Source organism: Sandaracinobacteroides saxicola (genome assembly GCF_014117445.1).
Taxonomy (GTDB): Bacteria; Pseudomonadota; Alphaproteobacteria; order Sphingomonadales; family Sphingomonadaceae; genus Sandaracinobacteroides_A; species Sandaracinobacteroides_A saxicola.
In genome coordinates, this window is the sequence record NZ_CP059851.1 from 2,172,491 (window position 1) to 2,283,393 (window position 110,903).

The window sequence follows — 110,903 nt, forward strand, 5'->3', positions numbered from 1 at the left end:
TGCTGCCGCTTACCGCCCCCGTCGAGCCGCCCACCACTGCCGTCGTCAGATCAAACCCGCGGTTGGCATTCGTCAGCGACGCATCCACCGCGCTGAAGGCCGCCGTCACATTGCCAAAGGCCGACCCCTGCACCGTGAAGCTCGCGCCCGACAGCACACCCGTTACCGGATCATATACCGTGCTGCCGCCCAACAGCGTCGCCGCGCTGTCGCCCAGCGCATTGCGCCCGCTGTTCTCCGCGGTCAGCTGTGCCACCGTCACGGCGTCGCTCGCGGCACTGCCATCCGCCACGTTGGTCAGCCGTCGCGCTGCACTCGCGGTTCCGAACGAAACCTCGCTCGCCGGCGCGGCCTGCCCTGTGAGGAAAGCCGTTCCCGACGGTGCCGATGCTCCGGTTTCGGAACCCCGCCCGATCGCCACCGCGCCCGTGTAGAGCGCCCGGCTGTTCGCGCCCAGTGCCAGCGCGTTGGCACCGCTGGCCTCCGCCGAAATCCCCAACGCCGCCGCGCCCGCGGCGCTGGCACTGGCACTGTTGCCCAGCGCCACCGCATCGGCACCCGCCGCGGCCGATTGCTGCCCCAGCGCCACGGCGTTGCCACCGCTGGCGACGGCACCACTGCCCACCGCCACACCATTCTGCACCGCTGCCGCGCCGGATTGGCCCGCCACCGCGTTCAGGCCGATCGCCACGCCGCTGCCACCGAAACTGTTCGCCGTCCGCCCGATCGCCACGGTATTGCTCGCGGCACTCGCCGTGCCCGTTCCCAGCGCCACGGCATTGGTGCCGGTCGCACTGGTGTTCCGCCCCACCGCCGTCGCGCCCGCAGTCGCACTCGCGGCATAGCCCACCGCCGTCGCACTGCCCGTGCCGGCGCTCGCCTGATAGCCCACCGCCGTGCTGCCGAATTGCGTCGCGGACGTGCCGCTGCCCAGCGCCGTGGCGCCACGACCGCCGCTGGTCGCGGCACCGCGGCCCAGCGAAACACCTTCGGGCGCCGACGCGCCCGCCAGCGGCCCGATGGCAACCGAATCGGTACCCGTCGCGGCCGCATCCGCCAGCACCGAATTTGCCCGGAAATATTTGATTCCGCCGCTTTGCCCCTCGATCGCAGACAGCGCCGCCTGCACGCTCGAATAGGAGGTCCCGCCATAGCTCAGGCTTGTTGTCAGCGCCCCCGTCCCGGCATTGTAGCTGCTGCCGCCGCCCAGGCCCGAGGCCACGCTGCCCCCCAATGTCGACAGGATATTGTTGGTGGCAAACAACTGGCTGCCGTTCACCGCATCCGTGCTCGTCGCAGACAAGGTCCCCGCCGCCAGATTGGTGATCCGCGTCGAAACACTGCCACCAGGATTCAGCGTAACCAGATTCCGGGCGGTGCTGTCATACAACACCACATTGCCCGTCGCCGCCTGCAACTGGCCAACGTTCACCCCGTCCGTCGCCGCCACACCCGCTGCAAGATTGCTGATCCGCATGTTCGCCGCATTGATCCCCGCCACCGTCACGCTCGGGCCGCCCGTGATCGTCAGGCCGGACGTGTTCAGCACGCTGTTCCCCGCCGTCACACTCGTGAAGCTCGGCGTCAGGCTGGTCGCGATCTGAACCTGCCGACCGTTCTGCGTAACAACGATGTTGTTCCCGGCGCTGAAGGTCGCCGTCTGCCCCGGCGCCACATTCGCCACGCTGCTGCCGCTCACAACCCCCGTGCTGCCCGGCACCGCGCTCGTCGTCAGGTCGAAACCCCGGTTCGCCGTCGCTTGCACCGCGAACAACTGGCTGCCGTTCACCGCATCCGTGCTCGTCGCGGAAAGTGCCCCGGCACTCACCCCCGTCAGCGTCCGCGTCGCCGCGGCGCTGTTGGTGAAGTTCACCACGGTCCCCGCCGTCTGCGCGCCGACGGTCAGCACGCCAGACCCCGGCGCGCCACCCACCTGCCGCACCAGCCCCGCCGTGCCATTGTTCAGCGCGGTGATCGAGGCGATGTTTGACGTCAGCGTCGTGTTCACCGCGCCCAGCGCGGCCCCGACGTTGTTGAAGTTGCCGCTCTGGATTGTATAGGTCGGCGCCGTCAGTGTCCCCGTCGCCGCATTATAGGCCGCCCCGCCGCCCAGCGCGCTCGCCACCGTGCTGCCCAGCTGGTTGCGCCCGCTGTTCTCCGCCGTCAGCTGTGCCACCGTCACCGCATCGCTTGCGGCGCTGCCATCGGCCACATTGGTGATGCGCCGACGCACGTCGCCGTTGCCCACCGAAACCTCGCTCGACGGCGCCGCCTGGCCCGTCAAGAACCCAGTGCCGGTCGGTGCCGCCGCGCCCGTGCTCGATCCCGCGCCCAGCGCCACCGCACCGGCATAGCGCGCCGTCGCGCCATTGCCCACCGCGGTCGAGCGCACGCCGCTCGCCACCGCCAGCCCGCCCGCCGCCAGCGCATCGACGCCACTGGCCGTCGCATCCGCGGTTCCGGGGGTGCCATAGCGGAAGAATTTGATGCCGCTCCCCGTCAGCACGCTGTTCAACGTCGTCAGCTGCGCGTCGACCAGCGCGAACCCGCCCGCCACCGTGCCGGCGTTGGCGCCCTGGATCGTAAACACCGGCGCGGTGAACACCCCCGTCACCGGATTATAGGCGGCACCGCCCGCCAGCAGCGAGGCAACATTGCCCAACCCCGTCTGCGCGGTATTGGCGGTCGCCTGCGCCGCATTGGCGGCATTCTGTGCGGTCGTGACATTGTTGTTCGTCGCAAACAGCTGGCTGCCGTTCACTGCATCCGTGCTCGTCGCAGACAAGGTCCCCGCCGCCAGATTGGTCAACCGCGTGCTCGACCCGCCCGGATTCAACGTCACCAGGTCGCGCGTGGCGCTGTCATAGACCACCACATTGCCCGTCGCCGCCTGCAACTGGCCAACGTTCACCCCATCCGTCGCCGCCACACCCGCCGACAGGTTGGTCAGCCGCGTGTTCGCCGCATTGATCCCCGCCACTGTCACGCTAGGGCCGCCCGTGATCGTCAAGCCGGACGTGTTCAGCACGCTGTTCCCGGCCGTCACACTCGTGAAGCTCGGCGTCAGGCTGGTCGCCACCGCCACCTGCCGGCCATTCTGCGTAATGACGACATTGTTCCCCGCACTGAACGTGGCCGTCTGCCCCGGCGCCACATTCGCCACGCTGCTGCCGCTCACAACCCCCGTGCTGCCCGGCACCGCGCTCGTCGTCAGGTCGAAACCGCGGTTCGCCGTCGCCTGCACGGTCGAAAGCGTCTGGTTGGTGGTGAACAACTGGCTGCCGTTCACCGCATCCGTGCTCGTCGCGGAAAGCGCCCCCGCGCTCACCCCCGTCAGCGTCCGCGTGCCCGCCGTGCCGGTCAGGTTCACCACCGTGCCGCCGGTCGCCGCTCCCACGGTCAACGCGCCCGACCCGGGCGCACCGCCGACCTGCTGCACCAGCCCCACCGTGCCCGCATTGATCCCGTTTGACAGGTTGGTGACATTGGTCTGCGCCGTGTTCGCCGTCGTCTGTGCCGCCGCGGCCGCCGTCTGCGCCGCATTCGCCGTATTCTGCGCGGTCGTGACATTGTTGTTGGTGGCAAACAACTGGCTGCCGTTCACCGCATCCGTGCTCGTCGCAGACAAGGTCCCCGCCGCCAGATTGGTGATCCGCGTCGAAACACTGCCACCAGGATTCAGCGTAACCAGATTCCGGGCGGTGCTGTCATACAACACCACATTGCCCGTCGCCGCCTGCAACTGGCCAACGTTCACCCCGTCCGTCGCCGCCACACCCGCTGCAAGATTGCTGATCCGCATGTTCGCCGCATTGATCCCCGCCACCGTCACGCTCGGGCCGCCCGTGATCGTCAGGCCGGATGTGTTCAACACGCTGTTCCCCGCCGTCACACTGGTGAAGCTCGGTGTCAGGCTGGTCGCGATCTGAACCTGCGTCCCCGATTGCGTGATCGCGATATTGTTCCCGGCGCTGAAGGTCGCCGTTCCGCCCGGCGCCACATTGGCCACGCTACTGCCGCTCGCCGTGCCGCTGCTCCCCGGCACGGCCGAGGTCGTCACATTGATCCCGGCACCCGCCTGCTGCGCCACCGAAAACAATTGGCTGCCATTGACCGCGTCGGTGCTCGTCGCCGTCACGGCGCCGTTGCTCAGGCCCGTCAGCGTCCGCGTCGCACCAGCCGAATTGCGGAAATCAACCAGCGTGCCGGCCGTCTGCGCCCCCACCGTCAGCGTGCCGCTGCCCGGCGCGCCACCCACCTGCCGCACCAGTCCCGCCGTGCCATTGTTCAGCGCGGTGATGGAGGCGACATTCGATGTCAGCGCCGCATCCACCGCGCTGAAGGCCGCCGTCACATTGCCGAAACTGCTGCCCTGCACGGTGAAACTGCTGCCGGAAATCGTACCCGTCGCCGGCGCATAGACGGTGCTGCCCCCCAGCAGCAGCGCCGTCGAAGACCCCTGGGTGTTAACGATACTGTTCTGCGCCGCAATCGCCGCGCCGATATTGCTATAGGCCGTGCCGCCGACCGTCAGCGACGGGGCGGAGAGCGCGCCCGTCGCGGGATTGAAGGTCGACCCTGCGCCGATCGCCAAGGCCGCGTCATTGCCCAGCCGGTTCACCTTGGCATTCTGGCTTTGCAGCTGGCTGACATTGACCGCGTCGGTCGCCGCCGCGCCTGCCGCCACATTGGTCAGCCGCCGCTCCGTGCCACTGGCGCCGACGGACACTTCGCCGGCCGGCGTGACACCGCCCAGCGTCCCGCTGCCGGGATTGAACGCCGCTTGTCCCGTCAGCGCCGCCAGCGTCGCACCGGTCGCGCTGCCGCTCCCCAGCGCCACACTGCCCGCATATTGCGCGTTGGCCGCGCTGCCCAGTGCCACCGCGCCCACATCGCTCGCCGCGCCACCGACGTTCGCCCGTGAATCCGCCCCCAGCGCCACCGAGCCGACACCTCGCGCCGTGTTGTCCGCCCCCAGCGCCAGCGCGCCGCGGCCAGTCGCCACATTCGGGTCGCCAATCGCCACCGCGCCGTCGCCGGTCGCCACATTGGCCCGGCCGATCGAGACCGCGCCGCCGTCCGCCGTGGCGCCGTTGGCGCTGGCGCTCAGCCCGATCGCCACATTGGCACCCGTCGCGCCGGCCGTTGCCGCGTTGCCGATGGCCACGCCCGACGCGCCATTGGCCACCGCCACCGGTCCGACGGCCAGCGAATTGGCGCCCACCGCGCTGCTGTCCCCCAGGGCCGAGTTCACGTTGAAATAGCGCACCCGGCCGATGCTCGAATCGACCGCCTGCAGCGCCGCCTGCACGCTGCTGTAGTTCGTGCCGCGATAGGCAAGCGAAGTCGTCAGCGCCCCCGTCGCCGCGTTATAGCTGCTGCCACCGCCCAGCCCGCTTGCCGTCGTCGTCCCCAGCTGGCTCAGGATGCTGTTCGTCGAAAACAGCTGCGAGCCACTAATGGCGTCCAGACTGGTGGCAGTCACGGCACCCGGCGTCAGGCCGGTCAGTGTCCGCGTCGTGCTGTTCTGGCTGACGAAGGACACCACCGTGCCCTGTGTCTGCGCACCGACGGTAATCAGGCCCGTCCCCGGCGCGCCACCCACCTGCCGCACCAGGGAATTGTTGTTCGACAGCGCCGTCAATTGGGCGATCGTCGCCGCGTCGGTCGGCGCGGCACCATCCGCCAGGTTGGTCACGCGCCGCAAGGCGCTCGACGATCCCACCGCGATCTCGCTCCCCGGCGCCGCCTGCCCGGTCAGAAAGCCGGTACCGGACGGAGCGGAGGGCCCGGTCTGGCTGCCGAAACCGATCGCCGTCGAATTGGCATAGCGCGCCTGGGCGCCGGTGCCGATGGCCACCGCGCTGGTTGCCCCGGCGTTGGCATTGGTGCCGATCGCCACCCCGTTGGTTGCACCGTTGGACACGGTCGCGCCCTGGCCGAACGCCGCTCCACCGCTCGCGCTGGTGCCAACCAAGGCATTGCTGCCGAACGCCACCCCGCCCTCGGCATTCTGCCGTACCGTCGCATTGTTGCCGAATGCGCCGGCGCCGGTCGCGCCCACCTCGATATTGGCATTGTTCCCCAACGATACCGAGGCATTGGCAAGCGAGCTCGAAGACTGGCCGATCGAGGTCGATTGATCCCCCGTCGCGCGCACGCCGGCCGAAAAGGCGTTGCCGCCGATGGCAATCGCATTGCGGCCGGTCGCCACCGCCTGATCGCCGATGGCGGTTTGCGAGCCGGCACCGCTGGCATTGCTCGCAACCCCGATGGCAATCGGCGACGATCCGCCGGACGCCGAACTGTTGGCGTTCGCGCCCGAGCCGATCGCCACCCCAAAATTGCCGCTGCCCGCGGTGTTGATCACCGTTGCCTGACTGCCGATCGCCACCGAGGCGCCATTGGCCGCCCGCGCGCTGGTGCCCATCGCGATGGCGTTGTCACCGGTCGCGGACGAGGAGACGCCAATGGCAATGGTCGATGCGGCGCTCGCCACCGACAACCGGCCTTGCGCCATCGCATCCGCCGCGCTCGCCGCCGCCTGCTGCCCGATGGCGATCGTGTTCGATCCTGTCGCTGCCGCCCTCGTGCTCAAGGCCAGGCTGTTGCCGCCGCTTGCCGCCGCGCCCGCGCCCATCGCCGCGTCGCCATTGGCCGCGGCGCTCGATCCACCGCCCAGCGCCACGGTGTCGACGCCGCGCGCCGCCGTTCCGGCGCCGATCGCCACCGCCGATGTGCCCAGCGCATTGGTGGACACCCCGATGGCAATCGCGTTCAGCTCCTGCGCCACCGCCGTGTTGCCTACCGCCACCGAGGATGCCCCGACTGCCCTCGAGCCGATCCCTACTACGGTGGAAAACTGGCCGCTCGCGGTGACCGACGTGCCCACCGCTGTCGCCGCCTGCGCCGACGCCGTCGTCGCCCGTCCGATCGCAATCCCGTCCATTGCCGACGAAGTGGCGCCATTGCCGACAGCCAACGAGTTATCCATCTGCGCCTTCGCATTCGGCCCCACCGCCACCGCATTGCCGCCCGTCGCGGTGGCATCCGGATCGGTCGAATTGGCGCGGAAATATTTGATGCCGACATTGCCGGCATCCAACGCGCTCAGGATCGCCTGCACGCTTGAATAGTTGGTGCCGCGATAGCTCAGCCCGACCAGCAGATTCCCGGTGCTGGTGTTGAAACTGCTGCCGCCGCCCAGCCCGGCCGCCACGGTATTGCCCAGGTTGACCGCCTTGTTGTTGAGGCTCTGCAACTGGAACACATTGACCGCGTCATTGCCGGCGCTGCCCGCCGCCAGGTTGGTGATCCGCCGCACACCGTTCGAACTGCCAATCGACACTTCACCGATCAGCCCAGGGCCGCCCAGCCCGGTCGAGCCTGGGTTGAACGCCGCCTGCGCGCTCAACGCCGCCAGGGCCGCCTGCGTCAAAGAGCCGCTGCCCAAGGCCACGCTGTTGGCATATTGCGCGCTCGCCTGCTGGCCGATCGCCACCGCGCCCGCGCCGGAGGCGCCGCCGGCGTTGGCGGTCGACCGGTCGCCGATCGCCACGGACCCCGCCCCTGTCGCCACATTGGTGTTGCCCAGCGCCACCGCGCCCTGGCCATTGGCATTGTTGTTGTTGCCCTGCGCCAGCGCGCCCAGGCCGGTTGCGACATTCTGGGCGCGCAGGGGGAACAGGCCCGGCCCCGACAGAAGAAGCGCTACCGCCAGCGCAGAGGCCAGCTGGTTGGGATCGACAGTTCCCGCCTTACGCAACCCGTTACCCATCATTCTTCTCCGTCCCCCAAAAGGCTCTGTGGCCTTTTCTCCCTAACCCCGGCGACTCAACACGTCTGTAAACTATCGTCAGAAAAGGCGTCAGAACATCGTTCTACAATGCTTCCCACACCAGACAATCAAACAAGATGGTAAATTACAAGTCACGGAAGCAGCGGTAATTTGACCGTGAACACGCTTCCCGCACCCTCTGCCGATTCCGCCCAGACCCGGCCCCCATGACCCTCCGCCACCGCCTTCACGAACGCCAACCCCAGTCCCGCACCCGACTGGGATACACCGCTTGTCGGAATCGCCTCGGTCAGCCGCCGGAACGGCTCGAACAGCAACGGCAGATGTTCCGCCGCGACTCCAATTCCCTGATCCGCAATCGATATCATCGCGCCGGACTCGTCAACCCTTGCCACACACTCGATGCGACGGTTCGCCGGACTATATTTGATCGCATTGCCCACCAGGTTGGTCAGCATCCGCGTCAACAGCGTCCGGTCGCCACGCACCATCAGCTCCTCCTCGGGCAGCGTCATCCGCACCGAAATGCCCTTCGCCGAACTCAGCGGCCACAGGTCATCGACCGCATCCGTCAGCACGTCCGACAGGTTCAGCGGCTCCCGCGCGAACTTGCCGCTCTCCGCCCGTGCCAGGTTGACGAAATCATCCGCCAGCTCCAGCGTCTGCCGGGCATAGCGGCCGATCCGCGCCGCCACGTCGGCCGGCACCGCGCCGGCATCGCTCTGCAACACCGCCAGGATGGAGGCCTGCGGCGCCCGCATGTCATGCGTCAGCAGCTTCAGCGCATCCTCCCGCTGCCGCTCGCTCGCCCGCAACGCCGTGATGTCGGCGAAACGCGCGATCCACCCCAAGGGCAGCCGCGCCGCATCGGTGAAAAACGCCAGCCGGATTTCCAGCGTCATGCCGTCGCTCAGCCGCGATTCATAGCCTGCATCCGGCGGCAACCGCCCCGCCGCCATCGCCGACAGCAGCATCTCCGCCTGCGCATCATTCTGCCCCAGCGCTGCGAACGCCGCCGCCAGCGGCGCATCCACCGGCCCGCCCGGCATGCGCCCGCGCCACAGCCGCTCCGCCGCGGCATTGGCGATCCGCACCACCCCCGACATGTCGGTCACCAGCGCCGCATCGGGCAGGCTGTCGAGCGACTGGTTCACGAACAGCCGCAGGTCGCGCACGTCGCGGATGGCCGCATGCATCAGCTGGATCTGCCGCTCCACCGGATCGCCGGCCAGCTGCTCGGGCGGCGCCGGCAGCAGCTTCGGCTCCTCCCCCAGCGCCCGCAGCTCGGAAACCATATAGCGGTTCGCCAGGTCCAGCCGCCGCCATCCCCACACGGGCCAGACGATCGCCACCCCCACCAGCGCCGCCACCGGCGGCAGCCACAGCGATCCCCACCACAACAGCATCACCGAAACGGCCAGCGTCCCCGCCAGCAGCAGCGCGCCGATCAGCGCATTGGCCCGCGGCGACAACCGCAGGAACGCCAGCATCATGAAGGCCGTCGGCAACAGCGTGAACAGCAGCAGCCACCCCGGCCCCGCCACCCGGATAACCCCCCCCGTCAGCAGCGCGTTCAGATAATTCGCCTGCACCTCCACGCCCGGCATGGTTTCCAGCTCGGCCGAGCGCGGCGTCGAGAAACGGTCGCCCAGCCCCGCGCCGGTCGCCCCCACCAACAGGATCCGGTCCTTCAACAACGCCGGCGGCACCCGGCCGCGCAGCACATCGACAAAGCTCGCCGCCGGGAATCCCCCGGGCCCGGCGGCAAACGGGATCATCACCTCGCGCTCCACCTCCAGCGCCTGCCCGGGCGGCGGCAGCGGCAACGGCTCCCGCCGCAGCAGCTGGTCCATCAGGAACGGCCAGGGCCGACCGTCGGGATCGGTGAACTGCACCACCCGTCGCACGATGCCGTCCGTGTCCGGGCGCAGGATCACATGGCCCAGCCCATGCGCCGCCACCACCGGCAGCTCGGTCGCCGATGGCGCGCCATTGTCGCCAGGCACCTCCACCAGAACCGGCAGCTGCACGCGGCCCAGGCGGGCCATCGCCGCCGCCAGCGCGGCGTCGTCCCCGGACGGTTCCAGAAACAGCACGTCATAGCCCACCGCCGCCGGCCGCGCCGCCGCCAGCGCGTCCAGCATCCCGGCATGCACCGACCGCGGCCACGGCCAGCGCCCCAGCTCGCGCAGGGACCGGTCGTCGATCGCCACGATCATCACGCGCGCGCTCACCGCGCGGACCTTTTCCCGCGCCACATAGTCATAGATCAGATTGTCCGCCCGGAACGGCGCCCCCAGCAGCGCCAGCGCCGCCAGGAACAGCGCCATCACCAGTGCCAGCCCACCCCACTCCGCCCACAACCGCCGGCCGCTCAGCCGCAAGCGCGTGGCGCTCAACGCGCCCCCAGCAAGTCAAAGACCTGCGGATGCGCCGTCGCCTCATCCACCCCCGCCGGGAACAACCACCAGACATAGCGCCCCGGCGCCAGCCCCACCACCGTCAGCGCGTCGCCGTCCAGCCCGGCACGGTCGAACACCACATCCTTGCGCTCCACGTCACGGGCGATCACCAGCCGGTTTCCTCCCGCCCGTGCCGCCACCGGCAACCGGAACTGCAAACAGCTGACCGCCGCCGGGCAGGCCGACACCGCCGTCACCGCATCCTCCCCCAGCAGCTTCACCGCCACCACCGCGGGCAGGCCAACGAGCCCCTTGTCATCGATCGCCGACGCCCGCACGAAATAGTCGCCACTCGGCAAGGCCGCGAACCGCGCTTCCGGCTTCTCTCCTTCCACCCGCTCCACCCGGTCGACGAAGGCCGCGTCCCGCGCCACGTCGAACTGCCAGGCCTTCGCGCCGGCCAGCGCCGCGGTCACGAAACGGTCGCCCGCGCGTGACAGCGCCGGCGCCGGCAGCAGCGGGATCGGCGGCACCACGCCCTTCGGGCTGGCCAGCGTGCCGAAGGTCGCCGGGATGCGCACCTCGCCTGCCCGTCCGGTCACCCCCACCGCGCCGTCCATCACCTCGGCCTTGCCACCGCTGGACGCACTGTCGAACCCGATGCGGAAATCCGTGCCGCGCACGGCCGCCACCGCCACCGGCGTGCGCACCTGGAACCGGCTCGCGCGCGCGCGCACCGGCGCCGCCCGGGCCTCGAAGTCACCCTCGTCCAGCACGAACTGCTGGTCCACGATGTTACGCCTCGGGTCGCGCCGCAGCCGCGCCACCTTCAGCCGGCTGTTGGACGGCACTGTCACCTGGCTGCCGTCCGCCAGCGCCAGGCTGATGAAACTGTTCGCCCCCGTCCGCAGCCCGTCGCCCTCGATCACCTTGGCCGCCAGGGTCACCGGCGTCTCGACCTTGCCGCGCACCAGCAGCGCCTCGCCCCGGAAAGCGCTCACCGCCGCCACCGCCCCCGGCACCGATGCCCGCACCGGAATGCGCAGCGCCGTGCCCACCGGGATTCGATAGACGTCGCGCACATTGTTCATCTTCTGCAACCGCGGCCAGCCGCCGGCCACGCGATAGCGCGCCGCCAGGTCGAACAGATTGTCGCCTTCTTTCGCGCGATGAATGCGAATGTCATAGTCCGCGGGAGCAGCCGCGGCGACAGCCGGCATCAGCAGCGCTGTCAGCAGCAGCCCGACCGCCGCCGCCCGTCCCTTCACGCAACCACCGCCGGCGTCATGCTGATTTCCTCCAGCCGATAGCCATAACTGTAAACCGGGGACAGCCGATAGCCCGCCTCTGGCCGCAGGTTCAACTTGGTGCGGATGCGCGACACATGCGCGTCCAGCGTGCGCGTTTCCGCCTCCGGGCTCTGCCCCCAGATCGCGTCGAGCAGATAGGACCGCGACAGCGGCCGCGACAGATTGTCGAACAGCAGCATGGCCAGCGCGAATTCCTTCGCCGTCAGCTTCACCGACTGGCCGCCCGCCAGCACTGTCTCGCTTGCCGTATCGAAGACATAGCGGCCGAAATCCGCCACCCGGCGCGATGGCCGGTTCAGCTGCGCCCGACGGATCGCCGCTTCCACCCGCGCGATGAAAATGCCCGGATGCAGCGGCTTCACGATATAGTCGTCGGCACCGGCGGCAAGGCCGGTGATGACATCGGCCTCGTCGGCGCGGCTGGTGATCATCAGCACCGGCAGGCTGGCATGCTGCCCCTGCCGCACCGATTGCAGCACATCCAGCCCCGACAGGCCCGGCATGTTCCAGTCGATCACCAGCAGGTCGAACGTGTCCTGCCGCAGCCGGTTGATCAGCGTCCGGCCCTGATGGAACACCTCGCAATGATGCCCCGCCTCGCGCAGCAATCCGGACACCAGCTCGGTCTGGGCCTTGTCATCGTCGAGTACCGCGCATCGCATCCGTTTATCCTGCCCTATCTTTATCGAATAGGCGAGGCCCTATCAACTTTGATGGATTTTGACTGTAAAATTATGCAAAAAAAATGCGCGCCGCCGCAACAAGCGGACAGCGCGCATCATCCCACACCCTGCTCAATCTCCGCCGGTCTCTGCCAAACCGACGGTTTACGCCTGATTCAGCCCCCCAGATCGCCCGTGGTCATCGCGATCCGCGCCGCGGCCATCGGTTTCACGATATCCATGAATTCCTGCAATGCATAGCGCCGCCCCGGCTCCAGCGGCGCGATCGGGCCATCATTGGGAATCACCACGTCATCCTGCGGCCCGGCCCGGCCCTTCAGCCAGATCGCCGTCAGATGCAGCGCCGGCACGCGGATCATCGCCAGCTCGCGGTCGGGCGCATTGGCCTCCTCGCTTGCCAGCGCCCGCACGCGCCCGCCAAGCGACACCACCGACGCACCCTCCTCGACCGAGGCAAAACGGAAATTCGCCGCATCGACATCCGCCACCGCCGCCGGCCGGTCCTCCCCATCGTTCAGGAAATGCGTCCACAGCTTCGGCCGGCTCGCCCTCAGGTCACCCCCGCGGGACAGTTCGTCCAGCCCCAGCACATGCACCGGCGCCGCCACGGGCGTCGCCGCGCTGGCCCGCACCGCCACTTCGGCGCGCGCCCGGTCGCGGAAAATGCCCGTCGCCCGCGCCCGCGCGAATGCCGTCACGCCGCGCGCGATGGCCGCGCCGCGCAGCTCCACGCGCGGGTTGGCGACAACTGCCGGGCCACTGTCCGGCTGGACCGGCGCCAGCCGCGTCAGCTTCGGCACCGCGGCATCGATGGCGGCCAGCGCCTGCGCCGGCGGCTCCTGAAGGATCAAAGGCATCGTCGCTCTCCTAATTGGTGAAATAGCTGTGGGTCCAGCTGCCGGACCCGCGATAGGCGGTCTTCAGCGTCTCATAATCCACGAGCGCCGTCGTCCCCGAGCCGCAGTCGGACACCCAGACCATGCTGTCGTCCTCGGTACCCGTCGCCGCGATGAAATGCGCGCCGCCACCACTCCACGCCGTCCGCATCCCCAGCGGCCGACCGGCCAGCACCTCGCTTTCGACGGTCGCGAAGCTCTCTACGCCATTGGTCGAGCGGTCGAAATGCCCCACCGTCGTCAGCGCCGCGCTCAGGCTGCCATAAGTGTTGCACGGCGCCGTCGAGGCCCCCGTCGTGCAGCAGGTCGTCACGCCCTTCTGCGCATTCGCCACCAGGCACTGTGTCCAGGTGCTGCCGCTGTTGTAGAAGCGCGCGATGCTCACCGACGTCGCCGCCCAGCACCAGTTGCCCTGCGTCTGCTGCTGCATGGTGAAGCGCAGCCGCACATCGACCGGATCATCCCCCAGATAGCCGCTGACGAACTTCGGCCGATAGCCCTGCGCCACCAACTCCTCGAAATGCAGCTGATAGGCGCCCGACGTCATGCCGTGGTGCGCGATGCTCGCCACCGCGCGCTTTTCCCACAAGGCGCAATAAAAATCCTTGCCGCCGACGCACGCCGCATTGCCGCACACCAGGTCATAGCCCTGCTTCGCCAGATCGGCCGCCTGGGCGCGGAACGCCGCTTCCTCCAGCCCGTGGCGTGCCACCCACGCGCCCGGCGCCGCGGACTTGTCCCAGATCGCGGCATAGCGGATCGTGCCCCCCACCGCGTGGCAGCTCACCCAGCGCAGCCGGAAGCCTTGGCCCGTGAACTGGTTGAACGCCGCCTGATAGCCATTGCCGTCGAGCCCGTGCCGCGCCACGAATGCCCCCTGCCCCGCCTCGAACAGCGCAGCATAACGCTCCTGCCCGCCGCCGACATGCGCGCTGACGCAGGTCGGCCGCATGCCTTGCGCCACCGCCTGGTCGAACGCGGCCTGATATTGCGCCGGGCTCAGCCCGTGCCGCGCCATCCAGGGCCCGCCGCCGCGCTTGTCGAAGATCACGGCATAGCGTGATTGCCCCGCCGAATTGGCATAGCCGCTGACCACCAGCGGCCGGAAGCCCTGCGCCACATGCGCGTTGAACTCGGTCTGATAGGATGCCCCCGTCAGCCCATGCCGTGCGCTCCACGCCGGCCCGCCCACTTTCTCGAAACTCGCCATGTACAAGCTTTGCGCCATGTCCCTCTCCCAAGGTTTGACAGTGCGCGACCCGCTTCTTTTCACCTTCCATCTGCCGATCGCTCAACGCGGTCAAGCGTGACATTGACGATGCTGATGCTTTCGTCGGATTCATCCAACGGCTTGAAGCCGCGTTTCAGCGCGCTACTGTCGCCGCATGATCGCGGACCCCGGCCTTTATCCCTATCGCCCCTGGCGCAACCGCCCGCCGCTGCGCTGGCCCGGCAACAAGCCCGTCGCCGTATGGGTGGCCCCCAACCTCGAATATTATGAGCTCGACCCGCCGCCCCACCCGCGTCGCAAAAGCTGGCCGCGACCCCACCCCGACGTCACCGGCTTCGGCCATCGCGACTATGGCAACCGCGCCGGCCACTGGCGCATGGCGGACGCGATGACGAAACACGGCTTCCCCGGCAGCGTCAGCCTGTCGGTCGCGCTCTGCCAGCATCACCCCGACATCGTCGCCGACGCCAATGCCCGCGGCTGGGAGTTCTTCAGCCATGGCATCTACAACACCCGCTACGCCTATGACATGACGCCCGAGCAGGAACGCGCCATCATCGCCGACAGCATCGAAACCGTCCGCGCCGCCACCGGCCAGACCATCCGCGGCTGGCTCGCCCCCGCCCTCACCCACACCACCAACACGCTCGACCTGATCGCGGAGGCCGGGCTCGCCTACACCTGCGACCTCTATCATGACGACGCGCCCACGCCCGTCCACACCAAAAGCGGCCGCCTCGTGTCGATCCCCTACAGCCTCGAGGTCAACGACCATTACGGCTTCTTCGTCTACAACATGTCCCCGCGCGATTATGCCGACACGCTGATCCGCCAATACCAGCGCCTCGCCGCCGAAGGCGAAAGCAGCGGCACCGTCATGTGCATCCCCCTCCACGCCTACCTGATCGGCCAGCCCCACCGCATCGGCCCCTTCGCCGAGGTCCTGCGCCACATCGCCCAGGACGGGCGCGCCTGGATCACCACCGCCAGCGCCATCGCCGACGCCTGGATCGCGCAACAATGACGCCCACGGCACTCACCGCCTGGACGGCGTTGATCGGCGCGCTTACCGCGATGGTGTGGCCGCTGATTGCGCTCGGCGCGCTGGTTGTCATGCGCAAGCCGCTGATCGCAGCGCTGCAGCGCATGGGCAGCGACGGCGGCACCATCGAAATCTTTGGCGTCAAACTCAATGTCGGCAAAGCCACGGAGGAGCAACAGAAACTGATCGAGGATCTTCAGCGTCAGGTCGCGGTGCTGCGCGACGCAAGCCGCATCCAGGACGAACTGATGGGCCGCACGCGCGACTGGAACGCCACCGCGCCGGGGCGCTTGCCCACCGCCTACCCGCCGTCGCCGGCACCAGGGCCGACCTGGTCGCCGCTCGCACCCACCGCCGGCCAGGAAAATGACCCGCCCTCGCCGGTGACTGCGCCCGCGCCGATGGCTCCAGCCGCGCCGCCACCACCCGCTCCTGCGACGATCGCCGCGTCGGCGCCACCACCGCAACGGCGTGCCAGCAATCGGCTGCTGTGGGTCGATGATTTCCCCGACAACAACGCGGTCCTTGTCGCCTCGCTCGAACATCGCGGCGTGCCGGTCACGCAGGTGCGCGAAAGTGACACCGCGCTCGCCCATTTCGAACCCGGTTTCTACGGCGCCGTCATCAGCGACATGGGTCGTGGCGTGGAGGCTGACGCGGGCGTTGCGCTGACAAAAGCGATCCGGGCGCGAGACGCGGACATTCCGATCTTCATCTTCTGCTCAACCGACGCCAAACAAAAATTCGGCGGCGCGGCGCTCGCCGCCGGCGCGAGTTTCGTCACCAGTTCGACAACCCTCCTGCTGGGCAAGCTGGAAGATATCGGCATCGGTGTATGGTAACGCCATGACCCTTCCCGACAGCTACCTCGACTATCCGCGCCGCCGCGAAGGCTATGACCACGCCCTCTATCCCTGGTCCAACCTTCACAGTCGGCCCTATTTCGAATGGGCGCCGGGCCAGGCGCTCGCCGTGATGCCCGTCATCCTCGCCGAATTTTTCCCGCTCACCCCGTCGGACACGCCCTTCCGCGCGCCGGGCCACATGCAGACCGCCTTCCCCGATTACCGTCATTACACCGCCCGTGACTATGGCAACCGGGTCGGCATCTGGCGATTGCTGGACGCGTTCGAAAAACGCGGCCTGAAAAGCAGCGTTGCCATGAACGTCGCCATCGCGGAGCGTTACCCCGAACTGCTGCGCGCGGTTCTCGATGGTGGCCACGACCTTGTCGCCCACGCGACCGACATGAACGGCACCATCGACAGCAGCCTGCCGGCCGACACCGAAGCCGCCCTCATCGCCGACACCAGGGCACGCTGGACCGCCCTCGGCCAGCATCCCACCGCCTGGCACTCGATCGCGCGCAGCCAGAGCCACCGAACTCCCGATTTATTGATGAAACACGGTTTCACCACCATGCTCGACTGGCCGAACGACGACCTGCCCTACCGCTTCGCCAACGGCATCCTCAACATTCCCCTCAACCACGAACTCTCCGACCGCCAGATCATCACCGTCCAGCAGCAGAGCGCCGACAGTTATGTCCAGCAAATTCAGGACGCCTGGACCTGGCTGAAGTCCGAAGACGCCCCCCGCCTCCTGCCGCTGTCACTCACGCCCTACATCATCGCCCTGCCCTATCGGATCGGGGCTTTCGAGGCCCTGCTCGACTGGTTGCAAGTCAAGAACGCCCACATCAGCACCGTCGGCGCCGTCTCCCGTACCGCCACCATGACGTGAACGCCGCCGCGGCGTGATCCGGCGGAAGCCAAGACGCCTGCCGCCTTGACGGTCAGCGTGTTGCGCTTGGGGCTGGGGCGCGGCATGGCGGGGGATGATCTTTGCAGCGCGTGTACAGGCAGCGATCGAGCTGCTCGATCTGGTGATCGCGGCGGCGCGGCAGGGCGGCGCCTCGGCCGACGTGATCGTGTCGCGCTATTTCGCGACGCGACGCTATGCCGGGTCGAAGGACCGCACGGCGGTGCGTGACCTGGTATTCGCGGCGATCCGGCGCTGCGGCGAGATGCCGGAAAGCGGGCGCGCGGCGATGCTGGGGCTGGCGGAGGCGCAGCCGGACCTGCGGACGGCATTTACCGGTGAGGGGCATGGACCGGCAGCGCTGGCTCCGGATGAGGCGGTGGCCGAGGCGGCGCTGCTGCCGGCGTGGTTGATGACGCGCATGGCAGCGGCGTTCGGGGCGGAGGCGGAGGCCGAGGCACAGGCGTTGCTGGAGCGGGCGCCGTTCGACCTGCGGGTGAACCGGTTGAAGGTGTCGGATGCGGACATGGTCGTGCTGCCCGTACCGGCTGGGCCGGTGGCGGGACTGCCGCTGCCGTTGCCCTTCGCGCGACGGGCGGTGGCGGCCTTCAATGTCGAGGCCTGCGCGGCCTGGGTTGCCGGCGAGATCGAGGTGCAGGACGCGGCGAGCCAGTTCGCCGTGGCGCTGTGCGCGGCCATGCCGGGGGAAACAGTGGTGGATCTGTGTGCCGGGGCCGGGGGCAAGACGCTGGCGCTGGCGGCGGACATGGGCGGCGCCGGCGACGGCCGCCTGATCGCCTGCGACAGTGACCGCACGCGGCTGCGGAAGCTGGAACCGCGGGCGGTGCGGGCAGGCGCGCGGGGCGAGACGCGGCTGCTGGACCCGGGACGGGAGATGGCGGCGCTGGAGGATCTGCGCGGGGCGGCCGACCTGGTGTTGGTGGACGCGCCCTGTTCGGGCAGCGGCACGTGGCGCCGCAATCCCGAAGCGCGCTGGCGGCTGACCCCCGAACGGTTGGCGCGGCTGTGCGCCGAGCAGGCGCGCCTTCTGGCGTTGGGATGGGAGTTGGTGCGGCCGGGCGGGCGGCTGGTCTATGCCGTGTGCAGCGTGCTGGAGGAAGAAGGGCCACGGGTGGTCGCGGACCTTGGCGTGCCGGCCGTTCAGCACCGGCTCACCCCGCTTGGCCATGGGTGCGACGGCTTTTTCGTCGCGCGGATGGAAAAGCTCTGATAGAGCCCGATCGGGACTGGGAAAGGGTGCGCATGGCGCTGAGACGATGGGCGGTGGGCATGTTGTTGCTGGCGGGGGCGACGCAGGCGTCGGCGCTGGCGCGGGGCCTGGCGGATACGCAACTCGATCCGAAATCGCTGGTGCAGATGGGGATGGCCGACGCGGCCCTGGCCGCGCGTCGATACGACGCGGCGTCGGACGCCTATGAGGCGGCGATCGCCGCCGATCCGCGCAACAAGGGCGGCTATATCGGGCTGGCCCGGGTGGCGGAGGCGCAGGGCCTGCCGGGCAAGGCGATCCGTTATTACCGGGAGGCGCTGCAGATCGATCCCAACGACCTGACCGCGCTGGAGGGCCAGGGCGCAAGCCTGGCAAGGCGCGGCGCGATTGCGCGGGCGCAGGCCAATCTCGACCGGCTGAAGCTGCTGTGCGCGGCGCCCTGCCCGGCCGCGGACCGCCTGGCGACCGCCATCGCTCGGGGGCCGGACGCGGTGAAGACGGCCGAGGTCACGGGGCCGCTGGCAACGGCGACGGCGACGGTCGCCGTACCGCCGGAGGTGGCCGCGAAAGCCGCACCGGAGGTCAAGGCGGCCCCGGCCCCGGTGGCGGTGAAGCCCGCGACACCGGCGGAGACCAAGCCGGCCACGCCGCCGGAGGTGGTCAAACCCCCGGCCCCGCAGCCCCGCCGCTGATGGCGAGCCACGCGCACCTGGCGGCAGATGATCCGGCATTGATCGACGCCGCCGCGGCGGCGATGGATGCGGGCGGGGTGGCATGGACGTCGCTGCGGGCCGATGTGTTCGCGGTGCTGGCGGCGGGCGCCCAGCCGATGTCCGCCTATGACGTGACCGAGCGGGTGTCGGCCCGTGTCGGGCGGCGGGTGCAGGCGAACAGCGTCTATCGCATCCTGGACCTGTTCGTGGTGAACAATCTGGCGAAGCGGGTGGAAAGCCGCAACGCCTATGTCGTGAACACGCACCCGGCCTGCGTGCACGATTGCATCTTCCTGGTGTGCGAGGGCTGCGGCGATACCCGGCATCTGGATGATGACCGGCTGGCAGGGGCGCTGCGGGCACGGGCCTCGGCGGCGGGATTCCTGCCGCTGCGGCCGGTGCTGGAGGTGCAGGGTCGCTGCGAACGCTGCGGCGACTCCGCGACCGAAAAGGATAATGATGACAAGCGTGCTACATTTTAGCGCTTTGCCGCATGGTGGCATGGGTTTATGCAGGTCGCGATGTCGAAGGATGAAATCGCTGTGAGCCAAGCGCCTGCCGGTCGCCCGCAAACGCCGCTGCTGGACCTGGTCGAAACGCCGCCCGACCTGCGGAAACTGAAGCCGGAGCAGTTGCGACAGCTCTCGGATGAGCTGCGGGCGGAGATGATCGACGCGGTCAGCGTGACCGGCGGGCATCTCGGCGCCGGCCTCGGCGTTGTCGAGCTGACGGTGGCGTTGCATTATGTGTTCGACACGCCGACCGACCGGCTGATCTGGGACGTGGGGCACCAGGCCTATCCCCACAAGATATTGACCGGGCGGCGCGACCGCATCCGCACCTTGCGGCAGGGCGGCGGACTGTCGGGCTTCACCAAGCGCAGCGAGAGCGTGTACGACCCGTTCGGTGCGGCGCATTCCAGCACGAGCATCTCGGCGGCGCTGGGCTTCGCCATCGCCAACAAATTGTCGGGCGCCAGGGGCAAGGCGATCGCGGTGATCGGCGATGGCGCAATGTCTGCCGGCATGGCCTATGAGGCGATGAACAATGCGCGCGAGGCCGGGAACCGGCTGATTGTGATCCTGAACGACAATGAGATGTCGATCGCGCCGCCAGTCGGGGCGCTGTCGGCCTATCTGACGCGCATCTATTCTTCGAACACGTTCCTGGAAATCCGCGACGCGGTGCGACAGCTGGCGAAGAAGGCGCTGCCCGACGGGTTGAAGAAGACAGCGAAGCGGGCGGAGAGTTTCGCCCGCACGCTGACCACCGGCGGCACCCTGTTCGAGGAATTGGGCTTCTATTATGTCGGCCCGGTCGACGGGCACAATGTCGAGCAGCTGGTGAGCGTGCTGGAGCATGTGCGCGATGCCGCCGAGGGACCGTGCCTGATCCACTGCATCACGCAGAAGGGCAAGGGCTACAGCTATGCCGAGGCCGCGGCGGACAAATATCATGGCGTGACCAAGTTCAACGTGGTGACCGGCGAGCAATCCAAGGCGCCGGCGGGGCCGCCCAGCTACACCGGCGTCTTTGCGAAAGCGTTGATGGCGGAGGCCGCGCGGGACGCAAAGATCGTGGCGATCACCGCCGCGATGCCGAGCGGCACGGGCCTCGACAAGTTCCAGGCCGCCTATCCGCACCGTACCTTCGACGTGGGGATCGCCGAGCAGCATGCTGTGACCTTCGCGGCGGGCCTCGCGGCGCAGGGCTATCGGCCATTCTGCGCCATTTATTCCACCTTCCTGCAGCGCGCTTATGACCAGGTGGTGCATGACGTGGCGATCCAGAACCTGCCCGTGCGCTTCGCCATCGACCGCGCCGGGCTGGTGGGCGCGGACGGCAGCACCCATGCCGGGTCGTTCGATGTGACCTATCTGGCGACGCTGCCGAATTTCGTGGTGATGGCGGCGGCGGACGAAGTGGAACTGGTGCACATGGTGCACACGGCGGCGCTGCATGATTCAGGCCCCATTGCGGTGCGCTACCCGCGCAGCGAAGGTATCGGGCTGACGCTGCCGGCCGTGCCGGAGCGGTTGGAGATCGGCAAGGGACGCATCGTGCGCGAGGGCAAGAGCGTGGCGATCCTGTCGCTGGGAACGCGCCTGGGCGAAGCGTTGAAGGCGGCGGATGTGCTGGACGCCAAGGGGCTTTCGACCACGGTTGCCGACCTGCGCTTTGCCAAACCGCTGGACGAGGCGCTGATCCGCCGGCTGTGCGCCAGCCACGAGGTGGTGGTGACCGTGGAGGAAGGCGCCGTCGGCGGGCTGGGCGCGCATGTGCTGACGCTGGCGAGCGACAGCGGCCTGCTGGATGACGGCCTGAAAATCCGCACGCTGCGCCTGCCCGATGTCTTCCAGGAACATGACGCGCCGGCAAAGCAATATGCGACTGCCGGGCTGGATGCCGCCGGAATCGTCGCGAGCGTGCTGGGGGCGTTGCGGCACAATGACGTGGGGGCGGCGCGGGCGTAATCTTGCGTCAGGCGGCGAACAATTCACCGAGCACACCGAGCAGCCGGTCCATGGTCGGGCGATCAAGCCGGCCAAGGCGTTTGATAAGGCGTGCGCGGTCGAGCGTGCGGAGCTGATCGGGCAGGATGAGGCCGGTAGTACCCTGAAAACGGATGGCGACACGAAAAGGCGCCGCCCTGCCCTGGCTGGTCATGGGCGCGACAATCGCGGTGCGGAGATGGGCGTTTAGTTCATCGGGGGAAATGATGACGCAGGGCCGGGTTTTCTGGATTTCATGGCCGACGGTCGGGTCCAGCGCGGCGAGCCAGACGTCGCCGCGTTTCACCATGTGAGCGCTTCGTCACCCTCAAGCGGGACATCGAGCCATTCGTCGCTGCTGCCGTCGGTCGCGACCTCAGCCGCGGCGGCGCTCCAGCCGCTGCGATGGGGCTGCGCGATCGGGCGGGCGACAAGGGCACCATCAACGATGCTGAGATCGAGCCGGGTGCCCGATCCAGCGCCGAGTTCCGCAAGCAACGGGCGCGGAACGATCAGGCTGACCGAATTGCCCGTGCGGCGAAGGGCGGATGACATCGGCATTCGTGTCTGTTAGCACGAAGGCATAACGGAGGCAATTGCGTTGGACTGCTACACGGTGACCGTGGTTCGTGACGGAGACGAGTTCGTTATCCCTTTGCCGCTGGCTTTGATCGAAAAAATGAAAATACAGGAGGGCCAATCCTTTGTTCTCGACAAGGTCGAAGGCGTGATTGTCCTGACTTTGAAGCCGGTTAGGCCATAATGTCTGAAATGCGATGAAAAGCCGCGCCGACGTGGCGCTTGTCGCGCGCGGGCTGGTGGAGAGCCGGGCGAAGGCGCAGGCGCTGATCATGGCGGGGCAGGTGTTCGCCGGCGAGCGCAAGGTGGCGAAGGCGGGCGAGACCATCGCCGACGAGGTGCCGCTGCGGGTGGCCGGGCGGGAGCATCCCTGGGTCAGCCGGGGCGGCGTGAAGCTGGCGCACGGGCTGGCGCATTTCGGCGTGGAGGTGCGCGGGTTCGTGGCGCTGGACGTGGGCAGTTCCACCGGCGGCTTCACCGATGTGCTGCTGCAGGGCGGCGCCACGCGGGTCCATGCGGTGGATGTGGGAACGAACCAGCTCGCCTGGAGCCTGCGCAGCGATCCCCGGGTCGTGGTGCACGAGCAGGTGAATGCACGGCATCTGACGGCGGCGCATGTTCCCGAGGCCGTGGACATCATCGTGTGCGACGCGAGCTTCATCGGCCTCGCCAAGGTGCTGGAGCGGGCGCTGGACTTTGCGCGCACGGGTGCCTGGCTGATCGCACTGGTGAAGCCGCAGTTCGAGGTGGGGCCGGGGGAGACGGACAAGGGCGTGGTGCGCGACCCCGCATTGCACGCCCGGGTCTGCGATGCGGCGGCCGCCTGGGTGCGCGGGCGGGGGTGGGATGTGCGCGGGGTGGTGCCCTCCCCCATCACCGGCCCCGAAGGAAATGTGGAGTTTCTGCTGGGGGCGGTGAAAAGATGATGGCCTTTCATGCGCACGCCCCGGCGGGCGAATGGCTGAACGATCCCAACGGCCTGCTGTTTTCAGGCGGGCGCTGGCGGCTGTTCGCGCAACACCGCGCGGATGCGCCGGATTTCGCGGCCACCGGCTGGGCGCGGCTGTCCGGCGACGACCTGCTGCGCTGGGATTGGGACGGGGTGGCGATCCCGGCGGGGGACGAATGGGCGTACAGTGGCTGTGTGCTGCCCGGCCCGGTGGCGGTGCACACGGCGCATGCGGCGGGTCTGGAAAGGCAGGTGCTGCGGCGCTCCGGCGATGGCGGGCGGACTTGGGGGCCGGCGAGGGCGCTCGACGGGCTGGGGGGCGCGGCGCGCAACCGGCGCGATCCCTTTGTCTGGCCGGTCAACGGCGGTTGGCGGATGCTGCTGGCGGCGCCGTGCGACTGGCGCGCGTGGCGCGACGAAGGCCCGTCCCGGCTGCTGTTGTTCGAAGCCGAGGCGCTGGAAGGGCCCTGGCGCGCCGCGGGCGAGGTGACGGTGGGGCTGCCGCGCGGGGTGATGCTGGAGATGCCGGCGCGGGTGGCGGTGCCGGGGGGCGGTGAGGCACTGGTCTGGTCGACGGTGGACCGGCGCGGCGATGGCGCGGACGGCACCGTCTGGCGCTGGGATGGCGGTTTTGCCGACGGTCGCTGGCAGGGGTCCGGCACCCCCTGTCGCCTGGATCTGGGCCCGGATTTCTATGCGGCGATTCCCGGTGGCGACATGCTGATCGGCTGGGCGTCGAGCTGGGCGACGGCGCGCGCGATGCCGTGGGGCGGGTTTCATGGCGGCCCGCTGTCCTTGCCCCGCGCCATGACCGCGGCGGGATCGGCACCGGTTCCGGCGATCGCCGACCGGTTCTCGGTGCGCCAGACGACCATGCCGGCGGCGGGCCTGGGGGTGGCCGCGGTGGCGGGCGTCTTCTCCCTGCGGATCGAAGGGCATGGCGCGGCGTTCACGCTGGCTGTCGCGGCCGATGGCGCGGCACGGCTGGAACGCACCGGCGACTTTGCCTGGGGGGATGAGGCGCGGTTGCAGGCGGGGCCGAAACGCCTGAGCCTGTTTGTGGATGGACCGCTGGTGGAATTGCACATCGCGCCCGATGACCGGTGGGTGACGGTGGCGGTGCCCGTTGTCGGAGCCTTTGCGGTGCACGGGGTGGCGTTCGACTGGTTCGGACTGGCGGATTGAACGGCGGCCTGCATCAGAGATGGGGCCACCACATCAGCGCCGCGGCCCCGGCGATCCCCACGGCGGTCAGCGCGCTGAGCAGCCAGAAGCCATAGCTCAGCGCCCGCTGCGCGCCACCCGTGGCGCGGAATGTCAGTTCCAGCAGCAGCAGCGGGACCAGCGTGGAACCAAAGCTCCAGACGGCGAAAAAGGCCTGTGCGGATTGCTTCGGCAGTCCGAGCAGGCCGATGCCGATGAGCGCGAAGGCCATCATGCCGACGCGCAGGAACCAGACGCCGCTGACCGCCAAGAAGGCACGCAGGGCCCAGCGGCGATGGCCGGCGAAGTCGCGGCGGCGGGCGGCGGCGACGGCGAGGATGACGAACGCCAGAATCAGCGCGGCATTGAGGGTGATGGCGGTGGCGCTGGCCATGTTGAGCCGCGAGCCGCGCACCCAGACCAGCCACAGCCCGCCGAGCGAGGCGAGGATCGCGGCGACGACGAACAGCCGGCCGTTCCAGCGATGCACCGCCGGCAGGCGCGCGCGCAGGCGCGGGGAAAGCTGCAGCAGGCCACCGAGCGTCAGGATGGCGGCGAGCAGGATGTGGAGGCCGAACTGGATGTTGCCGGTGCGGTCGCCGGGAACGTAGGCATCGATGGCATGGCCGCCCCGTGACCAGCGGATGAAATCGCCGGTGACCAGCGGCGGGGCGTAGAGCGCGATGATGTACCCCAGGAACAGCAGCTGGCCGACCACGGCGATCCAGCCCCAGGCCATGATGGCGCGGCGCAGCGAAGGCGCGGCGGCTGCGGGAAGCGGGACGGTTGCCATGCGGCTGTTCCTGGGCGAAATGGTCACTCCATGCCGGCGATACACGGTGGCGTTGCGATGGACAGGGCAATGGCGACCAAATCCTTGACCGTGCGTTCCAGCGCGGACGGCCCGACCGTGTCGGCGGGCTATGCGGCGGCGGTGATCGACGTGGCGGTGGCGCGGGGCGCGGACCGGGGGGCGTTGCTGCGGCTGGTCTGCCACGACCCCGCCGACAACGGCCCCGATGCGCGGGTGCCGTTCGGACAGTTCAAGGCGCTGATGCAGGGCGCGGTCCGGTTGTGCGATGATCCGGCGTTCGGCCTGCATTTCGGCGCGGAAAGCGTGTTCCGGGACATCTCCATCGTCGGCCTGATCGCCCATGCCTCGGCGACGATGGCCGAGGCGTTCGCGCAGATGAACCGCTATTCCCGGCTGGCGATCGAGGTGCCGGGGCATGGCGCGACGGGGCGCTTCGCGCTGGTGCGTTTCGACGGCGAGCTGTGGATCGAGGATTGCCGGCCGGACGCCGGCGACTTTCCCGAACTGACCGAGGCAACCCTGGCGCGGTTCATCAGCAACACGCGCCGTTTCATGCCCGATGTGCCCTTTGCCAAGGCGGCATGCGTGCGCCACGCCCGGCCGGCGCATGCCGCCGCCTATGACGCGATCTTGCGGGTGCCCGTGCGCTTCGGCGCCGGCCGCAATGCCATCGCCATCCACGAATCGTGGCTGTCCGTGCCGATCCCCAACGCCAATCGCTATGTCTTCGGCCTGTTCAGCGAGCGGGCGCAGGCATTGATGGACGCATTGTTGCAGGCGCAAACAGTGCGCGGGCGGGTGGAGGCGGCAATCCTGCCGCTGCTGCACAGCGGCGACATCCCGATGCCGCGGATCGCGGCGCTAATGGGGCGGAGCCGGACCTCGCTGTATCGCGACCTGAAGGCCGAAGGGGTGACATTCGACGCGCTGGTGGATGCGCTGCGCCACCGGATGGCATTGCACTATCTGGCGGGTCGGCGGCTGTCGGTGGGCGAGGTCGCCTATCTGCTGGGTTTTGCCGATCCCTCCTCCTTCACCCGCGCATTCCGGCGCTGGACCGGACAAAGCCCGGGCGCCGGGCGCGGCGAATAGCGGGTTCAGCGACCCAGCGTTTCCGGCAGGCGCGACCAGATCAGCGCGGCGGCGAGGAAGGCGACGCTGGCAAGGCACATGACGGGCGCCAGTCCGAAGGCCTCGGCGAGCGGCGCGGTGATCAGGGGCGCCGTCATGCTGATGATGCGGCCCCAGTTGAAGATGGAGGCGGCCGTCGAGCGCAGGTGCGGCGGGTAGAGTTCGGACAGCCAGGGCCCCCAGACGACGCTGGCCGACAGCATGATGCCATAGACCAGGCCGGTGACCTCCAGCGCGGTGGTAGGCATGGGCACGAACAGATAGACGGGGATCAGCGCGGCGGCGATGACAAAGCCCAGCGCGGCGCTGCGCCGGCCGAAGCGGTCGCCGATCGCGCCCCACACCAAACCGCCGATGGCGGCGCCGATGAACTGCCAGCCCAGCACGTCGCCGATCACCGCGGGATCGATGGCGCGATCCTCCTTCAGATAGGTCGTCGCCCAGCCGGTGAAGGCCTGGTAGGCGAAGAAGTTGAGCCCGGTCATGGTGGCAAGCAGGATGGTCTGGCGGGCGACCCCGGGCCTGAACAGTTCCGCGACGGGCAGCTTGCTGGTCGCGGTCGTCGGGCCATCGATGGGCCCGCCGAAGGGCACGGTGGTGCGGTCGTCGGGAATGGCGAAGAAGGCGAACAGCGCCAGTGCCACCGGCACGGCGCCGGCCCAGAGCAGCGCCGTCCAGCTGAGGCCGGCGGCAAACGCCGCGGCGGAAAGGAAGCCGAGCGCGGCGACGGCAAGGTTGTAGGTGCCCATCACCAACCCAGCGATGCGGCCGCGCATGGCCTTGGCAAACAGGCCGGAATAGATGCCGACGGCGATCGGGAACATCGACCCCATGAAGAAGCCCATCAACAGCCGTTCGACCACCAGCTGCCAATAGGCGGTGATCAGCAGGCCGGAGAGCAGGCAGGCGCCATAGCCGATCATCGAGATGACGAGCGCGTTGCGGCGGCCGATGCGGTCGGCCACCTGCCCCATCACCACCGCGCCCACCAGCGCGCCGGCCGATTGCAGCGTGTAGAGCGAACCGGACTGGGTGAGGCTGAGCCCGAGCGATTCGCGGATATAGGGCCGCAGGATGTCGACGGTGTTCCACGACCAGGCATAGAAGAAATAGCCGACAAGGAGAAAGGCGAGCGCGCCGGCGCGGCGGGCCGGCGACAGGTCTTCGGCACGGATCATCATCAGGCTTTCAGGCCAAGGTCGGTGCCAAACTGCGCGAGCAGATCCGGAATGTCGATGAACACCCAGTTTTCCGCCAGCAACCCGGCGTCCCGGCGCCAGAAATCCATCACCCGCATGGTGATGCGCCTGTGCGTCGCGGCCTGCCCCAGCCAGCCGTCGCCGCGGTGGGTGGCGTTGATGCTGGGCCAGCCGGTGGAGGCCACATAGCCGCCGTCGCCGATTCGGCATTTGTGGTTGCCGCCCACGCGGTCGGGAAAGGCGGTCAGAAACGGGCGCTGGTGCGTCGCCTCATAATGCTCGTGCCCGCGGGCGCTGCCGATCGGGCCGGGGCCATACCAGTGGAAATGCGGCGTCCAGAAATCGCGCATCCCCATGCTGGCCAGGTTCTGCCCGTCGAAGCGCATCAGGCCGGCGATCATCGATTCGACCAGCGCCAGGCTCTGCGCGCCATCCCGCACGTCGGGATCAAGGCCGTCCTGCGGCGCGGGGGCGGGGAACCACTCCTCGCCGGGCGGCGGACGGAGCGGCCACTGACCGGTTTCGATCATCAGCCGCGGCAGGTCGAGGATGAGATAGGTCTCGACGATGCGGCCCTGTTCCAGGCGGTCGAACTGGCCGTAGCGCAGCCAGTGCGGGCGATTCGAGGGGGCAAGGCCCCAGAGCGGCATGACGAAGCGACCGACGAAGGCGCCGCTGTGCGCGAACCACTCGCCATCCCTGAAGGTGCCGGACAGCAGGATGGCGGGGCGCCGTTCAAGGTCTGCAAGGGCCGCGGCAAGCGGCGCGTACAGGCCGGCGGCCATCGCGGCGGGGCCGTTCAGCGTCTCGATCGGGCGACAGCCATGAAGCGTGGCGTGATCGGCGCTGATGTCGAGCAGGGCACCGGGGGCGGCGCTGTGCAGGCGGGCGAGAAAGTCGGCCTTTGTCATGCCGGCATCGTGCGGCATATTGACTTCGCATGCAACGCCCGCGAAGTTGATGCCATGATCGCCACCGAAACCTCATGGACCCGCGGGGCGCTGCGGCCGCGCCTGGTGCGCTATGCCGAGCTGCGGCCCTGCTACAACGCCTTCATCGACACGCGTTCGCCCGGCAGCGAGGCAAAGGAAAACTTCACCATCATCGGGCCGGGCGTCAGCGAAAATCCCGCGCAGCATGTCCACATCGCCGAACCCCACGGCTTCAACATCGGCGGCGCGCGGCAGCCACCGAACTGCGTCAACAGCCCGCACAGCCATGACACCGCGGAGGTGTTCGTGGTGCACAGCGGCCGCTGGCGCTTCGACCTGGGCGAGCATGGCGACGATGCGCGGCTGGAACTGGGGCCGGGCGACACGATCAGCATCCCGACCGGCATCTTCCGCGGTTTCACCAACATCGGCGACGATCTCGGCTACCTGTTCGCGGTGCTGGGGCAGGACGATCCCGGCCGCGTCACCTGGGCGCCGAAAGTGTTTGAAATGGCGCGCGATTATGGCCTGGTGCTGCTGGAGAACGGCAGCCTGGTGGACACCGCCGCCGGCGAGTCGATCCCTGACGGCGTGGCACCGATGCCGCCCACGACCGCCCAACAGGCGGCGGCGCTGCGGCGCGTCAATGCCGCCGAGGCCGCGGCGTTCGTGGTGCGCGATGATTCCGAGGGCGGCAGCTGGGGCGAGATGGTGATCGGCGATGGCGCGCCGATCGACTGGCCGCATGGCTTCTCGCTGGAGCGGCTGGCGGTCGCGCCGGGCGAACCGCTGGAACTGCTGGCCGACGTGGCGCATGCCTCGGTGCTCTATGTGCACCGCGGCGACCTCAGCCTGGCGACCGCGGATGGGACGCTGTCGCTCGGGCCGGGGGACGTCATCAGCCTGCCCGCCGGCTTTGTGCCGCATCTTTCGTCGGGCGCGCAGGCCAGCGCCTTCATGGTGCGCCGCGACGCGTGATCGTGCCCGGCACCTTCGGGCGCGATATCGCCGATGTGCTGGCGGATGCCGGCCCGCGGCGCCAGCCGCTGGCGAGGTTCGATGACGCCTATCTGGATATCGTCGATTACATCCTGCGCTGCACCCACCGCATCTGGGAGCAGAAAGGAATCGGGCTGATCGACAGCCATTATGCCGAGGATTGCCCGATCTGGACGCTGGCGGGGCCGGCGCGCGGCGTGGCCGGCGTGGTTGACGGCACGCTGCGCACGCTGGGCGCCTTCCCGGACCGCCGGCTGATCGGCGACGCGGTTATCTGGAGCGGCGACGATGCCGCCGGCTACCTGTCGAGCCACCGGATCACGTCGACCGCGACCCATCTGGGCGGCGGGGAGTTCGGCCCGCCCACCGGGCGCCCGATCCAGTTCCTGACCGTCGCCGACTGCCTGTGCCGGGAAAACCGCATCGTCGAGGAGTGGCTGGTGCGGGACAACAGCCATATCGCCCTGCAGCTGGGGCTGAACCCCCGCGCGCTGGCGGCGGCGCCGCCATCAGCGGAGACGGTCGACTGGTGGACGTCCGAGCGGGCGCGGGTGCTGGCCGCGCCGATGGAGGCCATGCCCGACGAGGCGCCACCGCCCGAGCCGGAGGCAATGGCGCGCTGGTTCGTGGCACGGGTGCTGAACGGGCGGCGCCTGGACGGCGTGCGCGATCTTTATGCCACCCATGCGCGGCTGCACGCGCCGGCGGGGCGGCGGCTGTTCGGGCATGGCGAGATCAGCGGCTGGTGGGCGGCGCTGCTGGGCAGTTTCGGCGGCGCCCGCGTGGCAATCGATCATCTGGCCGCGGTGCCGGTGAGCGACGATGACGCCGACGGGGTGGCGGTGGCGCTGCGCTGGAGCCTGGCGGGCGTGCATGATGGCGGCGCGCTCTATGGCCCGGCCACCGGGCGGCCGGCGTTGATCCTGGGGGTGACGCACTGGCGCCTGGTGGCGGGTCGGGTGGCGCGGGAGTGGACCGTGTTCGACGAGATCGCGCTGCTGCGCCAATTGGTGGCAACATGATCGACGAGAGCATCCTGCGCGCGGCCTATGAGCGCGGTGATGCCACGGGCTATGGCGCGGCCTTCCTGGCGCGGGCGCAGGTGGAGGATGGCGATGCCCTGCTGATCGGGCGCGAGGCCATCATGGCCGAGGCGCTGGCGATGGCGGCCGCCTTGCGCGAGCGCACCGTGGCGAGCGTGGCGGTGCACGGCCCGCTGGTGACGTTCAGCCTCTCCGCGCTGTCAGCTGGCGTGCAGGCCAATCTGCGGCGGCACCTGTGGCTGACGCTGGAGTCCGGGCGGGTGGCCGACGCCCTGTTCGTGACCGACCGGCTGGGGATCGCACCCCCGGCGCCACCGCCGATCCATCGCCCCTTGGGGGAATTGCGCAGCGGTCAGGGGCAGTTGCCTGCCCTGCCCCGCCCCGATGCACCCCTGGCGGAGCGGCTGACCGCGGCGCTGAACGCGCGGGACTGTTCGATGACCGGCTGCCTGGATTTCGCCGGACCCCAGGGCTTCAATGGCCCGCGCGCACAGGCCGGCCGCTTCGCCGATGCCCGCGACTGGTGGATGGCGCTGTTCGCGCGGGTGCCCGATGCGCTGCTCACCATCGACCGGACGGTGGAAGCGCCGGGCGTGCTGGCCATCCTGTGGCGCGTGCAGGGCCATGTGGCGGGCGGCGACGGGATGCGGCGGCTGAGCCTGCCCCTGAGCGCGGTGCTGGATGTCGGCGCCGCCGGGATCGGCGCGATGGAACTGCTGCTCGACATGGACGCGCTGGAAGCCTTGCCGGCGCGCGCCCACTGGGATGAATAGCCCGGCAACGCTTGTTTCCGGCACCGAAAGCGCGCACATTGCGCCCATGGTTCTGCCCGATCATCCCCTGATTTCAGTCGATCCCGAGATTTGCGGGGGCAAGGCCTGTCTTGCCGGCTCGCGGATGCGCGTGGTCGACATATTGGAGATGTTGGCAGAGGACGCCGACCGCGACACCATTGTCGAGGATTTTCCCTATGTCACGCACGATCATATTCGTGCCTGTCTTGCTTATGCGGCCGACGTGCTGGCCCATCCGGTGGCCATGGCTGCTGAGTGATTTTTCTGGTCGATGCGCAGTTGCCTCCGGGGCTGTGCGAATGGCTGGAACGTAGAGGGCATGTCGGACATCATGTCTCGCATTTGGGAATGTCCGAAGGAAGCGACCGGGCGATAGCTGATCTGGCGTCAGGAAACGGCTGGGCGATCATGACCAAGGACGAGGATTTTCTGCAGCTGCACCGAGCCGACCGCTATAGCCTTGTCTGGATTCGATGCGGCAATCTGCGAAATCGGGCTTTGCGGGCATGGTTGGATCAGCGTTGGCAGATGGTCGAAGAACAGTTGAAGGCGGGCAATTGTTTGATTGAGATCACAGGGGTCAGGCCGCAAACCCCAGATAGCCGAGTTGCGCCGCCTTGAAGATGGTCTGGCTGCGGTTCACGGCGTCCAGCTTCTCCCCGGCATTCTGGATGTGGAAGCGCACGGTCGCGTGGCTGCGCGACAGGATCAGGCTGATTTCCTTGTCGGTCTTGCCGATGCTCGCCCAGCGCAGGCATTCCACCTCGCGCTTGGTCAGCTGGCAGTCGGACGGCAGCCAGTGCCGGGTGCGGATGACCTTCACATAGCCGGCGACGAAGCGGTAGGCGAGCAGCCCCAGGATGTCGGCATGCGCGGCGAATTCCTGCGACAGGTCGGTGCGCTCGGGGTCGCTGGCGTTGAAACTGACAGCGCCGATCTGGCCGAAGGGCAGGTGGATGGGGGTGACGATGGCGGCCTTGGTCAGCGCCCGCTTCTCGAAATTCGCAAGGTCGATGGCGTCCAGGTAGCGGTTCGGCTGCCGGGTATGAAAGCCCTGGGCATTCACCCAGAAGGTCTCGCTCTCGTATCGGCAGGCGCGCGGCAGCGGGCTCGACAGTGCCAGGCGGGTGTCCGCCCACCAGCGTTCGTGCGGCGCGTCCCAGCCGAAGATCTCGGCGGCCAGCACGGCCCCGTCGGCATCGATCATCGGCGCCTTGCTGGCGATATTGTCCCACGGCGCCACCCGCAGCTGGCCACGCTCCCAGGCGATGTCGCGGAGGTTTTCGGCGGCGCGGCGCACATCGGCAAAGTCGGTGATGGATATGCGGGCAATGTCTTCGGACAGGCTCACGCGGAAACTCCCCAGGGCCATCTGAGCGGCACTGAAAAGGGCTGTTACGCGCCACGCTGCCAAAAGCAAGAGGGCAAGCATGCCCGCCGACAGGCGCATGGAGACGGAAGGGAGTGCGATGATGGGCGAGCGGCTGTGCGCGAATTGCGGGATGTGGAGCCAGGTGCGGGTGGAGGGGCCCGGCGTGCCCGGCATTCCCGGTTCCCCGGCGCAGGGCGAATGCAAGCGCTACGCCCCGCACCCCAGCGTCGGCAGCGGGCACCGGCATGTGCTGTGGCCGGTGACCGCAGCGGCGGACTTCTGCGGCGAGTGGGTGGCGAAAGGCTGATCTGATGGCAACCGTGGTGGACCCGAAGCAGATTCCCTTCGAGCGGCTGAACCCCGGCCGCACCAGCGACAGCGCGGTCAAATATCCCGACCCGCACCTGGGCTATGAGCGCATCCCGGCGAGCCGTTACACCAGCCCCGCCTTCATGAAGCGCGAGTGGGAGCGGCTGTGGACGAAGGCCTGGCTGCTGGGCGGGCGGGAAGAGATGATTCCCGAGGCCGGCGACTGGATGACGCATGAGGTGGGGACGGAGAGCTTCATCTTCGCGCGGCAGGCCGACGGCAGCGTGCGCGGCTTCTTCAACGTCTGCCCGCATCGCGGCAACCGTATCGTGGCCAAGGATTCGGTCGGCAGCAGCCCCAGCTTCAAATGCGGCTATCACCACTGGGAATGGCACACCGACGGCACGCAGAAACATATCCCCGACCTGGAGACCTTTCCGCAGCTGCCCGGCTGCGTGCTGCACCTGAAAGCGGTGCGGGTGGACAGCTGGGGCGGCTTCTTCTGGTTCACCATGGACGCCGATGCCGGCAGCCTGGCGGACTGGCTCGGCGAAATCCCCGCCCACCTCGATCGGTACGGCTTCGACCGGCAGAAGCTGGTCGACTGGAAGACCATCGAATGGGACTGCAACTGGAAGGCCAGCGTCGATGCCTTCAACGAGACCTATCATGTCCAGGGCATCCACCCCGAACTGCTGAGCTGGCTCGATGATTACAATGTGCAGATCGACTGTTTCGGGTTGCACAACCGCTATCTGGTGCCCTTCACCACCCCCAGCCCGCACTATCCGGACCAGGTGAAACTGTCCGACGTGATGCGCGCGATGGCCGAGGGCGCCGGGCTGAACGCCGACGATTATGAGGGCAACCCGCGTGCGCTGCGGCTGGCGATCCAGCGGGCGAAGCGCGCCATGACCGACAGCATCTATCCCTATGCCGCCCTGTCCGACGACCAGCTGTCGGACGATTACCATTACATGATCTTCCCCAACGTCACGATGAACATCTATGCCGAATCGATGCTGCTGTTCGTCAGCCGGCCGCACGCCAGCGACCCCAACAAGATGCTCTATGACGTGATGATCTTCGGCCACCTGGCACCGGACACGCCGCACATGCTGCCCGAGCATCTGACCTTCCGGCATGGGCAGACCTCCTTGGGGCTGGTGCTGGACCAGGACGCGCACAACCTGCCGCGCGTGCAGGAGGGTATGAACAGCAAGGCGTTCGAGGGGCTGATCCTGGGCACGCAGGAGTTGCGCATACGCCATTTCCACAAGGTGCTGATGGATTTCGTGGGCGAGGATGACTGACTATGTCGCCGCCGGTGCCGCCGACCTGCCGCCGGGGTCCTCGGCCTGCCGCACCGTCGCCGGGCGGGCGCTGATCGTGGCGCGGGCGCAGGACGGAACCTATCATGCGGTGGCCAACCGGTGCAGCCACGCGGCGCTGCCGCTGGACGGCGGACGGGTGCGCGGCAGCAGCATCGTCTGCCCGCACCATGGCGCCCGTTTCGACCTGAAAAGCGGGCGCGTACTGGGGCCGCCGGCGCATGAGGGCATCGTCGCCTATCCCACGCGGGAGCGGGACGGCGTGGTGGAAGTCTGGCTGCTGTGAACATCCCCACAAAATCTTCGATTTTGCGGGGGCCCCGGTGAGCGGGCTTGCCGGCAAGATCGCGCTGGTCAACGGCGCCGCCAGCGGCATCGGCGCCGCGACGGTGGCGCTATTGCGCGAACGGGGCGCCAGCGTGCTGGGCACCGACCTCAACGCCGGCGGCGACATCCTTCGCCATGACGTGACCAGCGAGGCCGACTGGGACGCGGCGATCGCCGCGGTGGTGGCGCGCTTCGGGCGGTTGGACATCCTGGTGTCGAACGCCGGCACGGCGGACAGCGGCGCCATCGTCGACCTGACGCTGGAGCGCATCCGCGCGCAGAGCCGCGTGCATGTCGAGGGCGCCTTCATCGGCATCCAGCGGGCGGTGGCGCAGATGCGGCGGCAGGCTTCCCCGGCGACCGGCAGCATCGTCACGGTCGCCAGCATCGCGGGCGTTAAGCCGATCATGCAGACGACGGTCTATGGCACCGCGAAAGCCGCGCTGATCAACATGACCCGCGCCATCGGCGTGGATCTGGGGCGCAAGGGCGACCTGATCCGCGTCAACGCCGTCTGCCCCGGCGGCACGCGCACCGGCATGACCGAGGCGCTGTTCGGCGGCGCGGCCTATTGGGACGATCCGAAACATTTCGAGAGCATTCCGTTGAAGGATTATTGCCGGCCGGGGGATATCGCCGAGGCGATCGCTTATCTGGCCGGCGACGAGGCCGAGTTCGTCACGGCGAGCCATCTGGTGGTGGATGGCGGCTGGGTGCTGAGCGACCGGATATGAAGCCGGTCGCCCTCATCACCGGCGCCACCAGCGGCATCGGTCGCGAAGGCGCGATCTGGCTGGCGCGGGACGGGTTCCATGTTGTCGCGGCCGGGCGCAACGCCGGGCGCGGGGCGGCGACGGTGGCCGCGTGCGAAGCGGCCGGCGGCAGCGCCGAATTCATCGCGTTCGATGTCTGCGAGGAGGCGGGCTGGGAGGCGGCGGTATCGGGCATCGTCGCCAGGCATGCCCGGCTGGACGCCGTGGTGAACAGCGCCGGCGCCTTTTTCTCGAAGCCGCTGCCCGATACCAGCCTCGCCGAATTTCGCGCGCTGTGGGAAGCGGACGTCGAATCGGTGATGCTCGGCACCAAATGGGCGATGCGGGCGATGCGCGACACCGCCAGCGCGGGCAGCATCGTCAACATCAGCAGCCTGGCCGGCCTGATCGGGCTGGAGGATTGCGCGGCCTATTGCGCAGCCAAGGCGGCGGTCACGCATTTCAGCAAGATCGCCGCCGTCGAGGGCGGCGGTTTCACCCCACCCATCCGCGTCAACAGCCTGAATCCCGGCGTCATCCTCACCGAGATGATTACCCATGCCTATGGCGACAGCGACGCCGTGCGGGCCTTCGTAAAGGACGGCAACGCGCTGGACATGGTGGGGGAGGCGCGCCACGTCGCCGCTGCCATCGCCTGGCTGGCGGGGCCGAAAAGCCGCATGGTGACGGGCACCGCGCATGTGGTGGACGGGGGCCGGGGGAGTGACTGATGGCTGAGGTGAACAGACGATTCCTGCTGATGCGCCGGCCAGATGGCATGCCCGTGCCCCAGGATTTCGCCCTGGTCGAGGAAGCCCTGGCTCCGCTGCCCGACGGGCATTTTCGCGTCCGCAACCATTATGCCAGCCTGGACCCGGCGCAGCGCGGCTGGATGAGCGACGCGCCCAGCTACATGCCGCCGATCCCGCTGGGGGACGCCGTACGGGCAACGACGGTGGGCATCGTCGAGGAAAGCCGCAACCCGGACTTTGCCGCCGGGGACTGGGTGCTGGGGCTGAACGCCATCGAGGACTATTCCGTCGTCGCACCCGGCGGTTTCACCAGTAAAATAGACGTTTCACTGGTGCCATCACCCACCAACTATCTCAGCGTATTCGGTGCCGTCGGCCTGACCGCCTATTTCGGCCTGCTGGACGCCGGGCAGCCGAAACCCGGCGAAACGGTGCTGGTCAGCGGCGCGGCCGGCGCGGTCGGCAGCCTGGTGGGGCAGATCGCGAAGCTGAAGGGCTGCCGCACGATCGGCATCGCGGGCGGCGCGGAAAAATGCGCCCGCCTGACCCGCAGCTATGGCTATGACGCCGCCATCGACTATCGCGACAAGGACGAAGCCGCGCTCAGCGCCGCGATCGCCGCCGCCGCGCCCGAGGGCGTGGACATCGTCTTCGAGAATGTCGGCGGCGTCTGCCTCGATGCCGCGCTCAACAATCTCGCGCAGAATGCGCGGGTGATCCTGTGCGGGCTGATTTCCGAGTATAATGCGCCAGCGCCCGTCGGCGCGCGCAACCTGTGGCAGCTGATCGTGAAGTCGGCGCGCATCCAGGGCATATTGGTGCGCGATTACCTGCCACGCTTCGCCGAGGGTGCCGCGGAAATGGCGGGCTGGGCGCAATCGGGCGCGCTGGCGTTCGACGAGCATATCGACGAGGGCATCGAGCATGCCTTCGACGCCTTCATGCGGCTGTTCGAGGGCAGCAACGAGGGCAAGATGATCCTGAAACTCTGAACGGGGCGGCCATCCGTGCATCCCGCGCGACCGGTCGCATGGCCGGGGGCGGCGATTGTCGCAATTCCGGTTCATCCTGCCCCTTCCATACAGGGAGATGTTCCATGCGTATCCTGGCCCCCGCCTTGCTGCTGCTCGCCGCCCCCGCGCTCGCCACCACCGTCATCGACCCCGCCGGCGACATCCTGTCCAGCTACACCGGCCCGCCGCGCGCCAGCCTGGACGTGCTGGTGGCGCAGGCGCATTACCTCCCGAACACGCTGCGCCTGTCGGCACGGGTGGCGGGGGGCATCCCCGATGACGTCGACCAGCTCTACGTCTGGGGTGTCAACCGCGGTGCCGGCACGCCGCGGCTGACGGGCGGCACCCCGCCGCTGGGCGCCGGGGTCAATTTCGACGCGGTCGTCGTCGTCCGCGGCAACGGCACCGGCTCGGTCGTGACCTTCGGCGCCGGCGCGCCGGTCAACAACCCGCTGCCGCCCGAATTCATCACCGTCAGCGGCAGCGGCGTGCGCGTGTTCGTGCCCTTCAACCTGCTGCCCTCGACCGGCTTCGACATCGCCGACTATGGCTATAATCTCTGGCCGCGCTACCTGTCGGGATCGAACACGCAGATCGCCGATTTCGCCCCCGACGATTCGACCTTCACCGCCAGCGCCATCCCCGAGCCGGCCAGCTGGGCGCTGATGATCGCCGGCTTCGGCCTGGTGGGCGGCACGCTGCGACGGCGGCGCCTGGCTGCCTGATTGCGCAGTTTCCCGCCGACACGCCGGCTGTCACGCTGACCCGATAAGGAGGGCGGCGGATGAAGCGTGCGTTGGTGACCGGCGCCGCCAGCGGCATCGGCGCGGGCATTGCCGCGCGGTTGCGGGCGGATGGTTTCACCGTGCTGACGGTGGATCGCGCCGCCGGCTGCGACCTGACGCTGGATGTGTCGGCGCCAGGCTCGGCCGAAACGATGGTCGAGGCTTGCCGGGACCGGTTGGGCGGGCTGGACGTGCTGGTGGCGAACGCCGGGGTCAGCGCGTTCGAGATGATCGACGGGCATGACGAGGCGGTCTGGTCGGACACGATCGCGATCAACCTGGACAGCGTGTTCCGGCTGGTCCGAAATGCCGTTTCACTGATGAAACAGGGAGAAGCGGCGGCGAAAGGCGCGGCGCGGATCATCACCATCGGCTCGGTCATGTCCTCTCATGGCGAGGCCGGCATGGCGGCTTATGCGGCGGCGAAGCATGGCGTGCTGGGGCTGACGCGGGCGCTGGCGGTCGAGCTGGGGCCGGCGGGCATCACCGTCAACTGCATCCAGCCGGGCGCCATCCTGACCGGCATCACGAAGCCCGCCTTTGCGGCGAACCCGGCGTTCGGCGATTACTGGGTGCAGAAAAGCGCGCTGAAACGGCTGGGCACGCCCGAAGACATCGCTGGGGTGGCGGCCTTCCTGGCGGGCGAGGACAGCCGCTTCATGACGGGTGCGGCGCTGGTGGTGGATGCCGGGGCAACAGCACACCCTTGAGGAGAATGTCATGACGGCACAGGCGGTAGTCGAGCAGTTCATCGGGCATATCAATGCGATGGAGACCGACGCGGCGCTGGCGCTGCTGGCCGACGATGTGGTTTACGACAATGTCCCCATGCCGACGCTGCACGGGCGGGAGGCGGCGCGGGCCTTCCTGGCGCAGCTGCCCTATGACGCGGCGGCGTGGATCGTGCACGCCATCGCCGCCACCGGCGACACGGTGCTGACCGAGCGGACGGACCGCTTCCATGTCGGCAGCCGCTGGATCGAGATTCGGGTGATGGGCGCCTTCGTGGTGCGCGAGGGCCGGATCAGCCACTGGCGGGATTATTTCGACCTTCAGCAGTTCATGGCGCAGCTGGCGTGAGCCTTCCCGTCCTGCGCCACGGCGACATCCGGCTGGAGCCGCTGGCGGAGGCGCACCGCGAAGGCTTGCGGGCCGCCTGCGCGGCGGATGAGGCGATCTGGGAGATGTACAGCTATTCGCTATTCGGGCTGATGTTCGACATCAATTTCGACGCGATCCTGCTGGCGAGCGGGCAGTATTGGGCGATCCTGCTGGACGACGATCTGATCGGCTGCAGCGCACTCTTTCCCGAGGCGCGCACGCCCGGCGTGGCGGAAATCGGCGGCACCTATTATGCGCCCCGCGTCCGCGGCAGCGGCCTGAACGAGCGCGTGAAGTGGCTGATGCTGCGCCACGCCTTTGCCAGCGGTTTTCACCGCGTCGAACTGCGGGTGGATGAGCGCAACACGCGCAGCCAGGCGGCGGTGCTGAAGATCGGCGCCGTGAAGGAAGGCGTGCTGCGCCGGCACAAGATCAGCCACACAGGGTTCGTGCGCAACACGGTGGTGTTCGCCGTGACCGATCAGGATTGGCCCGCGGTCGAGGCGCGGCTTCAAGCGCATCGCGGAAAAGTGGAAACCGGTTTTCCGCATTGAGATGCGCGACAACAAAAAGATGGCCCCCATTTTGATCCCCTCAAAATGGAACAGGGCCCCGGCCCTGACAATCCCGCCAGCCTGTCACTTGTCGCAAGCGCGGGATGGCGTCGCGCGGGTTAGTTTCGGGACTGTCATGAATCCGTATCCGTCGAGCCGCCCATGAACCCCTTCGCGCCCGAAACCCTGTCCGACCCCTGGGCCTTCTACCAGGCGGCGCTGGCGCAGGGCCCGGTCATGCCGCTGCCCGGCACGCCGATCACCCTGGTGCTGGGCTATGACGCGCTGGTGGAGGCCACAGGCCGCGTCGAGGATTTCTCCAATGATTTCGGCGCCATCCTGGCGGGAAAACGCTCCGCCGATCCGGACGTCACCACGGTGCTGGACAAGGGCTGGCCGGCGATCAACACGCTGCTGACCGCGGACCCGCCGGTGCACACCCGCTTTCGCAAGCTGGTGAACCTGGCCTTCAGCATGAAGCGCGTGGACGCCATCGAAGGCCGCATCCGCCAGATCGCCGTCGAGCTGATCGAGGCGATGTTGGCAAAGCCACAGGCCGATTTCGTCGCCGATTTCGCCATTCCGCTGCCGGTCGCCGTCATCGCGCGGGAGATCGGCATGGAGGCATCGACCGATGTGGCGACGGTGAAGCGCTGGTCGGACGCCTTCGCCGACCGGCTGGGCGGCATGATCTCGAAGGAGCGGGAGATCGAATGCGCGCATGAGGTGGTCGAGTTCCAGCACCGGGTGAAAAGCCTGATCGATGCCCGGCGCGCCGAGCGCACCGACGACCTGCTGAGCGACCTGGTCTATGCCAGCGTCGACGGCGAGGCGCCGCTGACCGACGCCGAGATCATGTCGATCATGCAGCAGCTGATGGTGGCCGGCAACGAGACCACCACCAGCACGCTCGCCGGCGGGCTGTTGCTGCTGATGCAGAACCCGGCGGCGCTGGCGGCGGTGCGGGCGGACGGCAAGCTGATCCCGAACATGGTGGAGGAGATGCTGCGGCTGGAAAGTCCGACGTCGGGCCTGTGGCGCGTGGTGACGCGCGACACCGAGCTCGCCGGCGTGGCCGTCGCCAAGGGCAGCATGCTGATGCTGCGCTTTGCCGCCGCCAACCGCGATCCGGCGAAATTCCCCGATCCTGATGCCTTCCTGCCCGAGCGGAAGAATGCCCGCAGCCATCTCGCCTTCGGGCGCGGCATCCACATGTGCGTCGGCAACATGCTCAGCCGCAAGGAGCTGGCGGTGGCGTTCGAGGAACTGCTGGCGCGGATGGAAGGGTTCGAGCTGGTGCCGGGCGCGGTGCTGGAATGGCCGCCGAACATGCTGCTGCGCGGGCTGAGGGCACTGCCCATCCGCTACACCCCGGCGCAAAGGCTGGCGGCATGAACTTCGACTGGAGCGAGGAGCAGGCGCTGCTGCGCGCCAGCGTCGAGCGTTTCGGCGCGGAGCGCTATGGCGGCGACCTGGAGAAGCGGCGGCGGTATCGGCGCGATGCGAGCGGGTTCGATCGCGCGGGCTGGGCGGCGCTGGCGGGGCTGGGCGTGACCGCCCTGCCCTTCGCCGAGGCGGACGGCGGGCTGGGCGGCGGTGCCGTCGAGACCATCGCGATCGCCGAGCCGCTGGGTGCGGCGATGGCGGTGGAGCCGGTGACCGAGAGCCTGATCGCCGGCGGCGCGCTGCTGGTGGCGGCGGCGAGCGATGGCCAGCGCGCGGAATATCTGCCCGGCGTCATCACCGGCGAGACGCTGCTGGCCTGCGCGGTGGCGGAAACGGCGGGGCGTTACAATTTGCGCCATGTCGAGACGCGCGCGCGGCGCACGGGCGACGGCTGGGTGCTGAACGGCGCCAAGACCGCGGTGTGGCAGGGGATGGCGGCCGATGTTTTGCTGGTGAGCGCGCGTCTCACCGGTGAAACGCGGTCCGATGCCGGCATCGGCATCTTCGCCGTGCCGGCGGGCGCGGTGGAGCGGCGCGGCTGGCGCGCGGCGGATGGCCAGGTGGCGGCGGAAGTCACCCTGCGCGAGCTGCTGCTGCCCGCGGACGCGCATCTGGATGGCGCCGAGGGCAGCGCGGCGCTGGATGCGATGGTGACCGCCGGCTGGATCGCGGCGAGCGCCGAGATGTTGGGGATCGCGGCGATGCTGCTGACCACCACCGTCGATTATGTGAAGCAGCGGGTGCAGTTCGGCAAGCCGCTCAGTGCCTTTCAGGTGATCCAGCATCGGCTGACCGATTGCTATGTCGCGGTGGAACAGGCGCGCAGCATGGTGATGCGGGCGGCGCTGGCGAACGACCTGCGCGCCGCGGCCGGCGCCAAGGCGTTCGTCGGCGAGGCGGCGCGGCTGGTGGCGCATGAGGCGGTGCAGTTCCATGGCGGCATGGGCATGACCGAGGAGCTGGTGGTGGGCCATGGGCTGAAGCGCATCCAGCTGCTGAGCCGGCTGTTCGGCGATCCGGAGAGCGCGGCGCAGCTTTATGCGAGGGCGGCATGACCACCATCGCCGAGGGTCTTTTCACGGATGAAACGCTGATTGGCGGGCGAAACCGCGAAAGCGGGCGCATCGTCTTTCCCTGCCCTGCCGACAGCGAGCGCTATGAGGCGGTGACGCTGCCGTCGCGCGGCACGATCTGGAGCTGGACGGTGCAGCGCTTTCCGCCGAAATCGCCGCCCTATGCCGCGGACGTGCCCTTCGCGCCGTTCGCGCTCGCCTATGTCGAGCTGCCGGGCGCGGTGATCGTGGAGACGCGGCTGGAAGGGTTCGCGTTCGACGAGTTGAAGGTCGGCCTGCCCTGTGCATTCCGCACGGTCGATTTCGGCGGGCGCACCGCTTTTGCCTTCGGGCCCGTGGAGAGCGACGATGACTGAGGTGTGCATCATCGGCGCCGGCATCCATCGCTTCGGGCGGACGGACGGGGTCAGCGGGTTGCAGCAGGGGGTGTTCGCGGTTCGGCAGGCGCTGGCGGATGCCGGCGTCGACTGGCGGGACATCGGCATTGCCTTTGGCGGCAGCAGCGCGGCGGGCAATGCCGACATCATGGTGAGCGAGCTGGGCCTGACCGGCGTGCCCTTCATCAACGTGGCGAACGGCTGCGCCACCGGCGGCTCGGCGCTCTATGGCGCCTTCACCGCGATCAAGTCCGGCGAGGCCGAGCTGGCGCTGGCGGTGGGGTTCGACAAGCATCCGCGCGGCTCCTTCGATCCGAAGCCGTCGGACTGGGGGCTGCCCGACTGGTATGGCGAGGTCGGGCTGATGCTGACCACGCAATTCTTCGCGCTGAAGCTGCGGCGCTATATGGAGGTGCACGGCATCAGCGCGCGGACGCTGGGGCTGGTCGCGGAAAAGGCGTTCGAGAATGGCGCGCGGGCCGAGCACAGCTGGCGCAAGACCCCGACCGACCTGGAGACGATCCTGAACGCGCCGATGGTGAATGATCCGCTGACCAAGTTCATGTTCTGCTCGCCGGCGGAGGGCGGCGTGGCGCTGGTGCTGGCGAGCGCGAAGAAGGCCCGCGAGCTGGGCGCGACCGGCGTGCGGCTGCTGACGGCGACGGTGCGGACGCGCCCGCCGGGGAGTTTCGAGGTGTTCAGCCCGAGCCTGGACCTGGAACGGGGCCCGTCGCCGACACAGATCGCCAGCGCGGCGGCGTTCGAGAGCGCCGGCGTCGGCCCGGGCGACATCGACGTCGCGCAGTTGCAGGACACGGAATCGGGCGCCGAGATCATGCACATGGCGGAGAATGGCTTCTGCGCCGACGGCGCGCAGGAGGCCTGGCTGCACGAGGGGCGCACGAAGATCGGCGGCGCGCTGCCGGTCAATACCGATGGCGGCTGCCTGGCGTGCGGGGAGCCGATCGGCGCCTCGGGGCTGCGGCAGGTGTATGAAAATGTCATCCAGCTTCGCGGCGCCGCCGGCGCGCGGCAGGTGGCGGGCGCGCGCACGGCCTACAGCCATGTCTATGGCGCGCCGGGGCTGAGCGCGGTGACGATCCTGCAACGATAAGGGGGGCTTCGCGGATGGGGATGCTGGACGGGCGCGTGGCGCTGATCACCGGGGCGGCGGGCGGCATCGGGGCGGCGAGCGCCGAGGCGATGATCACGCAAGGCGCGCGGGTGGCCTGCGCCGACCTCGACCGCGCGCGGTTGGAGGAAACGGTGGCGCGGCTGGGGCCGGGCGCGCTGGCGCTGACGCTGGATGTCACCAGCCGCGCCAGCTGGGCGGCGGCGGTGGACGCGACGCTGGCGGCGTTCGGCCGGCTGGACATTTTGGTGAACAGCGCCGGCATCAGCGAGCCGGGCAGCATCGAGGACATGAGCGACGACAGCTGGAACCGCCACATCGCCATCAACCTGAATGGCGTGATGTATGGCATGCAGGCGGCGACGCCGGCGCTGAAGGCGGGCGGCAACGGCAGCATCGTCAACATCGCCTCGATGCTGTCGATCCGGCCCGGCGGCATCTTCACCGCCTATTGCGCCAGCAAGGCGGGGATGGCGCACATGTCGAAGGCGGCGGCGCTGCATTTCGCCAACAACCGTATCCCCGTCCGCGTCAACACGGTGCACCCCGGTGCCATCGAGACGCCGATGCTCGACCGCTATCTCGACCTGAACCCCGGCCTGACGCGGGAGCAGGCCTACGAAGGCTTTGCCGCCAACCATCCCGTCGGCCGGGTGGGGAAGGCGCATGAGGTGGCGGCCGCAGTGCTGTGGCTGGCGAGCGATGCCAGCAGCTTCACCACCGGCGCGGAAATCCCGGTGGATGGCGCCGGGCACATCAGGGACTGATGATCATGTGGCACCCCTTCCGGGCGGAAAACCGCTGCGCACTTTTCCTGAAGGGCGTGCAATGACCGAAGGCCCCATCCAGCTGCACTTCGTCGCCGCCGGCAAATATCATGACATCGATTTCGCGCGGCTGGAAATCCTGAAGCTGTTCGCCGGCGAGCCGCGCATCCGGGCGACGGTCGCCATGGATTACAGCAACCTCGACCGGCTGCGCGAATGCAGCTGCCTCGTCACCTACACCTGCGACCTGATGCCGAGCGAGGCCGAAGCCGCCGCCATCAGGGCCTGGCTGGAGAGCGGTGGCCGCTGGCTGGCGCTGCACGGCACCAACAGCATCTTGCGCTTTCTGGATTCGGGCCTGGTGGACAGCCCCGATGAACGCCCCGACGTGATGGCGATGCTGGGGACGCAGTTCGTGGCGCACCCGCCGATCGGCGCCTATACCGTGCGCAACGCCGCGCCCGACCATCCGCTGGTGCGCGGCGAGCCGGATTTCGAGACCATCGACGAACTTTATCTGACCCGCACCACCGCGGCCATCGATGTCTATCTGAACACGCATTTCACCGGTGAAGCGACCGGGTTCGTGGAGAGCGAATGGCGGGACGCCGAGGTGCCGGTGCTCTATCAGGTGAGGCATGGCGCCGGCGCCGTGCTCTATTTCACGCTGGGGCATTGCCGCGGCCATTATGACGTGCCGGTGTTCACGCCCTTCTGGCCGCACCCCGAAAAGGGCAGCTGGAATTACCCGGCCTATCACCGCATCCTGAAACGCTGCCTTGACTGGGCGATCGACGAACTGGGGCAATGAAGATGCACATGGGGTTCACCGCGGACGAACTGGCGTTTCAGGCGGAGGTGCGCGATTTCCTGGCGACGCACCTGCCCGAGCATCTGCGGGAAGGCGCTCGCCAAACGCCGTCGGTCTTTGTCGAGCCGGACGTGGGCGACGAGTGGCAGCGCATCCTGCATGAAAAGGGCTGGCTCGCCTATCACTGGCCGGCGGAGCATGGCGGCACCGGCTGGGACCCGGTGAAGCGCTACATCTGGGAACGCGAATGCGCGCTGGCCGATGCGCCGGCGCTGAGCGTACTCGGGCTGAAGCTGGTGGCGCCGATCATCTACACCTTCGGCACGGCCGAACAGAAGGCGCGCTTCCTGACCCCCATCCTGGATGGCAGCGAGAAATGGTGCCAGGGCTATTCCGAGCCCGGCTCGGGCAGCGACCTTGCCAGCCTGAAGACGCGCGCCGTCCTGCAACCGGACGGCAAAAGCTATCGCGTGACGGGGTCGAAAATCTGGACGACGCATGCCCATTATGCCGACTGGATGTTCTGCCTCGCCCGCACCGACCCGGAGGTGAAGCCGCAGGCGGGCATCAGCTTCCTGCTGCTGCGCATGGACCAGCCGGGGGTCAGCATCCGTCCGATCGTGACGATGGCGGGCGACCATGAGGTGAACCAGGTGTTCCTGGACGATGTCGAGGCGCTCACCGAAAACCGCATCGGCGCGGAGGGCCAGGGCTGGGCCATCGCCAAATATCTGCTGGAGAATGAGCGCGGTGGCAGTTGCGCGGCGCCGCGGCTGCTGGCCGACATCGCCCGGCTGCGCGCGGCGGCGGATGGCGCGCCCAGCGGCGTCAACGGCGCGCTGGGGCATCTGGCGTCCATGGAGGCGAAGCTGGTGGCGCTGGAACTGGAGGCGCAGGCGCTGGAGACGACCGAGCTGCGCATCCTCGCCGAGCTGAAGGCCGGGCGCCGGCCGGGGCCGCAGACCAGCCTGGTGAAGCTGGTGGCGAGCAGCCTGCGGCAGAAGATCGACGCGCTGGCGGTGGATGTGCACGGCTATCACGGGCTGCAACTGCCGCCCGAACGACCGCTCTATGGCAACAGCGCGCCCGAACCGGTGGGCAGCCGGGAGGCGCAGCTGGCGCTGCCGACCTATCTGAACGGCCGCGCCTGGACCATCTTCGGCGGCACCAACGAGGTGCAGAAGAACATCATCGCCAAAACCGTGCTCGGGCTTTAGCGCACGCGCGGCGGTTGCGCGACGGTTGCGCGGATGTAAAATCTGTTTAAGAAGATGCCCGTCGGAGGAAGTCGACTGGCAGGTGAGCGTGCAGGAATCCAACCCGACCGGACTGGCGTTCGACCAGCGCTATTGGCGCCGGCCCATCGAGACCGAAAGCTTGCTGCCCGCGCTGACCACGTCGCCCGGCGACAGTGACTTCTGCCTGCTGGCGGAGCATCTCCCCACCCTGTGCTGGCTGGCGCGCGGCGACGGCTACATCACCTGGTACAACCGGCGTTGGCATGATTATTGCGGCACCACGCCGGCCGAGATGGAGGGCTGGGGCTGGCAGGGCGTGCACGACCCGGAACGCCTGCCCGCGGTGATGGCGGAATGGCAATCCGCCATCGACGGTGGCAAGCCGTTCGAGATGGTGTTCCCGCTGCGCGGCGCGGATGGCCTGTTCCGCCCCTTCCTGACGCGGATCGTGCCGCTGCGCGACGGCAGCGGCGCCATCGCCCGCTGGTTCGGCACCAATACCGAGATCGGCGCGCAGGTCCGCGCCGAGGATGCGCTGGCCGCGACCACCGCGCAATATGAGGTGCTGACCGAGGCGATGCCGCAGATGGTCTGGTCCACCCTGCCCGACGGGTTCCATGATTATTACAACGCCCAATGGTATGAGTTCACCGGGGTGCCGCGCGGCTCCACCGATGGCGAGGCCTGGAGCGGCATGTTCCACCCCGAGGACCAGGAGCGGGCCTGGGCGCGCTGGCGGCACAGCCTGGCGACGGGCGAACCCTATGAGATCGAATATCGGCTGCGCCACCGCAGCGGCGACTATCGCTGGACGCTGGGCCGGGCGCTGCCGGTGCGCGATGCCGACGGTGCGATCATCCGCTGGATCGGCACCTGCACCGACATCGACGAGGCCAAGAGGATCGCCGAGCAGAACGAGCTGCTGGGCCGTGAGCTGTCGCACCGCATCAAGAACATCTTCGCGGTGATCGGCGGTCTGATCGGCCTGTCGGCGCGGCGGGTGCCGGAAGCGGCGGCGTTCGCCCGCGATCTCGCCGGGCGGGTGACCTCGCTGGCGCGCGCGCATGATTTCGCCCGCCCCCATAGCGAGGAGTCGAAGCCGTCGGTCGAGCCGATGTCGCTGCTGGGGATGCTGCGCGAGCTGATGCGGCCCTATCCCGCGCTGGACGACGGGCGCATCACCATCAGCGGCGACGACGCCGTGGTGGACGACCGGGGCGCGACGCCGCTCGCCCTGCTGTTTCACGAGCTGGCGACCAACGCCAGCAAATATGGCGCGCTGTCGGTGGACGACGGGCGGGTGGACATCGCGGCGGCGGCGGCGGGCGACGAGGTGCACATCCGCTGGCAGGAAAGTGGCGGGCCGGCCGTGGCCGGCGAACCGTCGCGGACGGGGTTCGGCACGCAGCTGGCGTCACTGAGCATCACGGGGCAACTGGGCGGGCGCATCGCCCGCGACTGGCGGCCAGAGGGCCTGTGCGTGGAAATCGAGGTGCGGCGCGACCGGCTCAGCCGGCGGTGACGCGCTGCACGCAGCCGGGCGGCTCCGACGCGACTCCGCGCCGGTGGTTGGTGGCATAGGCGAGCGCGGCTTCGATCTGCTCTTCCTCGACCGGCTTGGTCATCACGCCCAGAGAGTCGTCCGCCGCGTCGCCAATCTGGCGCGGGTTGCCGGTGACGAACAGCACGCTGATGCCATGGTCGCGGGCGAGCCGCGTGCCGATGTCGGGACCGGTTGCGCCGTCGCGCAGGTTGACGTCCACCAGCGCCACGTCCGGTCCCTGCGCCGCCAGCGACAGCGCGCTTTCGGTGTCGGTTGCGATGCCGACGGGCGTGTAGCCGAGATATTCGATCACGGCTTCCATGTTCATGGCCACCAGCATTTCATCTTCAACGATCAAGATGCGCGCACTCATTGTCCTGTCCGATCTGTCCTGCATGCGCAGTAAGTGGCCGATTTCATGTTGGTTCCCGGAATTCACGGTTAATGACAGGATTGTGGCAAAAATACAACATGAGCGCAATTTCATGGAGTTTCCGCGCGGTCCGGACGTGACCGCGGCGGTGGTCACGGTGTCGTATGGCCAACCGCCCCGCTCTGCCCTGCGACGCAAAGCGGCTTAGCAAAAGGGAAAGTCTCGGCTACTGATGGTGCGGGGCCGGACGTGGGAGTGGATTGGGATGGGTGCCGAAGCCGGATTGTTCGCGCTGATCCTCGCGCTCATCGTCTCCGTCGTGCAATCGGTCGCGCCGATGGTCGGTGCGTCCCGCGCCGATCCGGCGCTGATGGCGCTGGGGCGGATGGCGGCGGTGACACAGTTCGCCCTGGTGGCGCTGGCGTTCGGCCTGCTGGTGATGCTGTTCGTGCGGCTGGACCTGTCGGTGGCGCTGGTGGCGAACCACGCCCACAGCACGCAGCCGCTGATCTATCGCATCGCCGGCACCTGGGGCAATCACGAGGGCTCGATGCTGCTGTGGGTGCTGATCCTGGCGCTGTTCGGCGCGGCGGTGGCACGGGGCAGCAAGGGCATGCGGGATACGTTGCAGGCGCGTGTGCTGGGCATCCAGGGCATGATCGGGCTGGCCTTCCTGGCCTTTCTGATCTTCACCTCCAACCCGTTCGAGCGGCTGGATGTCGCCCCGCCCGATGGGGGCGAGCTGAACCCGCTGCTGCAGGACCCGGGCCTCGCGCTGCACCCGCCGATGCTCTACATCGGCTATGTCGGCTTCAGCGTCGCCTTCGCCTTTGCCGTTGCCGCGTTGCTGGAAGGCCGGGTGGACGCCGCCTGGGCGCGCTGGGTGCGGCCGTGGATCCTGGTCAGCTGGGTGTCCCTGACCGCCGGCATCACGCTGGGCAGTTTCTGGGCCTATTATGAGCTCGGCTGGGGCGGCTGGTGGTTCTGGGACCCGGTCGAGAATGCCTCGCTGCTACCCTGGCTGATCGGCACCGCGCTGCTGCACAGCGCGCTGGTGCTGGAGCGGCGCGGCGCGCTGATTGCCTGGACGATTTTGCTGGCGATCCTGACCTTCTCGATGAGCCTGATCGGCACCTTCCTGGTGCGGTCGGGCGTGCTGACCAGCGTGCATGCCTTCGCCGTCGATCCGGAACGCGGCGTGTTCATCCTGGCGATGATCATCGGCTCCACCGGCGCGGCGCTCGCGCTGTTCGCCTGGCGCGCGCCGGGGATGAAATCGGGCGCGCTGTTCGGCGGGGTCAGCCGCGAAGCCGGGCTGACGCTGAACAATTTGTTCCTGATGGCGGCAACCGCGGTGGTGTTCCTGGGCACCTTCTATCCCGTCATCATCGACGCGGTGAACGGCGACAAGATCAGCGTCGGGCCGCCTTTCTACAACCTGACCTTCGCGCCGCTGATGGTGCCGCTGCTGTTCCTGGTGAGCGTGGGCCCGATGCTGCAATGGAAGCGGGACAGCCTGCGTGGCGTGATGGCGCGGCTGCGCTGGCCGCTGCTGCTGGCGGGCGGCCTGTTGGGCGGCGGCGCCATCGTGCTGGGCATGAGCCACGGCTGGCGCGGCCTTGGCGCCGCGCTGGGCTTCGCGCTGGCGCTGTGGCTGGTGGCGGGGGCCGCGGCCGTGCTGCTGCGGCGCTGGAAGCTGGGCGAGGGCGACGGCTGGGTCCGGCGCGTGCGCACCACGCCGGCCGCCACCTGGGGCATGGTGCTGGGCCATGCCGGCCTGGGGGTGATGACCGCGGGCATCACGGCGATGAGCCTGTTCGTGGAATCGCATGTGCTGACCATGGTGCCGGGGCAATCGATCCTGCTGGACGGCCGGACGGTGACGCTGCGCAGCGTGGAGCAGGTGAAGGGGCCGAATTACGAGGCGCAGCGCGCGACCTTCTGGGTGCAGGAGGGCGACACCATCCGGCAGAAGATCAGCGAGCGGCGCGTCTATCCGGTCAGCGGCAACCAGACGACCGAGGCGGGCATCATCGCGCGCTTCAGCGGCAATGATTATGTCGCGATCGGGGAGGGCGTGGGCGGCACGCTGGTGGTGCGGCTGTGGCACCATCCGCTGGTCGGCTGGATCTGGAGCGGCGCGCTGATCCTGGCGCTGGGCGGCGCCTTCAGCCTCGCCGACCGGCGGCTGCGGGTGGGGGCCGGCGAACGCAGGCCCGTGCCGCTCGCCCTGGGCCTGTCGAAGGGCGGGCCAAGCCTGCTGCCCGCCGAATGAAGCGCCTCCTCTTCCTCATCCCCGTGCTGGCGCTGGCCGGCCTGATCGCGGTGTTCGGGATCGGGCTGACCAAGGACCCGAAGATCCTGCCCTCGATGATGATCGACCGGCCGCTGCCGCCGTTCACGCTCGCCGGGCTGGACGCGGCGTCGCCGGGCCTGTCGCACAGGCAGTTCCGGGGCGAGCCGAAGCTGATCAACTTCTTCGCCAGCTGGTGCGTCAGCTGCCGGGTCGAGCATCCCATGCTGGAACGGCTGGCCGCCGAGGGCGTGCCGATCTATGGCATCGACTGGAAGGACGAGCCGGCGAAGGGCGCCGCCTATCTGGCGCAGTTCGGCAACCCCTTCCGCGCGGTCGGCAGCGACCCCAATGGCCGGACGGGCATCGACATGGGGGTCAGCGGATCGCCCGAGACCTTCTTCGTCGATGCCCGCGGCCGGGTGCGTTACCGCCATGTCGGCCCGATCACGCCGGAGGTGTGGGCGGAGACGCTGAAACCGATCTGGGACGGGTTGCGGGCGGAGGCGAAGGCATGATCGGGCGGTTCGTGCAGTCCCCCTCCGTCATCGCCCTTCGGGCGCTGACACCTCCCCCGCTTCGCAGGGGAGGAACTCCGCCCGGTATCGGCGCGCCATCAAATCCTCCCCTAGCGAAGCTGGGGGAGGTGTCAGCGAAGCTGACGGAGGGGGCATGGGCGCTGCTTGTGGCGCTCGCCCTCCTCGCCACCCCGGCGCTCGCCGTGCTGCCCGACGAGCAGTTGCCCGACCCGGTGCTGGAGGCCCGCGCGCGCAGCATCAGCGCCGAAATCCGCTGCGTCGTCTGCCAGAACCAGAGCATCGACGATTCGGACGCGCCGCTCGCCCGCGACCTGCGGCTGATCGTGCGCGAGCGGCTGAAGGCCGGCGACAGCGACGACGCCGTCAAAAGCTACCTGACCGACCGCTATGGCAGTTTCGTGCTGCTGAAGCCCCCCTTCCAATGGGATACGGCGCTGTTGTGGCTGGGGCCGGCGGTCGTGGTGCTGCTCGGCTCGCTGGGCATCGCCACGCTGCTGCGCCGGCGTCGCGTCGCCGAAACCGTTCCGCTGAGCGCCGCGGAAGAAGCCGCGCTCGATGCGCTTGTCGAAAGAAAAAGCCCTTGATCCTCTGGTTCGTGCTGACCACGCTGGTCGCCCTTGTCGCCGTTGCCCTCACCATCCCGCTGGTCCGTCGCTTCCAGGCGCGCGGCCGCGATGCCGATCCGACGCTTGCCGTGCTGGCGGACGAACTGGCGGAGATCGACGCGCAGGTGGCACGCGGCGCCATCGCGCCCGCCGAGGCGGATGCGCTGCGCACCGAGGTGAAGCGCCGTATGCTGGCCGAGGCGCGCGTCGCCGACGCGCCCGCCCGCCCCTTCGCGCCGGCGCAGACGCGCTGGATGGCCTATACGCTTGCCGGGCTGGTCGCGCTGTCCGCCGGTGGCCTCTACATGATGATGGGCAAGCCGGCGCTGCCCAGCGCCGCGCCGCAGCCGCCATCGCCGCAGCAGGCGGCGGAGGACACGCAGGTGCTGGGCATGATCGCCGGGCTGGAGACAAGGCTGAAGACCAATCCGAACGACGCCGAGGGCTGGCGCATGCTCGGCTGGAGCTATTTCAACCTGGGCCGTTTCGACCAGTCGGCAACCGCTTATGCCCGCGCGGTGGCGCTGCAACCGAAGAACGCCGGCTTCCAGTCCGCCTGGGGCGAGGCGCTGGTGCAGGCCGCCGACGGCACCATGACCCCGGCCGCGAAGGCGGCGTTCGAGGCCGCCTTCGCGCTCGACAAAACCGATGCCCGCGCGCGCTTCTTCCTGGGCGTTGCCAAATATCAGGCTGGTGAACAGCGCGCCGCGCTGACCGACTGGATCACCCTGCTGCGCGAACTGCCCGCCGACGCGCCCATCGCCGGCGAATTGCGCCGCGTGATCGAGCAGCAGGCGGCGGACGCGAAGATCGACGTCAGCCGCGAACTGGCGGCGATCGGCACGGCGCCTGCGCCCGCCGCCGGCGTGATGCCGGCACCGACGCCGGAACAGGCGCAGGCGGTCGGCGCGCTGCCGCCCGCGGAGCAGCAGGCCTTCATCCGCCAGATGGTCGACGGGCTCGCCGCGCGGCTCGCCGAAAACCCCAGGGACGCCGAGGGCTGGCAGCGGCTGATGCGCGCGCGCATGGTGCTGGGCGACAGCAAGGGTGCGAAAGCGGCCTATGATGCGGGCATGAAGGCCTTTGCCGGCGACGCCGCCACCCAGGCGCAACTGACGGCGGCCGCCAGGGACCTGAGCATCAGCTGATCGTCATCGCCGCCTTCAACCCCATGGCGCCGGCCAGCAGCCGGTGCCGCCGCGCCACCGTGTCGCCATAGAGTTTGGCGCGTTCGGGCCGCAGCGTCAGCGTCAGCGCGCCCTCCTGCGCCGCCAGCCGGCTGCTGCGCAGCGCCACGCCGGTGCCGCCGCCCAGCCGCTGCCCCAGCCGCAGCGCCAGCCCCCATTGCCGGGCGCGCGCCAGCAGCGCGGGATCGGCGATGCGCGCCAGCGGCAGCAGCGCCGGATCGGCAACCGGCCCGCCGTTCAGCGCGTGCAGCGCCACCGCCAGCATCGCCCGACCCGGCGCGTCGATCCCCACCCAATTGCCGTGCAGCGCCACATCCAGGCCGCGTTCGGGCCGGAAATCCGGATGCGCGCGCCAGGCGACATCCGCCAGCAGGCAGGCGGCGTGGCGGATGCGGCGAATCTCCGGCGCTTCGTCCGCGAACACCCCGTCGCACCAGGCCAGCAGCAGGTCGCCGACCTCGGCATTGCTGCCATCGCCGAAGCGGCCCGATCGGTGCGCCTCCGCCCGGGCGGCGCTCAGCAGCGGGTCCTCGCGCTGCTGCTCCGGCGGCAGCGCCATGTAGAGCAGGCCCTCGCGCAGGCCATAGGCGCTGGTGATGATGCGGCTGCTGCCCAGCCGCGCCGTCACCTCCCGCAGCAGCAGCGCCGCGCCGGGCAGCTGCGGCCCGCGGCTGGTGGAGATGTTCGGCACCGCCTTCAGCGATTTCGCTTTCAGCTGCGCCAGCGTGCGCACCAGCCGCGCCGGCGCATCCGCCGGCAGCACATGATGGTGGATCACCGGCAGTGGCCATTCGATGAGGTGCATGTGCAGCTGCGCCAGCGCCCGCCAGCTGCCGCCCACCGCATAGAAGGGTTTGCCGGCGCCGGCGCGCGCCCAGTCCACCTTCGCCAGCGCCTTCGCCACGAAGGCGTTGAGCGCCGCGCGGCTCTTCTTGCGCTCGGCATCCAGCCGCAGCGAGCCGATGGGCAGCGACACCCGCTCATGCGCCTGGCCATTGCTCACGCGGATCAGCTCCAGGCTGCCGCCGCCCAGGTCGCCGACCACGCCGTCGGCATCGGGAATGCCGGCGATGACGCCGAACGCCGCCGCCCGCGCCTCCGCCTCGCCGTCGATGGTCTCGATCTCCAGCCCGACCTCGTTCCGCACCCGCGCCACGAACGCCGCGCCGTTTGCCGCCTCGCGGATCGCCGCGGTCGCCACCGCGCGCAGGCTGTCCACCCCCATGGCGTTCGCCAGCGCCACGAAGCGCGTCAGGCCGTCGAGCGTCAGCGCCATGGCATCATCGGAAAGCCGGCCGTTCGCCGCCACGCCGCGCCCCAGCCCGGCCATCAGTTTTTCGTTGAACAGCACCGCCGGCGTGCGCACCAGCCCCTCATAGACCACCAGACGCACGCTGTTGCTGCCGATGTCGATGATACCGATGCGCGGCTCGCGCAGGTCGATGCCGCGCGGCTCGCGCACGTCGGCCGCACGCGCCAGCAAACTCATGCCGCCGCGGCCACCAGCGCCTTTACCGCCGCCACCGCCTCCCCGGCCCTGGCCCCATCGGGCCCGCCCGCCTGCGCCATGTCCGGCCGGCCACCGCCGCCCTGGCCGCCGACCGCCGCCGCCGCCGCGCGCACCAGCTCCACCGCCGACAGCCGCGGCGACAGGTCCGGCGTCACGCCGACCGCCACCGTCGCCCGCCCATCGTTCACCGCCACCAGCACGGCGACCCCGCTGCCCATGCGCGCCTTCGCCTCGTCGATCAGGCCGCGCAGCGCCTTCGCGTCCAGCCCCTCGATCACCTGGCCCGAGAAACCGACACCGCCGACGCTCTCGTCCGCCGCCACTGCCTGCGCCGGGCCGGCCAGCGCCAGCGCGCGCTTTGCGTCGGCCAGCTCGCGCTCCAGCCGGCGGCGCTCCTCCACCAGCGCCGCCACGCGGTCCGCGACATCATCCGGCCGCACCTTCAGGCTGGCGGCCGCCGCCTTCAGCCCGGCTTCCTGCGCCAGCAGATACTGCCGCGCCGCCTCCCCGGTCAGCGCCTCGATGCGGCGCACGCCGGATGACACCGCGCTTTCGGAGACGATGCGGAACAGCGCGATGTCGCCCAGCGCGTTCACATGCGTACCGCCGCACAGCTCAACGCTGAACGGCAGCCGGCCATCGTCGCGCGGGGTGCCCATGCTCAGCACCCGCACCTCCTCGCCATATTTCTCGCCGAACAGCGCCAGCGCGCCGGCCTCCACCGCCGCCTCGGGCGTCATCAGGCGGGTGCTGACCGCCACGTTCGCCCGGATTTCCGCGTTCACCAGCCGCTCGATCTCGGCGATCTCGTCGTTGCTGAGGGCCTTCTGGTGGCTGAAATCGAAACGCAGCCGGTCCGGCGCCACCAGCGAGCCCTTCTGCGTGACATGCCCGCCCAGCACCGCGCGCAGTGCCGCGTGCAGCAGGTGGGTGGCGCTGTGGTTGGCGCGGATGGCATCGCGGCGGGCCTTGTCCACCTTCAGCGTGACGGTGTCGCCCACCGCGAGGCGGCCCTTGTCCACCGTCAGCGCATGGGCGTGCAGCTTGCCCAGCGGCTTGGCGGTGTCGCTGACATGGCCGGTAAAGCCGTCGCCGGTTACCGTGCCGGCATCGCCCATCTGGCCGCCGCTCTCGCCATAGAAGGGCGTCTGGTTGGTCAGCAGCGTCACCTGGTCGCCGGCCTCCGCCGCCGCCACGCCCGCGCCGTCCTTCACCAGCGCCACCACCTGCGCCTGCGCCTCCAGCGTGGCATAGCCGACGAAATCGGTCGCGCCCCCGGCCTCGACGATATCGAACCAGACCGTGTCCGTCGCCGCCGCGCCGCTGCCGGCCCAGGCCGCGCGCGCCCGCTTCTTCTGTTCGGCCATGGCGGCTTCGAAGCCGGCGCGGTCGACGCCAAGCCCCTGTGCCCGCAGCGCATCCTCGGTCAGGTCATAGGGGAAGCCGAAGGTGTCATAGAGGCGGAACGCCACCTCGCCGGGCAGCACCGCGCCCGAAGCCATGCCGGCCGTCGCCTCATCGAGCAGCCGCAGGCCGTTCGACAGCGTCTGGCGGAAGCGCGTCTCCTCCAGCTTCAGCGTCTCCTCGATGAGCGGCTGCGCGCGCGCCAGTTCCGGATAGGCCGCGCCCATCGCCGTCACCAGCGCCGGCACCAGCCGGTGCATCAGCGGCTCGGCGGCGCCCAGCAGGTGGGCGTGGCGCATGGCGCGGCGCATGATCCGCCGCAGCACATAGCCGCGGCCCTCGTTGGCCGGCAGCACGCCGTCCGCCACCAGGAAGCCGCTGGCGCGCAGATGGTCGGCGATGATGCGGTGGCTGGCCTGCATCGGCCCATGGCTGTCGCTCTTCGTCAGCTCGGCAGAGGCGTCGATCAGCGTGCGGAAGGTGTCGGTCTCGTAATTGTCATGCGTGCCCTGAAGGACGGCGGCGATCCGCTCCAGACCCATGCCGGTGTCGATGCTGGGCTTCGGCAGCGGCACCCGCGTCCCGTCCGCCGCCTGGTCGAACTGCATGAACACCAGGTTCCAGATTTCGACGAAGCGATCGCCGTCCTCCTCCGGCGATCCCGGCGGGCCGCCCGCAATGTGGGCGCCATGGTCAAAGAAAATCTCGCTGCACGGGCCGCAGGGGCCGGTGTCGCCCATCGACCAGAAATTGTCGCTGGTGGCGATGCGGATGATGCGTTCGGGTGGCAGGCTGGCGATCTTCGCCCACAGCGCCGCGGCTTCATCATCGGTGTGATAGACGGTCACCGTCAGCCGCGCCGGATCGATGCCCCATTTGACCGTCAGCAGCTCCCAGGCGAGGCTGATCGCCTGCTCCTTGAAATAGTCGCCGAAGCTGAAATTGCCCAGCATTTCGAAGAAGGTATGGTGCCGCGCGGTATAGCCGACATTGTCCAGGTCATTGTGCTTGCCGCCGGCGCGCACGCATTTCTGGCTGCTGACCGCCTGGGTATAGGGGCGGGTTTCCAGGCCGGTGAAGACATTCTTGAACGGCACCATGCCGGCGTTGACGAACATCAGCGTCGGATCATTCTGTGGCACCAGCGGCGCCGACGGCACCATCCTGTGCCCGGCGGCGGCGAAATGCTCCAGAAAGCTGCGCCTTACGTCATTGGTGGAAATCATCGCGCCCCGAATCCCGTTCATGTGTCGAACGACATCTAAGGCGCGCGGCCCAGCCGGGCAAGGCGAGCCATGCCGCACCCCAGCTCCTCCCCCGCCACCCCCTTGAACCGGCAAAACGGCTTTCTACATCGTCATCCGTTGGCACCGGTTGCCGTCATGGGACCACGCCGACATGCCGCGCCAGTTCGGGCGGCACCCCTAACCCATTGCTTTGAAAGGATGGACTGATGACCCGTTTTGATTTCGCGCCACTGCTGCGCTCCTCGGTCGGCTTTGAAAACCTGAACCGGCTGGTGGATTTCGCCACGCGCGCCGCCGAAGGCGACACCGCCTTCCCGCCCTATAATATCGAGAAGCTGGGCGACGACGGCTATCGCATCACCATGGCGGTCGCCGGCTTCGCGCCGAACGAGCTCGACCTGACGGTCCAGGAAAACACGCTGATCGTCACCGGAAAGGCCGCCGACGAAGCGCAACCGGCCGAACGCAGCTTCCTGCATCGCGGCATCGCCAAGCGCACGTTCGAGCGCCGCTTCCAGCTCGCCGACGTCATCAAGGTGACCGGCGCCAGCTTCGAGAACGGCCTGCTGAACATCGAGCTGGTGCGCGAAGTGCCTGAGCACAAGAAGCCCCGCAAGATCGAGATCGGCACGACCAACGCGCCGGTCGCCATCGAAGGCTTCAAGCAGGCCGCCTGATTGTTGGCCGGCTGACGCCAGAGCAGGCGGCGCACCAGCGCCGGCGCCCGGTCGGGCTTGTTCCGATCGGTCAGCGTCAGGAAGACCGGGGCCAGCGGCACGCGCCGCTGGCCCCTTTCGCGTTACAGAGCGAAATAGCGCTCCTCGACGATGCGCCCGTCCTCCACCGTATAAACGACATTCTCGGTCATGGTGGTGCGCTCGCCATCCTTCGGCGTGACGTCCACCGCCAGCCGCACGATGAACTGGTCGCCGTTGACGAACGGCCCTTCCACCTCGATGCCATGGACCGTGTGGTTCTCGTTCCACCAGCGCATCTTGTTGAGATTCTCCTCGCGGCCCTCCACGAACGCCATCGGGCCGTCCATCGCCTCCAGTGTCACCAGGTCCTCGTCCCAGTGCGCCTCGGCCGCTTCCATGAACTTGCCCTCCCGCAGCAGCGCGGTGAAGGTTTCCGCCAGCGCGCGGGCGTCCTCTTCCTCCTCGTCCAGCTCATCCTCCTCGACCTCGGCGTCCTCGATCTCCGGATCGTCCTGCATCGGGGTGACTGATTCGCTCATGGCACTTCTCCTTCCGCACCAACCATAGGACGCGGATAAGTCAGCGCGGTTGCAGTGCCGGGGGGACTGGCGCAAAACATCGCGCAAGGGAGAGTGCCATGCAGACCACCGAAATCCGGCTGATGAAAAACGACCCGCGCACGCGGGAGGTGGCCCCTGTCGAACGGGCCCCGGGCCCCGGCCAGGCGCTCGCGCGCATCGACCGCTTCGCCCTCACCTCCAACAACGTCACCTACGCCGCCATCGGCGAGGCGATGGGATATTGGCGCTTTTTCCCCGCGCCCGAGCCGTGGATCATCATGCCGGTGTGGGGCTTCGCCACCGTCACCGAATCGCGGGCCGAGGGCGTGGCCGCGGGGGACCGATTCTATGGCTATTGGCCGTCCGCCAGCCACGCGCTGCTGACGCCCGGGCCGGTGAAGGCGCATGGCTTCGCCGACATGGCGCCGCACCGCCAGGCGCTGCCGCCGATCTACAATGCCTATTCGCCGGTCGCGCCCGGTACCGACGAGGCCGCCGCGGCGCTGTTCCGGCCGCTCTATGGCACCGGCTTCGTGCTCGCCGACCATCTGGTCGAGACCGCCGAACCCGGCGCGATCATCCTGACCAGCGCCAGCAGCAAGACCGCGCTGGCGACGGCCGAGGGCCTGCGCGCCGCCGGCCGGCCGGCGACCGGCCTGACCTCGGCGGCGAACCGGGATTTCACGCTGGCGACCGGCTATTACGACCAGGTGCTGGCCTATGACGACCTCGCCACCCTCGATGCCGGCGCGCCTGCCACACTCGTCGATTTCAGCGGCAACGCCCGGCTGAAGGCGGCGCTGCACCGCCACCTGCGCGGCCTCGGCGCCAGCCACATCGTCGGCGCCACGCACTGGGACGTCGCCCCCGATGCCGAGCCGCTGCCCGGTCCCACCCCCGCGCTGTTCTTCGCCCCCACCGTCTGGGCCGCCAAGGCGAAGGCGATGGGCCCCGCCGCCTTCGACGCCGCCATGGCCGCCGGCATGGCGCGCTTCCTTGCCACCACCCGGCCCTGGCTGACCATCATCCAGGAAAGCGGCCCCGCCGCCTACGAAACCCGCCTCGACAAGCTGCTTGCCGGCACCGCCAGCCCGGCGGAAGGCTATGTGATCAGCCTGTAACCCGCGCTGTCAGCTGCGCCGAACATGCGACCTCAGAGGGGAGGCAACGCACGAGACTGGCTGGGAAATTGCTCAGGCCGACGGCGAGTTATCGACCAATCTCAGCCTCGGGCGGTCTTCTTGCGCTCCACGCTGAAGCGCTTCAACTGCTCGATCGGCTCTTCCCAGCCGGGTTTCGCCGCCGCCGCCGCCTGATAATCCTCGAACGCCTGCCGCATGTCGCCGGTCAGTTCATAGGCGACCGCCCGCGTGTAATAGGCGACCTCAGGCCGGGACGGGTTCATCGACAGGCCCTGGCTCAGCGCCGCGATGGCGTCGCGGTCGCGCCCGCCCTTGTGCAGCAGCGCAATGCCATGGTTGACATAGGCCTCCGCCAGCGAGCCGTCGACGCGGATCGCCTCGGCATAATCGGCGATCGCGCCATCCAGGTCGCGGCCCTGCATCTTCAATATGCCGCGATTGACCAGCGTCGCGGCGCGGTCCCGCCGGCCCAGCGCCTCTTCCTCCAGCGCCTGCGTGCAAATCTCGATGCTCGTGCGCGTGCTGCGCTTCATCTCCGCCGCCTCGAAACAGCTGCGGCCCATGCCACCGCCCATCAAGGTCACCGCCGCATGCCCGGGCAGCGCCAGCAGCAACGCGGCCCCCACCATCACCGAACGGATCATGGCTTTCTCCCCTTGCCACTCACACCTCATGGTACAATAGCACATCCACGAAGCAAGAAAAGCGTCATCAATCCTCCCGCGCGACGCGCGCGGGCTTGGCCGGACGTCGACGCGGGCGGCCTATAAAAAATTCACATGCCCCATCTTGCGGCCCTCCGCCGCCTCCGACTTGCCATAGAGGTGCAGCTTCGCCGCGGGGTCCGCCAGCAGCGCCGGCCAGCGGTCCGCCGTGTCGCCCAGCAGATTCTCCATCCGCACCCGCGGCACCCGCATCGTCACCGGCCCCAGCGGCAGGCCGCAGATGGCGCGGACATGCTGCTCGAACTGGCTGGTCAGCGCGCCGTCCTGCGTCCAGTGGCCGCTGTTGTGCACCCGGGGCGCCATCTCGTTGAACAGCGGGCCCTCGGCGCACGCGAAAAACTCGCACGCCAGCACACCGACATAGTCCAGCGCGTCGGCGATCCGCACCGTCAGCGCAGTCGCCTCCGCCATGCACGCCGCCACCGCCGCCCCCGCCGGCACATGCGATTCGGACAGGATGCCGCCACGGTGCACATTTTCCGCCGCCGGATAATGCACCTCCGCGCCGCCCGGACAGCGCGCGACCAGGATCGAGAATTCCGCCGCGAACGCCACATAGCCTTCCAGCACGCACGGCGCGCCCGCCACCGCCGCCCATGCCGCCCCGGCCTCGTCGGCAGAACCGATGCGCACCTGGCCCTTGCCGTCATAGCCCAGCCGCCGCGTCTTCAGGATCGCCGGCGTGCCCACGTCCGCCAGCGCGGCATGCAGGCCGGCAAGCGAATCGACTGCCGCGAACGGCGCCGGCCGGCCGCCAAGTCCGGCGACGAAGCGTTTCTCGATCATCCGGTCCTGCGCCACCCGCAACGCCGCCACGCCGGGCCGCACCGGTTTCAGCGCCGCCAGCCGCTCCACCGTCGCCACCGGCACATTCTCGAATTCATAGGTGATGACATCGACCGCCGCCGCAAAGCGGTCCAGCGCCGCCGCATCGTCCCACGCCGCGCGCGTCACCGCCGCCGCGACATCGCCCGCCACCAGTTCGGCATCGGGTGCATAAACATGCACGCGGTATCCCAGCGGCGCCGCCGCCAGGGCCAGCATCCGCCCCAGCTGCCCGCCCCCCAGGATGCCGATGGTCGCACCCGGCAGGATCAAGCCGCCGGCTCCGCCGCCACGCGCTCGCTCTGCGCCGCGCGCCAGGCCTCCAGCCGCGTCGCCAGCGCATCGTCCGTGGTCGCCAGCATGGCGGCGGCCAGCAGCGCCGCGTTCACCGCACCGGCCCGACCGATCGCCAGCGTGCCCACGGGGATGCCCGCCGGCATCTGGACGATCGACAGCAGGCTGTCCATGCCGCCCAGCGCCGCCGATGGCACCGGCACCCCCAGCACCGGCAGGCGGGTCATGCTGGCGACCATGCCGGGCAGGTGCGCCGCGCCGCCGGCGCCGGCGATCACCACCCTCAGCCCGCGCGCCACCGCGCTTTCGGCATAGTCCACCAGCCGCCGCGGCGTGCGGTGCGCCGAGACGATCCGCGTCTCGTGCGCGACGCCCAGCGCCGCCAGCGTCTCCGCGGCATGCCGCATCGTCTCCCAGTCGGACTGGCTGCCCATGATGATTCCCACCATGCAACCTGCACGCGGTGTCTCGCCCACCTAAGCCCTCCGGCCGCAAAAAGGCGGCGTAGCGCCGGCGTCGCCGCCCGGCAAGCCCCGCTCAGCGCTGCAGCAGCGTCAGCAGCGCCCCGGCCCGCGCCGCGTTCGCCGGGCGCGGCGGCGCATGCGCGGCGCAGGCCAGGCAGCGCGCCTGGATGCTGGCCCCCTGCGCCATCGTCAGCGCGTCGGCGATCTGCGCCGTCGCGCGCAGCCGGCTGATCATCGCCAGCCGCGCGAAGGCATCGGCCGCCGGCGGCGGCGGGCTGTCGCCGAACCGGTTCAGCAGCGCCTCCAGCGTTCCCGGCTTCGCCTCCAGCGTCACCACGCGCGGATTGTCGCCCAGCTTCGCCGCCTTCGCCGCATCCCTGATCGCCGCGTCCAGCCCGCCGAAACCGTCCACCAGCTTGCGGTCAAGCGCGTCCCGCCCGGACCAGACCCGGCCTTCCGCGATCTTCTCCACCTCGGCCGCCGGCAGCTTGCGCGCCGCCGCCACCAGCCCCACGAAGCGCCGGTAGGTGTCGGAAATGCTGCCCTGGATCAGTGCCTTCGTTGGCTCGTTGATGCCGCCCAATATGTCCGGCTGCCCGGAATAGGGGGTGGTCGCGATGCCGTCGGTGCCTATGCCCGCCGATTTCAGCGTGCGGTTGAAGGTGGGGATGATGCCGAACACGCCGATCGAGCCGGTGATCGTGGTCGGCGCGGCATAGATGCGGTTCGCCGCGGTCGCGATCCAATAGCCGCCGCTGGCCGCCACCGGCCCGAAGCTCGCCACCACCGGAATGTCCCGCGCGCGGGCCTGCATCAGCGCGGAGCGGATCTTCTCCGACGCGGTCACCGAACCGCCGGGCGAATCGATGCGCACCACCAGCGCCCGGATGCTGTCGTTCGCCAGCGCTTCGGTCACCAGGTTGGCGATGGTGTCGCCGCCGGCGCTGCCGGCATCCGCCTCGCCATCGACGATGTCGCCGCTGACATAGAGCACGCCGACTGCGTCGCCGCTGCCGCCGGGCGAGCGCGCGCGCAGGTAATCCGCCATCGAAATGCCGTTGAAGCTCAGCGGGTCGTCGGGCGTGTCGCCCTCCCCCACCTGCTTGCGCAGGGAGGCGACGACCGCCGTGCTGTCGCCGATGCGGTCGATCAGCCTGGCATTCAGCGCCGCCTTTGCCTGGTCACCGCCGGCCGCCGCCACCCCGGCCTGCCAGCCGTTGACCGCCGCGCGCACGTCCACGCCCTTGCGCGCGGCGGCGACGTCCGCCACGTAACTGCCCCACAGGCTGTCGGCCAGCGCCTGGTCGGCGGCCTTCGCCTCCGGCGAGGCGGCGGCGCGCGTGAAAGGCTCCACGAAACTCTTGTAGGTGCCCACCCGGAACACCTCCACATCTACCTTCAGCCGGTCCAGCAAATCCTTGAAATAAAGCCCGGTGCCCCCCGGCCCGGTGATGATCACGCCGCCCAGCGGATTGAGCCACGCCTCGCTCGCCTGCGCCGCCAGATAATAGCTGTCGTCGGTGTAGGCGGTGGCATAGCTCACCACCGGCTTGCCGCTGGCGCGGAACGATTTCAGCGCCGCCGATACCGCCTGCAGGTTGGCCTGCCCGCCGCCCAGGAATCGGTCGAGGTCGAGCATGATCAGCTTCACCGAGCCATCATCCTTCGCCGCCTCGATGGCGCGCACCACGTCGCGCACCTGCACCTGCGGGATGGTCGGCGTGCTGGACAGCACCTCGGCGGCGGTGCGCGGCGTTGCCTGGTCCACCAGCACGCCATCCATGTTCAGCACCAGCGCGGTATCGTTCGGCACGGTGATCGCCGGCGTGCGGAACGACAGCGCCGCCCACAACAGGCCGAAAAACAGCAGCATGAACAGCAGCACCAGCGCGTCCTTCACGCCGACCACGAAATTCCACAGCGTGCGCATCAAGGCCATGCCAATTCTCCTGCTCTCGCTTTAGGGTGCCCAAGGCAACCGACGCAAGCGCGGCACATTGACTTTTGCCATCTTGCAGCGTTGAATGGCACTTGAGAGGGGGGCCATCTCACCCGAGGATTGCCCTGTGTTTGAACGCGAAGACCTGGATGCCGCCGTCGCCGCCGGCGTGCTCGACCGCCGCGCGCGCGATGCGCTTGTCACGTTCGTCGCGCAGCGCCGCGCCGGAGAGGCCGAGCCCGACGCCGAACGCTTCCGCCTGCTGACCGGCTTCAACGACATTTTCGTCACCATCGCCTGCGGGCTGCTGCTGGCGGCGGCGGCCTCGCTCGGCAGCAGCGTAGCAGCCGGCTTGGGGGCAGCGGCGGGGGCGGCGCTTGCCTGGGGCCTTGCTGAGTATTTCACGCGTGTCCGCCGCATGGCGCTCCCCAGCATCGTGCTGCTGCTCGCCTTCGTCGGCGGCGTATTCTTGGCGACGATGGCCTTCACCAAGCCGCTGTTGGGCGAAGACGGCCCGTCCGTCGCAGGTGTCGTGCTGGGCAACGCCGGTCCGCCGCTGGTCATCGCCGCGCTCGCCGCGACGCTTGCCGCTGCCCTGCACTGGTGGCGTTTCCGCGTGCCGATCACCGTCGCCGCCGGCACCGCCGCGCTGGTCGGGCTGGTCGCCTCCGCCGCCGCCGCCGGCCTCGGCATCACCGGCAACCCGCTGCTCGCCATCATGCTGGTCTGCGGTCTCGGCGTCTTCGCGCTCGCCATGCAGTATGACATGGCCGACCGGCTGCGCGTGACGCGCAAGACCGACGTCGCCTTCTGGCTGCACCTGCTCGCCGCGCCGCTGATCGTCCACCCGATCTTCGCGCTCACCGGCCTCCTGGACCGCACCCCCGCCCCCGGCGGCGCGGTCGTGGTGCTGATCGTCTATGCCGGCCTCACCCTGGTGGCGCTGGCGGTCGACCGCCGCGCCCTGCTGGTGTCGGCGCTGATCTATGTGCTCTGGGCGATCCAGGCGCTGTGGGCGGCCGGGCGCGGCGTGGAGGCCGGCTTCGGCCTGACCGCGCTCACCATCGGCACCTTCCTGGTGCTGCTGTCCGCCGCCTGGGGCCGCATCCGCGGCGCCCTGGTGCGGCAATTGCCGCCGGCGCTGGCGGAGCGGCTGCCGGTTACCGCGTGAACGGGGTTACCGCGGCGCTCTGCGTCAGCGGCACGGTCGTCACCGGGCGGACATCGGCCGGGCTGGTCGCGGGCGGCGGCTTGATCGCCGCCCAGATCGGCTCGCCGCGGCCATCGCGCGGCACTTCCCCGCCGGTGCCCGGCCCGGCGGCCCGCTGCCCGACATAGAGCGGCGACGGCGCGCACGCCACCAGCGGCAGCAACAGCGCCAGACTCAATAGCTTCCCCATCCTCAAACCCTTTTTATGTGCTTCCGTACCCGACCCCAGTACGGCCCGCTTGCACGCGCCCCCCTGCGACGGCAAGCAAGACTGCGATGAAACGGTGGACTGGCGTGACGGGATTGGCGGCGCGGGGCGACGGCCTGACCGCCGACGGCCGCTTCGTGCCCGGCGCGCTGCCCGGCGACCAGGTCGGCGACGATGGCGAGATCGCCCGCGGCCCCGGTCATGCCACCCCCGCCTGCCACCATTTCGGCCGCTGCGGTGGCTGCCAGCTGCAACATGCCAGCGACGCCGTCTATGCCGATTTCACCGTCGACCGCATCCTGCGGCCGCTGGCGGCGGTGGGCATCGTTCCGGCAGAGATAATGCCGGTGGCGCTGTCCCCGCCCCACAGCCGCCGCCGCGCCAGCCTGCGCGCGGTGAAAAGCGGCCGCGAGGTGGCGCTGGGCTTCAATGCGGAGGGGAGCCACGACCTCATCGACCTCGCCGAATGTCCGGTGCTCAACCCTGCGCTGTTCGCCCTGCTGGCACCGCTGCGCGGGCTGCTGCCGCCGCTGATGCGCGAGCGGCAGACGGTGGGCGTCACCGTCACCCGCGTCGACCAGGGCGTCGACCTGCTGCTCGCCAACCTCAGCGCCGACGGCCTGCGCGCGCGCGAAGCGCTGACCGCCTTTGCCCAGGCCCACGGCCTCGCCCGGCTTTCGGTGGAGGGGCCGGCTGGCGTGGAGACCGTGATCGATGCCGGCGCCACCGTGACACTGGGGGGCATTGCCGTCGCCCTGCCGCCGGGTGGTTTCCTGCAGGCCACGGCGCAGGGCGAGGCGGCACTGGTTTCGGCGGTGCTGGCGGGCGTCGGCCCGGCCCGCCGCGTCGCCGACCTGTTCGCCGGGGCCGGCACCTTCGCGCTGCCGCTCTCCGCCACCGCCCATGTGGAGGCCGCCGACGCCGCCGGGCCCGCCATCGAGGCGCTCAAAGCTGCCGCCCGTGCCGCCGGACGCCCGGTGAAGGCCGTGCACCGCGACCTGTTCCGCCGGCCCTACACTGCCGCCGAGCTGGACTGCTTCGAGGCGCTGGTGATCGACCCGCCGCGCGCCGGCGCCGCCGCGCAGACCGCCGAAATCGCCGCCAGTGCCGTTCCCCGCGTGATGGCGGTCAGCTGCAACCCCGCCACCTTCGCCCGCGATGCGGAACGGCTGGTGAAATCCGGTTTCACCCTTGGACGGCTGTGGCCGGTGGCGCAGTTCCGCTGGTCGACGCATGTAGAGCTTGCGGCACTTTTTCTGCGCTGACGGTAGACGCCGCAACCGGTTGTGGGATGATTAATTGGCATAAGATGCGTCAACATATGCATCCTGTCGCCAGAATTTACAATCTTGGGTTGTGCCGACGATCGATCGCGTTGTTTTTCAAGGCCCTGGCTCGTCGAGGGCAAGTTGGCACGAAATTTGATTAACAACCATCGTCGGCGTCGTGCCGATTGCAACAACAGGGGTTAAGCGATGCGTAAATTCATGCTCTCCGCTCTTGTCGCCGCTGCCGCGTTCGCCGCGCCGGCCAGCGCCGTCACCGTGCTGACCTTCGAAGGCCTGGGCAACCTGGCGCCGGTCGGCAACTTCTATGCGCCGAACTACATCTTCTCGCCCGCGACGCTGGCGATCGTCGATGCCGATGCCGGCGGATCGGGCAATTTCGCCAACGAACCCAGCCCGAATACCATCATGTTCTTCCTGGACGCGAACAACGCCATCCTGAACGCGCCGAACGGCTTCACCACCGGCTTCAGCTTCTTCTACTCCTCGTCGACCGCCGCGTCGGTCAACGTCTATGACGGGCTGAACGCCACCGGCAACCTGCTCGCGTCGCTCAACCTGACCGCGCAGGGCTTCGACAATTGCAGCGGCGATCCCGGCGGCGCCTTCTGCAACTGGACGGCCGTCGGCGTGGCCTTCAGCGGCACTGCCCTGTCGATCGACTTCGGCGGCACCGCCAACCAGACCGGGTTCGACAACATCACCTTCGGCTCCGACAAGCCGGTGGTGCCGGAACCCGCCACCTGGGCGATGATGATCGTCGGCTTCGGCCTCGTCGGCGCCGCGCTGCGCCGTCGCGCCAAAGGCGCGCCGCATCACCGCACCGCCGTCGCCGCCTGAGCCAAGGCAGGGACAAGAGGGGGCGGGCGCCACGCGTCCGCCCCTTTTTCATGTCCGGTTGACCCCGCCGCCATCGCGCGGGAAGATGCCGCGGGAAAGGACAGCGCGATGGCAGCCGGCTCCGAACCCCAGATCGACCCCCGCATCGACGCCTATATCGAACGCGCCGCGCCCTTCGCGCAGCCGATCCTGCGCCACATCCGCGAAACGCTGCACGCCGCGCTCCCCGGCCTTGCCGAGACCATCAAATGGGGCATGCCCTTCTTCGAACATGGCGGCAAACCACTCGCCAACATGGCGGCGTTCAAGGGCCACGCCGCCTTCGGCTTCTGGAAACGCGAGGGCGCCGCGCCCGCCGGCGAAAAGGACAATGCCATGGGCCAGTTCGGCCGTCTGGCCAGCCTCGCCGACCTGCCGCCCGACGCGGAGATCGGCGCACTGGCCCGCGCCGCCGCCGCGCTGATCGATGCCGGCGCCACCACCGCCAAATGGCCGAAAACCCGCGCCCCCGCCCCCGCCATGCCCGCCGACCTTGCCGCCGCGCTCGACGCCATGCCCACGGCACGCGCCGCCTTCGATGGCTTCCCACCCAGCGCGCAACGCGAATATCTCGACTGGGTGACAGAGGCCAAGGCGCCCACCACCCGCGCCCGCCGCATCGAAGCCACCGTCAGCCAGTGCGCGGAAGGCAAGCGCCGCTACTGGCAGAACCGCGCCCGCGCTCAATCGGCATAGACATCATAATCCACCGTCGCCCAGTGCGGCGACGCCAGCATCAGCTGGTTCAGCAGCACGCTGTTCACATACTTCGCATCATAATAAAAATCGTCCGGAATCACGTCGGACAGGCGGCAGACCATGCTGTCGTGGATGCCGAACAGCCCGGTCTGGATCTTCAGCCAGAAATAGTCGGTGTCGGTCGCGGTCGCCAGCGACGCAAGATTGGGAAAAAATGTCGGATATTGGTCCTGCATCGCCTGTGCGTTGTTCACATTGGTCGCCCTGGTGCGCGCCTGGTTGAGCGATGCGACCAGCCCCGGCAACGGCGCCCGGTTGCTGTTGGCGCGCAGCGCCGCGCCCTTCAGGATCGGCTTCGGCCACTCCACACCCTCGATCTTCTCGGCCTCCTCCAGCGGCACGCGCAGCCGCAGGTCCTTCTTGGTCTCCAGCTTGCCGTCGATCTTTCCCATCAGCGCCTTGTCCAGCTTTTCCAGCACGCCGGCATCGCGCAGGAACAGCCGCATCGCCGCCGCCTGGTGGCAGGCCGCCACGAACGCCGCGCAGGTGATGCCGCGGTTGATGCTCAGCGGCGTCTTCTCGTGCAGCCGCAGCGTCCATTTCATCAGCCGCACCAGTGCGGTCACATCCAGCGGGATGGAGGCGATCGACGCGGTCTGCATCATCGCCGAAAAACGGTTCGCGCGCAGTTCCTTGGTCAGGCTCTGCTTCGATCCCGGCGTGCTGCCATAGGGCGTGCTGGCCAGGTCCTTCTGCCCGATGGTGCGGTCCGTCGCCCACACTTTCGCCGCTTCGGACGCCGCCTTGCCCAATTCCCCGCCGCGCCGGGCACGGCGATATTTCGGCATCTCGGCATAGCCGCCGAACCCCTCGATGATCACGCCGTCATTGGCGGCATGGACGAACGCCGGCTCGCGAGAGGGCGAATGCGCGCCTTCCAGATACACCGTCATGTGCAGCGGGCGCTTGTCCGCCCCCGGCACATAGGTGATGATGATGTCCCCGGTCTGAAACCCCGCCCGCGCCCCCAGCAATGCCGCCATGCCTCACCTCCCGCGACTCGACCCCGCGCCACAATGTTAACATCGTGGCGCGCTGTTGGCAGGGGTTGCCGTATGACTGGGGCCGGCGCCCCACTCCCATCAGATCAGCGATGACCCGCCCCTCGAATACAGATCCTGGGTCAGGCAGGTGCGCAATGCAGTACTCGCCTCTTGCCCGACAGTATAATCATGGTCGCTGACCAGATCGTCGTGGCGTGTTTCATCTGCCGACAGCTTGTCAAGGACAGACTGGAAAAACAGATATGCGGCCTGCGTCTTGCCGACCATGTACAACCCGCCGCCTTCCTCGAAATACCATGTGCGCAGCTCTACCATGCGTTTGGCGACCTGCTCATGGCGTAGCGTCCGGTCGCGCGGGTACAGCGGAAAAATGCCCGTCAATCGCCAAAGCGTCAGATAGAGCTCCGTCCGCTTGGCCAGCAGGCCGTCATCGATCCGCGCTCGCCGGTCGAGCCACGCCTTGCCGACGCCGCCGACAAAGCCGGCGACGATTCCGATGAACGCAACAAAAAGCTCCGACATGATGCGCAATCCCCCCGCGAAGGTGGAAAGGTTACACCATGTGGCCGGCTTCAGCCAAACAGCTTCGCCCAGCCGCGCTTCGGCCGGTCCTTCCAGTGGCCACGGTGCCAGGCATCGCTTGCCAGCAGCGGCATCACGCTGCCGGCTTCGGCAAACACCATCTGCTCGTGCACCGTCTGCACCTTGCCCCAGCTCGCCGCCTCCTGAAGGGTGGAGCTGCTGCACGCCCCGTCGCGCGTGTCCGCCACCGTGATCTGCACCGCATATTTGTGCATCTCGACATCATGGTGCCCCAGGATCTCGGCGCACACCACCGTATCCTGGATGAAGTTCTTCGGCACCCCGCCGCCGATCATCAGCAGGCCGGTCGGCCCCGCCTTGATCTTGATGTCGGTCAGCTCGCGGAAATCGGCGATGGCGTCCAGCACCATATAGGGTGCGCCGGCCTTCATCCGGTCCACCTGATGCTTCACCAGCCCGAACCCCGCGGAGGAATCCACGAACGCCGGGCAGAAGGTCGGCACGTCATGCTCATAGGCGAGCTTGACCAGCGAATTGTCCTTCTTGCCATGCTCGGCCAGATATTTCCCCATCTCGCGGATGAAGGCGCGGCTGGAATAGGCCTTCGGTTCCAGGCTGTTGGCGATCTCGCCGATGGTATGGTCGCAGTCCTGCAACTGCTCCTCATCGATATAGGTATCATAGATGCGATCGATGTAGAGCGAGCGCAGCGTGTTGTCGTTGGGGATTTCCAGCGCCTGGTAATGTTTGTGGCCCAGCCCCTCGAAGAAATCCATGTCGACGATGCTGGCGCCGGTCGCCACCACGGCATCGACCATGTTGGAACGGATCAGCTCGGCATAAAGGTCCATGCAGCCGCCCGCGGACGTGCTGCCGGCGATCACCAGGAAGATGGTGCAGTCCCTGTCGGCCAGCATCTGGTTGTAGATGCCGGTCGCGCGCGCCAGGTCGCGGCTGGTGAAGCTCATGTTCGCCATCTGGTCGATGATCGGCCGCGCGTCGAAGCTGGTGATGTCGATATGCTCGACGGTCTTGGACAGCAGCTCCGCCTTGCGCTGCTGGTCGATCTGTTCGCTCATGATGCTCTCCATAAAGGAACCCGGCCCCCGCGCAGGGGGACCGGGTCGTCATATCCCTGTAACCCTTTACTTCCCGCTTTTTGCGAAAAGATGACGGACATTGCCCGGCAGTTCGACCGGTTCCGGCGTGCCGGTGATCAGGCTGGACATCGGCGCGTCGCCGACCTCCACCGACTGGCACAGGCAATCGCCAAAGCCGTTGAACCCGGTGCGCATGGCGCTGCCATAGGCGCCCAGCTGGCCGATCTCCAGATAGTCACCGGCCTGCACGTCGGCGGGCAGCACGAACGGCCCCTTCATATGGTCCATGTCGTCGCAGGTCGGACCATAGAAATCATAGTCGAGCGGCTTGGCATGCGACGCCACCTCCCGCACCAGCGCCACCGGATAGCGCCAGGCGACATGCGCGGCATCAAACAACTGGCCATAGGCGCCGTCGTTGATGAACAGCGTGTCGTCCCGCCGCTTCTCCACGCGCACCAGCAGGCTGGAATAATCCGCGCACAGTGCCCGCCCCGGCTCGCACCACAGCTCGGCGGAGTAGCTGACCGGCAGCGCCTCGAACCCGCGATGGATCACCGCGAAATAGGCGGCGAGCGCCGGCGGTTCCATCCCCGGATAGCGCGACGGAAAACCGCCGCCAACATCGATCACATCCACCGTCACGCTGGCCGCCACGATCGCCGCGCGCGTCAGCGCCAGCGCGTCGGCATAGGCCTGCGGAGTCATCGCCTGGCTGCCGACATGGAAACAGATGCCCAGCGCATCGGCCACCTGCCGCGTTGCCATCAGCAGCGCCGGCGCGTCGGTCAGGGAAACCCCGAACTTCGAGGCCAGGCTCAGCTTGCTGTGCGCCGACGAGACCCGCAGGCGTACGCACAGCGTCAGGTCCGCGGCGTTCACGCCATCGGTCGCGGTCGCCGCGACGATCTTCGCCAGCTCCTCATGGCTGTCCAGGCTGAAGATGCGCACGCCGAGCGCATGATAGGCCTCGGCGATTGCTTCCGGCGCCTTCACCGGATGCATGAAGGCCAGCGTGGCTTCGGGCAGCAGGTCGCGCACCAGACGGGCTTCCGTCAGGCTGGCGACGTCGAAATGCCGGATGCCGCCCTCCCACAGCAGCCGGATCAGCTCCGGCGTGGGATTGGCCTTCACGGCATAGAAGCTCTTGCCGGGAAATTCCGACGCGAACAAGGCCGCCGCAGCGATCGCTGCATGCGGGCGGACCAGGGTGACGGGCGCTGCCGGTCGCAGCGCGCGCGCTACCCGAAGCGCGTTATGATGCTTTGCCAACTCAAGGGACCTCCGGTGTGCTGTTGCAAACAAGCTGCCTTGCGGTGGAAGTCCCATGGGGCAGCGGAGGCGCGATTTAGGGCGTGACCCCCCCCATGTAAAGGCTTTTTTTGTGACAGCGAAAAACGCGATTTTCCGCTGATGCGTCAACGGCTTGTCAGCACCGCTCGCAGCGGTTCCGACAAGCCGTCAACCAGCCGTCAAAACGGCGTCGCCCCTCAGGCGATGCGGTGCAGCCCCAGCATGGCCTTGCGGCGCCGGATCGCCACGCCGACCAGGCCGAAACCGGCCACCATCATCGCCCAGGTCGCCGGCTCGGGAATGGGCAGCGTGTAGCGCAGCTGCGCCACCGCGAAGCCGCGCGCACCGGAATCGGCCGTCACCGTCACACTGGTGAACCTGTTGGCGCCGTCATAGACCGCGGCCAGCAGCCGCGCCCCGGAATTGCCAACGATCGACCGGCTGATCGAACCGACCAGCGTCGCCCCATTGTAATAATCGACGGTGAAGCCGTGCGTGCCGAAATCATTCGGCTCCGCTTCGAACCCCCACGCCGTCACCGGCTTCGAGAAGGTGAAGGTCAGCATGCCGGCGCCCTGCGTCGACCAGACCCGCGGGTTGCTCTGCTCGGTATCGGGCGGCGAGCCCCAGGTCGCCCAGCCACTGCCCACCGTGATCGGCCGCAGCGAGGTGGAGAAGGACACCGTGAGATCGACATCGCCCCAGCTGGTGCGCGCGCCCGGGCTGGACGGCACGCCGATCAATGTGGTGTTGCTGCGATAGGTCGCGTCCGGTGACAGGACCTGGGTAATTGCCCCCACCGGTGCGGCAAAACCGATGCCGCCAAGCGCCATGGCAATGATGATGAAGTTACGCCCCCTGCTACGCATCTCAACCTCCCCATGAAGAGAAATAGTGGCGCAAGCATAGCATAAAGCTGCCCGCCCGTCGACTGGCGCAACACGGGAAAAGGCTGAAATCATGTAAAAATTGCCGACTTGGCAGTGTCAGTGACGTCGACGCTCCATAAGCGCCACTGTTGGCTTGTTTGACATCCAACCCGTCCGCAATCGAAAAAAACGCCATTTCGCACCCATCGGCCACAACCGGTCGGCGCCGGAATATATTGGCACTGTGATGGACATGAAATTGACCCGATGGCGCCTGCACCGCCCGCCGCGAATCAGCTGCGGCGCGGCCTGCGCCGGAAATTCCGCCCGCAGCCTCAGCTGCTGCGCAGTTTCCTCGCGACGAAATCGCTCAGGCTTCCCAGCGTCTCGAACAGCTCGCCGTCCACCTCGTCATCGTCGATGATGATGCCGAAACGGTCCTCGATCGCCGTCAGCACGGTGGCCACCGCCATCGAATCCAGCTCCGGCAGCGCCCCGAACAGCCGGCTGTCCTGCCGCAGCCCGGCACGGCTCGCCACCGACAGGGACAGCGCCGCGCCCAGCACCGCGGCGACATCCGCATCGATCCGGTCACTGGGGGGCGGGTTGAGCGTGGCCATGCCGTTCAGCTGTGATTGTTTCAGACCTGTGAAGGGCAGCGCGTTAGCCAGCAGGGCCGCGGTTGGCAATCCCCGCGATGCGCTCTAAACGCCCCGCCATGCAGCGCGCTTTCACGAAAATGCACGGCCTCGGCAATGATTTCGCCGTGTTCGACGCGCGCGCCCAGCCCTTCACCCCCACGCCGGCGCAGGCGCGCCACATCGCCGACCGCCGGCGCGGCGTCGGCTGCGACCAGCTCATCCTGATCGAGCCCAGCACCCGCGCCGACGCCTTCATGCGCATCTTCAACCCCGACGGCAGCGAGGCGGAGGCCTGCGGCAACGCCACCCGCTGCGTCGCCAGCCTGCTCGGACGCAGCGCCACCATCGAAACCCGCGCCGGCCTGCTGCGCACCCGGACCATCGATCGCGCCGTCCGCGTCGACATGGGCCAGGCCCGCTTCGGCTGGCAGGAGGTGCCGCTCGCCTATGCCATGGACACCAGCGCGCTGCCGGTCGGCTGGGATGGCCTCGCCCACCCCGTGGCGCTTTCCATGGGCAACCCGCACCTGGTGTTCATCGTCCCCGATGTCGACGCCGTCGACCTCGCCGCGCTCGGCCCGGTGATCGAACAGGACCCGCTCTTCCCGCAGCGGATCAACGTCAACATTGTCCAAATCACCAGTGAAACGGCAGTTCGCCACCGCGTGTGGGAACGCGGCGCCGGCCTGACCGAGGCCTGCGGCTCGGGCGCCTGCGCCGTTGGCGCCGCACTGGTGAAACGGCGCCTCACCCATGCAACGCTCACGGTGCACATGCCCGGCGGCGCACTGCTGATCGAGGTCGCCGAGGACTTCGCTGTCGCCATGACCGGGCCCGTGGCGACCGCCTTCTCCGGCGTGATCAAGCTGTGACCGGCATCATCCCAAGCAACGTCGTCACCCAGGGCTGCCGCCTCAACCTGGCGCAGGCCGACGCGCTCGCCGCGCTCTCCGCCGGCCGCACCGTCATCAACAGCTGCGCCGTCACCGCTGAAGCCGTCCGCGACGCGCGTGCCGCCGCGAAACGCGCGCTGCGCGACCACCCGGGCGCCGACATCATCGTCACCGGCTGCGCCGCCGAAGTCGAACCCCAGCGCTTCGCTGACCTCCCCGTCCGCCTCATCGGCAACCGCGCCAAATTCGATCCTTTCAGCTGGCGCGCCACAGAGACCGGCCAAAGCTCCTCCCCCACTTGGGGGGGAGGCGACTCGCGCCAGCGAGCGGGAGGGGGTCTCCCCGCCTGGCCCAATGCTCTCGCAACCACCGCCCGGGCGCGCGGCTTCGTCGCCGTGCAGGACGGCTGCGACCATCGCTGCACCTTCTGCATCATCGCCCCCGCCCGCGGCCCGGCGCGTTCCGCCCCCATCGAGACCGTCGTCGCCGCCGTCACCCGCCTCGTTGAACAGGGCGTCAACGAAATCGTCCTCACCGGGGTCGACGTCACCAGTTGGGGCCAGGACCTCCCCGGCAGCCGCGCCTTCGGCACGCTGGTGCAGGCGCTGCTCACCCGCGTCCCCGCCCTCCCCCGCCTCCGCCTCAGCAGCCTGGACGCCGCGGAGGCCGACCCGGCACTGCTCGAAGCGCTCGCCGATCCGCGCCTGATGCCGCACCTGCACCTCAGCCTGCAATCGGGCGACGACCTGGTCCTGAAGCGCATGAAGCGCCGCCACGCCCGCGCCGACGCGGTCCGTCTGGTCGAACGCATCAAGGGGATCCGCCCCGACATGGCATTCGGCGCCGACATCATCGCCGGCTTCCCGACGGAAAGCGCCGAGGCCCACGCCAAAAGCCTGAAACTGCTGGACGACTGCGATATCGTCCACGCCCACATCTTCGCCTACAGCCCGCGCGCCGGCACGCCGGCCGCCCGCATGCCAGCCGTCCCGCCGGCCGTCGCCAGGGCCCGCGCCGCCGAATTGCGCGCCGCCGCCGCAACCCGCCACGGCCGTTGGCTGCACCAATGGATCGGCACGCCGCTCGATATCGTGGCCGAGGGCGAGCGCGGCTGGTCGCCGCACTATGCCAGCGTCGCGCTGCCCGCCGGAAGCCCGCGTGGCGCGATTGTCCGCGTGACTCCCACCCGCATCGAGGGCAACGGCCTGGCATGACCGACACCACCGAAAAGACCGGCTGGCTCGCCCGCATGCGCGGCGGCCTCGCCCGCTCCACCGAGAAGCTGGGCGCCAGCCTCTCCGGCCTGATCGGCGGCGGCGCCATCGACGCCGAGACCATCGAGGCGATCGAGGAGGCGCTGATCGCCGCCGACCTCGGCCCCGCCTTCGCCGCCCGCCTCGCCGCGCGCCTGGCGGACGAGCGCCAGCGCGGCAGCATCACGGAGAAACAGGCCCGCGCCCTGATCGCCCGCGAAATCGCCGCCGTGCTCGCCCCCGTCGCCCGCCCGCTGGAGATCACCGCCTTCCCCCGCCCGCACACCATCCTGGTCGTCGGCGTCAACGGCAGCGGCAAGACCACCACCATCGCCAAGCTGGGTCATTTGTTCCAGGAGGCCGACTATGGCGTGATGTTCGCCGCCGGCGACACCTTCCGCGCCGCCGCGGTCGAACAGCTGAAGGTCTGGGGCAGCCGGCTGGACATCCCCGTCATCAGTGCCGAGGTCGGCGCCGACGCCGCCGGCCTCGCCTATACCGCGATGGAACAGGGCCGCGCCTCGGGCCGCGACGTGCTCTTGGTCGATACCGCCGGCCGGCTGCAGAACAAGGGCGGGCTGATGGAGGAGCTGGCGAAGGTGAAGCGCGTGCTGGCGAAACAGCTGCCGGCCGCGCCGCACGACGTGCTGCTGGTGCTGGACGCCACCACCGGCCAGAATGCGCTGGAACAGATCCGCGTCTTCCAGGAAATCGGCGGCGTCACCGGCCTCGTCATGACCAAGCTCGACGGTACCGCGCGCGGCGGCGTGCTGGTCGCCGCCGCCGAACGTTTCCGCCTGCCGATCCATGCCATCGGCGTCGGCGAAAAACTGGGCGACCTGCGCCCGTTCGACGCGCGGGCCTTCGCCGATGCCCTTGCCGGAGTGAATGAATGAGCGAGAAAGCTGAACTTCAGGGCGTGTCGAAACTGCTGGTCGATTTCGGCCCGATGCTGGTCTTCTTCGGCGCCTATCAGGTGATGAAGCGCGCCTATGGCATGGCCGATACGCAGGCGACCGTCTGGGCCACCGGCATCTTCATGGTCGCCGTCGCCATCAGCATGGTCTTCGCCTACGTCCGCATCCGCCGCATTCCCGCCATGCTGTGGTTCACCGCCGCGCTGGTCGGCATCTTCGGCGGGCTGACGATCTGGCTGCAGGACGACACCTTCATCAAGATGAAGCCGACCATCCTCTATGCCCTGTTCGGCGCCATCCTGTTCTTTGGCCTGTGGCGCGGCACCAACTATCTGAAACTGCTGCTGGGCAAGGCGTTCGAAGGGCTGAGCGACGAAGGCTGGAACGGCCTGACCCGGCGCTGGGCCATCTTCTTCGTAGCGATGGCGGTGCTGAACGAAGTGATCTGGCGCAGCTTCTCCACCGACATCTGGTTCCACTTCAAGACCTGGGGCGACGTCGCCCTCACCTTCGTCTTCGCGCTCGCCATGTCCCCCTACATGATGAAACATGGGGTGAAGTGGGAGTGATCGTCCAAGGCAAGCGGCTGCACGCTCCTCCCCCACTTGTGGGGGAGGTGTCAGGCGAAGCCTGACGGAGGGGGCAAGTTTTCCCCCTCAGCACCCCAGGAACTTGTTCGTGGGGTGCTGAGGGGGAACGACTCGGCACAGCCGAGCGCAGGGGGCCAGCCCCCCTACCGCTCATACCCCCGGATCAGCGCATCGAACAGCCGCACGCCCCAGCCGGTCGCCCCCTTCGGCGCCGTGGGGCTGCCCGTGCTGCTCCAGTTCACGCCGGCGATGTCCAGATGCACCCAGGGCGTCGCCGCCGGCGTCAGATACTGGATGAAATGCGCTGCCAGCCCCGCGCCGGGCCCGCCCCCCTCCACCACATTCTTGATGTCGGCGATCTCGCTCTTCATGTCCTTGGCATAGTTGGCGTGCAGCGGCAGCCGCCAGATGGCCTCGCCGCTCGCCGTCGCCGCCGCCTGCACCCGCGTCATCAGCGCCTCGTCCCGCGCGAAAGCGGCGGCGAATTCGTCATCCAGCGCCGCGCGCGCCGCCCCGGTCAGCGTGGCGATGTTCACCAGTGCCGCGGGCCTGAAGCGATCGATGACATATTGGTTGGCATCGGCCAGCACCAGGCGGCCTTCCGCATCGGTGTTCAGCACCTCCACGGTGCGGCCGTTCATCGTCCGCACCACATCACCGGGGCGCTGCGCGTTACCGTCGGGCATGTTCTCAGCGAGCGCCGCGGCCGCGACGACATTGGCCTTCGCCCCCCGCTTCGCCGCGGTCAGCGCCGCGCCGATGGCGCTCGCCGCCCCGCTCATGTCGGCCTTCATCGCCCACATCCCCAGCCCCGGCTTCAATGAAATCCCGCCGCTGTCGAAGGTGATACCCTTCCCCACCAGCGCCAGCGGCGCCGCGTCCCCGCCGCCACGAACCTCCACGATCAGCAGCCGCGGCGGCCGCACGCTGCCGATGCCCACCCCCAGGAAACTGCCCATGTTCAGCCGGCGCATGTCCGCCTCGGTCAGCACGCTGATCCGCACGTTGGGCAGCCCCTTGAAGGCCGCCTGCACCCGCTCCACGAAGCTTTCCGGATAGATGACGTTCGCCGGCTCGGCCGACAGGTCGCGGCTCAACATCACGCCGGCGACCAGCGCCTCACCGTCCCGCCGGAACCGCGCTTCCGCCCCCGCTTCCGTCGTCACCACGGTCAGCGGCGCGGTCGGCGGCACCTTCTTGCCATCGGTCTTGTACCGGTCGAAACGATAGCTCCCCAACTGGAAGCCGGTGGCGACCGCCGCCGCGTCCAGCCCGCCCGCCAGAATGGCGACGGGCGCGTCCATGTCGCGCAACTCGCCGGCGATGCGCCCGCTGGTTTCCAACGCCGGATCCGCCCCCACCACCAGCACCCGCGCATAGGGCCCCGGCGCCCAGACCGACAGCGTCGTTCCCGCCTTGCCATCATATTTCGCCGCTTCCGCCGCCGCCAGCACCGGTGCCCGCGCCGCCTCGGGCAGCGACCCTACGGCGGTCCGCAGCGCCTCCATCGACGCGGCGGGGATCGCCACCACGCCCGATGCCGGCACGGCGGCCGCGAACGCCACCGGCCGCAGCGCGCTGTTGACCGCGGTAGAGGGCAGCACGCCGCCGGGGACGGGCACCGTTCCCTGGGCGATGGCAGGCGACGCGGCGGCGAGCAGCAGGGCAGCAAGAAGGCGCATGGAAACTCCGATTGTTACAGTATTGCAATGTTACCTAGTAACATCTCTCGCGGCACGCAAGAGCCTCAACGACGGCTTTTCAGCCACGCGTCGCGCTGCATCGCCGCCAGCGTCACCAGATTGCCCATCGCCAGGCTGACATCCGCCACATGCAGGCCCCAGCCGCCATCCGGCCGTTCCGCCCGTGCCAGGAAATCATCATAGACCGAGGCGCGCGGTGCCACCGACAGATAATGCGCGCCATCCGCCGACCGCATGCACACCCCGCTGAACGCGCCCGTCATGGTATAGGAAGGCGTCTTCACCGCTGTCAGGAAGGGCGGCACCGGGTTCACGCGGCCGCCGATCTGCCGGCCGCGCACCGGCAGCACCGGCCGCAATTCGCCCTTGTCGCCGCTCAGCATCGCCGGGCTGACGCAGGCCACCTCCATCCCCGCCGCCTCGCTGCGGCCGAAGCGCGCGTTCGCCGGCGGCGGCGCGCTGCTCCTGAAACTGACATAGCTGACGGCGCAACCAGTCTGGTCGCCGCGCTCGCACAGCGGAAAGGCGCCCAGCTCGCCGCCGCTGACCTTCCCCGCCGGCACCAGCAGGTTGTTGCCGATCAGATAGGCGGCGATAATGCGTTTTTCGGCCGGCGTGCCCACGATCGCCTCGGCCAGCAGCGCCTTCAGCATGCGCGCGCCCTGCGAATGGCCGATCAGGATCACGCCCCGCCCGTCATTGTCGGCCTGAAGGTAGCGCGTCCAGGCCGCCTTCACGTCGCCCAGCGCCAGCGCCCGGTCGCCGCCGGCGGCGACCAGCCCGCGCAGCGTCACCTGCCGATACAGCGGCGCGAACAGCCGGCACACCGTGCCGAAACGCGCGAACTGCTGCGCCACGGCATAGCGTTCCGCCTCGCTGGCCTGCCCCCCGGCGTTCAGCCCCGGCTCCTCCGACACGGTCGGATAGACGTAGAAGCAATCGACCGCCGGCGCCGTCGCCGCCACCGGCCGGCTGACCGAGCGCGTCCTCAGGTCCGTCACCCCCAGGTCGACGTCGCACGCCGCATTGCTCCCCGGCCGGCACAGCCAGCTCTCCGCCCGCGCATAATCCGGCGCAGGCGCATCCTGCGCAAGGAGCGGCGCGGCCAGCAGGGCAGTGGCAAGGATGAATGTGCGCATCAGAAGCCTCCTATCGCGCCGGCAGTGCCGCGCCTGGTTTGAACAGCGCCGCATCCAGAGGCGGGTTCACCACCGCACGCTCCCAGATCACCTCATTCTGCTTCACGCCATTATAGTAGAGCGTGACCTTGCCCGGCTGCACCCATGGGCCGACCATGAAGAAATCGGCGTAGGTCCGCACATGCCAGCCCTTCGGCGTCAGGAACCCCGCCAGCCGCACGCGATGGGTCCGCTGGTCGATGCCGAACAGCGTCACTGTCCCCGCCGGGTCGGTCACCCGCACCATGTGGACCGCATCGCCCAGCACATTGTCATCCGGCAGCCGCGTCAGCGTGAAGCCCGGCTTCAGGGCATGGCGGATCACGCCGAAACCGAAATTGTTCGCCCAGGTTTCCGCGGCTTTCTCCGCCGGGATCACGCCATTCTGGTTCCAGCTCACCGCCCCGTCACTGGCGATCTCGAACAGCGTCTTGCCCTTCACCCGCGCCACGATGCGCACCATCCCCGCCTCGGCATGGGCGTCGGCCCGATCCTCCTCGAACAGCCGCCACATGCGGTAATCATCCGCCACCGTGCGCGGCGCGGCGCTGTCGGGCGCGTAAAACACCGCCCGCCCCGTCAGCAGCAGGGACCGCGCCTGCGCCCACTCCTTGCCCCCCATCGCCTCGAAAGCCCGCGCCACGATCTCCCGCGCCGGCGTCTCGACGGGTTGCGCCAGCGCGGGCGTGGACAGCAACAGGAAAAGCGCGACACTCCGCATGGCCGATACCCTGCAATGCCCGTCGCATGCTGGCAATAGGCGCGGGTTACGCCGCGCCACGCCCCTGCTACAGCGGCCGCAACCTTGGGAGAGTGACATGCGTGAGAAGCTGCAATTCTACATCGACGGCGCCTGGGTCGATCCGGCCGGGGGCGTGAACGCCCTGGACGTCATCAATCCCGCCACCGAAAAGCCCATGGGCCGCATCGCCATGGGCAGCGCCGCCGATGCCGACCGCGCCGTCCGCGCCGCCGCCGCCGCCTTCCCCGCGTTCAGCGCCACCAGCGTCAAGGACCGCCTCGACCTTCTGGGTGCCATCGCGTCCGAATATCAGAAACGCTACGCCGACATCGCCGCCGCCATCACCGAGGAGATGGGCGCCCCGGCATGGCTCGCAACGCAGGCGCAGGCCGCGCTCGGCATCGCCCACCTGCAAACCGCGATGGGCGTGCTGCAACACTATAAGTTCAGCGAGCTGCGCGGCACCACAATGATCAGCAAGGAACCCATCGGCGTCTGCGCCTTCATCACCCCGTGGAACTGGCCGATCAACCAGATCGCCTGCAAGGTCGCGCCGGCGCTCGCCACCGGCTGCACCATGGTGCTGAAACCGTCGGAAATCGCCCCCTTCAACGCCATCATCTGGGCGGAAATCCTGCACGCCGCCGGCGTGCCAAAGGGCGTGTTCAACCTGGTCAACGGCGACGGGCCGACGGTCGGCGCCGCGCTGTCGGCGCATCCGCTTGTCGACATGGTCAGCTTCACCGGCAGCACCCGCGCCGGCGTCGAGGTGGCGAAAAATGCCGCCCCCACCGTCAAGCGCGTACACCAGGAACTGGGTGGCAAATCGCCCAACATCGTGCTCGACAGCGCCGATCTGGAGGCCGCGGTCGGCGGCGGGGTCAAATCCATGATGATGAACAGCGGCCAGAGCTGCAACGCGCCCACCCGCATGTTCGTCCCCGCCGCGAAGATGGACGCCGCCGCCGAGATTGCCAGGGCGGCCGCCGAGAGCATGGCCGTCGGCGATCCCAACGGCAATGCGGCACTGGGCCCGGTCGTCAGCGAAACACAGTATAACAAGATCCAGGGCCTGATCGAAAAGGGCATTGCCGAGGGTGCCACGCTCGTGACCGGTGGCCCCGGCCGCCCCGCCGGGCTGGACACGGGCTATTATGTCCGCCCCACCGTCTTCGCCAATGTGCGCAACGACATGACCATCGCGCGGGAGGAAATCTTCGGCCCCGTGCTCGCCATGCTGCCCTACAACAGCCTGGATGACGCCGTCACCGCCGCCAACGACACGCCCTATGGCCTGGCCGCCTATGTCCAGGGCGCGCCGGACGAAGCCCGCGCCGTCGCCGCCCGGCTTCGTGCCGGCCAGGTCAACATCAACGGCGCCGGCCCCGATTTCATGGCGCCCTTCGGTGGCTACAAGCAGTCCGGCAACGGCCGCGAATGGGGCGACCATGCCTTCGCCGAATTCCTGGAGGTGAAAGCCACCCTCGGCTACGAGACCGCAGCCGCCGCGGAATGAGGTTCATCACCCGGGTGCTGGCGCTGCTGGCGCTCGGACTCATCCTGCTTCTCGGCAAGGGCGTCTGGAACGCCACGCGCGATCCCGTCGTCGTCCGCGCCACGATCCCCGTTGCCGGCCTCACCCGCCCGGTCACGGTCGCGCTGCTGTCGGACACCCACAGCGGCCACCCCGACATGCCGCGTGCCCGGCTGGAGCGCATTGTCGCCCAGGCGAACGCGCTCCGCCCCGACCTCATCCTGCTTGCCGGCGACTATCATGGCGGCAAGACGCTCGACTGGCCCCGCACCAAACTGGAAACCGCGCTGAACCCTTTCGCCGCGCTGCGCGCCCCGCTGGGCGTCTTCGCCGTGCTCGGCAACCATGATGAACCCGGCTGGACCCGCTGGGTGCTCCGGCGGCAGGGGGGCACCCCGCGCCTGCTGGTCAACGAAACGGTCGATCTCGGTCCATTGCTCCTTGGCGGCGCCGACAGCCTCAGCCGATCCGTGATGGTGCAAAGGATGTTTCCGGCACGGCATGGTCGGAAGCCACGCCTGCTGCTTGTGCACGAGCCGGACTATTGGCGATGGGCGCCGAACATCGCTGTCGATCTCACCCTGTCCGGACACACCCATGGCGGCCAGATCGTGTTGCCGCTGGTCGGCACGCCCTGGGAATGGTTCACCGGCCCGATGGGCTGCCGTCGCGGCCTCTGCACCGCCGACAACCATCGCATCTTCATTACCAGCGGCGTCGGCACCAGCTGGCTGCCGGTCCGCTTCGGCGTCCCCCCCGAAATCGCGCTGCTCACGCTCACCCCTCTCCCGGATGCGGGAGAGGGAGGCGACAATCCGCCTAAATGATCCCGCCGCCCATCATCAGCCGCACCACCCCGATCACGATCACCACAATGTTCAGGTTGCGCCCGGCCTTGCCGTCCGCCATCGCGCCCACCGCCAGGCCCACCAGCGCGATCGGGATCACCAGCCAATAGGCCCAGCCGAGGAAGGGCAGGAAGGCCGGAATCGCGAACAAGAGCGCGAACAGGCCGATGAAAATGGAAATGATGTTCAACATGACCGGGAATGTGGCGCAGCCGATGCCGCACCACAAGGGGCGGCGCTGGCAACCCCGCGCCATCTGTGCCATCAGGCGTGTGGGGAGCCAGGAGAACGCATGACTGTCGCCCATCTCAACGCCGTCGCCACCGCCAACCCGCCGCACGATGTCCACCGCGCCTTCGAAACCTTCGTCGAAGGCCTGCTGAACGAACGGCGGGACAAGGCGCTGTTCCGCCGCATGGCCGGCCGGTCGGGCATCGAGCATCGTTACAGCTTCTTCGAGCCGGTCTATGACCCCAACGGCTTCGTCGCCGACCGCGAGGGCTTCTACACGCCCGGCGCCTTCCCCCCCACCTCCAAACGCATGGCGCGCTACGCCGCCACCGCGCCCGGCCTCGCCGCCGACGCCATCGCCAAACTGGATCTCGACCCCGAAAGCATCACCCATCTGGTGGTCGCCAGCTGCACCGGCTTCATGGCTCCCGGCCTCGACCAGGTCATCGTCGAGAAAACCGGCATGAACCCCGGCGTCGAGCGCAGCGTGCTCGGCTTCATGGGCTGCTACGCTGCGGTGAACAGCCTGCGCACCGCCCATCACATCGTCCGCTCCACGCCCGACGCGCGCGTGCTCGTCGTCAACCTCGAACTGTGCAGCCTGCATTTCCAGGACGTGCCCGACCTCGAACGGCTGCTGTCGATGCTGCTGTTCGGCGACGGTGCCACCGCCGCGCTCGTCACCGCCGACGCCAGCGGCCTCGCGCTCACCGATTTCCGTGCCGTGGCACTCCCCGACAGCGCCGGCCTCATCACCTGGGACGTCGGCGACAGCGGTTTCGACATGCATCTGTCGGGCGAGGTGCCGCAGCGCATCCAGAAGGCGATGGCCGCCGAACTCGCCCGCAACGACGATGGCGGCATCCTGCGCGGCCAGCGGCCCGAGGATTATCCGATCTGGGCGGTGCATGCCGGCGGCCGCGCCATCCTCGACGCGGTCGAAACCGGCCTCGGCCTGGGCGCCACCGCGCTGCAACGCTCCCGCGACGTGCTGCGCGAATTCGGCAACATGAGCAGCGCGACGCTGATGTTCGTGCTTGCCCGCATCCTCGCCAGCCGGCCGGCGTCCGACCAGGCCGGCCTCGGCATGGCATTCGGCCCCGGGCTCGCGGCGGAAAGCTTCCGCTTCCGCACCGTGTGAGCCGGCCCGATTTCACCGCCCGCGCCACCGAGGCGGAGTGGATGGACACGCATGACGTGTCCGAGGCCGACTTCGCCGCCTGCCTGCGCGACCTGGAGGCGGTGAACGCCCTCACCTTCGCCGCCCCGCCCACCCTCGGCTTCCTGTCCCGCGCCACCGCCGGCTGGGAACCCGGCCGGCCTCTGCGCGTCCTCGATTGCGGCAGCGGCCAGGGCGGCATGCTCCGCCGCATCCACCGCTGGGCGACCGCGAAAGGCTTCGTGCCCGATCTCGTGGGGGTCGACCTCAACCCCCGCAGCCGCGCCGCGGCCCTCGCCGCCACGCCGGCGGACATGGCCATCGAATGGCGCACCACCGACATCTTCGACGTTCAGGCCGACGACGGCTTCGATGTCATCATCAGCGCGCTGTTCGCCCACCATCTCGACGATGCCGACCTGCCCCGCTTCCTGCGCTGGATGGAGGCGACCGCCGCGCGGGGCTGGTTCATCAACGACCTGCACCGCCACTGGTTCGCCTGGGGCGGCTTCACGCTGCTCTCCCAGGCGATGCGCTGGCACCGCTTCGTCCGCCACGACGGCCCGCTCAGCGTCCGCCGCGCCTTCGTTTCCGCCGACTGGCGGCGACTGCTCGCCGAGGCCGGCATCGCCGACGCAACGCTGCGCTGGCACCCGCTGTTCCGCCTCTGCGTCAGCCGCCTGAAATGAACGGGACGCTGATCATCGGCGGCGGCCTCGCCGGCGCCGCCAGCGCCGCCTTGCTGGCGAAGGCCGGCCAACGCGTCACGCTCTGGGAACGCGAACGCCACCCCCACCACAAGGTCTGCGGCGAGTTCCTGAGCGGCGAGGCGGTCGCCTGGCTGCGCACCCTCGACATCGACGTCACCGCGCTGGGCGCCTCGCACCTCACCCATGTGCGCGTCACCAGCGGCAGCCGCGCCGTCGCCGCGAAACTGCCCTTCGCCGCCGCCGGCCTCTCCCGCCGTGTCCTGGACGAAGCCCTGCTCGACCGCGCCGCCGCGCTGGGTGCGGAGGTGGAACGCGGCGTCACCGCGCGCGAGATCGCCGGCGACAGCGTGCAGTCCAGCCATGGCAGCGTGGCGCCCGCCCGCATCCTGCTGGCCACCGGCAAGCATGAACTGCGCGGCGCCCGCCGCGATTCCGCCGGCACCCTGAACGGCCTGGTCGGCTTCAAGACCCACCTGCGCCTGCTGCCCGGCCAGCGCGCCGCGCTCGCCGGCCATGTCGAACTCCACCTCTTCCCGGGCGGCTATGCCGGCCTTCAGATGGTGGAGCGCGACGCCGCCAACCTGTGCCTGCTGCTCTCGCCGGAAAGGCTCGCCGCCAGCGGGGGCAGCCTCGATGGCGTGATCGACGGCTTCGTCGCCGACGCCCCGCTGCTCGCCGCCCGGCTCCATGGCGCGACTGCCCTGTTCGACCGCCCGCTCGCCATCTCCGGCGTGCCCTATGGCTTTCTGCACCGCGCCGCGCCCGGCGAAACCCTGTTCCGCCTGGGCGACCAGGCCGCCGTCATCCCCAGCTTCTGCGGCGATGGCATGGCGATCGCGCTGCACAGCGCCCGGCTGGCGGCGAACGCGTTGCTGCTCGGCCAGCCACCGGCTGCCTATCATGATCAGGTTGAACGCGACGTCGGCCGCCCGGTGCGGCTTGCCGCGCGGGCGCAGCGGCTGGTCGGCACCGGCGGCAGCGGCCACCCCCGCCTGCTGTCGCTCGCGGCCCTCTGGCCCGGGTCGCTGGCGCTCGCCGCCCGCCTCACCCGCGTCCCCGGCTCCGCGCTCCGCCGTGCCGGGCTGGTACAGGACACCCGGCCACCCCCTCGGTGACCGGGCATCCCGCCTCGATTTTTACTTCAGATGCTTGGCCAGATACTTGTTCATTTCGAACATCGTCACCTTGTCCTTGCCGTCGAAGATCGGCTTCAGCTTGCCATCCGCCACGATGACGCGCTTGTCCTTGTCATCCTGCAGTTTGTGCGCCTTGATATAATCCCATACCTTCGACACCACCTGGCCACGCGGCAGCTTGTCGGCCCCCACGATCGCCGCCAGGTCCTTCGACGGGGTCAGCGGCGTTTGCAGTGCATTGGGCTTCTTTTCGGCGGTTTTGCTGTCGGCCATCGGCGTTCGCTCCTCTTATTTTTACATTTGTTGCACTTCGGTGAAGCGCTGAAATGGTTCTTCCCCAAAAAGCCAGGCCCGTCAAATGTTCATGTCGATGATCCGCGCATTTAACGCGGTCAGTTCGCGCAAATCATGGCTAACATACAGGATCGGTACCCGCGCCGCTGCCGCCAGCCCGCGGATCAGCTCCAGGATGCCGTCCGCCCGCGCCCGGTCCAGATGCGCCAGCGGCTCATCCAGCAGCAGCAGGCGCGGCTTGCTGAGCAGCGCCCGCCCGATCGCCACCCGCCGCGTCTCCCCGCCGGACAGGTGCCGCGGCCAGCGGTCGAGCAGCCCCGCGATCCCCAGTTCCGCCGCCAGCGCCGGCATCTCCGCCGGCACCCGCGCGCCATAGAGCAGGTTGCGCCGCACGCTCAGGTGCGGGAACAGCCGCGCGTCCTGGAACACAGTGCCGATGCGCCGCGCCTCCGGTTGCAGGTTCACCCCCGCTGCACTGTCGAACAGCGTCTCGCCATCCACCACGATCCGGCCGGCGTCCGGCCGCCGCAGCCCGGCGATCATGTCCAGCGTGCTGGTCTTGCCGCAGCCGGATGCCCCGAACAGCGCCGTCACCGCCGCGTCGCTCTCGAACGCCAGCGCGAACGCCCGCTCCCCCAGCCGCGCCTCCACCGCCACCGAAAGGCTCATGCCCGATACCGCCGCGCCCGCCGCGCCAGCCATTCGGACAGCAGCAGCGCCGCCACCGCCAGCGCCACCGCCATCAACGAAAGCCGCGCCGCCACCCCCTCCTGCCCCGGCACCTGCAAGGCCGCATAGATGGCCAGCGGCAGCGTCTGCGTCTCGCCCGGAATGCTGGACACGAAGGTAATGGTCGCGCCGAACTCCCCCAGCGCCTTGGCAAAGCCCAGCACCGCGCCCGCCAGCACGCCCGGCACCGCCAGCGGCAGCGTAATGCTCATGAACGCCCGCCGGCGCGACGCCCCCAAGGTTCGCGCCGCCGCCGGCAGCCGCGGGTCCACCGCCTCCAGCGCCTGCCGGATGGGCCGCACCAGCAGCGGCAGCGACATCAGCGCCGCCGCGATCGCCGCGCCCTGCCAGCTGAACAGCACCGACACGCCCAGCGCCGCCAGCGCCTGCCCCAGCACGCCGTCGCGGCCGAAGGCGATCAGCAGCAGGTAGCCCGTCACCACCGGCGGCAGCACCAGCGGCAAATGCACCGCGCTGTCCAGCAGCGCCCGCCCCGGCCAGGCCGGCTTCGCCAGCGCCCAGGCGAGCGCCAGCGCCAGCGGCAGGCTGAACAGCGTCGCCACCAGCGCCACCTTCAACGACAGCAGGATGATGAGCGTCTCGGCCTCGCTCACCGCGCCATCCCGAACCCCCGCGCCACGAACAGCCGCCGCGCCGCCGGCCCCCGCAGGAAGGCCAGGAACGCCCGCGCCTCCGCGCTGTCCCCCCCCTTCACCACCGCCACCGGATAGACGATCGGCGGATGGCTGACCGCCGGAAACACGCCCGCCACCCGCACCTTCGCGCTCGCCTTGGCATCGGTCGCATACACGATGCCCGCCACGGCATCGCCGCGCTCCACGAACGCCAATGCAGAGCGCACATTTTCCGCCCGCGCCAGTGTCGGCTCGGCCGCCGCCCACACGCCCAGGTTGCTCAGCGCCGCCCGGGCATAGCGCCCCACCGGCACGCTCGCCGGATCGCCCGTCACCCAGCGCGCCCGGCCCACCAGCGCCGCAAAGGCGAAATTGTTGCCGATCACCACCTTTCGCCTGTCCGCCGCCGGCACCACCAGCACCAGCCGGTTGGTCAGAAGGTCGGCCCGCGTTCCCGCCACCAGCAGCCCGGCCCTGTCCAGCACATCCATCCACTGCTCATCCGCCGACAGGAACAGGTTCGCCGGCGCCCCCGCCTGCACCTGCCGCGCCAGCGCGGAGGACGCACCGAGCACCGGCACCGGCCGTTCATGCCCCGCCTTCGCCCAGGCATCGGCCAGGTCATTCACCACCTCGGTCAGGCTGGACGCCGCATAGATGTTGAGCGGCGCCGCCATCAGCGGCGCCGACAGCAGGCCCAGCAGCAACAGCAGCAGCCGCATCATCCACGCATCCCATACCGCACCATGCGCCTTCTTTAGCGCCGCCGCGCGCCCCCGCACAATCGGTCACGTTCGGCGCACCCCTTCGCCCGGTCCGCTTGACAGGCACGAAACCAGGGTCGATGTTCCCGCTATGTTCATTCCTGGAGATGCCTCATGAGCCTCACCTTATACACCAACCCGAAATCACGCGGCCGCACCGTCCGCTTCATGCTGGAGGAGCTGGGCGTGCCCTATGACACGGTCGTGCTGGACTATGGCACCAGCATGAAGGCGCCCGACTATCTCGCCATCAACCCGATGGGCAAGGTGCCGGCCATCCGCCACGGCGACCAGATCGTCACCGAATCCGCGGCGTGCTGCGCCTATCTCGCCGATGCCTTCCCGGAAAAGGGTCTGGCGCCCCCGCCGGCCCGGCGCGGCTCCTACTATCGCTGGCTGTTCTTCGGCGCCGGCCCGGTCGAATCGGCGATCATGGATCGCTACCGCAGAATCGAAAATGATGCCGAGGCGCAGGTCATGGCCGGCTATGGCAGCTTCGATGCCATGGTCGCGGCGCTCGATGTCGCCGTGCGCGCCAACCCCTGGCTCGCCGGCGAGGACTTCAGCGCCGCGGACGTCTATGCCGGATCGCAGATCGACTGGCCGATGCAGTTCGGCATGCTTCAGGGCACGCCCGCGCTCAACGCCTATGTCGAGCGCCTGCGCGACCGCCCCGCCTACAGGCGCGCCAAATCGCTCGACGACGGATAATAGCGTTCCACCAGCTGCAAATCGGCGTCCAACTCATAGACCAGCGGCGCCCCTGTCGGGATCTCCTCGTGCAGGATGTCGGCGTCGCTGATGCCGGACAGATGCTTCACCAGCGCCCGCAGCGAATTGCCGTGCGCCGCCACCAGCACCCGCTGCCCGCGCCGCAGTTCCGGCGCGATCGCGGTTTCGAAATAGGGCAGCACGCGCGCGATCGTATCCTTCAGACTTTCCGCCACCGGCACCTCGATGCCGGCATAGCGCCGGTCGGCGGAGAGGTCATAGGCGCTCCCCGCCTCCATCGGCGGTGGCGGCACGTCGAAACTGCGCCGCCATATCAGCACCTGTTCCTCGCCGTGCAGCGCCGCCGTCTCGGCCTTGTTCAGGCCCGTCAGCCCGCCATAATGCCGCTCGTTCAGCCGCCAGTCCTTGGTCATCGGCAGCCACAGCCGACCCATCGCCTCCAGCACGATGTTCGCCGTCTTGATGGCGCGCATCTGCACGCTGGTGAACACCTGGTCGAAATCAAAGCCTTTTGCCGCCAGCAGCTCGCCCGCCGCCCGCGCCTCGGCGGCGCCCTTTTCGGTCACATCCACATCCCACCAGCCGGTGAAACGGTTCTCCAGGTTCCAGGCGGATTGCCCGTGGCGGATCAGCACCAGCGTCGGCATGTCAAAGCTCCATCGTATAGCATATGTTATGCGGGCTGTCGGGATAATCCCCGAACGGCGCGCAGGGCACAAACCCGAACCGCGCGTACAAGGCCCGCGCCGCGGCATAATCGTCGGACGTCCCCGTCTCCAGGCTCAACCGCGTCCAGCCCCGCGCGCGCGCCACTGCGACCAGGTGCGCCAGCAGCGCCGCCGCCACGCCCCGCCGCTGGAAGTCCGCCGCGGTGCGCATGGACTTCACCTCGCCATGCCCGTCGCCCAGATCCTTCAACGCCGCCATCCCGGCCAGCTCCCCGCCGATCCATGCCGACCAGAAGGTCATGTCCGGCGCCCGCAGCGACGCCAGGTCGAGCGCGAAGCTGAACCCCTCCGGCGTCACCGCCCGCGCCTCCGTGACATGCGCGGTGATCAGCTTGGCGATGGCGTCGCCGGACAGGTCATCCTCGACGATGCGCATCACAGCCCGTCGATGATCAGCGCCAGCGCCCGCAGGCAATCGCGCGCCAGCGCCGCGCTGCGTTCGGGCGACCAGCCGTGCACCGCGTCGGGCATCTCCTTCGCATCCTTGAACGGCATCTCCAGCGTGCCGGCCACCGCGCCGAACCGATGCGCCACCGCATTGGTGCTCATCGTCAGGTTCGCCTTCCCCGCGCCCGCCGGCGGATAGCCCACCCGCGTCTGGAAATCCGGCGACAACCGCGCCAGTTCCGCCTTGTACCGGTTCAACAGCGCCAGCTGCTTCTCGGTGATCCCGGGAATCCCCTCGAACCCGGCGATGAAATTGTGCGGCAGCGCCTCGTCGCCATGCACGTCCAGCGCGAAATCCACGCCCGTCGCATCCATCGCATCGCGCACGCACAACACCTCGGGCGAGCGCTCCGCGCTCGGGTTTGCCCATTCGCGATTCAAATTCGCCCCCGCCGCATTGGTCCTGAGATACCCCCGGCGGGAGCCATCCGGGTTCATGTTCGGCACGATGTGGAACGTCGCCTTCGCCCGCAGCGCCCGCGCGACGGAATCGGCGGCGTCGGTCAGCAGGGCAAGCGCGCCCTCCATCCACCATTCCGCCATCGTCTCGCCCGGATGCTGCCGGGCATAGAGCCACACCTGTTTCGGCCCGTCGCCCAGGGTCAGGCAATCCATCGCCTGCCCGTCCAGGCTCTGCCCCAGCACGCGCAGGGTCACGCCCGGCATCGCCGCCATGCGCGCCACCAGGTCATGATGCCGCTCCATGCTGTAGGGCGCGAAATAGGCCACCCACAGCGCGCCCGTCTGCAGCGGCGCCACGATCGTCAGCGTGCCTTCGTCGACAGCCTTATCGAAAGTCGTCTCCGCCTGCGTCCAATGCACCCGGTCGCCGCTCACCCGCGCGCGATAGCCCGGCCAGCCCAGCGGATAGGCGGACGCGTTCAACCCCGTGATTCGCAGCGTCGCCACCGTCCCCGGCTTGGCCGTCACGCGGAAATGGAACCACTGGAAGAATTCGCCGCCGGCATCGCGACGGATGCCCAGCGTCGCCCCATCACCCTCGATGCCGCGCACCTCGATATTGCCCGAATCAAAGGCGCTGTGGATCGCGATCGTCATGCCGCCCGCGTTAGCAGCGCCGGCCGCCGTCCCGAAAGCCTATTTCAGCTTCACCCGCACCGTCTTGCCTGATTCGCCGGGAAAACCCTGCAACAGCGCGCCGGCCAGCGCCTCCACCACCGGCGCCTTCAACACCCCATCCTCGACCGTGGTCGCCCGGCCTTCCCACACCACGCTCTGGTCGCTCTTTCGCTTCATCTGCAACGCCAGCATCGTCGTGCGCACCTGCGTCGGCGTCGATTGCCCCACCGGCACATTGACGCTGCCGCCGATCCCCACGCCCCCGCCGAAGGTGCCGCCGCCGATGCCAATGCGGAACGGCGACGGCTTCGGCACGCCCGCCTGCACGCTCTGCGTCACCGTCATGGTGGCGATCACCTCCGCGCTCTCCGGCGGCGCACTGCGATAGCCCGCCGCCTCCAGGCCCCGCGCCACCGCGGCCGCCTGCCCGCGAAACTCCAGGCTGTCCGTCACGCGCGGATCGGCGCTCACCACCGCCACGGTGGAGCGCGGCGGCGGCGGCGCCAGGTGGAAGCGCGTCACATCCGCCTGCAACCCCGGCTGCGCGCAGGCCGCCAGCAACAGCGGCACCAACCCCAGCCCCAGCTTCGCCCCATGCCGCATCACCCTTCTCCCGCTTCTCCAGCGCAATCTACGCCCTAACCGATACGCCCCACAAGCCAGCCGGTTGCGGCCGTCACAATCGTTGATGCCGAACTACGGGAAACACATTCGAAGCCACTACATCCATTTTGTCATTCAGTTTTTGACCTGCGCCTCATGCGCATAACGCACCATGCTACCAATGCAGCCCCATGCACAAGCGACGTCAAAAGCAGAACTGCAAATGCGGGCAATAGCGCATAGCCTTCAATGCTATCACCATCCGGTACGCCAGCAGCAAAAAACAGAATTGATGCCCCGACGTGATAAATCATAAACGCACATGGAAAAAATAATACATGCAAAATCCAATGAAATCTGCTGTCATCTATCAATTTCCAGATTATTATAGACAACATTATTGGAAAAAGTGCCGAAATGATCCACCCAATAGCTTTAAGATCGGAAGATTTTGAACCGATTCTTTCGAAGAATATAACATTCGGATTGATCGCGTCTTGCAGAAAAGTTAGCAAAACATATGCGATTGCCGCGACATAAACCAATTTCAAGATGCGGGTCATCCCATAACATCGCTCTAAAAATGTGGGTTAGCAAGGGGACTAACTCGCTTCGGAAGCGACGTCGCTCACCCCGCGGTTGACTCCGCCCCCCATCCCCCTTATGCGACCGCGCTTTCCAAGACCACCTGCAGGGCCCGACCAATGAAGATCCGCAACAGCCTGAAGTCGCTCAAGGGGCGGCATCGCGACAACCGCGTCATTCGCCGCCGCGGCCGCACCTACGTCATCAACAAGACCAACCGCCGCTTCAAGGCCCGCCAGGGCTGAGCGTGTCTGCAAATCGTCCAAGGCGGGCTGCAAACGTCGATTCCCTGCGCTTCGGTGCTCACGTGCCTTCACGCACGCTGCGCTCCGATGCTCGACAATCACCGTTTTCGCCACGCCCTGAACGATTTTCAGACACGCTCATCTGATCCAGGGCATGACGATACGTGCCGCGGTCTTCGACGTCGGCCATGTCCTCTATGACTGGGACCCGCGCTACCTCTACGCCAAGCTCATCCCCGATCCGGCGCGGCTGGACTGGTTTCTCAGCCACGTCGTCACCCACGCCTGGCATTTCCAGCATGACGCCGGCCGCGCCTTTGCCGACACCAGCGCCGAGCTGATCGCGCAATATCCAGCCGAACGCGCGCTCATCGAACTCTACGCCCCGCGCTGGCTGGAAACCGTCGGCGACCCCGTCCCCGGCATGGCGGCCATCGTCGCCGCGCTGCACGCCCGCGGCGTGCCGCTCTACGCCATCACCAACTTCTCCGCCGAGTTCTGGTCCCTGTTCCGCCCCACCGCCCCCGTTTTCGACGCCTTCACCGACATCATCGTCTCCGGCGCCGAAAGGTTGGTGAAACCCGATCCAGCCATCTATGCACTGGCAAAACGCCGTTTCACCCTTGATACAGGCGAGGCCATCTTCATCGATGACCGGCCGGACAATGTCGCCGCCGCCGAAGCCGCCGGCTGGATCGGCCACCAGTTCACCGACGCCGCCAGCCTGAAACGCCGGCTCACGCACCTGAAACTACTCGGGTAGCACCTGCCAAACTTAGTTTTCGGGCAGTACCTGCCGCCAGGCGGTCACCGCCACGCTCGCGAACAGCCCGACCTCGGCATAGGGGTCCTTCGCCGCGAACGCCACCGCCGCCTTGCGATCGGGAAAGTTCATCAGCAGCATCGAGCCGATGGGCGCCCCGGCATCATCCAGCAGCGGCCCCGCCACCACCACCTTCTCGACGGCCGCCTTCAGATAGCGCAGATGCTCCGGGCGCGTCGCCGCCCGCAATTCCGCGGACAGCGGCTTGTCGATGCAGTGGATCGCAAAGGTCGGCACCGCCAAGGCTTTGGCACTTTCCCCCAGGCCGGTCCATAGGCTTTCCGCCGTCGCAGCCACCTTGACGCCCGCCGCCGTCATCGCTATGCGCCGCCCTTCGATTTCCCCATTCAGCAAACCCAAGGATCACATGATGTCGCGCGTCTGCGAACTCACCGCCAAAGGTCGGCAGGTCGGCCACAATGTCAGCCACGCCAACAACAAGACCAAGCGCACCTTCCTGCCCAACCTGCAACCGGTCACGCTGATGTCGGATGCGCTCGGCCGCTCGATCCGCCTCCGCGTTTCCACCCACGGCCTGCGCTCGGTCGAGCATGTCGGCGGCCTCGACAACTGGCTGCTGAAGACCAGCGAAGCTGACCTCAGCCTGAAGGCCCGCCGGCTGAAGCGCGAAGTCGCCAAGAAAGTCGCACCGGCCGCCTGACGCGCGCCGGGGCCATGCACCGCCCGCCCGCACGGATCGCAACCGATACCGACCGGGCCGCCGCCCTCGCCCTGCTCACCGCCGCGTTCCAAAGCGACCCGGCGATGACCTACATCTGGCCGGACGCCGCCAGCCGCGCCCGCCGCCTGCCCGCCCTGTTCGCCGCCATCTGGGATGACGACCATGCCCAGGGCGGCACGGCCTTCGTCACCGCCGGCGGCGAGGCCGCCACCCTCTGGCTGCCACCCGGCCACCAGCCCCTGTCCCTCGCCGCCGTGCTGCCGCGGCTCCCCCTCTTCATCCGCCTGCTCGGCGGCGGTTTCTTCCGCGCGCTCGCCAACACCCAGGCGATGGAACGCCACCGTCCCCGCTACCCGCACCATTACCTGCACTTCGCCGGCTGCCACCCCACGCACCAGGGCAAAGGCCACGGCGGCCGCGCCATCCGCGCCGGCCTCGCCCGCGCCGACGCCGACGGTCTCCCCGCCTACCTCGAAACCGCCACCCCCACCAACGTCCCGCTCTACGAATCGCTCGGCTTCCGCACCCTGCACCAATGGACCGTCGGCCAAACCCTCCCTTTCTGGGGCATGCAACGCCCTGCGAGTCCCTAAGGCGCATCGTATGAGCGAAGGTAATGCGCCTGATTAGAGGCAGCGGCGCAATACACCCCTCCTGCCCGGCGTAGCCGAGAGCGGGAGGGGCGACTCGCGCGATAGCGCGGCGGGGGTGGGTGCAAACCGCGCCCTTTCACTCTCCCACCAGCTCGAACTTCAGCAACAACGTCCGCTGCACGGACCGGAAATTGTCATCCGACATCAGATAGAGGAACATCCGCCCCCCCTCCCGACGCAGCGCCATCCCCTCCATATTGTCCACGCTCAGCGGCGGCGCGATCGTCGCCAGCACCTCCGGCCGCACCAGCGTTTCCGTCGCGCTGCCGTCCAGCTGGCCGGCAATGTCCGCCACGGCAATCGCCGCCGCCGCGCCCGTCAACGGCGAGAATTTCCGGTGCAGCACCAGCGCCTTCGTGCCCACCATCACCATGTCGGTGGGATCGAACCCGCTCGGCGGCAGCCAGCTGAAGCGCCGCTCCACCTTGCCGTCGCGCCAGATCAGCGCATCGCGTCCGCCATCCGGCCCCGCCGCCTCTTCCGAAAGCGCCAGCATCCGCCCATCGCCCAGCCGCGTGAACGCCTCCGCGCCGCCATTGCGGGGCCAGGCGCCGCTCGCCGGAATCGCCTCCACCGCCCGCGCCCGCGCCGCCAGCGTCTCCGGCGCGCACGCATCGATCCCGTCATAACGCTGGATGCGATGGGTCTGCTCGAACGCCACGTCCGCCTCACCGCCGCTCAGCGAGACCGCCTCGGCATCCCCCGCCTCCTTGGTGGGCGGCGGCGCGCCATCCGCCCCCAGCACCGGCGCCAGCCAGGCCCGCCCCACGCCGGTCAATCGCCCCTTGCCTTCCACCGGCTCGAACGCCATCCAGTTGCCGGTATCGCTCACCGCCAGCAGCCGGCCGCACCGCCCCTCCCAGGCCAGCGCAGACCAGCCGCCGAACCGCCGCTCGTCGGACCGCAGCACCAGCCCGCCCATGAAGCGCAACCGCCCCACCCGGTCCGCCGCCGCATCCTCCGGGTTCATCGCCAGCGCTTCGGCCCGCACCGCAATCTCGCTCACCTCCCCCGCCGCGGAGGGCGCGCCGGCCGCGAACAGCGCCACCGCGCCCCCGAACGCCACCGCCAGCAGCATCTTCACCGTCTCGAAAAACATGGGGGCGGCCATAGCAGGGCGCGCGCCGCCCCGCTATCACCCGCAACGTGTTTCCCCCGCCACCCCCCGCCGCCCGCGACTGCCTCACCCGCATCTTCGGCTTTGCCGATTTCCGCCCCTCCCAGGGTGCAATCGTCGGCGCGCTCTGCGCCGGGCAGGATGTCGCCGCCATCATGCCGACGGGCGCCGGCAAATCGCTCTGCTACCAGATCCCCGCCCTGGTCCGCCCCGGCACCGCCCTCGTCATCTCGCCGCTCATTGCCCTCATGCAGGACCAGGTGCGCGCCTTGACCGGCTTCGGCGTCCGCGCCGCCAGCCTCACCAGCGCCGACCCGGCAGACGCGCAGGCCCGCACCCGCGCGGCGCTCGAACGCGGCGCGCTCGACCTGCTGTACGTCTCCCCCGAACGGCTCGCCACGCCGGCCTTCCAGTCGCTCCTCGCCACCACGCGAATCGCGCTGGTGGCGGTGGACGAGGCACATTGCGTCTCCGAATGGGGCCATGATTTCCGCCCCGAATACCGCCTCATCCGCGGCGTCCTCGATTCGCTGCCGAACGTCCCGCGCATCGCGCTCACCGCCACCGCCGACGCCAACACCCGCGCCGACATCTGCGCCAACCTGGGCATCGATCCCGCGAACATGCTGGTCGCCGGCTTCGACCGGCCCAACATCACCTACCGGGTCGAACCCCGCCGCAACCCCCGCGCCCAGATCACCGCCTTGTTGCAGAAACACCCGCAGGCGTCCGCGATCATCTATTGCCGCAGCCGCGCCCAGGTGGACCAGATCGCCGACGCGCTCGCCGCCGCCGGCTTCCCGGCGCTGCCCTACCACGCCGGGCTGGACGCCCCCACCCGCAGCGCCAACCAGGCGCGCTGGGCCGCCGAACCCGGCCAGATCATGGTCGCCACCGTCGCCTTCGGCATGGGCGTGGACAAGCCAGACGTCCGCCTCGTCATCCACCTCGGCCTGCCCAAAAGCATCGAGGGCTATTATCAGGAAACCGGCCGCGCCGGGCGGGACGGCGACCCCGCCACCGCGGTCACCCTGCACGGCAGCAGCGACATCAGCCGCAACCGGCAATGGCTGGACGAGATCGAGGACCCCGCCCGCCGCGCCATCGAGGCCGAGCGCCTGGCCGCGCTGCTGCGCTTCGTCGAGGCCACCGGCTGCCGCCGCGTCCCCCTCCTCGCGCATTTCGGCGATTCGCCGGCGCCGTCCTGCCGCGCCTGCGACAATTGCCTGTCACCGCCGCGCCTCAGCGACCTCACCGAACCGGCGCGCAAGCTGCTCTCCGCCGTCTATCGCACCGGGCAGCGCTTCGGCATCGCCCACCTCACCGACGTGCTGCGCGGCCAGGCCACGCCGCGTGTCAACGATCTCGGCCACGACCGGCTGCCGCTGTTCGGCATCGGCGCCGACCTGCCCAAGACCGCCTGGGCCGCCCTTGCCCGCACGCTGGAGGCCGAGGAAGCGCTGCTGCGCGATGCCGACCATCACGGCCTCCGCCTCGGCCCCGCCGCGCGCGCCATCCTGAAGGGCGAACGCAGCGTGCGCGTCGCCGACAGCGCGCTGGCGCCCAGGGCGAAACGCGAACGCCGCCGTGATCGCGGCACCCCCGCCGACAGTTCCGACCCCCGGTTTGAGCGCCTGCGCGCGCTGCGCCGCGAGCTTGCGGTCGCCGCCGGCGTGCCCCCCTACGTCATCTTCCACGACAGCGTGCTGCACGCGATCGTCGCCGCCAACCCGCGCAACCTCGCCGACCTCGCCACCATCCCCGGCGTCGGCGAAGCCAAGCGCGAGCGCTACGGCGCCGCCTTCCTCGCCGCCCTCGGCCGATGAAGGTCACATGAAGGAAAGTTTAAGGAACGCTTCAATCAGGCGCACGTAATTCCCGTCTCACACCAGCAGATGGTGGATTCGAAGGAGCATGATGATGCAGAAAGCCATGATCACCGCCGCCGCTGCCCTGCTGGCCGCCCCGGCGCTGGCCAGCCCGCCGGACTGGGCGCCCGCGCACGGCTGGCGCGGCGACCGCGTCCAGTATCAGGACTGGCGCGACCCCGATTTCCGCGACGGTTATCGCAACGGCTATTGGCAGGGCGTGCGCAAGGACGACCGCGACGACTGGCGCGATGAACGCCGCGCCTACCGCGAGGGTGTGCGCGACGGCCGCCGCTATGAAAAGCGCCATGACGACTGGCGCGACGACCGCCGCGACTGGCGCCAGCATTATCGCGGCGATCGCTATTATTACACCCAGGCCTACAACAACGGCTGGCGCTACCAGAATGACCGCTGGTATCGCGGCGACCCGCGTTACAGCCGCAACGTCGGCTACTGGCGTGGTGACGACGGCCGCTATTATTGCCGTCGCAGCGACGGTACCACCGGCCTCTTGGTCGGCGCGCTGGCCGGCGGCACCCTCGGCAACCTCGTCGCCGGCCGCGGCGACAAGCTGCTCGGCAGCGTGCTCGGCGGCGGCATCGGCGCCATCATCGGCAGCGAAATCGACAAAGGTAGTGTTCGCTGCCGCTGAAGCGGCAAGGGCAGCGTCCGCTGCCGCTGATCGAGTGCATGGGATAGAAGCGAAGCCCCTCCCCCGCTTGCGGGGGAGGTGTCAGCAAAGCTGACGGAGGGGGACATCCCTGCACACGCCCCACAAAACCCCCTCCCCCCACGTGAGCGCAGCGAACGTAGAGTGGGGGGGACGGGGTGGGGGTCGTGCCGCAAAGACCAAATCACGTGCGTCACCCCCTCCGCCACCGCGCCATGAAAAACCCGTCCGCGCCACCCTCCACCATCCCCGGCAGCACCCGCACCGTGCCATCCGCCGCGGGCGTCACCCAATCCGGCAGCTCCGCTGTCAGCAGCGGCTCAGCCACCACCCCGGGCGGCGGTGCATGCTCCTCTCCCTCCGCCCGCTCCAGCGAGCACACCGCATAGACCATTCGCCCCCCCGGCTTCAGCCATGCCGCCGCCCGGGCCCGCAACGCCGCCTGCACCACCAGCAGCGCGCCCAGATCCTCCATCGCCTTCAGGTGCAGCAGGTCGGGATGCCGCCGGAACACGCCGCTTGCCGAACAGGGCGCGTCCAGCAGCACCGCATCGAACGCCTGCCCCGGTTCCCACTCCAGCGCATCGGCCACCACGATCTCCGCGCGCAGGTCCGTGCGCGCCAGGTTCGCCTCGATCCGCGCCACCCGCCGCGCCTCCTTCTCCAGCGCCACCACATGCGCCCCGCGCGCCGCCAGCTGCATCGTCTTGCCCCCCGGCGCCGCGCACAGGTCCAGCACGCGCATCCCCGCCACATCGCCCAACAGCGTCACCGGCAGCTGCGCCGCCACATCCTGCACCCACCAGTCGCCGCTGGCATAGCCGGGAATCGCCTCTACGCCATGGGTCCCCGCCAGCCGAAGATGCCCCGGCAGCAAGGACACCCCCTCCAGCCCGTCAGTCGCCCGCTGCACCGCCACATCCAGCGGCGGCACCTCGGCGAGCGCCGCGCTCGCCGCCGCCACCATGTCCTCGCCCCACTGCGCCCGCCACCGCGCCGCCCACGCCGGCGGCAGCGTCGGCACCGGCGGCAATGCCGCGCGCCGCTTGAACAGCGTCGAGAGCACCCCGTGCGCCAGCCGCCGCGGGCCGCCCGCCAACAGCGGCAGCGCGGTCGCGATCACCGCATGCGGCGGCGTCCCCAGCCGCAGCGCCCCCACCAGCGCCACCCGCAGCACCTGCCGCACGCGCACGTCGGGCGCCAGCACCTCGGCCGTCGTGCTGTCGATCAGCGCGTCCAGATCCACCAGCCAGCGCAGCGCCTGCCCCACCAGGGCGTGCGCCAGCGCCCGGTCATTGCCCTGCGGCAATCCCCCCAGCGCGCCGCCCAGCACCGCGTCCAGCGGCTTCCCCAGCACGGTCACCGCGTGCAGCAGCTGCACCGCCGCCCGCCGCGCCGGCGTGCCCGCGGGATCGCCCTCAGCGATTGCCGCCGCCCAGGAACAGGCCGATCCGCTTCATGTAGCTGACCGGGAACAGCCGCGTGATCACATCGATGAACCGCGCATCCGGTCCGATCAGCACCCGATGCCGTCGCTTTTCCATGCCCGAGATGATCACCTCCGCGGCTTCCTCCGGCGTCGTCCGCGCCGCCTTCTCGAACTCGGCGGCACTGTCGATGGCGTTCGGCGTCCCCGGCATGTGCGCGATCTGCTTGGCGTTCCGCGCCACATTGGTCTTGATGCCGCCCGGGTGCACGCGGATCACCGTCACGTTCGGATCGGTGACCTTCAGCTCCTCATGCATCGCCTCAGTGAGCCCGCGCACCGCGAACTTGCTGGCGTTGTAGGCCGATTGCGTCGGATAGGCCATCATCCCGAACACGCTGGAAATATTGACGATCCACCCCGACCCCTGCGCCGCCGCGCGGGCGCGGACATGCGGCAGCGCCAGCCGGCAGCCTTCCACCACCGCATCGAAATTCACCGCCATCACCCGGTCGAAATCCTCGCGCGGGCAGTCGGCGAACGGCGCCACCACGCTCAGCCCGGCATTGTTGATGATGCCGTCCAGCCCGCCGAAGGACGTGACCGCCCCCTCCACCCAGCGCCGCAACGCCGCATGGTCGGTCACATCGAACGCGGCGCTCGAAACGGGATAATTGCCCAGCAGCCGCACCGTCTCGGCCAGGCCATCGGCGTCCTTGTCGGCGAGCGCAACGCTGGCCCCGCGCCGCGCCAGTCCCAGCGCCAGCGCCCGGCCGATGCCGCTCCCCGCGCCGGTCACCGCGATCACCTTCCCCTGCAAAGACGCCATCCACCCCTCCTTGTCGTGCCTTGCGCGAAACCCTAGATGCCAAGGCGGAAAAGGAAACCCCTGATGGCCGACCAGCCCGTTCCGCCAGCCGCCCCGCCACCGGCCGACCCGCCCGAACCCCCCGCCCTTCCCCCGGAAAAAGGTGGCCGCAAAGGCCCCGAACCCACCCGCTATGGCGACTGGGAGAACAAGGGCATCTGTTCGGATTTTTAAGCGGTAAACTCACAAAAGTTGCCGCTCCCCAAGCTCCACGCTAAACCTGCTCGGCAGTGAAGGAAGGCTGATGACGGAAACGCCATTCGTAGAACGCAGGTTCGAGCTCAATGGCGGTGCGTTGACTGTCCGCTTTTTCACGCCATCAAAGGCACCTGGAGGCGAATTCCAGTGCCATTATTTCATAGGATGGCCGGGGCGGGAGGTTCGCCGGTATGCGTGCGGGGAAGATGGCCTTCAAGCACTCATGCTGGCCCTGCGCACAGTTCATTCCGACCTTGTCCACAGTGATGCTTACAAGGCCGGACACCTTACGTGGTGTGATCAGGCTGATCTTGACCTTCCGCCTACTTGGGGCGTTGGGCCACTATATGACCAGCCCCCACAGCCATAAGCCTTGGCGGCATGTTTAGCTTATGGTTCAACGTCGGCATCAGCCGCCATAACCTGACAGACTTTGAGTCTACGGCTTAGGTCACAGCCCGCAACGCCGCCCCCAGCCGCGCCACCGCCGCGTCCAGCGTCGCCGCCGCCTTGGCATGGCACAGCCGCAGGATGTGCCGCGGGCCATCGTTCTCGTAAAAGGCGCTCACCGGAATCCCCGCCACGCCATGGTCGGCGATCAGCCGCGCATTGAACGCCGCGTCATCCATCGCCACGCCCGACGCCGCCAGGTCCACATTCAAAAACCAGGTCGCGTCGGACGGCAGCACCGCATAGCCCGCCTCCCGCAGCCCCGCCGCCAGCCGCGCCCGCCTGCCCGCGATTTCGGCCCGCATCGCCGCCAGCCAGCCGGCATCGTCCGCCAGCCCCCGCGCCACCGCCATCTGCAGGGAAGGCGGCGTGGTGAAGGTCAGAAACTGGTGCACCGCCCGCAGCCGCGCGCCCAGCGCCGGCGCCGCGCACAGCCACCCCACCTTCCACCCCGTCAGCGCGAAAATCTTCCCCGCGCTCCCCACCTTCACCGTCCGTGCCGCCAGCCGCGCATCCGCCAGCATCGACGCATGCGCCACGCCCGGGTCGAGCACCCACTCCCACACCTCGTCACACAGCAGCCAGGCGTCGTTCGCCAGCACCGCGTCGGCCAGCGCCGCCCGGTCGTCGGCATGCAGCCGTGTGCCGCACGGATTGACCGGATCATTCACGATCAGCAGCCGGGCCCCCTCGGCCGCCCGCGCCAGCTCTTGCCGGTCGATGCGCCAGTCCGGCGGCCGCACCTCGATGGCCCGCACCACGCCCCCCGCCCGCCGCACCAACGGCGCATAGGCATCATAGGCCGGCTCGATGATCACCACCGCATCGCCCGGCTCCACCAGGGCGAAAATCGCGCACGCCAGCGCCTCGGTCGCGCCGCTCGTCACCGTCACGCCGTCCATGGGCTCGATCGCCAGCCCCAGATGCCGCGCATAATGGTCCGCCACCGCCACCCGGAGTTCCGGCAAGCCCGCCATCGGCGGATAATGGTGCGGGCCGTCGATCACCGCCCGCGCCGCCGCCTCCCGCACCGCCAGCGGCCCGCAGCCATCGGGAAAGCCCTGCCCCAGGTTGATGGCCCCGCTCGCCCGGCACGCGGCGGATGTCGCCTCGAACACCGTGGTCTTCGGCGCAATCAGCACGCTCATCTCTTCAGCTTCGCGAACGGGCTCGCCGCCAGCCGGTCGCGTTCGATCTGCGCCGCCGCCTCCTCCTCGCTCAGCAGCCGCCGCCGCACCCCCGCCAGCACCGCCTCGTCCGCGCGCGGAAATGCCGGCAGCGCGAGCAGTAGCGTCTCGGCCACCGCCGCCCCCAGGTCGATCGCCCCGCCCTCGATCGGCACCACATCCAGCTCGTCGTCGGCCAGCTCCACCTCCTCGCCGGGTGCCAGCACCGCGAAGCGCAGGCTCACCGCCTCGTCCACCTCCGCCACCACCGGCTCGCCCGACACCACGCAGGCCTGCACCGCGCGCCCCGTCACCCGCCCCGTCGCCACCGCGCCGTCGGCCGTCCGCGCCACCTCCAGCACCGCCTCCAGCCGCTCCAGCGCAATCAGGTCGTACCGCGCCGCCAGCGCCGCCCGCTGCCTGTCATCCGCCGCCATCCGATAGGGTTGGGCGGTCGCGCCCAAGCGCTCCAGCGGCACCCGCAGCTCAAAATCGCCCATTCAGCAGCGCCTCCCCCGGCAGCGCGTCCAGGCGCGCCTTCAGCGCCACCACCGCCGCCGCCAGCTCCGCCGGCGCCGTCTCATCGGGCGCCGCCCCGCGCCACACATTGCGCACCAGCGCCGCCGCCAGCGCCGCCCTGTCCGCCTCCGGCTCCAGCGCCCGGCGATAGCCGTCGATCCGCCCGCCCAGCGAGCCGGTCACCTTCCCCATATGCTTGCCGATCACCATGTCGCCGATGCCCAGTTGCCGCAGGCTCCCGTCCATGTCGTCCACGAAACTCTCGGTCAGCCAGGCGCTGTCCTGCAACGCCCCCTCGCGCTCGAACCGCAGCATCACCAGGCTCGTCACCAGCGCCACCATGTCGAACCGGCCATCCACCGTGTCCGGCACGCCGTGGCGCAGATACCAGCGCTCCTCCCGCGCCACGCGCACAATGGCGTCCCACAGGTCGGCGCGCTCGCGGCGCTTCGGCGTGAACAGGCGGGTCAGGAATGACATGGTCTTGCCGTGCCGCAGCGCCTTCCCTATGGCAAGCGCACAGGTGGGCCGCGACCGGGCGGAGCAAAGGGTGTGTCGATGCGTCTCATGTTGATCAGTGCGGTGCTGGCCGCGGGCCTGCTCCCGGCCTGCACCCGCATTCCCATCTCCGAAGGCTATGTCGCGGACGAGCAGCTGCTCGCCTCGGTGCAGCCCGGCGTCGACAACAAAAGCTCGGTGCAGCGCACCCTGGGCCGCCCCACCATGGCCGCCCAGTTCGACGGCCGGCAATGGTATTACATCAGCCGCAACTCGAAACAGCTCGCCTTCCTCCGCCCCGTCCCCAGCGCGCAGAGCATCCTGATCATCACCTTCGATGCCAAGGACGTGGTGCAGAAGGTCGAACGCCGCGGCCTGGAACAGGTCGCCAGCATCACCCCCAACCCCGACAAGACCCCCACGCTGGGCCGCGACGAAAGCCTGCTCGACGACCTGTTCGGCAACATCGGCCAGTTCGGCGGCGTCCCGGCCGGCGGGCCGCCGCAATAGGCCAAGGCGGCTCGCGCTTTGAAGGACCGTCGGTCCGAAACGCGCGAGACTCGCCGCAGTGCCCGGCCGGCATGCAGGCGAGCCGGCTCGCCTGACATGGCCGACGAGTCGGCTCCGCCGACATTTTCTTTCTTTTCTTCACCTCCCAGCGGACTCGGTGGCTTCGCCGCCGGCCGCATCGGCAAGGCCCCCACACGTATATCCTCTGAGTACAGTGAACAGAAAAGGGCAACCCCGCGTCAGCGAGCCGGTGTAGCTGCCACACCCCTCCTGCGCTGCGAAGCAGACAGCGGGAGGGGCGACTCGGCGACAGCCGAGCGGGGGTGGGTGCCTCCTCCGCATGAGTGCACCACCCCCCTAAACCCCCAGATCCCCCTGCACCTTCGCCTCCACCGGCGCCGCCTTGAACATCGCCGCGCTCACATTCGGGATCAGCGGCCGCTTGCCCGCGAACAGCTCCGCCAGCGTCAGGATCTGGATGCGCGGCACTTTCGCATGCAGCCCGGTCTCGAAAAACCCCGCCGCTGCCGCCCTGCTTTCCATCTCCTTCGTCGGCAGCGCCGCCATGATCAAGATGCCCAGCGCGGCCTTTTCGCGGCCGATGGTCTCCACCAGCTCCGACACAAAGCCGACACCGCGCGTGGCGCCGCCCTTCACCGAGATGATCGCCTTTTCATGGGTCATCTTGCCGGAACCGTCATACCCGTTGAAGAACATCAGCCCGTCGATGCCGCCGTCCGCGCCCTTCTGCCCGCCCTTCCACGGCCGCCCGCCAATCCAGGTCACCACCCATTTCTGGAACTCATGCTTGTCCCGCTCGGCCAGCAGCTGTGCCGAGGCCAGGTCCTTCGGCAGCCCCTCCGTGACGAAGGAAATCCCCGGAAACGCATCCCGCAACCGCTTCTCGATCAGCGCGATCGACAGGTGCGTGATGTCGATCCCGATCCACTTCCGGCCCAGCTTCTCCGCCGCATGCACCGCCGTCCCGCAGCCGCAGAACGGGTCCAGCACCACATCGCCGGGATTGGACGAAGCGGAAATGATGCGCTCCAGCAGCGCAAGCGGTTTCTGCGTGGGGTAGCCGAGGCGTTCTTGGGCGGACGCATGAATGGGAGGCAAGTCATCCCAGGCATCCGTCAACGGAACTCCGGGGCTCTCGTCTAAGTATATCTTTTTTCTCAATCTCGCATCAGCTTTGGCGGGGAAAAAGAGGCGGTTCTCGGCATCAAGCTGCTGCATAACGGGCAATGAAACCTTCCACCCATTCCGGTGAGGTTTATAAACTCTGCCATTGCTAGCATGAAAATCATACGTCAGATTTGGACGTATTGAAGGATTTACCAAATCTGATCGTCGAAACCTACGACCATCAGAGTCAAAATGTACAAAATGCTCTGCGATATATTCCTCACTATATGGCGTATATAGCTGATTCCAGATCGCCGATTCAGATTTAACGTACAGTAGAATGACATCGTGGACAGCAGCCAGCTTCCGCGTCGCATTTGAATGTGCGCTAGTGCGCTTCCAGATAATTTCATTCCGGTAGTTCTCTACCCCGAACGCCGCATCCAGCAGCAACTTCAGATAATGGCTCGCCGTCGGATCGCAGTGCAGATACAGGCTGCCCGTCGGCTTCAGCACCCGGTGCAGCTCCACCAGCCGCGCCGACATCATCGCCAGATAGGCCATCATCGCATTGTCGTGCAGGAACCCGCGCAGCGCCTGCAACAGCTGCGCCACGTCGGTATTCCCCTCGCGCAGCACCCGCTCATAGGCCGCCTCGGCCGAAACCCCCCAGGCCCACGTGTCCTCGAACGCCTCGATCTGGCTGTCCGCCGTCTTCCCGTCCGGCGACTTGAACAACTGGCTGTAGGTCGCGTTCGAATTGAACGGCGGGTCCAGGTAAATCAGGTCCACGCATCCGTCCGGAAACACCGCCGCATTCGCCAGCCAGTCCAGATTGTCGCCATAATAAAGCCGGTTCACCATGTCCCCGACCATGCCGCGCCCCGCCCCGGAAAAACAGTTGCATTTTTCAACGCAATCTGATAACCATATGGGTTAATAACCCTCATCTTCGACCGACCCGCTGTCAACCCCCATACCGCCGCCCTGCTGAACCTGGTTCAGCATCCATCGCGCCACCGATCCCCGACGCCGCGCAAAAACAGCCCTTTTCCGCTAACCCCTTGATTCAGGCTGTCACTTTTTGCGAAAAACCTTCCAAGTTTCCTACCCGCAACAAACCAACACCCCCCGTCACCCCGGGCTCGACCCGGGGCCCCGTCACCCCGGGCTTGACCCGGGGCCCCACACTATCGGCTCCAGCGCCAAAGCCCCTCCCCCGCCTGCGGGGGAGGTGTCAGGCAAAGCCTGACGGAGGGGGCCAGCGCGTCTGCACCAACCCCGAACCATCGCCCCTGCGCGGCCAAGCCGCGCGAACTCGGGCAGCAGGCGGGGCGGAGAGCGTGAGAAGAAGAAAAGAAAGAACAAAAAAGCGGGCAAAGCCCGCTTGTCGGACGTGTCGGTTGGACACGGCCAACCGCACGCCGGCCAGGCCTGCGGCGAGTCTGGAAATAGCGCTGCGCGCTATTTTCAGCCGCCTTCGGCCAGGTCCCTCGCCACCCGCGGGTCCCGCAACAACGCATCGATCTTCCCGCCCACGGCATAGCTCTCGTCCAGCCGGAAATGCAGCTCGGCGGCATATTTGGTGTTCACCCGCCGCGCCACCTCGCCCTTCAGGCTTTTCGACACGCGGTTCAGCGCCTTCAGCACCTTCGCCTGCGCCGCCTCGTCGCCCCCCACCGGCATCACGAACGCGGTTGCATGCCGCAGGTCGGGCGACACGCGCACCTCGCTCACCGAGATGATCGCCCCCTCCAGGTCCGGATCGCGCGCCTCGCCACGTGCCAGCAGGTCGGCCAGCACATGGCGCATCGCCTCGCCCACCTTCAGCAGGCGAACCGATGGTCCCAAGGGCGCATCACCGCGCTTCATCCGTTCACAAACTCCGCAGCCGTTCCTCGATGTCGAACGTCTCGATGATGTCGCCCACGGCGATGTCCTGGAAACCCTCCAGCCCGATGCCGCATTCGAAGCCCTGGCGCACCTCGTTCACATCGTCCTTGAACCGCCGCAGCGAAGCGATGCTGCCGGTATAGACGATGACATCGTCGCGCAGCACCCGGGCGCGCAGGTTGCGCTTGATCAGTCCCTCCTGCACCATCACGCCGGCGGCCTTGCCGAACTTGCCGGCCTGGAACACTTCGCGGACCTGGGCACGGCCCACCACCGTCTCGAAATATTCCGGACCCAGCTTGCCCGCCATGGCGAGCTTCATCTCGTCGAGCAGGTCATAGATGATGTCGTAATATTTCAGCGCCACGCCCGCCTGCTGCGCCGCCTCCCGCGCCTTGGCATTCGGCCGCACGTTGAAGCCGATGATCGGCGCGCCCGAAGCCCGCGCCAGCGTCACGTCGGATTCGGTGATGCCGCCCACGCCCGAATGCAGCACCCGCACCTTGATGTCATCGGTGGACAGCTTGTTGACCGCCGAGACGATGGCCTCGACCGAACCATGGACATCGGCCTTGATGACGCAGGGGAACTCCACGGCCTTCGTCGCGCTGATCGCCGAGAACATCGATTCGAGGCTCGCCGGCGCAGACGTTGTCCGCTTCGCCGTCGCCACCTGCTGCCGATAGAGCGCCACCTCGCGGGCCCGCGCCTCATTCTCCACCACGGCCAGATTGTCGCCGGCCATCGGCACCCCGGTCAGGCCGAGCACCTCCACCGGCACCGACGGCCCGGCCTCCTTCACCTGCTGGCCCTTGTCATTCACCAGCGCGCGCACCTTGCCGCTTTCCGTGCCCACCACGAAGATGTCGCCCGTGCGCAGCGTGCCGCGGCGAACAAGAACCGTCGCCAGCGGCCCCTTGCCCTTGTCCAGCTTGGCCTCCACCACCGTCGCTTCCGCCATCCGGTCCGGATTGGCGCGCAGCTCCAGCAGTTCGGCCTGCAACAGGATCTTGTCGGTCAGTTCATCGAGCCCGGTCTTCTTCAGCGCCGAGACCTCGACATCCTGCACCTCGCCGCCCATCGCCTCGACCTGCACGTCATGCTGCAACAGTGCGGTGCGGATCTTGTTGGCATCGCTGCCCGGCTTGTCCATCTTGTTGATCGCCACGATCATCGGCACGCCGGCCGCCTTGGTGTGGTTGATCGCCTCGATCGTCTGCGGCATCAGCCCGTCGTCACCGGCGACCACGATCACCACGATATCGGTGATCGTCGCGCCGCGTGCCCGCATCTCGGTAAAGGCCTCGTGCCCCGGCGTGTCCAGGAAGCTGATCTTCGCGCCCGATTTCAGCGTCACCTGATAGGCGCCGATATGCTGCGTGATGCCACCGGCCTCGCCGGCCACCACATCGGTGCCGCGCAGCGCATCCAGCAGGCTGGTCTTGCCATGGTCGACATGGCCCATGATCGTCACCACCGGCGGCCGCGGCTGCAGGTCGGTATCCACGTCCGCCTCGCCACCCACGCCGATTTCCACGTCGCTGTCGGACACGCGCTTGATGATGTGGCCGAACTCGGTCACCAGCAGCTCGGCGGTGTCCTGGTCGATGGTCTGCGTCGCCGTCACCGGCGTGCCCATCTTGAACAATGTCTTCACAAGGTCGGAGGTGCGCTCCGCCATCCGGTTCGCCAGCTCCTGCACGGTGATCGCCTCGGGCACCTGCACCTCGCGCGGCTGCCGCGCCGGCGCCGCGCCGGCACCACCGCCATGGCTGCGCCGGTCCTTCTCCCGCGCCCGCTTCAGGCTGGCGAGCGAGCGCGCGCGGAAGCCATTGTCATCCTCGCCCAGCGCGCGGGTGATGGTCAGCTTGCCACCCTGGCGCCGATCGTCGACGCGCGGCCGCGCCGGCTTGGCCGGCGGTTCCGGCGCACGGCGGGGGGCCAGCGGCGCGCGCGCCACGGGCGCACCGCCCCGCGGGCGTTCCTCCTCCGCTTCCGCCGCCGCCACCGCCTCGGCCGGTGCCTCCACGGCGGCCTTCGCCGCCCGTTCCGCTTCCGCCGCGGCGGCCGCCGCCGCTTCGGCTTCGGCCCGTGCCTTTTCCTCGATGCGGCGTTTTTCCGCTTCCGCGGCCTCCGCCCTGGCGCGCTCCTCGCGCACCCGCATGTCCTCGGCGATGCGCAGCCGCTCTTCCTCGGCCTGGCGCAACATCATCGCCTGCCGCTCCTTGGCAGACATCGATCCCATCGCCGGCATCACCGGGCGGGGCGGCGGCGCCGGGACGGGCGCGGGTTTCGGCGGCGCGGCCACGGGCGCGGGCGGCGCCACGGGTGCCGGCGCTTCCACCATTTCCTCGGCCACGTCGGCGTCAACCGGGTCCCCCGGCTTGCGGAACACGCGCTGCTTCTTGGTCTCCACCACCACCTTGTGCGTGCGGCCATGGCTGAAGGTCTGTTTCACCTGGCCCACCTCCACGGTGCGCTTCACCCCCAGCTGGGGACGGAGGCCGAGTTTGGGCTTGTTGTCTTCGGTCATGCTTCGTCTTCTGCCTTCAGCGGGGCCGCGGCCCCTTCATTATCCATGATTTCGCCGCACCATGCAGCCAGCCGGGCGACATCGGCCATGATCCGAGCCGCCGCGCTGCTGTTGGTGACACCAAGATGCACCGTATTGTCACGTCCCAGCGCGCGCGACAAGGCGAGCCGGTCGATCGGCAGACGAACGGGCGCAATCGCCTCCCCCACCCGCGCCGCCTGCGCCAGCTTGCCCGCGCCATCCTCCGCCGCGTCGGCGGCGTGGAACAGCGCGAACAGCTGCCCCCGCCGCACGCCTTCGCCCAGCCGGTCGCTGCCGAACATCAGATGCCCGGCGCGATGCTCCAGCCCCAGCCGCTGCAACAGCCGCGCCCGCAACCCAGCATCGATGCGCTCGACCAGATCGTCCGGCACCGACGTCGGCGCGCGCAGCGCCCGCGTCAGCAGGCCGGACAGTTTCCGCGGCGCCACCGCCGCCAGCAGCGAACGGTCGGGCACGATCCACGCCCCGCGGCCCGGCAGCTTCGCCGCAAGGTCCGGCCAGGCCGCGCCATCGGGCCCGCGCACCAGCCGGATGAAGGCGGCGCGGTCACCGGTGGCGCGCGTCAGCACACAGGTCCGGGTCGGACCTGCCTCGCTCGCGTCGCCTTCCTCAGGGCTTAGGAGGGTCTCATCGGGGAC

The 110,903-nt window shown here is 68.8% G+C and carries 113 protein-coding genes (2 of these 113 running past the window's edge); 62 read left to right on the top strand and 51 right to left on the bottom strand.

Annotated features, from left to right (window positions below):
* The 6 genes from H3309_RS10920 to H3309_RS10945 form a co-directional block, all read right to left on the bottom strand.
* Positions 1-7,765, bottom strand: partial view of a hypothetical protein gene (locus H3309_RS10920; RefSeq protein WP_182294741.1) — the 5' portion only. The gene continues 6,260 nt to the left of window position 1, outside the view; the window shows 7,765 of its 14,025 coding nt (coding positions 1-7,765); it begins with the start codon at positions 7,763-7,765; the stop codon falls past the left edge of the window.
* Between the two features lie 164 nt (positions 7,766-7,929).
* A complete protein-coding gene (locus H3309_RS10925; RefSeq protein ID WP_182294742.1) occupies positions 7,930-10,197 on the bottom strand; it encodes a CHASE2 domain-containing protein in 2,268 nt (755 codons plus the stop codon).
* The gene (locus H3309_RS10930; RefSeq protein WP_182294743.1) at positions 10,194-11,468 is read right to left on the bottom strand and encodes a FecR domain-containing protein; all 1,275 of its coding nucleotides are present in this window, start codon (positions 11,466-11,468) and stop codon (positions 10,194-10,196) included. Before H3309_RS10930 ends, H3309_RS10925 begins: the two co-directional genes overlap by 4 nt.
* On the bottom strand, positions 11,465-12,172 hold the full coding sequence (locus H3309_RS10935; protein ID WP_182294744.1) for a response regulator transcription factor: 708 nt from the start codon (positions 12,170-12,172) through the stop codon (positions 11,465-11,467). The genes H3309_RS10930 and H3309_RS10935 overlap by 4 nt, the downstream gene beginning before the upstream one ends.
* Positions 12,173-12,348: 176 nt before the next feature.
* Positions 12,349-13,050 carry a hypothetical protein gene (locus H3309_RS10940; protein WP_182294745.1) on the bottom strand — a complete coding sequence of 234 codons (702 nt, stop codon included), beginning with the start codon at positions 13,048-13,050 and terminating at the stop codon, positions 12,349-12,351.
* A 10-nt stretch (positions 13,051-13,060) separates the two neighbouring features.
* The gene (locus tag H3309_RS10945; protein ID WP_182294746.1) at positions 13,061-14,317 is read right to left on the bottom strand and encodes a papain-like cysteine protease family protein; all 1,257 of its coding nucleotides are present in this window, start codon (positions 14,315-14,317) and stop codon (positions 13,061-13,063) included.
* Between the two features lie 157 nt (positions 14,318-14,474).
* On the opposite strand from H3309_RS10945, the gene H3309_RS10950 reads away from it, so the two are divergent.
* The 7 genes from H3309_RS10950 (at position 14,475) to dxs (ending at position 21,541) form a co-directional block, all read left to right on the top strand.
* Positions 14,475-15,344: a polysaccharide deacetylase family protein gene (locus H3309_RS10950; protein ID WP_182294747.1), complete on the top strand. Its 870-nt coding sequence runs from the start codon at positions 14,475-14,477 to the stop codon at positions 15,342-15,344.
* The gene (locus H3309_RS10955) at positions 15,341-16,204 is read left to right on the top strand and encodes a response regulator (protein ID WP_182294748.1); all 864 of its coding nucleotides are present in this window, start codon (positions 15,341-15,343) and stop codon (positions 16,202-16,204) included. Before H3309_RS10950 ends, H3309_RS10955 begins: the two co-directional genes overlap by 4 nt.
* A 4-nt stretch (positions 16,205-16,208) precedes the next feature.
* Positions 16,209-17,105, top strand: a complete 897-nt coding sequence (locus H3309_RS10960; RefSeq protein WP_182294749.1) for a polysaccharide deacetylase family protein — start codon at positions 16,209-16,211, stop codon at positions 17,103-17,105.
* A 94-nt stretch (positions 17,106-17,199) separates the two neighbouring features.
* On the top strand, positions 17,200-18,354 hold the full coding sequence (locus H3309_RS10965) for an RsmB/NOP family class I SAM-dependent RNA methyltransferase (protein WP_182294750.1): 1,155 nt from the start codon (positions 17,200-17,202) through the stop codon (positions 18,352-18,354).
* 32 nt (positions 18,355-18,386) lie between these two features.
* Positions 18,387-19,046, top strand: coding sequence for a tetratricopeptide repeat protein (locus tag H3309_RS10970; RefSeq protein ID WP_182294751.1), 660 nt, complete (start codon positions 18,387-18,389; stop codon positions 19,044-19,046).
* Complete coding sequence (locus H3309_RS10975; protein WP_182294752.1) at positions 19,046-19,549, top strand: Fur family transcriptional regulator; 504 nt, start codon at positions 19,046-19,048, stop codon at positions 19,547-19,549. Before H3309_RS10970 ends, H3309_RS10975 begins: the two co-directional genes overlap by 1 nt.
* A 39-nt stretch (positions 19,550-19,588) precedes the next feature.
* Positions 19,589-21,541, top strand: a complete 1,953-nt coding sequence (gene dxs, locus H3309_RS10980; protein WP_182294753.1) for a 1-deoxy-D-xylulose-5-phosphate synthase — start codon at positions 19,589-19,591, stop codon at positions 21,539-21,541.
* Between the two features lie 7 nt (positions 21,542-21,548).
* Here the strand turns inward: dxs and H3309_RS10985 are convergent, their stop codons facing one another.
* Both H3309_RS10985 and H3309_RS10990 read right to left on the bottom strand, forming a co-directional pair.
* Positions 21,549-21,869, bottom strand: coding sequence for a type II toxin-antitoxin system PemK/MazF family toxin (locus tag H3309_RS10985; protein ID WP_182294754.1), 321 nt, complete (start codon positions 21,867-21,869; stop codon positions 21,549-21,551).
* Complete coding sequence (locus H3309_RS10990; RefSeq protein ID WP_182294755.1) at positions 21,863-22,120, bottom strand: AbrB/MazE/SpoVT family DNA-binding domain-containing protein; 258 nt, start codon at positions 22,118-22,120, stop codon at positions 21,863-21,865. Before H3309_RS10990 ends, H3309_RS10985 begins: the two co-directional genes overlap by 7 nt.
* Positions 22,121-22,335: 215 nt before the next feature.
* On the opposite strand from H3309_RS10990, the gene H3309_RS10995 reads away from it, so the two are divergent.
* Both H3309_RS10995 and H3309_RS11000 read left to right on the top strand, forming a co-directional pair.
* Positions 22,336-23,064 carry a TlyA family RNA methyltransferase gene (locus H3309_RS10995; RefSeq protein WP_182294756.1) on the top strand — a complete coding sequence of 243 codons (729 nt, stop codon included), beginning with the start codon at positions 22,336-22,338 and terminating at the stop codon, positions 23,062-23,064.
* The gene (locus H3309_RS11000; RefSeq protein ID WP_182294757.1) at positions 23,061-24,272 is read left to right on the top strand and encodes a hypothetical protein; all 1,212 of its coding nucleotides are present in this window, start codon (positions 23,061-23,063) and stop codon (positions 24,270-24,272) included. The genes H3309_RS10995 and H3309_RS11000 overlap by 4 nt, the downstream gene beginning before the upstream one ends.
* A 13-nt stretch (positions 24,273-24,285) precedes the next feature.
* Here the strand turns inward: H3309_RS11000 and H3309_RS11005 are convergent, their stop codons facing one another.
* Entirely contained in the window at positions 24,286-25,083 is a 798-nt protein-coding gene (locus H3309_RS11005) for a DUF2306 domain-containing protein (protein WP_182294758.1), read from the bottom strand.
* Positions 25,084-25,113: 30 nt separating this feature from the next.
* Between H3309_RS11005 and H3309_RS11010 the strand changes: the two genes are divergently transcribed.
* On the top strand, positions 25,114-26,196 hold the full coding sequence (locus tag H3309_RS11010) for an AraC family transcriptional regulator (RefSeq protein ID WP_207791496.1): 1,083 nt from the start codon (positions 25,114-25,116) through the stop codon (positions 26,194-26,196).
* Between the two features lie 5 nt (positions 26,197-26,201).
* Here the strand turns inward: H3309_RS11010 and H3309_RS11015 are convergent, their stop codons facing one another.
* Together H3309_RS11015 and H3309_RS11020 are read right to left on the bottom strand one after the other, a co-directional pair.
* Entirely contained in the window at positions 26,202-27,416 is a 1,215-nt protein-coding gene (locus H3309_RS11015) for an MFS transporter (RefSeq protein ID WP_182294759.1), read from the bottom strand.
* Positions 27,416-28,345, bottom strand: a complete 930-nt coding sequence (locus tag H3309_RS11020; protein WP_182294760.1) for a nuclear transport factor 2 family protein — start codon at positions 28,343-28,345, stop codon at positions 27,416-27,418. The genes H3309_RS11015 and H3309_RS11020 overlap by 1 nt, the downstream gene beginning before the upstream one ends.
* A gap of 54 nt (positions 28,346-28,399) precedes the next feature.
* On the opposite strand from H3309_RS11020, the gene H3309_RS11025 reads away from it, so the two are divergent.
* From H3309_RS11025 to H3309_RS11045, 5 genes are read left to right on the top strand one after another with little or no spacing between them, the layout of a single operon-like run.
* Positions 28,400-29,344 (top strand): cupin domain-containing protein, encoded by a 945-nt coding sequence (locus tag H3309_RS11025; RefSeq protein WP_182294761.1) that lies wholly within the window; start codon positions 28,400-28,402, stop codon positions 29,342-29,344.
* On the top strand, positions 29,341-30,387 hold the full coding sequence (locus H3309_RS11030; protein WP_182294762.1) for an ester cyclase: 1,047 nt from the start codon (positions 29,341-29,343) through the stop codon (positions 30,385-30,387). The genes H3309_RS11025 and H3309_RS11030 overlap by 4 nt, the downstream gene beginning before the upstream one ends.
* The gene (locus H3309_RS11035) at positions 30,384-31,181 is read left to right on the top strand and encodes a hypothetical protein (protein WP_182294763.1); all 798 of its coding nucleotides are present in this window, start codon (positions 30,384-30,386) and stop codon (positions 31,179-31,181) included. Before H3309_RS11030 ends, H3309_RS11035 begins: the two co-directional genes overlap by 4 nt.
* 46 nt (positions 31,182-31,227) lie before the next feature.
* On the top strand, positions 31,228-31,461 hold the full coding sequence (locus H3309_RS11040) for a DUF433 domain-containing protein (RefSeq protein ID WP_182294764.1): 234 nt from the start codon (positions 31,228-31,230) through the stop codon (positions 31,459-31,461).
* A complete protein-coding gene (locus tag H3309_RS11045) occupies positions 31,458-31,823 on the top strand; it encodes a DUF5615 family PIN-like protein (protein WP_182294765.1) in 366 nt (121 codons plus the stop codon). The genes H3309_RS11040 and H3309_RS11045 overlap by 4 nt, the downstream gene beginning before the upstream one ends.
* On the opposite strand, the gene H3309_RS11050 is transcribed toward H3309_RS11045, so the two are convergent.
* Positions 31,783-32,553 carry a helix-turn-helix transcriptional regulator gene (locus tag H3309_RS11050; protein ID WP_243453699.1) on the bottom strand — a complete coding sequence of 257 codons (771 nt, stop codon included), beginning with the start codon at positions 32,551-32,553 and terminating at the stop codon, positions 31,783-31,785. The genes H3309_RS11045 and H3309_RS11050 overlap by 41 nt on opposite strands.
* 79 nt (positions 32,554-32,632) lie before the next feature.
* Here H3309_RS11050 and H3309_RS11055 point away from each other — a divergent pair, with 79 nt between their 5' ends.
* The 18 genes from H3309_RS11055 (at position 32,633) to H3309_RS11140 (ending at position 47,864) form a co-directional block, all read left to right on the top strand.
* A complete protein-coding gene (locus H3309_RS11055) occupies positions 32,633-32,881 on the top strand; it encodes a hypothetical protein (RefSeq protein ID WP_182294767.1) in 249 nt (82 codons plus the stop codon).
* Positions 32,882-32,885: 4 nt separating this feature from the next.
* Positions 32,886-34,196 (top strand): aromatic ring-hydroxylating oxygenase subunit alpha, encoded by a 1,311-nt coding sequence (locus H3309_RS11060; RefSeq protein WP_243453700.1) that lies wholly within the window; start codon positions 32,886-32,888, stop codon positions 34,194-34,196.
* Positions 34,189-34,500, top strand: a complete 312-nt coding sequence (locus H3309_RS11065; RefSeq protein ID WP_182294768.1) for a Rieske (2Fe-2S) protein — start codon at positions 34,189-34,191, stop codon at positions 34,498-34,500. The genes H3309_RS11060 and H3309_RS11065 overlap by 8 nt, the downstream gene beginning before the upstream one ends.
* A gap of 37 nt (positions 34,501-34,537) precedes the next feature.
* Positions 34,538-35,275: an SDR family NAD(P)-dependent oxidoreductase gene (locus tag H3309_RS11070; protein ID WP_182294769.1), complete on the top strand. Its 738-nt coding sequence runs from the start codon at positions 34,538-34,540 to the stop codon at positions 35,273-35,275.
* Positions 35,272-36,024, top strand: a complete 753-nt coding sequence (locus tag H3309_RS11075; protein WP_182294770.1) for an SDR family NAD(P)-dependent oxidoreductase — start codon at positions 35,272-35,274, stop codon at positions 36,022-36,024. The genes H3309_RS11070 and H3309_RS11075 overlap by 4 nt, the downstream gene beginning before the upstream one ends.
* On the top strand, positions 36,024-37,037 hold the full coding sequence (locus tag H3309_RS11080) for an NADP-dependent oxidoreductase (RefSeq protein WP_182294771.1): 1,014 nt from the start codon (positions 36,024-36,026) through the stop codon (positions 37,035-37,037). Before H3309_RS11075 ends, H3309_RS11080 begins: the two co-directional genes overlap by 1 nt.
* A gap of 104 nt (positions 37,038-37,141) precedes the next feature.
* Positions 37,142-37,783, top strand: a complete 642-nt coding sequence (locus tag H3309_RS16970; protein ID WP_207791497.1) for a PEPxxWA-CTERM sorting domain-containing protein — start codon at positions 37,142-37,144, stop codon at positions 37,781-37,783.
* A 59-nt stretch (positions 37,784-37,842) separates the two neighbouring features.
* A complete protein-coding gene (locus H3309_RS11090; RefSeq protein WP_182294772.1) occupies positions 37,843-38,553 on the top strand; it encodes an SDR family NAD(P)-dependent oxidoreductase in 711 nt (236 codons plus the stop codon).
* 10 nt (positions 38,554-38,563) lie between these two features.
* Positions 38,564-38,923, top strand: coding sequence for a limonene-1,2-epoxide hydrolase family protein (locus H3309_RS11095; protein WP_182294773.1), 360 nt, complete (start codon positions 38,564-38,566; stop codon positions 38,921-38,923).
* Positions 38,920-39,498, top strand: coding sequence for a GNAT family N-acetyltransferase (locus H3309_RS11100; protein ID WP_182294774.1), 579 nt, complete (start codon positions 38,920-38,922; stop codon positions 39,496-39,498). The genes H3309_RS11095 and H3309_RS11100 overlap by 4 nt, the downstream gene beginning before the upstream one ends.
* Positions 39,499-39,660: 162 nt before the next feature.
* The gene (locus tag H3309_RS11105) at positions 39,661-40,893 is read left to right on the top strand and encodes a cytochrome P450 (RefSeq protein WP_182294775.1); all 1,233 of its coding nucleotides are present in this window, start codon (positions 39,661-39,663) and stop codon (positions 40,891-40,893) included.
* Positions 40,890-41,999, top strand: a complete 1,110-nt coding sequence (locus H3309_RS11110; RefSeq protein ID WP_182294776.1) for an acyl-CoA dehydrogenase family protein — start codon at positions 40,890-40,892, stop codon at positions 41,997-41,999. Before H3309_RS11105 ends, H3309_RS11110 begins: the two co-directional genes overlap by 4 nt.
* Positions 41,996-42,373: a Zn-ribbon domain-containing OB-fold protein gene (locus H3309_RS11115; protein WP_182294777.1), complete on the top strand. Its 378-nt coding sequence runs from the start codon at positions 41,996-41,998 to the stop codon at positions 42,371-42,373. Before H3309_RS11110 ends, H3309_RS11115 begins: the two co-directional genes overlap by 4 nt.
* Entirely contained in the window at positions 42,366-43,508 is a 1,143-nt protein-coding gene (locus H3309_RS11120) for a thiolase family protein (RefSeq protein WP_182294778.1), read from the top strand. The genes H3309_RS11115 and H3309_RS11120 overlap by 8 nt, the downstream gene beginning before the upstream one ends.
* Positions 43,509-43,522: 14 nt before the next feature.
* Entirely contained in the window at positions 43,523-44,293 is a 771-nt protein-coding gene (locus tag H3309_RS11125; protein WP_182294779.1) for an SDR family NAD(P)-dependent oxidoreductase, read from the top strand.
* Between the two features lie 61 nt (positions 44,294-44,354).
* The gene (locus H3309_RS11130) at positions 44,355-45,104 is read left to right on the top strand and encodes a ThuA domain-containing protein (RefSeq protein ID WP_182294780.1); all 750 of its coding nucleotides are present in this window, start codon (positions 44,355-44,357) and stop codon (positions 45,102-45,104) included.
* A 2-nt stretch (positions 45,105-45,106) separates the two neighbouring features.
* Positions 45,107-46,321, top strand: coding sequence for an acyl-CoA dehydrogenase family protein (locus tag H3309_RS11135; RefSeq protein WP_182294781.1), 1,215 nt, complete (start codon positions 45,107-45,109; stop codon positions 46,319-46,321).
* Between the two features lie 82 nt (positions 46,322-46,403).
* Positions 46,404-47,864 (top strand): sensor histidine kinase, encoded by a 1,461-nt coding sequence (locus H3309_RS11140; RefSeq protein WP_243453701.1) that lies wholly within the window; start codon positions 46,404-46,406, stop codon positions 47,862-47,864.
* On the opposite strand, the gene H3309_RS11145 is transcribed toward H3309_RS11140, so the two are convergent.
* The gene (locus H3309_RS11145; protein ID WP_182294782.1) at positions 47,851-48,414 is read right to left on the bottom strand and encodes a response regulator; all 564 of its coding nucleotides are present in this window, start codon (positions 48,412-48,414) and stop codon (positions 47,851-47,853) included. The genes H3309_RS11140 and H3309_RS11145 overlap by 14 nt on opposite strands.
* Before the next feature lie 109 nt (positions 48,415-48,523).
* Here H3309_RS11145 and H3309_RS11150 point away from each other — a divergent pair, with 109 nt between their 5' ends.
* The 4 genes from H3309_RS11150 to ccmI all read left to right on the top strand — a co-directional run bounded on the left by H3309_RS11150 (position 48,524) and on the right by ccmI (position 52,843).
* Positions 48,524-50,533: a heme lyase CcmF/NrfE family subunit gene (locus tag H3309_RS11150; RefSeq protein WP_182294783.1), complete on the top strand. Its 2,010-nt coding sequence runs from the start codon at positions 48,524-48,526 to the stop codon at positions 50,531-50,533.
* Positions 50,530-51,069 (top strand): DsbE family thiol:disulfide interchange protein, encoded by a 540-nt coding sequence (locus H3309_RS11155; protein ID WP_182294784.1) that lies wholly within the window; start codon positions 50,530-50,532, stop codon positions 51,067-51,069. The genes H3309_RS11150 and H3309_RS11155 overlap by 4 nt, the downstream gene beginning before the upstream one ends.
* Positions 51,070-51,197: 128 nt before the next feature.
* Positions 51,198-51,674, top strand: coding sequence for a cytochrome c-type biogenesis protein (locus H3309_RS11160; protein WP_243453702.1), 477 nt, complete (start codon positions 51,198-51,200; stop codon positions 51,672-51,674).
* Positions 51,671-52,843, top strand: coding sequence for a c-type cytochrome biogenesis protein CcmI (gene ccmI / locus H3309_RS11165; protein ID WP_182294786.1), 1,173 nt, complete (start codon positions 51,671-51,673; stop codon positions 52,841-52,843). Before H3309_RS11160 ends, ccmI begins: the two co-directional genes overlap by 4 nt.
* Here the strand turns inward: ccmI and H3309_RS11170 are convergent.
* Together H3309_RS11170 and alaS are read right to left on the bottom strand one after the other, a co-directional pair.
* Positions 52,836-54,371, bottom strand: a complete 1,536-nt coding sequence (locus H3309_RS11170; RefSeq protein ID WP_182294787.1) for a Ppx/GppA family phosphatase — start codon at positions 54,369-54,371, stop codon at positions 52,836-52,838. The two genes, ccmI and H3309_RS11170, sit on opposite strands and share 8 nt — an antisense overlap.
* Positions 54,368-57,022 carry an alanine--tRNA ligase gene (gene alaS / locus H3309_RS11175; protein ID WP_182298694.1) on the bottom strand — a complete coding sequence of 885 codons (2,655 nt, stop codon included), beginning with the start codon at positions 57,020-57,022 and terminating at the stop codon, positions 54,368-54,370. The genes H3309_RS11170 and alaS overlap by 4 nt, the downstream gene beginning before the upstream one ends.
* Positions 57,023-57,249: 227 nt before the next feature.
* Here alaS and H3309_RS11180 point away from each other — a divergent pair, with 227 nt between their 5' ends.
* Positions 57,250-57,720, top strand: a complete 471-nt coding sequence (locus H3309_RS11180) for an Hsp20 family protein (RefSeq protein WP_182294788.1) — start codon at positions 57,250-57,252, stop codon at positions 57,718-57,720.
* 122 nt (positions 57,721-57,842) lie between these two features.
* Here the strand turns inward: H3309_RS11180 and H3309_RS11185 are convergent, their stop codons facing one another.
* Positions 57,843-58,280, bottom strand: a complete 438-nt coding sequence (locus H3309_RS11185; RefSeq protein WP_207791499.1) for a nuclear transport factor 2 family protein — start codon at positions 58,278-58,280, stop codon at positions 57,843-57,845.
* Positions 58,281-58,378: 98 nt separating this feature from the next.
* Between H3309_RS11185 and H3309_RS11190 the strand changes: the two genes are divergently transcribed.
* Positions 58,379-59,422, top strand: a complete 1,044-nt coding sequence (locus tag H3309_RS11190) for a DUF2855 family protein (RefSeq protein ID WP_182294789.1) — start codon at positions 58,379-58,381, stop codon at positions 59,420-59,422.
* A 101-nt stretch (positions 59,423-59,523) separates the two neighbouring features.
* Here the strand turns inward: H3309_RS11190 and H3309_RS11195 are convergent, their stop codons facing one another.
* From H3309_RS11195 to sppA, 4 genes are all read right to left on the bottom strand, one after another.
* The gene (locus H3309_RS11195; RefSeq protein ID WP_182294790.1) at positions 59,524-60,087 is read right to left on the bottom strand and encodes a tetratricopeptide repeat protein; all 564 of its coding nucleotides are present in this window, start codon (positions 60,085-60,087) and stop codon (positions 59,524-59,526) included.
* A gap of 120 nt (positions 60,088-60,207) precedes the next feature.
* On the bottom strand, positions 60,208-61,212 hold the full coding sequence (locus H3309_RS11200; RefSeq protein ID WP_243453928.1) for a 5-(carboxyamino)imidazole ribonucleotide synthase: 1,005 nt from the start codon (positions 61,210-61,212) through the stop codon (positions 60,208-60,210).
* 50 nt (positions 61,213-61,262) lie between these two features.
* Positions 61,263-61,736 carry a 5-(carboxyamino)imidazole ribonucleotide mutase gene (gene purE / locus H3309_RS11205; protein ID WP_182294792.1) on the bottom strand — a complete coding sequence of 158 codons (474 nt, stop codon included), beginning with the start codon at positions 61,734-61,736 and terminating at the stop codon, positions 61,263-61,265.
* A gap of 88 nt (positions 61,737-61,824) precedes the next feature.
* Entirely contained in the window at positions 61,825-63,690 is a 1,866-nt protein-coding gene (gene sppA / locus H3309_RS11210; protein WP_182294793.1) for a signal peptide peptidase SppA, read from the bottom strand.
* A gap of 127 nt (positions 63,691-63,817) precedes the next feature.
* Between sppA and H3309_RS11215 the strand changes: the two genes are divergently transcribed.
* Positions 63,818-64,861 carry a hypothetical protein gene (locus H3309_RS11215; RefSeq protein WP_182294794.1) on the top strand — a complete coding sequence of 348 codons (1,044 nt, stop codon included), beginning with the start codon at positions 63,818-63,820 and terminating at the stop codon, positions 64,859-64,861.
* Here H3309_RS11215 and H3309_RS11220 read toward each other — a convergent pair.
* Positions 64,851-65,090, bottom strand: coding sequence for a hypothetical protein (locus H3309_RS11220; protein WP_182294795.1), 240 nt, complete (start codon positions 65,088-65,090; stop codon positions 64,851-64,853). The two genes, H3309_RS11215 and H3309_RS11220, sit on opposite strands and share 11 nt — an antisense overlap.
* Positions 65,091-65,176: 86 nt before the next feature.
* On the opposite strand from H3309_RS11220, the gene H3309_RS11225 reads away from it, so the two are divergent.
* The 3 genes from H3309_RS11225 to H3309_RS11235 all read left to right on the top strand — a co-directional run bounded on the left by H3309_RS11225 (position 65,177) and on the right by H3309_RS11235 (position 67,969).
* Positions 65,177-66,373 (top strand): class I SAM-dependent RNA methyltransferase, encoded by a 1,197-nt coding sequence (locus H3309_RS11225; protein ID WP_182294796.1) that lies wholly within the window; start codon positions 65,177-65,179, stop codon positions 66,371-66,373.
* Positions 66,374-66,583: 210 nt separating this feature from the next.
* Positions 66,584-67,234: a PEPxxWA-CTERM sorting domain-containing protein gene (locus H3309_RS11230; protein ID WP_182294797.1), complete on the top strand. Its 651-nt coding sequence runs from the start codon at positions 66,584-66,586 to the stop codon at positions 67,232-67,234.
* Between the two features lie 108 nt (positions 67,235-67,342).
* Complete coding sequence (locus H3309_RS11235) at positions 67,343-67,969, top strand: YdeI/OmpD-associated family protein (RefSeq protein ID WP_182294798.1); 627 nt, start codon at positions 67,343-67,345, stop codon at positions 67,967-67,969.
* Here the strand turns inward: H3309_RS11235 and H3309_RS11240 are convergent.
* The 6 genes from H3309_RS11240 to H3309_RS11265 all read right to left on the bottom strand — a co-directional run bounded on the left by H3309_RS11240 (position 67,957) and on the right by H3309_RS11265 (position 73,530).
* Positions 67,957-69,015, bottom strand: coding sequence for a hypothetical protein (locus H3309_RS11240; RefSeq protein WP_182294799.1), 1,059 nt, complete (start codon positions 69,013-69,015; stop codon positions 67,957-67,959). The genes H3309_RS11235 and H3309_RS11240 overlap by 13 nt on opposite strands.
* A 99-nt stretch (positions 69,016-69,114) precedes the next feature.
* On the bottom strand, positions 69,115-69,558 hold the full coding sequence (locus H3309_RS11245; protein WP_182294800.1) for a hypothetical protein: 444 nt from the start codon (positions 69,556-69,558) through the stop codon (positions 69,115-69,117).
* A 50-nt stretch (positions 69,559-69,608) separates the two neighbouring features.
* On the bottom strand, positions 69,609-70,658 hold the full coding sequence (locus tag H3309_RS11250) for a 1,9-bis(guanidino)-5-aza-nonane synthase (protein WP_182294801.1): 1,050 nt from the start codon (positions 70,656-70,658) through the stop codon (positions 69,609-69,611).
* A gap of 66 nt (positions 70,659-70,724) precedes the next feature.
* Complete coding sequence (locus tag H3309_RS11255) at positions 70,725-71,951, bottom strand: type III PLP-dependent enzyme (RefSeq protein WP_182294802.1); 1,227 nt, start codon at positions 71,949-71,951, stop codon at positions 70,725-70,727.
* A gap of 218 nt (positions 71,952-72,169) precedes the next feature.
* Positions 72,170-72,841 (bottom strand): PEPxxWA-CTERM sorting domain-containing protein, encoded by a 672-nt coding sequence (locus H3309_RS11260; RefSeq protein WP_182294803.1) that lies wholly within the window; start codon positions 72,839-72,841, stop codon positions 72,170-72,172.
* Between the two features lie 335 nt (positions 72,842-73,176).
* Positions 73,177-73,530, bottom strand: coding sequence for an acyl carrier protein (locus H3309_RS11265; RefSeq protein WP_398398213.1), 354 nt, complete (start codon positions 73,528-73,530; stop codon positions 73,177-73,179).
* A gap of 29 nt (positions 73,531-73,559) precedes the next feature.
* Between H3309_RS11265 and dapF the strand changes: the two genes are divergently transcribed.
* Genes dapF through H3309_RS11285 form a run of 4 tightly spaced genes read left to right on the top strand, consistent with a single transcriptional unit; the run spans position 73,560 to position 77,114 of the window.
* On the top strand, positions 73,560-74,354 hold the full coding sequence (gene dapF, locus H3309_RS11270) for a diaminopimelate epimerase (RefSeq protein ID WP_182294804.1): 795 nt from the start codon (positions 73,560-73,562) through the stop codon (positions 74,352-74,354).
* On the top strand, positions 74,351-75,589 hold the full coding sequence (locus tag H3309_RS11275) for a MiaB/RimO family radical SAM methylthiotransferase (protein ID WP_243453703.1): 1,239 nt from the start codon (positions 74,351-74,353) through the stop codon (positions 75,587-75,589). The genes dapF and H3309_RS11275 overlap by 4 nt, the downstream gene beginning before the upstream one ends.
* Positions 75,586-76,524 carry a signal recognition particle-docking protein FtsY gene (ftsY, locus tag H3309_RS11280; RefSeq protein ID WP_182294805.1) on the top strand — a complete coding sequence of 313 codons (939 nt, stop codon included), beginning with the start codon at positions 75,586-75,588 and terminating at the stop codon, positions 76,522-76,524. The genes H3309_RS11275 and ftsY overlap by 4 nt, the downstream gene beginning before the upstream one ends.
* Positions 76,521-77,114 carry a septation protein A gene (locus H3309_RS11285; RefSeq protein WP_182294806.1) on the top strand — a complete coding sequence of 198 codons (594 nt, stop codon included), beginning with the start codon at positions 76,521-76,523 and terminating at the stop codon, positions 77,112-77,114. Before ftsY ends, H3309_RS11285 begins: the two co-directional genes overlap by 4 nt.
* A gap of 164 nt (positions 77,115-77,278) precedes the next feature.
* On the opposite strand, the gene H3309_RS11290 is transcribed toward H3309_RS11285, so the two are convergent.
* The 3 genes from H3309_RS11290 to H3309_RS11300 all read right to left on the bottom strand — a co-directional run bounded on the left by H3309_RS11290 (position 77,279) and on the right by H3309_RS11300 (position 80,737).
* Positions 77,279-78,817: a leucyl aminopeptidase family protein gene (locus H3309_RS11290; RefSeq protein WP_182294807.1), complete on the bottom strand. Its 1,539-nt coding sequence runs from the start codon at positions 78,815-78,817 to the stop codon at positions 77,279-77,281.
* Positions 78,818-78,882: 65 nt separating this feature from the next.
* Complete coding sequence (locus tag H3309_RS11295) at positions 78,883-79,977, bottom strand: DUF3089 domain-containing protein (RefSeq protein ID WP_182294808.1); 1,095 nt, start codon at positions 79,975-79,977, stop codon at positions 78,883-78,885.
* Between the two features lie 10 nt (positions 79,978-79,987).
* On the bottom strand, positions 79,988-80,737 hold the full coding sequence (locus H3309_RS11300; protein ID WP_182294809.1) for a hypothetical protein: 750 nt from the start codon (positions 80,735-80,737) through the stop codon (positions 79,988-79,990).
* A 97-nt stretch (positions 80,738-80,834) separates the two neighbouring features.
* Between H3309_RS11300 and H3309_RS11305 the strand changes: the two genes are divergently transcribed.
* Positions 80,835-82,274 (top strand): aldehyde dehydrogenase family protein, encoded by a 1,440-nt coding sequence (locus H3309_RS11305; protein ID WP_182294810.1) that lies wholly within the window; start codon positions 80,835-80,837, stop codon positions 82,272-82,274.
* Entirely contained in the window at positions 82,271-83,119 is an 849-nt protein-coding gene (locus H3309_RS11310; protein ID WP_182294811.1) for a metallophosphoesterase, read from the top strand. Before H3309_RS11305 ends, H3309_RS11310 begins: the two co-directional genes overlap by 4 nt.
* Here H3309_RS11310 and H3309_RS11315 read toward each other — a convergent pair.
* On the bottom strand, positions 83,112-83,333 hold the full coding sequence (locus H3309_RS11315; RefSeq protein WP_182294812.1) for a hypothetical protein: 222 nt from the start codon (positions 83,331-83,333) through the stop codon (positions 83,112-83,114). The genes H3309_RS11310 and H3309_RS11315 overlap by 8 nt on opposite strands.
* Before the next feature lie 99 nt (positions 83,334-83,432).
* Between H3309_RS11315 and H3309_RS11320 the strand changes: the two genes are divergently transcribed.
* Genes H3309_RS11320 through H3309_RS11330 form a run of 3 tightly spaced genes read left to right on the top strand, consistent with a single transcriptional unit; the run spans position 83,433 to position 86,355 of the window.
* A complete protein-coding gene (locus H3309_RS11320) occupies positions 83,433-84,512 on the top strand; it encodes a type III polyketide synthase (RefSeq protein ID WP_182294813.1) in 1,080 nt (359 codons plus the stop codon).
* The gene (locus tag H3309_RS11325; protein ID WP_243453704.1) at positions 84,509-85,219 is read left to right on the top strand and encodes a methyltransferase domain-containing protein; all 711 of its coding nucleotides are present in this window, start codon (positions 84,509-84,511) and stop codon (positions 85,217-85,219) included. The genes H3309_RS11320 and H3309_RS11325 overlap by 4 nt, the downstream gene beginning before the upstream one ends.
* Complete coding sequence (locus H3309_RS11330; RefSeq protein WP_182294814.1) at positions 85,216-86,355, top strand: NAD(P)/FAD-dependent oxidoreductase; 1,140 nt, start codon at positions 85,216-85,218, stop codon at positions 86,353-86,355. Before H3309_RS11325 ends, H3309_RS11330 begins: the two co-directional genes overlap by 4 nt.
* Positions 86,356-86,376: 21 nt before the next feature.
* Here H3309_RS11330 and H3309_RS11335 read toward each other — a convergent pair whose 3' ends face one another.
* The 4 genes from H3309_RS11335 to modA all read right to left on the bottom strand — a co-directional run bounded on the left by H3309_RS11335 (position 86,377) and on the right by modA (position 88,759).
* Positions 86,377-86,649 (bottom strand): SWIB/MDM2 domain-containing protein, encoded by a 273-nt coding sequence (locus H3309_RS11335; RefSeq protein WP_182294815.1) that lies wholly within the window; start codon positions 86,647-86,649, stop codon positions 86,377-86,379.
* A gap of 81 nt (positions 86,650-86,730) precedes the next feature.
* Positions 86,731-87,372, bottom strand: coding sequence for an ATP-binding cassette domain-containing protein (locus tag H3309_RS11340; protein WP_317983320.1), 642 nt, complete (start codon positions 87,370-87,372; stop codon positions 86,731-86,733).
* Positions 87,336-88,013: a molybdate ABC transporter permease subunit gene (modB, locus tag H3309_RS11345; RefSeq protein ID WP_182294816.1), complete on the bottom strand. Its 678-nt coding sequence runs from the start codon at positions 88,011-88,013 to the stop codon at positions 87,336-87,338. The genes H3309_RS11340 and modB overlap by 37 nt, the downstream gene beginning before the upstream one ends.
* The gene (gene modA / locus H3309_RS11350) at positions 88,010-88,759 is read right to left on the bottom strand and encodes a molybdate ABC transporter substrate-binding protein (protein WP_182294817.1); all 750 of its coding nucleotides are present in this window, start codon (positions 88,757-88,759) and stop codon (positions 88,010-88,012) included. The genes modB and modA overlap by 4 nt, the downstream gene beginning before the upstream one ends.
* A 153-nt stretch (positions 88,760-88,912) precedes the next feature.
* Between modA and H3309_RS11355 the strand changes: the two genes are divergently transcribed.
* Positions 88,913-89,509 carry a glutathione S-transferase family protein gene (locus tag H3309_RS11355; protein WP_182294818.1) on the top strand — a complete coding sequence of 199 codons (597 nt, stop codon included), beginning with the start codon at positions 88,913-88,915 and terminating at the stop codon, positions 89,507-89,509.
* Here H3309_RS11355 and gpmA read toward each other — a convergent pair.
* The 5 genes from gpmA to H3309_RS11380 all read right to left on the bottom strand — a co-directional run bounded on the left by gpmA (position 89,476) and on the right by H3309_RS11380 (position 92,951).
* The gene (gpmA, locus tag H3309_RS11360; protein ID WP_182294819.1) at positions 89,476-90,177 is read right to left on the bottom strand and encodes a 2,3-diphosphoglycerate-dependent phosphoglycerate mutase; all 702 of its coding nucleotides are present in this window, start codon (positions 90,175-90,177) and stop codon (positions 89,476-89,478) included. The genes H3309_RS11355 and gpmA overlap by 34 nt on opposite strands.
* A gap of 1 nt (position 90,178) precedes the next feature.
* Positions 90,179-90,634: a GNAT family N-acetyltransferase gene (locus H3309_RS11365; protein WP_182298702.1), complete on the bottom strand. Its 456-nt coding sequence runs from the start codon at positions 90,632-90,634 to the stop codon at positions 90,179-90,181.
* On the bottom strand, positions 90,634-91,764 hold the full coding sequence (locus H3309_RS11370) for a M14 family metallopeptidase (protein ID WP_182294820.1): 1,131 nt from the start codon (positions 91,762-91,764) through the stop codon (positions 90,634-90,636). The genes H3309_RS11365 and H3309_RS11370 overlap by 1 nt, the downstream gene beginning before the upstream one ends.
* A gap of 39 nt (positions 91,765-91,803) precedes the next feature.
* Positions 91,804-92,388 (bottom strand): DUF4136 domain-containing protein, encoded by a 585-nt coding sequence (locus tag H3309_RS11375; protein ID WP_182294821.1) that lies wholly within the window; start codon positions 92,386-92,388, stop codon positions 91,804-91,806.
* A 131-nt stretch (positions 92,389-92,519) separates the two neighbouring features.
* Positions 92,520-92,951 carry a hypothetical protein gene (locus H3309_RS11380; protein WP_182294822.1) on the bottom strand — a complete coding sequence of 144 codons (432 nt, stop codon included), beginning with the start codon at positions 92,949-92,951 and terminating at the stop codon, positions 92,520-92,522.
* A 141-nt stretch (positions 92,952-93,092) separates the two neighbouring features.
* Between H3309_RS11380 and ykgO the strand changes: the two genes are divergently transcribed.
* On the top strand, positions 93,093-93,218 hold the full coding sequence (ykgO, locus tag H3309_RS11385; protein ID WP_004210176.1) for a type B 50S ribosomal protein L36: 126 nt from the start codon (positions 93,093-93,095) through the stop codon (positions 93,216-93,218).
* 154 nt (positions 93,219-93,372) lie between these two features.
* Entirely contained in the window at positions 93,373-93,981 is a 609-nt protein-coding gene (locus H3309_RS11390) for an HAD family hydrolase (protein WP_182294823.1), read from the top strand.
* Positions 93,982-93,993: 12 nt separating this feature from the next.
* Here H3309_RS11390 and H3309_RS11395 read toward each other — a convergent pair whose 3' ends face one another.
* A complete protein-coding gene (locus H3309_RS11395; RefSeq protein WP_182294824.1) occupies positions 93,994-94,359 on the bottom strand; it encodes a YciI family protein in 366 nt (121 codons plus the stop codon).
* A gap of 52 nt (positions 94,360-94,411) precedes the next feature.
* Here H3309_RS11395 and rpmB point away from each other — a divergent pair, with 52 nt between their 5' ends.
* Together rpmB and H3309_RS11405 are read left to right on the top strand one after the other, a co-directional pair.
* A complete protein-coding gene (gene rpmB / locus H3309_RS11400) occupies positions 94,412-94,702 on the top strand; it encodes a 50S ribosomal protein L28 (RefSeq protein WP_182298704.1) in 291 nt (96 codons plus the stop codon).
* Between the two features lie 14 nt (positions 94,703-94,716).
* Positions 94,717-95,316, top strand: a complete 600-nt coding sequence (locus H3309_RS11405; protein ID WP_182294825.1) for a GNAT family N-acetyltransferase — start codon at positions 94,717-94,719, stop codon at positions 95,314-95,316.
* A 136-nt stretch (positions 95,317-95,452) separates the two neighbouring features.
* On the opposite strand, the gene H3309_RS11410 is transcribed toward H3309_RS11405, so the two are convergent.
* Positions 95,453-96,487, bottom strand: coding sequence for an esterase-like activity of phytase family protein (locus H3309_RS11410; RefSeq protein WP_182294826.1), 1,035 nt, complete (start codon positions 96,485-96,487; stop codon positions 95,453-95,455).
* Positions 96,488-96,522: 35 nt separating this feature from the next.
* Here H3309_RS11410 and recQ point away from each other — a divergent pair, with 35 nt between their 5' ends.
* Positions 96,523-98,319, top strand: a complete 1,797-nt coding sequence (gene recQ, locus H3309_RS11415; RefSeq protein WP_182294827.1) for a DNA helicase RecQ — start codon at positions 96,523-96,525, stop codon at positions 98,317-98,319.
* An 88-nt stretch (positions 98,320-98,407) separates the two neighbouring features.
* Positions 98,408-99,016 (top strand): glycine zipper 2TM domain-containing protein, encoded by a 609-nt coding sequence (locus H3309_RS11420; protein ID WP_243453705.1) that lies wholly within the window; start codon positions 98,408-98,410, stop codon positions 99,014-99,016.
* A 211-nt stretch (positions 99,017-99,227) separates the two neighbouring features.
* On the opposite strand, the gene H3309_RS11425 is transcribed toward H3309_RS11420, so the two are convergent.
* Together H3309_RS11425 and H3309_RS11430 are read right to left on the bottom strand one after the other, a co-directional pair.
* Entirely contained in the window at positions 99,228-100,460 is a 1,233-nt protein-coding gene (locus tag H3309_RS11425) for an RsmB/NOP family class I SAM-dependent RNA methyltransferase (protein ID WP_182298708.1), read from the bottom strand.
* Positions 100,453-101,289 carry an SDR family NAD(P)-dependent oxidoreductase gene (locus H3309_RS11430; protein ID WP_182294828.1) on the bottom strand — a complete coding sequence of 279 codons (837 nt, stop codon included), beginning with the start codon at positions 101,287-101,289 and terminating at the stop codon, positions 100,453-100,455. The genes H3309_RS11425 and H3309_RS11430 overlap by 8 nt, the downstream gene beginning before the upstream one ends.
* 63 nt (positions 101,290-101,352) lie before the next feature.
* On the opposite strand from H3309_RS11430, the gene H3309_RS11435 reads away from it, so the two are divergent.
* Positions 101,353-101,502, top strand: a complete 150-nt coding sequence (locus tag H3309_RS11435) for a DUF1674 domain-containing protein (RefSeq protein ID WP_207791500.1) — start codon at positions 101,353-101,355, stop codon at positions 101,500-101,502.
* Positions 101,503-101,572: 70 nt separating this feature from the next.
* Entirely contained in the window at positions 101,573-101,896 is a 324-nt protein-coding gene (locus tag H3309_RS17795) for a DUF6968 family protein (RefSeq protein WP_398398238.1), read from the top strand.
* Positions 101,897-101,972: 76 nt separating this feature from the next.
* Here the strand turns inward: H3309_RS17795 and H3309_RS11440 are convergent, their stop codons facing one another.
* The 3 genes from H3309_RS11440 to H3309_RS11450 are packed head-to-tail and all read right to left on the bottom strand — an operon-like array spanning position 101,973 to position 104,141.
* Positions 101,973-103,124: an aminotransferase gene (locus H3309_RS11440; RefSeq protein ID WP_182294830.1), complete on the bottom strand. Its 1,152-nt coding sequence runs from the start codon at positions 103,122-103,124 to the stop codon at positions 101,973-101,975.
* Positions 103,121-103,642 carry a YceD family protein gene (locus tag H3309_RS11445; protein ID WP_182294831.1) on the bottom strand — a complete coding sequence of 174 codons (522 nt, stop codon included), beginning with the start codon at positions 103,640-103,642 and terminating at the stop codon, positions 103,121-103,123. The genes H3309_RS11440 and H3309_RS11445 overlap by 4 nt, the downstream gene beginning before the upstream one ends.
* On the bottom strand, positions 103,629-104,141 hold the full coding sequence (locus tag H3309_RS11450; protein ID WP_182294832.1) for a ubiquinol-cytochrome C chaperone family protein: 513 nt from the start codon (positions 104,139-104,141) through the stop codon (positions 103,629-103,631). Before H3309_RS11450 ends, H3309_RS11445 begins: the two co-directional genes overlap by 14 nt.
* A 78-nt stretch (positions 104,142-104,219) precedes the next feature.
* Between H3309_RS11450 and H3309_RS11455 the strand changes: the two genes are divergently transcribed.
* A complete protein-coding gene (locus H3309_RS11455; RefSeq protein WP_182294833.1) occupies positions 104,220-104,669 on the top strand; it encodes an outer membrane protein assembly factor BamE in 450 nt (149 codons plus the stop codon).
* A 357-nt stretch (positions 104,670-105,026) separates the two neighbouring features.
* On the opposite strand, the gene H3309_RS17725 is transcribed toward H3309_RS11455, so the two are convergent.
* The 4 genes from H3309_RS17725 to H3309_RS11475 all read right to left on the bottom strand — a co-directional run.
* A complete protein-coding gene (locus H3309_RS17725) occupies positions 105,027-106,673 on the bottom strand; it encodes a site-specific DNA-methyltransferase (protein ID WP_317983322.1) in 1,647 nt (548 codons plus the stop codon).
* Between the two features lie 594 nt (positions 106,674-107,267).
* A complete protein-coding gene (gene rbfA, locus H3309_RS11465; protein WP_182294834.1) occupies positions 107,268-107,669 on the bottom strand; it encodes a 30S ribosome-binding factor RbfA in 402 nt (133 codons plus the stop codon).
* 4 nt (positions 107,670-107,673) lie between these two features.
* A complete protein-coding gene (gene infB, locus H3309_RS11470) occupies positions 107,674-110,223 on the bottom strand; it encodes a translation initiation factor IF-2 (RefSeq protein ID WP_182294835.1) in 2,550 nt (849 codons plus the stop codon).
* Positions 110,220-110,903: the 3' portion of a DUF448 domain-containing protein gene (locus H3309_RS11475; protein ID WP_182294836.1), read on the bottom strand. 3 nt of this gene lie beyond the right edge of the window; only the last 684 of its 687 coding nucleotides appear in the window; the start codon falls outside the window, past its right edge; it ends in the stop codon at positions 110,220-110,222. Before H3309_RS11475 ends, infB begins: the two co-directional genes overlap by 4 nt.

Excerpts from the sequence above, each read along its gene's own strand:
- H3309_RS10935 (WP_182294744.1), bottom strand. The coding sequence starts at position 12,172 with ATGCGATGCGCGGTACTCGACGATGACAAGGCCCAGACCGAGCTGGTG.
- H3309_RS10940 (WP_182294745.1), bottom strand. The coding sequence starts at position 13,050 with ATGCCTTTGATCCTTCAGGAGCCGCCGGCGCAGGCGCTGGCCGCCATC.
- H3309_RS10945 (WP_182294746.1), bottom strand. The coding sequence starts at position 14,317 with ATGGCGCAAAGCTTGTACATGGCGAGTTTCGAGAAAGTGGGCGGGCCG.
- H3309_RS10950 (WP_182294747.1), top strand. The coding sequence starts at position 14,475 with ATGATCGCGGACCCCGGCCTTTATCCCTATCGCCCCTGGCGCAACCGC.
- H3309_RS10955 (WP_182294748.1), top strand. The coding sequence starts at position 15,341 with ATGACGCCCACGGCACTCACCGCCTGGACGGCGTTGATCGGCGCGCTT.
- H3309_RS10960 (WP_182294749.1), top strand. The coding sequence starts at position 16,209 with ATGACCCTTCCCGACAGCTACCTCGACTATCCGCGCCGCCGCGAAGGC.
- H3309_RS10965 (WP_182294750.1), top strand. The coding sequence starts at position 17,200 with ATGATCTTTGCAGCGCGTGTACAGGCAGCGATCGAGCTGCTCGATCTG.
- H3309_RS10970 (WP_182294751.1), top strand. The coding sequence starts at position 18,387 with ATGGCGCTGAGACGATGGGCGGTGGGCATGTTGTTGCTGGCGGGGGCG.
- H3309_RS10975 (WP_182294752.1), top strand. The coding sequence starts at position 19,046 with ATGGCGAGCCACGCGCACCTGGCGGCAGATGATCCGGCATTGATCGAC.
- dxs (WP_182294753.1), top strand. The coding sequence starts at position 19,589 with ATGTCGAAGGATGAAATCGCTGTGAGCCAAGCGCCTGCCGGTCGCCCG.
- H3309_RS10985 (WP_182294754.1), bottom strand. The coding sequence starts at position 21,869 with ATGGTGAAACGCGGCGACGTCTGGCTCGCCGCGCTGGACCCGACCGTC.
- H3309_RS10990 (WP_182294755.1), bottom strand. The coding sequence starts at position 22,120 with ATGCCGATGTCATCCGCCCTTCGCCGCACGGGCAATTCGGTCAGCCTG.
- H3309_RS10995 (WP_182294756.1), top strand. The coding sequence starts at position 22,336 with ATGAAAAGCCGCGCCGACGTGGCGCTTGTCGCGCGCGGGCTGGTGGAG.
- H3309_RS11000 (WP_182294757.1), top strand. The coding sequence starts at position 23,061 with ATGATGGCCTTTCATGCGCACGCCCCGGCGGGCGAATGGCTGAACGAT.
- H3309_RS11005 (WP_182294758.1), bottom strand. The coding sequence starts at position 25,083 with ATGGCAACCGTCCCGCTTCCCGCAGCCGCCGCGCCTTCGCTGCGCCGC.
- H3309_RS11010 (WP_207791496.1), top strand. The coding sequence starts at position 25,114 with ATGCCGGCGATACACGGTGGCGTTGCGATGGACAGGGCAATGGCGACC.
- H3309_RS11015 (WP_182294759.1), bottom strand. The coding sequence starts at position 27,416 with ATGATGATCCGTGCCGAAGACCTGTCGCCGGCCCGCCGCGCCGGCGCG.
- H3309_RS11020 (WP_182294760.1), bottom strand. The coding sequence starts at position 28,345 with ATGACAAAGGCCGACTTTCTCGCCCGCCTGCACAGCGCCGCCCCCGGT.
- H3309_RS11025 (WP_182294761.1), top strand. The coding sequence starts at position 28,400 with ATGATCGCCACCGAAACCTCATGGACCCGCGGGGCGCTGCGGCCGCGC.
- H3309_RS11035 (WP_182294763.1), top strand. The coding sequence starts at position 30,384 with ATGATCGACGAGAGCATCCTGCGCGCGGCCTATGAGCGCGGTGATGCC.
- H3309_RS11040 (WP_182294764.1), top strand. The coding sequence starts at position 31,228 with ATGGTTCTGCCCGATCATCCCCTGATTTCAGTCGATCCCGAGATTTGC.
- H3309_RS11055 (WP_182294767.1), top strand. The coding sequence starts at position 32,633 with ATGCCCGCCGACAGGCGCATGGAGACGGAAGGGAGTGCGATGATGGGC.
- H3309_RS11060 (WP_243453700.1), top strand. The coding sequence starts at position 32,886 with ATGGCAACCGTGGTGGACCCGAAGCAGATTCCCTTCGAGCGGCTGAAC.
- H3309_RS11065 (WP_182294768.1), top strand. The coding sequence starts at position 34,189 with ATGACTGACTATGTCGCCGCCGGTGCCGCCGACCTGCCGCCGGGGTCC.
- H3309_RS11075 (WP_182294770.1), top strand. The coding sequence starts at position 35,272 with ATGAAGCCGGTCGCCCTCATCACCGGCGCCACCAGCGGCATCGGTCGC.
- H3309_RS11080 (WP_182294771.1), top strand. The coding sequence starts at position 36,024 with ATGGCTGAGGTGAACAGACGATTCCTGCTGATGCGCCGGCCAGATGGC.
- H3309_RS16970 (WP_207791497.1), top strand. The coding sequence starts at position 37,142 with ATGCGTATCCTGGCCCCCGCCTTGCTGCTGCTCGCCGCCCCCGCGCTC.
- H3309_RS11090 (WP_182294772.1), top strand. The coding sequence starts at position 37,843 with ATGAAGCGTGCGTTGGTGACCGGCGCCGCCAGCGGCATCGGCGCGGGC.
- H3309_RS11095 (WP_182294773.1), top strand. The coding sequence starts at position 38,564 with ATGACGGCACAGGCGGTAGTCGAGCAGTTCATCGGGCATATCAATGCG.
- H3309_RS11105 (WP_182294775.1), top strand. The coding sequence starts at position 39,661 with ATGAACCCCTTCGCGCCCGAAACCCTGTCCGACCCCTGGGCCTTCTAC.
- H3309_RS11110 (WP_182294776.1), top strand. The coding sequence starts at position 40,890 with ATGAACTTCGACTGGAGCGAGGAGCAGGCGCTGCTGCGCGCCAGCGTC.
- H3309_RS11115 (WP_182294777.1), top strand. The coding sequence starts at position 41,996 with ATGACCACCATCGCCGAGGGTCTTTTCACGGATGAAACGCTGATTGGC.
- H3309_RS11120 (WP_182294778.1), top strand. The coding sequence starts at position 42,366 with ATGACTGAGGTGTGCATCATCGGCGCCGGCATCCATCGCTTCGGGCGG.
- H3309_RS11125 (WP_182294779.1), top strand. The coding sequence starts at position 43,523 with ATGGGGATGCTGGACGGGCGCGTGGCGCTGATCACCGGGGCGGCGGGC.
- H3309_RS11130 (WP_182294780.1), top strand. The coding sequence starts at position 44,355 with ATGACCGAAGGCCCCATCCAGCTGCACTTCGTCGCCGCCGGCAAATAT.
- H3309_RS11135 (WP_182294781.1), top strand. The coding sequence starts at position 45,107 with ATGCACATGGGGTTCACCGCGGACGAACTGGCGTTTCAGGCGGAGGTG.
- H3309_RS11150 (WP_182294783.1), top strand. The coding sequence starts at position 48,524 with ATGGGTGCCGAAGCCGGATTGTTCGCGCTGATCCTCGCGCTCATCGTC.
- H3309_RS11155 (WP_182294784.1), top strand. The coding sequence starts at position 50,530 with ATGAAGCGCCTCCTCTTCCTCATCCCCGTGCTGGCGCTGGCCGGCCTG.
- H3309_RS11170 (WP_182294787.1), bottom strand. The coding sequence starts at position 54,371 with ATGAGTTTGCTGGCGCGTGCGGCCGACGTGCGCGAGCCGCGCGGCATC.
- alaS (WP_182298694.1), bottom strand. The coding sequence starts at position 57,022 with ATGATTTCCACCAATGACGTAAGGCGCAGCTTTCTGGAGCATTTCGCC.
- H3309_RS11180 (WP_182294788.1), top strand. The coding sequence starts at position 57,250 with ATGACCCGTTTTGATTTCGCGCCACTGCTGCGCTCCTCGGTCGGCTTT.
- H3309_RS11185 (WP_207791499.1), bottom strand. The coding sequence starts at position 58,280 with ATGAGCGAATCAGTCACCCCGATGCAGGACGATCCGGAGATCGAGGAC.
- H3309_RS11190 (WP_182294789.1), top strand. The coding sequence starts at position 58,379 with ATGCAGACCACCGAAATCCGGCTGATGAAAAACGACCCGCGCACGCGG.
- H3309_RS11195 (WP_182294790.1), bottom strand. The coding sequence starts at position 60,087 with ATGATCCGTTCGGTGATGGTGGGGGCCGCGTTGCTGCTGGCGCTGCCC.
- H3309_RS11200 (WP_243453928.1), bottom strand. The coding sequence starts at position 61,212 with ATGCTGGCCCTGGCGGCGGCGCCGCTGGGATACCGCGTGCATGTTTAT.
- purE (WP_182294792.1), bottom strand. The coding sequence starts at position 61,736 with ATGGTGGGAATCATCATGGGCAGCCAGTCCGACTGGGAGACGATGCGG.
- sppA (WP_182294793.1), bottom strand. The coding sequence starts at position 63,690 with ATGGCCTTGATGCGCACGCTGTGGAATTTCGTGGTCGGCGTGAAGGAC.
- H3309_RS11220 (WP_182294795.1), bottom strand. The coding sequence starts at position 65,090 with ATGGGGAAGCTATTGAGTCTGGCGCTGTTGCTGCCGCTGGTGGCGTGC.
- H3309_RS11225 (WP_182294796.1), top strand. The coding sequence starts at position 65,177 with ATGAAACGGTGGACTGGCGTGACGGGATTGGCGGCGCGGGGCGACGGC.
- H3309_RS11230 (WP_182294797.1), top strand. The coding sequence starts at position 66,584 with ATGCGTAAATTCATGCTCTCCGCTCTTGTCGCCGCTGCCGCGTTCGCC.
- H3309_RS11235 (WP_182294798.1), top strand. The coding sequence starts at position 67,343 with ATGGCAGCCGGCTCCGAACCCCAGATCGACCCCCGCATCGACGCCTAT.
- H3309_RS11240 (WP_182294799.1), bottom strand. The coding sequence starts at position 69,015 with ATGGCGGCATTGCTGGGGGCGCGGGCGGGGTTTCAGACCGGGGACATC.
- H3309_RS11245 (WP_182294800.1), bottom strand. The coding sequence starts at position 69,558 with ATGTCGGAGCTTTTTGTTGCGTTCATCGGAATCGTCGCCGGCTTTGTC.
- H3309_RS11250 (WP_182294801.1), bottom strand. The coding sequence starts at position 70,658 with ATGAGCGAACAGATCGACCAGCAGCGCAAGGCGGAGCTGCTGTCCAAG.
- H3309_RS11260 (WP_182294803.1), bottom strand. The coding sequence starts at position 72,841 with ATGCGTAGCAGGGGGCGTAACTTCATCATCATTGCCATGGCGCTTGGC.
- dapF (WP_182294804.1), top strand. The coding sequence starts at position 73,560 with ATGCAGCGCGCTTTCACGAAAATGCACGGCCTCGGCAATGATTTCGCC.
- ftsY (WP_182294805.1), top strand. The coding sequence starts at position 75,586 with ATGACCGACACCACCGAAAAGACCGGCTGGCTCGCCCGCATGCGCGGC.
- H3309_RS11285 (WP_182294806.1), top strand. The coding sequence starts at position 76,521 with ATGAGCGAGAAAGCTGAACTTCAGGGCGTGTCGAAACTGCTGGTCGAT.
- H3309_RS11290 (WP_182294807.1), bottom strand. The coding sequence starts at position 78,817 with ATGCGCCTTCTTGCTGCCCTGCTGCTCGCCGCCGCGTCGCCTGCCATC.
- H3309_RS11295 (WP_182294808.1), bottom strand. The coding sequence starts at position 79,977 with ATGCGCACATTCATCCTTGCCACTGCCCTGCTGGCCGCGCCGCTCCTT.
- H3309_RS11300 (WP_182294809.1), bottom strand. The coding sequence starts at position 80,737 with ATGCGGAGTGTCGCGCTTTTCCTGTTGCTGTCCACGCCCGCGCTGGCG.
- H3309_RS11305 (WP_182294810.1), top strand. The coding sequence starts at position 80,835 with ATGCGTGAGAAGCTGCAATTCTACATCGACGGCGCCTGGGTCGATCCG.
- H3309_RS11310 (WP_182294811.1), top strand. The coding sequence starts at position 82,271 with ATGAGGTTCATCACCCGGGTGCTGGCGCTGCTGGCGCTCGGACTCATC.
- H3309_RS11315 (WP_182294812.1), bottom strand. The coding sequence starts at position 83,333 with ATGTTGAACATCATTTCCATTTTCATCGGCCTGTTCGCGCTCTTGTTC.
- H3309_RS11320 (WP_182294813.1), top strand. The coding sequence starts at position 83,433 with ATGACTGTCGCCCATCTCAACGCCGTCGCCACCGCCAACCCGCCGCAC.
- H3309_RS11330 (WP_182294814.1), top strand. The coding sequence starts at position 85,216 with ATGAACGGGACGCTGATCATCGGCGGCGGCCTCGCCGGCGCCGCCAGC.
- H3309_RS11335 (WP_182294815.1), bottom strand. The coding sequence starts at position 86,649 with ATGGCCGACAGCAAAACCGCCGAAAAGAAGCCCAATGCACTGCAAACG.
- H3309_RS11340 (WP_317983320.1), bottom strand. The coding sequence starts at position 87,372 with ATGGCTGGCGCGGCGGGCGCGGCGGTATCGGGCATGAGCCTTTCGGTG.
- modA (WP_182294817.1), bottom strand. The coding sequence starts at position 88,759 with ATGATGCGGCTGCTGCTGTTGCTGCTGGGCCTGCTGTCGGCGCCGCTG.
- H3309_RS11355 (WP_182294818.1), top strand. The coding sequence starts at position 88,913 with ATGAGCCTCACCTTATACACCAACCCGAAATCACGCGGCCGCACCGTC.
- gpmA (WP_182294819.1), bottom strand. The coding sequence starts at position 90,177 with ATGCCGACGCTGGTGCTGATCCGCCACGGGCAATCCGCCTGGAACCTG.
- H3309_RS11365 (WP_182298702.1), bottom strand. The coding sequence starts at position 90,634 with ATGCGCATCGTCGAGGATGACCTGTCCGGCGACGCCATCGCCAAGCTG.
- H3309_RS11370 (WP_182294820.1), bottom strand. The coding sequence starts at position 91,764 with ATGACGATCGCGATCCACAGCGCCTTTGATTCGGGCAATATCGAGGTG.
- H3309_RS11375 (WP_182294821.1), bottom strand. The coding sequence starts at position 92,388 with ATGCGGCATGGGGCGAAGCTGGGGCTGGGGTTGGTGCCGCTGTTGCTG.
- H3309_RS11380 (WP_182294822.1), bottom strand. The coding sequence starts at position 92,951 with ATGACCCGCATCTTGAAATTGGTTTATGTCGCGGCAATCGCATATGTT.
- ykgO (WP_004210176.1), top strand. The coding sequence starts at position 93,093 with ATGAAGATCCGCAACAGCCTGAAGTCGCTCAAGGGGCGGCATCGCGAC.
- H3309_RS11390 (WP_182294823.1), top strand. The coding sequence starts at position 93,373 with ATGACGATACGTGCCGCGGTCTTCGACGTCGGCCATGTCCTCTATGAC.
- H3309_RS11395 (WP_182294824.1), bottom strand. The coding sequence starts at position 94,359 with ATGACGGCGGCGGGCGTCAAGGTGGCTGCGACGGCGGAAAGCCTATGG.
- rpmB (WP_182298704.1), top strand. The coding sequence starts at position 94,412 with ATGTCGCGCGTCTGCGAACTCACCGCCAAAGGTCGGCAGGTCGGCCAC.
- H3309_RS11405 (WP_182294825.1), top strand. The coding sequence starts at position 94,717 with ATGCACCGCCCGCCCGCACGGATCGCAACCGATACCGACCGGGCCGCC.
- H3309_RS11410 (WP_182294826.1), bottom strand. The coding sequence starts at position 96,487 with ATGGCCGCCCCCATGTTTTTCGAGACGGTGAAGATGCTGCTGGCGGTG.
- H3309_RS11420 (WP_243453705.1), top strand. The coding sequence starts at position 98,408 with ATGATGATGCAGAAAGCCATGATCACCGCCGCCGCTGCCCTGCTGGCC.
- H3309_RS11430 (WP_182294828.1), bottom strand. The coding sequence starts at position 101,289 with ATGGCGTCTTTGCAGGGGAAGGTGATCGCGGTGACCGGCGCGGGGAGC.
- H3309_RS11435 (WP_207791500.1), top strand. The coding sequence starts at position 101,353 with ATGGCCGACCAGCCCGTTCCGCCAGCCGCCCCGCCACCGGCCGACCCG.
- H3309_RS17795 (WP_398398238.1), top strand. The coding sequence starts at position 101,573 with ATGACGGAAACGCCATTCGTAGAACGCAGGTTCGAGCTCAATGGCGGT.
- H3309_RS11440 (WP_182294830.1), bottom strand. The coding sequence starts at position 103,124 with ATGAGCGTGCTGATTGCGCCGAAGACCACGGTGTTCGAGGCGACATCC.
- H3309_RS11445 (WP_182294831.1), bottom strand. The coding sequence starts at position 103,642 with ATGGGCGATTTTGAGCTGCGGGTGCCGCTGGAGCGCTTGGGCGCGACC.
- H3309_RS11450 (WP_182294832.1), bottom strand. The coding sequence starts at position 104,141 with ATGTCATTCCTGACCCGCCTGTTCACGCCGAAGCGCCGCGAGCGCGCC.
- H3309_RS11455 (WP_182294833.1), top strand. The coding sequence starts at position 104,220 with ATGCGTCTCATGTTGATCAGTGCGGTGCTGGCCGCGGGCCTGCTCCCG.
- H3309_RS17725 (WP_317983322.1), bottom strand. The coding sequence starts at position 106,673 with ATGGTCGGGGACATGGTGAACCGGCTTTATTATGGCGACAATCTGGAC.
- rbfA (WP_182294834.1), bottom strand. The coding sequence starts at position 107,669 with ATGAAGCGCGGTGATGCGCCCTTGGGACCATCGGTTCGCCTGCTGAAG.
- infB (WP_182294835.1), bottom strand. The coding sequence starts at position 110,223 with ATGACCGAAGACAACAAGCCCAAACTCGGCCTCCGTCCCCAGCTGGGG.